This is a genomic window from Hymenobacter sp. BT18 (assembly GCF_012273015.1).
GTDB classification, from domain to species: Bacteria; Bacteroidota; Bacteroidia; order Cytophagales; family Hymenobacteraceae; genus Hymenobacter; species Hymenobacter lutimineralis.
Window position 1 is genome coordinate 978,566 of sequence record NZ_CP050954.1, and the last position, 115,091, is coordinate 1,093,656.

The 115,091-nt window shown below is 60.6% G+C and carries 98 protein-coding genes (1 of these 98 cut by a window edge); 47 read left to right on the plus strand and 51 right to left on the minus strand.

The annotated features are described in order from the left end of the window. Positions 1-174: 174 nt before the first annotated feature. Complete coding sequence (gene yiaA / locus HER32_RS04065) at positions 175-576, plus strand: inner membrane protein YiaA (protein WP_168680734.1); 402 nt, start codon at positions 175-177, stop codon at positions 574-576. Positions 577-657: 81 nt separating this feature from the next. Here the strand turns inward: yiaA and HER32_RS04070 are convergent, their stop codons facing one another. After that, complete coding sequence (locus HER32_RS04070) at positions 658-3,456, minus strand: TonB-dependent receptor (protein WP_168680736.1); 2,799 nt, start codon at positions 3,454-3,456, stop codon at positions 658-660. A gap of 261 nt (positions 3,457-3,717) precedes the next feature. Here HER32_RS04070 and bioB point away from each other — a divergent pair, with 261 nt between their 5' ends. From bioB to lysA, 15 genes are all read left to right on the plus strand, one after another. Further along, complete coding sequence (gene bioB / locus HER32_RS04075) at positions 3,718-4,725, plus strand: biotin synthase BioB (RefSeq protein WP_168680740.1); 1,008 nt, start codon at positions 3,718-3,720, stop codon at positions 4,723-4,725. A 140-nt stretch (positions 4,726-4,865) separates the two neighbouring features. After that, on the plus strand, positions 4,866-5,132 hold the full coding sequence (locus tag HER32_RS04080; RefSeq protein ID WP_149068956.1) for a hypothetical protein: 267 nt from the start codon (positions 4,866-4,868) through the stop codon (positions 5,130-5,132). Positions 5,133-5,225: 93 nt separating this feature from the next. After that, positions 5,226-6,107, plus strand: coding sequence for an alpha/beta hydrolase (locus HER32_RS04085; protein ID WP_168680742.1), 882 nt, complete (start codon positions 5,226-5,228; stop codon positions 6,105-6,107). Positions 6,108-6,273: 166 nt separating this feature from the next. Beyond that, positions 6,274-7,422: an aminotransferase class I/II-fold pyridoxal phosphate-dependent enzyme gene (locus HER32_RS04090; RefSeq protein ID WP_197748871.1), complete on the plus strand. Its 1,149-nt coding sequence runs from the start codon at positions 6,274-6,276 to the stop codon at positions 7,420-7,422. A 135-nt stretch (positions 7,423-7,557) separates the two neighbouring features. Continuing rightward, complete coding sequence (bioD, locus tag HER32_RS04095) at positions 7,558-8,181, plus strand: dethiobiotin synthase (protein ID WP_168680746.1); 624 nt, start codon at positions 7,558-7,560, stop codon at positions 8,179-8,181. Between the two features lie 179 nt (positions 8,182-8,360). Beyond that, the gene (gene bioA / locus HER32_RS04100; RefSeq protein WP_168680748.1) at positions 8,361-9,686 is read left to right on the plus strand and encodes an adenosylmethionine--8-amino-7-oxononanoate transaminase; all 1,326 of its coding nucleotides are present in this window, start codon (positions 8,361-8,363) and stop codon (positions 9,684-9,686) included. Beyond that, positions 9,679-10,908: a beta-ketoacyl synthase N-terminal-like domain-containing protein gene (locus tag HER32_RS04105; protein WP_168680750.1), complete on the plus strand. Its 1,230-nt coding sequence runs from the start codon at positions 9,679-9,681 to the stop codon at positions 10,906-10,908. The genes bioA and HER32_RS04105 overlap by 8 nt, the downstream gene beginning before the upstream one ends. A 233-nt stretch (positions 10,909-11,141) precedes the next feature. Continuing rightward, complete coding sequence (locus HER32_RS04110) at positions 11,142-12,500, plus strand: M28 family metallopeptidase (protein ID WP_168680752.1); 1,359 nt, start codon at positions 11,142-11,144, stop codon at positions 12,498-12,500. Positions 12,501-12,799: 299 nt separating this feature from the next. Then, positions 12,800-13,786: a hypothetical protein gene (locus HER32_RS04115; protein ID WP_168680754.1), complete on the plus strand. Its 987-nt coding sequence runs from the start codon at positions 12,800-12,802 to the stop codon at positions 13,784-13,786. An 18-nt stretch (positions 13,787-13,804) separates the two neighbouring features. Continuing rightward, a complete protein-coding gene (locus HER32_RS04120) occupies positions 13,805-14,266 on the plus strand; it encodes a DUF5958 family protein (protein WP_168680756.1) in 462 nt (153 codons plus the stop codon). A gap of 129 nt (positions 14,267-14,395) precedes the next feature. Beyond that, complete coding sequence (locus HER32_RS04125) at positions 14,396-15,163, plus strand: slipin family protein (RefSeq protein WP_168680758.1); 768 nt, start codon at positions 14,396-14,398, stop codon at positions 15,161-15,163. Positions 15,164-15,240: 77 nt separating this feature from the next. Next, positions 15,241-16,050 carry a hypothetical protein gene (locus HER32_RS04130; protein ID WP_168680760.1) on the plus strand — a complete coding sequence of 270 codons (810 nt, stop codon included), beginning with the start codon at positions 15,241-15,243 and terminating at the stop codon, positions 16,048-16,050. A gap of 110 nt (positions 16,051-16,160) precedes the next feature. Beyond that, positions 16,161-16,673 carry a hypothetical protein gene (locus tag HER32_RS04135; RefSeq protein WP_168680762.1) on the plus strand — a complete coding sequence of 171 codons (513 nt, stop codon included), beginning with the start codon at positions 16,161-16,163 and terminating at the stop codon, positions 16,671-16,673. Positions 16,674-17,047: 374 nt separating this feature from the next. Further along, positions 17,048-18,385: an aspartate kinase gene (locus HER32_RS04140; RefSeq protein WP_168680764.1), complete on the plus strand. Its 1,338-nt coding sequence runs from the start codon at positions 17,048-17,050 to the stop codon at positions 18,383-18,385. Between the two features lie 51 nt (positions 18,386-18,436). Then, complete coding sequence (gene lysA, locus HER32_RS04145; protein ID WP_168680766.1) at positions 18,437-19,579, plus strand: diaminopimelate decarboxylase; 1,143 nt, start codon at positions 18,437-18,439, stop codon at positions 19,577-19,579. 141 nt (positions 19,580-19,720) lie between these two features. Here the strand turns inward: lysA and HER32_RS04150 are convergent, their stop codons facing one another. After that, a complete protein-coding gene (locus HER32_RS04150; protein ID WP_168680768.1) occupies positions 19,721-21,373 on the minus strand; it encodes an ArnT family glycosyltransferase in 1,653 nt (550 codons plus the stop codon). 391 nt (positions 21,374-21,764) lie between these two features. Here HER32_RS04150 and HER32_RS04155 point away from each other — a divergent pair, with 391 nt between their 5' ends. Then, positions 21,765-22,364 carry a sce7726 family protein gene (locus tag HER32_RS04155; protein WP_149068943.1) on the plus strand — a complete coding sequence of 200 codons (600 nt, stop codon included), beginning with the start codon at positions 21,765-21,767 and terminating at the stop codon, positions 22,362-22,364. 144 nt (positions 22,365-22,508) lie between these two features. On the opposite strand, the gene HER32_RS04160 is transcribed toward HER32_RS04155, so the two are convergent. The 3 genes from HER32_RS04160 to HER32_RS04170 all read right to left on the minus strand — a co-directional run bounded on the left by HER32_RS04160 (position 22,509) and on the right by HER32_RS04170 (position 26,369). Further along, positions 22,509-24,410, minus strand: coding sequence for a DUF294 nucleotidyltransferase-like domain-containing protein (locus tag HER32_RS04160; RefSeq protein WP_168680776.1), 1,902 nt, complete (start codon positions 24,408-24,410; stop codon positions 22,509-22,511). 191 nt (positions 24,411-24,601) lie between these two features. After that, a complete protein-coding gene (locus tag HER32_RS04165) occupies positions 24,602-25,279 on the minus strand; it encodes a 3'-5' exonuclease (RefSeq protein WP_168680778.1) in 678 nt (225 codons plus the stop codon). A gap of 22 nt (positions 25,280-25,301) precedes the next feature. After that, complete coding sequence (locus HER32_RS04170; RefSeq protein ID WP_168680780.1) at positions 25,302-26,369, minus strand: LacI family DNA-binding transcriptional regulator; 1,068 nt, start codon at positions 26,367-26,369, stop codon at positions 25,302-25,304. Between the two features lie 268 nt (positions 26,370-26,637). Between HER32_RS04170 and HER32_RS04175 the strand changes: the two genes are divergently transcribed. The 4 genes from HER32_RS04175 to HER32_RS04190 all read left to right on the plus strand — a co-directional run bounded on the left by HER32_RS04175 (position 26,638) and on the right by HER32_RS04190 (position 32,182). Next, positions 26,638-27,621, plus strand: coding sequence for an arabinan endo-1,5-alpha-L-arabinosidase (locus tag HER32_RS04175; RefSeq protein WP_168680782.1), 984 nt, complete (start codon positions 26,638-26,640; stop codon positions 27,619-27,621). A 129-nt stretch (positions 27,622-27,750) separates the two neighbouring features. Continuing rightward, the gene (gene tkt / locus HER32_RS04180; protein ID WP_168680784.1) at positions 27,751-29,802 is read left to right on the plus strand and encodes a transketolase; all 2,052 of its coding nucleotides are present in this window, start codon (positions 27,751-27,753) and stop codon (positions 29,800-29,802) included. Between the two features lie 165 nt (positions 29,803-29,967). Further along, on the plus strand, positions 29,968-31,116 hold the full coding sequence (tal, locus tag HER32_RS04185) for a transaldolase (protein WP_168680786.1): 1,149 nt from the start codon (positions 29,968-29,970) through the stop codon (positions 31,114-31,116). 46 nt (positions 31,117-31,162) lie between these two features. Beyond that, positions 31,163-32,182 carry a glycoside hydrolase family 43 protein gene (locus tag HER32_RS04190; RefSeq protein ID WP_232066365.1) on the plus strand — a complete coding sequence of 340 codons (1,020 nt, stop codon included), beginning with the start codon at positions 31,163-31,165 and terminating at the stop codon, positions 32,180-32,182. A 215-nt stretch (positions 32,183-32,397) separates the two neighbouring features. Here HER32_RS04190 and HER32_RS04195 read toward each other — a convergent pair whose 3' ends face one another. Beyond that, entirely contained in the window at positions 32,398-33,126 is a 729-nt protein-coding gene (locus HER32_RS04195) for a LytR/AlgR family response regulator transcription factor (protein ID WP_168680788.1), read from the minus strand. After that, on the minus strand, positions 33,095-34,117 hold the full coding sequence (locus HER32_RS04200; protein WP_168680790.1) for a sensor histidine kinase: 1,023 nt from the start codon (positions 34,115-34,117) through the stop codon (positions 33,095-33,097). Before HER32_RS04200 ends, HER32_RS04195 begins: the two co-directional genes overlap by 32 nt. Positions 34,118-34,380: 263 nt before the next feature. Between HER32_RS04200 and HER32_RS04205 the strand changes: the two genes are divergently transcribed. Together HER32_RS04205 and HER32_RS04210 are read left to right on the plus strand one after the other, a co-directional pair. Further along, complete coding sequence (locus tag HER32_RS04205) at positions 34,381-35,307, plus strand: ABC transporter ATP-binding protein (RefSeq protein WP_410503892.1); 927 nt, start codon at positions 34,381-34,383, stop codon at positions 35,305-35,307. Beyond that, positions 35,304-38,921, plus strand: a complete 3,618-nt coding sequence (locus tag HER32_RS04210; protein ID WP_168680792.1) for an ABC transporter permease/M1 family aminopeptidase — start codon at positions 35,304-35,306, stop codon at positions 38,919-38,921. The genes HER32_RS04205 and HER32_RS04210 overlap by 4 nt, the downstream gene beginning before the upstream one ends. Positions 38,922-39,280: 359 nt before the next feature. Here the strand turns inward: HER32_RS04210 and HER32_RS04215 are convergent, their stop codons facing one another. From HER32_RS04215 to HER32_RS20140, 3 genes are all read right to left on the minus strand, one after another. After that, positions 39,281-41,656 carry a glycoside hydrolase family 127 protein gene (locus HER32_RS04215; RefSeq protein ID WP_168680794.1) on the minus strand — a complete coding sequence of 792 codons (2,376 nt, stop codon included), beginning with the start codon at positions 41,654-41,656 and terminating at the stop codon, positions 39,281-39,283. Between the two features lie 192 nt (positions 41,657-41,848). Continuing rightward, positions 41,849-42,841: a glycoside hydrolase family 43 protein gene (locus HER32_RS04220; protein WP_168680796.1), complete on the minus strand. Its 993-nt coding sequence runs from the start codon at positions 42,839-42,841 to the stop codon at positions 41,849-41,851. A gap of 67 nt (positions 42,842-42,908) precedes the next feature. Then, a complete protein-coding gene (locus HER32_RS20140; RefSeq protein WP_197748872.1) occupies positions 42,909-44,753 on the minus strand; it encodes an NPCBM/NEW2 domain-containing protein in 1,845 nt (614 codons plus the stop codon). Between the two features lie 501 nt (positions 44,754-45,254). On the opposite strand from HER32_RS20140, the gene HER32_RS04235 reads away from it, so the two are divergent. Beyond that, entirely contained in the window at positions 45,255-46,100 is an 846-nt protein-coding gene (locus tag HER32_RS04235; RefSeq protein WP_149072353.1) for an RICIN domain-containing protein, read from the plus strand. 502 nt (positions 46,101-46,602) lie between these two features. Here the strand turns inward: HER32_RS04235 and HER32_RS04240 are convergent. From HER32_RS04240 to HER32_RS04285, 10 genes are all read right to left on the minus strand, one after another. Beyond that, entirely contained in the window at positions 46,603-48,654 is a 2,052-nt protein-coding gene (locus HER32_RS04240; protein ID WP_168680798.1) for an alpha-L-arabinofuranosidase C-terminal domain-containing protein, read from the minus strand. Between the two features lie 12 nt (positions 48,655-48,666). After that, a complete protein-coding gene (locus tag HER32_RS04245; protein WP_168680800.1) occupies positions 48,667-50,367 on the minus strand; it encodes a sodium:solute symporter family transporter in 1,701 nt (566 codons plus the stop codon). A gap of 129 nt (positions 50,368-50,496) precedes the next feature. Next, positions 50,497-51,987 carry an L-arabinose isomerase gene (gene araA / locus HER32_RS04250; RefSeq protein WP_168680802.1) on the minus strand — a complete coding sequence of 497 codons (1,491 nt, stop codon included), beginning with the start codon at positions 51,985-51,987 and terminating at the stop codon, positions 50,497-50,499. Between the two features lie 127 nt (positions 51,988-52,114). After that, on the minus strand, positions 52,115-52,816 hold the full coding sequence (locus tag HER32_RS04255) for an L-ribulose-5-phosphate 4-epimerase (RefSeq protein WP_168680804.1): 702 nt from the start codon (positions 52,814-52,816) through the stop codon (positions 52,115-52,117). After that, entirely contained in the window at positions 52,813-54,546 is a 1,734-nt protein-coding gene (locus HER32_RS04260; RefSeq protein ID WP_168680806.1) for a ribulokinase, read from the minus strand. Before HER32_RS04260 ends, HER32_RS04255 begins: the two co-directional genes overlap by 4 nt. Positions 54,547-54,667: 121 nt before the next feature. Continuing rightward, complete coding sequence (locus HER32_RS04265; RefSeq protein WP_168680808.1) at positions 54,668-55,867, minus strand: aldose epimerase family protein; 1,200 nt, start codon at positions 55,865-55,867, stop codon at positions 54,668-54,670. 326 nt (positions 55,868-56,193) lie between these two features. Then, positions 56,194-57,882, minus strand: coding sequence for a family 43 glycosylhydrolase (locus HER32_RS04270; RefSeq protein ID WP_168680810.1), 1,689 nt, complete (start codon positions 57,880-57,882; stop codon positions 56,194-56,196). A 45-nt stretch (positions 57,883-57,927) separates the two neighbouring features. Next, the gene (locus tag HER32_RS04275) at positions 57,928-59,016 is read right to left on the minus strand and encodes a family 43 glycosylhydrolase (RefSeq protein ID WP_197748873.1); all 1,089 of its coding nucleotides are present in this window, start codon (positions 59,014-59,016) and stop codon (positions 57,928-57,930) included. 47 nt (positions 59,017-59,063) lie between these two features. Continuing rightward, positions 59,064-60,590 (minus strand): RagB/SusD family nutrient uptake outer membrane protein, encoded by a 1,527-nt coding sequence (locus HER32_RS04280; RefSeq protein WP_168680812.1) that lies wholly within the window; start codon positions 60,588-60,590, stop codon positions 59,064-59,066. A gap of 57 nt (positions 60,591-60,647) precedes the next feature. Beyond that, a complete protein-coding gene (locus HER32_RS04285; protein ID WP_168680814.1) occupies positions 60,648-63,833 on the minus strand; it encodes a SusC/RagA family TonB-linked outer membrane protein in 3,186 nt (1,061 codons plus the stop codon). 506 nt (positions 63,834-64,339) lie between these two features. Between HER32_RS04285 and HER32_RS04290 the strand changes: the two genes are divergently transcribed. Further along, on the plus strand, positions 64,340-65,845 hold the full coding sequence (locus tag HER32_RS04290; protein ID WP_168680816.1) for an SDR family oxidoreductase: 1,506 nt from the start codon (positions 64,340-64,342) through the stop codon (positions 65,843-65,845). On the opposite strand, the gene HER32_RS04295 is transcribed toward HER32_RS04290, so the two are convergent. From HER32_RS04295 to HER32_RS04305, 3 genes are read right to left on the minus strand one after another with little or no spacing between them, the layout of a single operon-like run. Beyond that, a complete protein-coding gene (locus HER32_RS04295; protein ID WP_168680818.1) occupies positions 65,804-66,034 on the minus strand; it encodes a DUF2905 domain-containing protein in 231 nt (76 codons plus the stop codon). The genes HER32_RS04290 and HER32_RS04295 overlap by 42 nt on opposite strands. A gap of 2 nt (positions 66,035-66,036) precedes the next feature. Further along, on the minus strand, positions 66,037-66,972 hold the full coding sequence (locus tag HER32_RS04300) for a hypothetical protein (protein ID WP_168680820.1): 936 nt from the start codon (positions 66,970-66,972) through the stop codon (positions 66,037-66,039). 29 nt (positions 66,973-67,001) lie between these two features. Then, on the minus strand, positions 67,002-69,545 hold the full coding sequence (locus tag HER32_RS04305) for a type IA DNA topoisomerase (RefSeq protein ID WP_168680822.1): 2,544 nt from the start codon (positions 69,543-69,545) through the stop codon (positions 67,002-67,004). Between the two features lie 164 nt (positions 69,546-69,709). Here HER32_RS04305 and HER32_RS04310 point away from each other — a divergent pair, with 164 nt between their 5' ends. Further along, entirely contained in the window at positions 69,710-70,591 is an 882-nt protein-coding gene (locus HER32_RS04310; RefSeq protein ID WP_168680824.1) for a hypothetical protein, read from the plus strand. Positions 70,592-70,829: 238 nt separating this feature from the next. Here the strand turns inward: HER32_RS04310 and HER32_RS04315 are convergent, their stop codons facing one another. The 4 genes from HER32_RS04315 to HER32_RS04330 form a co-directional block, all read right to left on the minus strand. After that, positions 70,830-71,534, minus strand: a complete 705-nt coding sequence (locus tag HER32_RS04315; protein ID WP_168680826.1) for a hypothetical protein — start codon at positions 71,532-71,534, stop codon at positions 70,830-70,832. A 388-nt stretch (positions 71,535-71,922) separates the two neighbouring features. Then, positions 71,923-72,456 carry a DUF1573 domain-containing protein gene (locus tag HER32_RS04320; protein WP_168680828.1) on the minus strand — a complete coding sequence of 178 codons (534 nt, stop codon included), beginning with the start codon at positions 72,454-72,456 and terminating at the stop codon, positions 71,923-71,925. A gap of 187 nt (positions 72,457-72,643) precedes the next feature. After that, complete coding sequence (locus HER32_RS04325) at positions 72,644-74,056, minus strand: ATP-dependent RecD-like DNA helicase (RefSeq protein ID WP_168680830.1); 1,413 nt, start codon at positions 74,054-74,056, stop codon at positions 72,644-72,646. Between the two features lie 112 nt (positions 74,057-74,168). Further along, positions 74,169-74,612, minus strand: coding sequence for a PaaI family thioesterase (locus HER32_RS04330; RefSeq protein ID WP_168680832.1), 444 nt, complete (start codon positions 74,610-74,612; stop codon positions 74,169-74,171). A gap of 76 nt (positions 74,613-74,688) precedes the next feature. Between HER32_RS04330 and HER32_RS04335 the strand changes: the two genes are divergently transcribed. From HER32_RS04335 to coaD, 4 genes are all read left to right on the plus strand, one after another. Next, positions 74,689-75,282: a DUF4126 domain-containing protein gene (locus HER32_RS04335; RefSeq protein WP_168680834.1), complete on the plus strand. Its 594-nt coding sequence runs from the start codon at positions 74,689-74,691 to the stop codon at positions 75,280-75,282. Between the two features lie 27 nt (positions 75,283-75,309). After that, a complete protein-coding gene (locus tag HER32_RS04340) occupies positions 75,310-75,831 on the plus strand; it encodes an NUDIX domain-containing protein (RefSeq protein WP_168680836.1) in 522 nt (173 codons plus the stop codon). Positions 75,832-75,954: 123 nt separating this feature from the next. Further along, positions 75,955-76,836 (plus strand): DUF3822 family protein, encoded by an 882-nt coding sequence (locus HER32_RS04345; RefSeq protein ID WP_168680838.1) that lies wholly within the window; start codon positions 75,955-75,957, stop codon positions 76,834-76,836. Between the two features lie 74 nt (positions 76,837-76,910). Further along, complete coding sequence (gene coaD / locus HER32_RS04350; protein ID WP_149072377.1) at positions 76,911-77,378, plus strand: pantetheine-phosphate adenylyltransferase; 468 nt, start codon at positions 76,911-76,913, stop codon at positions 77,376-77,378. Positions 77,379-77,449: 71 nt separating this feature from the next. Here coaD and HER32_RS04355 read toward each other — a convergent pair whose 3' ends face one another. Continuing rightward, entirely contained in the window at positions 77,450-77,959 is a 510-nt protein-coding gene (locus tag HER32_RS04355) for a hypothetical protein (protein ID WP_149072378.1), read from the minus strand. 25 nt (positions 77,960-77,984) lie between these two features. Then, the gene (locus tag HER32_RS04360; protein ID WP_149072379.1) at positions 77,985-78,692 is read right to left on the minus strand and encodes an NUDIX hydrolase; all 708 of its coding nucleotides are present in this window, start codon (positions 78,690-78,692) and stop codon (positions 77,985-77,987) included. Between the two features lie 165 nt (positions 78,693-78,857). On the opposite strand from HER32_RS04360, the gene HER32_RS04365 reads away from it, so the two are divergent. Beyond that, positions 78,858-79,367 (plus strand): metallophosphoesterase family protein, encoded by a 510-nt coding sequence (locus HER32_RS04365; protein WP_168680840.1) that lies wholly within the window; start codon positions 78,858-78,860, stop codon positions 79,365-79,367. A gap of 83 nt (positions 79,368-79,450) precedes the next feature. On the opposite strand, the gene HER32_RS04370 is transcribed toward HER32_RS04365, so the two are convergent. Then, on the minus strand, positions 79,451-79,786 hold the full coding sequence (locus tag HER32_RS04370; RefSeq protein WP_168679481.1) for a hypothetical protein: 336 nt from the start codon (positions 79,784-79,786) through the stop codon (positions 79,451-79,453). A gap of 83 nt (positions 79,787-79,869) precedes the next feature. On the opposite strand from HER32_RS04370, the gene HER32_RS04375 reads away from it, so the two are divergent. Next, positions 79,870-80,901, plus strand: coding sequence for a threonine aldolase family protein (locus HER32_RS04375; protein WP_168680842.1), 1,032 nt, complete (start codon positions 79,870-79,872; stop codon positions 80,899-80,901). 84 nt (positions 80,902-80,985) lie between these two features. On the opposite strand, the gene nhaA is transcribed toward HER32_RS04375, so the two are convergent. After that, the gene (nhaA, locus tag HER32_RS04380; protein ID WP_168680844.1) at positions 80,986-82,125 is read right to left on the minus strand and encodes a Na+/H+ antiporter NhaA; all 1,140 of its coding nucleotides are present in this window, start codon (positions 82,123-82,125) and stop codon (positions 80,986-80,988) included. A gap of 107 nt (positions 82,126-82,232) precedes the next feature. Here nhaA and HER32_RS04385 point away from each other — a divergent pair, with 107 nt between their 5' ends. Continuing rightward, positions 82,233-82,850 carry a DNA-3-methyladenine glycosylase family protein gene (locus HER32_RS04385; RefSeq protein ID WP_168680846.1) on the plus strand — a complete coding sequence of 206 codons (618 nt, stop codon included), beginning with the start codon at positions 82,233-82,235 and terminating at the stop codon, positions 82,848-82,850. An 11-nt stretch (positions 82,851-82,861) separates the two neighbouring features. Here HER32_RS04385 and HER32_RS04390 read toward each other — a convergent pair whose 3' ends face one another. Then, a complete protein-coding gene (locus tag HER32_RS04390; protein ID WP_149072385.1) occupies positions 82,862-83,089 on the minus strand; it encodes a hypothetical protein in 228 nt (75 codons plus the stop codon). A gap of 11 nt (positions 83,090-83,100) precedes the next feature. After that, positions 83,101-84,015, minus strand: a complete 915-nt coding sequence (locus HER32_RS04395; protein ID WP_168680848.1) for a DUF58 domain-containing protein — start codon at positions 84,013-84,015, stop codon at positions 83,101-83,103. 275 nt (positions 84,016-84,290) lie between these two features. On the opposite strand from HER32_RS04395, the gene HER32_RS04400 reads away from it, so the two are divergent. The 3 genes from HER32_RS04400 to HER32_RS04410 all read left to right on the plus strand — a co-directional run bounded on the left by HER32_RS04400 (position 84,291) and on the right by HER32_RS04410 (position 86,559). Continuing rightward, positions 84,291-84,653, plus strand: a complete 363-nt coding sequence (locus tag HER32_RS04400) for a DUF3276 family protein (RefSeq protein WP_232066367.1) — start codon at positions 84,291-84,293, stop codon at positions 84,651-84,653. A gap of 229 nt (positions 84,654-84,882) precedes the next feature. Continuing rightward, positions 84,883-85,983: a redox-regulated ATPase YchF gene (gene ychF / locus HER32_RS04405; RefSeq protein ID WP_149072387.1), complete on the plus strand. Its 1,101-nt coding sequence runs from the start codon at positions 84,883-84,885 to the stop codon at positions 85,981-85,983. Between the two features lie 177 nt (positions 85,984-86,160). Continuing rightward, positions 86,161-86,559: a GxxExxY protein gene (locus tag HER32_RS04410; protein WP_168680850.1), complete on the plus strand. Its 399-nt coding sequence runs from the start codon at positions 86,161-86,163 to the stop codon at positions 86,557-86,559. A gap of 119 nt (positions 86,560-86,678) precedes the next feature. On the opposite strand, the gene HER32_RS04415 is transcribed toward HER32_RS04410, so the two are convergent. The 4 genes from HER32_RS04415 to HER32_RS04430 all read right to left on the minus strand — a co-directional run bounded on the left by HER32_RS04415 (position 86,679) and on the right by HER32_RS04430 (position 92,687). Then, positions 86,679-88,109: a M48 family metalloprotease gene (locus HER32_RS04415; protein ID WP_149072389.1), complete on the minus strand. Its 1,431-nt coding sequence runs from the start codon at positions 88,107-88,109 to the stop codon at positions 86,679-86,681. A gap of 103 nt (positions 88,110-88,212) precedes the next feature. Further along, positions 88,213-89,679 carry a M48 family metalloprotease gene (locus tag HER32_RS04420; protein ID WP_149072390.1) on the minus strand — a complete coding sequence of 489 codons (1,467 nt, stop codon included), beginning with the start codon at positions 89,677-89,679 and terminating at the stop codon, positions 88,213-88,215. A 155-nt stretch (positions 89,680-89,834) separates the two neighbouring features. Next, positions 89,835-91,112: a cation:proton antiporter gene (locus HER32_RS04425; RefSeq protein WP_149072391.1), complete on the minus strand. Its 1,278-nt coding sequence runs from the start codon at positions 91,110-91,112 to the stop codon at positions 89,835-89,837. A 219-nt stretch (positions 91,113-91,331) separates the two neighbouring features. Further along, a complete protein-coding gene (locus HER32_RS04430; protein WP_149072392.1) occupies positions 91,332-92,687 on the minus strand; it encodes a DUF5103 domain-containing protein in 1,356 nt (451 codons plus the stop codon). Between the two features lie 329 nt (positions 92,688-93,016). Between HER32_RS04430 and HER32_RS04435 the strand changes: the two genes are divergently transcribed. Together HER32_RS04435 and HER32_RS04440 are read left to right on the plus strand one after the other, a co-directional pair. Beyond that, the gene (locus HER32_RS04435; RefSeq protein WP_149072393.1) at positions 93,017-93,598 is read left to right on the plus strand and encodes a Crp/Fnr family transcriptional regulator; all 582 of its coding nucleotides are present in this window, start codon (positions 93,017-93,019) and stop codon (positions 93,596-93,598) included. A gap of 83 nt (positions 93,599-93,681) precedes the next feature. Then, positions 93,682-94,305, plus strand: coding sequence for a hypothetical protein (locus HER32_RS04440; protein ID WP_168680852.1), 624 nt, complete (start codon positions 93,682-93,684; stop codon positions 94,303-94,305). 277 nt (positions 94,306-94,582) lie between these two features. Here the strand turns inward: HER32_RS04440 and abc-f are convergent, their stop codons facing one another. From abc-f to HER32_RS04455, 3 genes are read right to left on the minus strand one after another with little or no spacing between them, the layout of a single operon-like run. Continuing rightward, positions 94,583-96,493 carry a ribosomal protection-like ABC-F family protein gene (abc-f, locus tag HER32_RS04445; protein WP_168680854.1) on the minus strand — a complete coding sequence of 637 codons (1,911 nt, stop codon included), beginning with the start codon at positions 96,491-96,493 and terminating at the stop codon, positions 94,583-94,585. Between the two features lie 53 nt (positions 96,494-96,546). Continuing rightward, on the minus strand, positions 96,547-97,380 hold the full coding sequence (locus tag HER32_RS04450; RefSeq protein WP_168680856.1) for a hypothetical protein: 834 nt from the start codon (positions 97,378-97,380) through the stop codon (positions 96,547-96,549). Between the two features lie 23 nt (positions 97,381-97,403). Continuing rightward, positions 97,404-98,042 carry a Uma2 family endonuclease gene (locus HER32_RS04455; RefSeq protein ID WP_232066372.1) on the minus strand — a complete coding sequence of 213 codons (639 nt, stop codon included), beginning with the start codon at positions 98,040-98,042 and terminating at the stop codon, positions 97,404-97,406. 32 nt (positions 98,043-98,074) lie between these two features. On the opposite strand from HER32_RS04455, the gene HER32_RS04460 reads away from it, so the two are divergent. Further along, positions 98,075-98,620, plus strand: coding sequence for a hypothetical protein (locus HER32_RS04460; protein WP_168680858.1), 546 nt, complete (start codon positions 98,075-98,077; stop codon positions 98,618-98,620). A gap of 144 nt (positions 98,621-98,764) precedes the next feature. Beyond that, positions 98,765-99,001: a hypothetical protein gene (locus HER32_RS04465; RefSeq protein ID WP_168680860.1), complete on the plus strand. Its 237-nt coding sequence runs from the start codon at positions 98,765-98,767 to the stop codon at positions 98,999-99,001. An 86-nt stretch (positions 99,002-99,087) separates the two neighbouring features. On the opposite strand, the gene HER32_RS04470 is transcribed toward HER32_RS04465, so the two are convergent. The 3 genes from HER32_RS04470 to HER32_RS04480 form a co-directional block, all read right to left on the minus strand. Beyond that, entirely contained in the window at positions 99,088-100,719 is a 1,632-nt protein-coding gene (locus HER32_RS04470) for an amidase (protein WP_168680862.1), read from the minus strand. A gap of 100 nt (positions 100,720-100,819) precedes the next feature. Then, positions 100,820-101,005, minus strand: coding sequence for a DUF2256 domain-containing protein (locus HER32_RS04475; protein ID WP_149072400.1), 186 nt, complete (start codon positions 101,003-101,005; stop codon positions 100,820-100,822). A gap of 33 nt (positions 101,006-101,038) precedes the next feature. Next, positions 101,039-103,273 carry a light-harvesting protein gene (locus HER32_RS04480; RefSeq protein WP_168680864.1) on the minus strand — a complete coding sequence of 745 codons (2,235 nt, stop codon included), beginning with the start codon at positions 103,271-103,273 and terminating at the stop codon, positions 101,039-101,041. A gap of 130 nt (positions 103,274-103,403) precedes the next feature. On the opposite strand from HER32_RS04480, the gene HER32_RS04485 reads away from it, so the two are divergent. From HER32_RS04485 to HER32_RS04505, 5 genes are all read left to right on the plus strand, one after another. Then, positions 103,404-103,955, plus strand: a complete 552-nt coding sequence (locus tag HER32_RS04485) for a DUF1572 family protein (RefSeq protein ID WP_149072402.1) — start codon at positions 103,404-103,406, stop codon at positions 103,953-103,955. 261 nt (positions 103,956-104,216) lie between these two features. Beyond that, positions 104,217-104,795: a 2'-5' RNA ligase family protein gene (locus tag HER32_RS04490; RefSeq protein ID WP_149072403.1), complete on the plus strand. Its 579-nt coding sequence runs from the start codon at positions 104,217-104,219 to the stop codon at positions 104,793-104,795. A gap of 110 nt (positions 104,796-104,905) precedes the next feature. After that, positions 104,906-105,367 carry a hypothetical protein gene (locus HER32_RS04495; protein ID WP_149072404.1) on the plus strand — a complete coding sequence of 154 codons (462 nt, stop codon included), beginning with the start codon at positions 104,906-104,908 and terminating at the stop codon, positions 105,365-105,367. A 175-nt stretch (positions 105,368-105,542) separates the two neighbouring features. Next, positions 105,543-105,710, plus strand: coding sequence for a hypothetical protein (locus HER32_RS04500; protein WP_168680866.1), 168 nt, complete (start codon positions 105,543-105,545; stop codon positions 105,708-105,710). Positions 105,711-105,827: 117 nt separating this feature from the next. Further along, complete coding sequence (locus tag HER32_RS04505) at positions 105,828-106,688, plus strand: DUF3667 domain-containing protein (protein WP_168680868.1); 861 nt, start codon at positions 105,828-105,830, stop codon at positions 106,686-106,688. Positions 106,689-106,771: 83 nt separating this feature from the next. Here HER32_RS04505 and HER32_RS04510 read toward each other — a convergent pair whose 3' ends face one another. From HER32_RS04510 to HER32_RS04520, 3 genes are all read right to left on the minus strand, one after another. Next, positions 106,772-107,533 (minus strand): SDR family NAD(P)-dependent oxidoreductase, encoded by a 762-nt coding sequence (locus tag HER32_RS04510; RefSeq protein ID WP_168680870.1) that lies wholly within the window; start codon positions 107,531-107,533, stop codon positions 106,772-106,774. A gap of 73 nt (positions 107,534-107,606) precedes the next feature. Further along, complete coding sequence (locus HER32_RS04515; RefSeq protein ID WP_149072407.1) at positions 107,607-108,026, minus strand: helix-turn-helix domain-containing protein; 420 nt, start codon at positions 108,024-108,026, stop codon at positions 107,607-107,609. 214 nt (positions 108,027-108,240) lie between these two features. Then, on the minus strand, positions 108,241-108,864 hold the full coding sequence (locus HER32_RS04520) for an OmpA family protein (protein WP_168680872.1): 624 nt from the start codon (positions 108,862-108,864) through the stop codon (positions 108,241-108,243). A 189-nt stretch (positions 108,865-109,053) separates the two neighbouring features. On the opposite strand from HER32_RS04520, the gene HER32_RS04525 reads away from it, so the two are divergent. Continuing rightward, positions 109,054-110,082, plus strand: a complete 1,029-nt coding sequence (locus HER32_RS04525) for an N-acetylmuramoyl-L-alanine amidase (protein ID WP_232066374.1) — start codon at positions 109,054-109,056, stop codon at positions 110,080-110,082. Positions 110,083-110,143: 61 nt separating this feature from the next. Here the strand turns inward: HER32_RS04525 and HER32_RS04530 are convergent, their stop codons facing one another. Continuing rightward, positions 110,144-110,482 carry a hypothetical protein gene (locus tag HER32_RS04530; protein WP_149072409.1) on the minus strand — a complete coding sequence of 113 codons (339 nt, stop codon included), beginning with the start codon at positions 110,480-110,482 and terminating at the stop codon, positions 110,144-110,146. A gap of 54 nt (positions 110,483-110,536) precedes the next feature. Further along, the gene (locus HER32_RS04535; protein ID WP_168680873.1) at positions 110,537-111,841 is read right to left on the minus strand and encodes an NAD(P)/FAD-dependent oxidoreductase; all 1,305 of its coding nucleotides are present in this window, start codon (positions 111,839-111,841) and stop codon (positions 110,537-110,539) included. 303 nt (positions 111,842-112,144) lie between these two features. On the opposite strand from HER32_RS04535, the gene HER32_RS04540 reads away from it, so the two are divergent. Continuing rightward, entirely contained in the window at positions 112,145-113,062 is a 918-nt protein-coding gene (locus tag HER32_RS04540) for a DUF3667 domain-containing protein (RefSeq protein WP_168680875.1), read from the plus strand. A 148-nt stretch (positions 113,063-113,210) separates the two neighbouring features. On the opposite strand, the gene HER32_RS04545 is transcribed toward HER32_RS04540, so the two are convergent. The 3 genes from HER32_RS04545 to hslV all read right to left on the minus strand — a co-directional run. After that, positions 113,211-114,182, minus strand: coding sequence for a deoxyhypusine synthase family protein (locus HER32_RS04545; protein WP_168683210.1), 972 nt, complete (start codon positions 114,180-114,182; stop codon positions 113,211-113,213). Between the two features lie 155 nt (positions 114,183-114,337). Then, positions 114,338-114,853 (minus strand): STM3941 family protein, encoded by a 516-nt coding sequence (locus tag HER32_RS04550; protein WP_317169659.1) that lies wholly within the window; start codon positions 114,851-114,853, stop codon positions 114,338-114,340. 15 nt (positions 114,854-114,868) lie between these two features. Then, positions 114,869-115,091, minus strand: the 3' end of a protein-coding gene (gene hslV / locus HER32_RS04555) for an ATP-dependent protease subunit HslV (protein WP_149071853.1). Its footprint extends 314 nt past the window's final position; the window shows 223 of its 537 coding nt (coding positions 315-537); its start codon lies off the right edge, out of view; its stop codon occupies positions 114,869-114,871.

Here is a 115,091-nt window from a genome sequence, read left to right on the forward strand (position 1 = left end):
TTCAGCACGTTAAACGGTTTTTCAGGTGCTGTCTTCCTGGATATGTAGGGGTAACAAAAGTCTGATTCAGGCAACTCTTACGCATCGGTTAGCTGCGGCAGTACACTATGTTTGAGCATCGGGAGCGGATATACCGCTACCTCTCTCACTTTTTACCTGACTGCCCTACCTGCTATGAGCACCAAACCCTCCAATGCCTTTGTGGCCGCCTCCTGGGTGGCATTGCTGGCCGGCATGGCCGCCTTTGTGGTAGGCCTCTGGAACGCGCAGATGCTACTCAACGAAAAGGGTTACTACTTCACCATCCTGCTGTTCGGGCTGTTTGCGGCGGTGTCGCTGCAAAAGAGCGTGCGCGACCAGCTGGAAGGCATTCCCGTCACCAACATCTATTACGGCCTGTGCTGGTTTTCTACCCTGGCCGCCATTATGCTGCTGGCCGTGGGCCTGTGGAATGCCTCCCTGGCGCTCAGCGAAAAAGGCTTTTACGCCATGTCGTTTATGCTGGCTTTGTTCGGGGCTATTGCCGTGCAGAAAAACACCCGCGACGGTAAAAGCAACCACGACCTTTCTGCCTAGCAGCTATAGCCGATACCACGCAAAAAAGCCTGTTCTCCGGCCAGAGAACAGGCTTTTTCATGAGCGCATACGCGCAGCCGCTTACTTCACATCTACCAGCAGGCCCACGTACACCAGGCGGCCCAGGTTGGGCGCCCCAATCACCTGCAGGTTGTTGGTGTTGAACAGGTTGGAGGCACCCAGCTGGAACGTGGTGCCCAGCTTGGGCACCATGTAGCCGGCGTAGGCATCGGTGGTGCTGTAGTCCTTGATCATGCCCGTGGCGAAGGGCAGCTCCTGCTGGTGGCCCTGCACCCAACGGTAGTTTACCGAGTACGACAGGCTCTTCAACACCACGCCATTCACGCCCAGGTTGTACTTGTGCTTGGGCGTGTTGAAGAACGTGCGGAAGCCGGCGGGCAGATTGCTGCGGTCCAGCACGTTCAGGGAGTAGTTGCCGGTCAGGTTCACGGCCTTGCTCAGGTAGTAGGTAAGACCCACCGTGGCACCCTGGGTGCGCACGGGCTGGGCGTTGTTGCGGGCCAGGGAGATGATGCGCGGGGCCGAGGCGCTGGTGGCCCGGAAAGCCGAGAGGTAGCCGGCGTCAAACTCTGCCTGGGTAGGCTCACTGCCATCCGGGCGGCTCACCAGGTACGAAACCCCGATAAAGTCCTTGTACGTGCTGCGGAAGTAGCTGGCATCCAGGTACAGGTTGGGTAGCACGACGCCCTTGTAGCCTACTTCGGCGGTGCCCACCTGCTCCAGGCGCAGCTTGTCGAAGCTCACCTTGAAGGGCGTGAGGTCCATGCCGGAGAAGGGTACGTAGTTACGGCCGTTAGCATCCGTAAACAGGTAGCCCTTGAAGCCGTTTTCCGAGTTGCCGCGGAACACGTAGTCCGACACGTCGGAGTACAGGAACTGGTCGGTCTGGGAAGGGCTGCGGAAGGCGCGGCCGTAGCTGGCGCGGAAGTTATGCTGCTTGTTTTCGCCCAGGGTGTACACCGCTGCGGCGCGGGGTGAAACGGCCGTTTTAAAGTTCTTGAACGCATCCACGCGGGCCGCGGCGCTCAGCTTCAGGTGGTCGTCGAGCAGGGTATGGGTAAGCTGGCCGTAGGTGCCGTACTCGTGGTTACGGATGCGTTTGCCATCGAAGTCGTTGAACAGCTTACCGTTGGAGCCTAACCGGTACTGGCGGTAGGCCGCGCCTAGCGTCAGCTCCGGGCCTTCCTCGCCCAGCTTAAAGGTGCGCTGCCCGCTCACGTCGTTGAGGTAGGAGCTGAAGTTCTGCTTGGAGCCTACGCCGGGCTGGTCTTCGTTGATGATTTGCTGGCGTAGCGTGGCGAAACGCTCCGAGGAAACGGCGGGCTGGGTGGCATCGGCGGCCTGCTTGGCCAGCACCAGCGCTTCGTCTATGCTGCGGCCCTTGCCACGCTCTGCATCGTAGGTGTTATTGTAGGTGACGAAGTAAAAGTCGCGGTTGCTGAGCTGGGGAATAGCTGCGCTGGGGCTTTTCAGGATCAGGCCCGAGAGCTGGGTCAGCTCGTAGGTGTCGCCGGTGAAGTCCTGGGTGGAATAGGCGCGCAGGAAGCCGCGGGCGCTTTTCAGCTCAGCCCGAAACTGGTTGGTGCCCAAATCTTTCACCCGGAAACGACTGATGTTCTGATAGGTAGCCGAGCCGATGGCGCGCTTGGCTTCCACGGTCAGCTTCAGGTCGTCGCGCAAAAGGTAGGTAACGGCGGCCTGCAGGCGGCGGGAGTCGGTTTTGGTGTCGCCGGCTAGCAGCTCCCGCTCGGTGTAGCCGGGCATGTACACGGTTTTGCCGTAAAGCTCGGGGTGCACCTTAAAGCCCAGCGCGGGCACGTCCTGCACCGGCGAGAAGGTGTTGTTGAGCTCCCCGTAGCGGTTGATGGCATCAATACCCAGCACCGAGCCGGTTGGGTTCTGAGAGCCGGCGTTGGCGTTGTAGTTTTCCGGAATCCACTCATCGGCCCGGAAGGCACTGGCGTTGATTTTAAAGGCAAACCGCTTGCCCAGCTTCTGGGCGTAGCGCAGCTGCCCGTCCAGCAGGTTGCGCTGCCCGGCGCGCAGGCGCACGCTCAGCCCGTCGTACACGAAGGGGTCTTTGCTGTTAAACAGAATTACCCCGCTCAGGGCATTGGAGCCGTAGAGGGCCGAAGCCGGCCCGTGGATAATTTCGATGCTTTCCATGTCCAGCTCCGGAATACCCACCAGGTTGCCCGGGCTCAGGTTCAGGGAAGGCAGGGCCGTATCCATGTAGTCCACCAGCTGCACTACCCGCTCCGATTTGGCCGTGTTGAAGCCCCGGGTACTCACGCTGGTAAAGAGCATGGACGAGGAGTTTACGTCGACGCCGGGCAGGTTGCCCAGGCCGCCCAGCACCTCGGGGGTGCTGATGCGCTCAATCTGCCGCTCCGATACCTTGTCGATGGTGACGGGAGCCCGCAGAATGCTTTCCTCCACGCGGGAGGCCGCAACTACGGTTTCGTTGAGCAGGGTGGCGCTGCGCACCATCTGCACACTCAGGGCCGTGTTGGCCTGGCTTACCTGCAGGGTCTGGGTTTCGTAGCCCACGTAGGCTACCACCAGCTCTACCGGCGCCCCGTCAAACGTGGCCAGCAGGGAAAACTTGCCGAACTGGTCGGTGCTGGTCCCGATGAAGGTGCCTTTGATAAAGACCGTGGCACCCGGCAGCGGTTCGCCATTGGCCAGTTGAATTACCCCGGCCACGTTGGCTTCGGAGGGGTCGGCTTTTACGGCCTTTGCGGCGGCGGCTTTGCGGCGGGTTGCGTGCTGGGGCTTTTCACCCCCGGCCGGCGCGGCGGCCAGCGGACCCGCCTGTAGCAGTGCGGCGACAAGCAGAGGAGCGTATTTGTGTTGCATTAGGCTAAATTTTAGGAGAGCACAAGTCCCAAAACTACGCACGCTGGTTCAATGCCCAGCTTCCTATTCGATAAAAAGCCCCTGAAAGCCGCCGAGCGAGGGTCAATCCCGGCTAAAGTCAGTAGCATATAAATAGTCATATATTCTTCGAAATAGTACTTCTCACATATTCATTAGGGATAACGGGCATCTCGCGTAACTTGCAGCCCCGCCCCTTGGGGTTTTGCTCCTGTTTCATCTTCCCGCTCAATTTCTCTGCTCATGCTGCTCCGTACCGACTGGACTCTCGACGAAGTAAAAGCCATTTATAATCTGCCCGTCCTGGAGCTGGTAAGCCAGGCGGCTGCCATTCATGCCCAAACCCAGGCCACCGGCGAGGTGCAGGTGTGCACCCTGCTTTCGGTAAAGACCGGGGGCTGCCCCGAAGACTGCGCCTACTGCCCCCAGGCGGCCCGCTACCACACCGGCGTGCAGGCCCACAAGCTGCTGCCCGATGCCGAAGTACTGGCCGCGGCCCAGCGCGCCAAAGACGGCGGCAGCACCCGCTTCTGCATGGGGGCGGCCTGGCGCGAAATTCGCGACAACCGCGACTTCGACCGGGTGCTGGGCATGGTGGAGCAGGTAAACCATATGGGCCTGGAAGTGTGCTGCACCCTGGGCATGCTGAACGAGTACCAGGCCGAGCGCCTCAAGCAGGCCGGCCTCTACGCCTACAACCACAACCTCGACACCAGCCGCGAGAAGTACGACGACATCATCACCACGCGCACCTACGACGACCGGCTGAACACCCTGGAGCACGTGCGCAAAGCCGGTATTTCGGTGTGCTCGGGCGGCATTATTGGCCTCGGCGAAACCGACGAGGACCGCATTGCCATGCTGCACACCCTGGCTACGCTGCCCCAGCACCCCGAGAGTGTGCCGGTGAATGCCCTGGTGCCGGTGCAGGGCACGCCCCTGGCCGACCAGCCCCGGGTGAGCGTATGGGAAATGCTGCGCATGATTGGCACGGCCCGCATCCTGATGCCCCACACCATGGTACGTCTCTCGGCCGGCCGCCAGGAGATGCCCGTGACGGAGCAGGCCCTGTGCTTCCTGGCCGGCGCCAACTCCATCTTCAGCGGGGAAAAGCTCCTGACCACGCCCAACCCCGACTTCGACGCCGACAAGCAGATGTTTGCCTTGCTGGGCCTCAAGCCCCGCAAGTCGTTCAAGGACGTGCCCGAGGGCGCTATGGTGCTGGGCAAAGAGGCAGGCGTGGTTGCGTAGTAGTTCCCCATACTTTGCTTTTCTAGCGTGCCATGCTGAGCGAGGCTAAAGTACCTCTACTGCTTCGTTGTAATGGCAATAATCAGCTAGAGCTAGAGATGCTTTAGCCTTGCTCAGCATGACATACCTTTCCCTGCCGTATGAACATCGTATTTGATTTAAACCTCGACCATAGCTTCGCCGAAGAAATACGGCAGCAGCATGAGGCCCGCGAGGCGCACGAGTTGATTTCGGACCTGGAAGACAAGATTGGTGCCGCCATCAGTGGCATTGTTTCGCTGCATGGGGTGCTGCCCGCCGTGGGCGACCGGCTGGAAGTAGAAGACCAGTGGGTAGTCATCAGCGTCCGCAGCTTCGGCCGGGACGGCAGTGTGTGGCTGGCGGCTAAGCGGTTTGAAGCTTCGTAGCAGCTTGGTTGCGTTGCCTTTTGGTGCTCCGGCCGCTGTTCATTTGCATGAGCGGCGGCCGAAGTAGTGTTTTACCTTCTTTTTCTCTGCTTTATGCGCAGTTTCCGTTGCTTGCTGCTCGCGCTGCTGTTGGGCTACGCGGGCGTGTCCTTCGGGGCCCGGGTCGATACACTGGCCATTCCCAGCGCGGCCATGCACAAAACCTACCGTGCCAACGTGGTGCTGCCCAATGCCTACGCCAAACAGAAAAAGGCCAGCTTCCCGGTGCTGTACCTGCTGCACGGCGCCACCGGCCACTACTCCGACTGGCTGGCCAAAACGCCCGACAAACAGCTGGTACACCGCCTGGCCGACCAGTACAACCTCATCATTGTCATGCCGGAGGGTGAGGCATTTGCCTGGTACATCGACAGCCCGGTGAATCCGGGCAGCCAGTTTGAAACCTACATTACCCAGGAAGTAATCCAGAAAATCGACCAGACCTACCGCACCGTGCGCGACCGGAAAGGCCGCGTCATCACGGGTTTGTCGATGGGTGGGCACGGGGCCCTGTACCTCTCGGCCCGCCACCCCGATTTGTTTTGCGCGGCCGGCAGCATGAGTGGGGCCGTGGACATCAGCACGGCCCGGTGGAAGCAGAACCCCGAGGAAGCCAAGCGCCTCACCGAGCGGTTTGAGCCCATTATAGGGCCGGTGGGTGCCAACCTGGAAACCTACCTTAGCCCTTACATGGTGCTGCCCCTGGCCGATAAGCTCAAAGCCAACGGCCTGCCCCTCATCATCGACTGTGGAGTAGATGATTTCCTCATTGAGCCCAACCGCGAGCTGCACCGCCGCCTAGTGTACAACGCCACGCCCCACGAGTACACGGAGCGGCCCGGCGCCCACACCTGGGAGTACTGGGAAAATTCTCTACCCTTCCACGCCCTGTTTTTCGCCAAAATCCTGCGCGCCAACGCCGTGCTGGTGCCGTAGAAAGGCCTATTCCGGCCCCTTGTGGAAACGCGACACTTCGCGTCTCGTCGTTGCTGACGTTGTGTAGGCTACGCGGCTCCGAGTCACTCAACGAGCAGACGCGAAGTGTCGCGTCTCTACCCCTTTTTCGGCAGCGTAGAAAATCTACCAGCTCAGCCTTTATTTGATGTCTGACCTTTCTCCCCTGCACCGGCGCCTGGCGGCGCAGCTAACCCAGCGCGAGGCCGCCGGCACCCGCCGCCGCCTGACGCTGCCGGCCGCCGGGCTGGTTGATTTCAGCTCCAACGACTACCTGGGGCTGAGCCGCCACCCCACCGTGCAGGCGGCCCTGCACCAGTCAGTGGCCGAGGCGGCGGGCAGCACCGGCGCCCGCCTGCTCACGGGCAACTCCGCCGCCGCCGAGGCATTGGAGTTGCAGTTGGCCCACTTCCACCGCGCCGAGGCCGCGCTGCTGTTCAACTCCGGCTACGCGGCTAACCTGGGCTTCTTCGCCGCCGTGCCCCGCCGCGGCGACACCATCCTCTACGACGAAGCTTCCCACGCCTCAGTGAAGGATGGCATCCGGGGCTCTTTCGCCACCGCCTGGAGCTTCCGCCACAACGACCTAGCCGACCTAGAGCGCAAGCTGGCCCGCGCCACCGGGGCCGTATTCGTGGCCGTGGAAGCGCTGTACTCCATGAATGGCGACATGGCCCCGCTGACCGAGCTGGCCTCCCTGTGCCAGGAAAAGGAGTTGTATCTGGTGGTAGATGAGGCCCACACCAACGGCGTGTACGGGGCGCGGGGCGAAGGTTTGGTAGCGGAGCTGGGCCTGGAAGACGCGGTATTTGCCCGCATCCTCACTTTCGGAAAGGCCCTGGGCAGCCAGGGCGCCGCTGTAGCTGGCGCCGCTGTGCTGCGCGACTACCTGCTCAACTTCAGCCGGCCGTTCATCTACACCACCGCCCTGCCCCCGCTTACCATTGCCGGGCTAGCGGCAGCTTACAAGGTGCTGCCCACGCTCGCGGCGGAGCGGAAGCGGCTTTTCGCCCTTTCTGATTACCTGAAGACTCAACTCAACGCCGTGCCCGGCCTGCACGTGCCTGCGGCCAGCCACATCATTCATCCTGTATTCTTCACCACTAGCCCCGGTTCCGCCTATGTGCGCCAAATAGCCGCCGCTGCACAGTCCTCCGGCTTCGACGTGCGCGCCATTGTGTCGCCCACGGTGCCGGTGGGCACGGAGCGGCTGCGGCTGATTGTACATTCGGACAATACCGAGGCAGAAGTTGAGGGGCTAGCGCGGGTGCTGGCGGGGCAGGTAACTGTTGGTTGATTTGTCATCCTGAGCTTGCGAAGGATCTTATCATGCTTGAACAAGTCGTTCAACTACCAGAAGGTCCTTCGCAAGCTCAGGATGACAGAACATGGCTATTATATCATCCATTCCTACTTGACACCCCTTCCTCCTTTGGAACGACTCTTCATCACCGGCATCGGCACGGACGTGGGCAAGACCTTCGTCTCGGCCATCCTCACCGAGGCCTTGCAGGCCGATTACTGGAAGCCCGTGCAGGCCGGGCTGGAGCCCACCACCGACGCCGCCACCGTGCGCAGCCTCGTGCAAAACCCGGTCAGCCGGTTCTGGCCCGAGCGGCACCGGCTGCGGATGCCGGCCTCGCCCCACGCCGCTGCCGCCGCCGAGCAGCTCACGCTTCGCCCCGAGGATTTCCAGCTGCCCGTTACCGATAACCACTTGCTGGTGGAAGGCGCCGGCGGCCTGCTCGTCCCCCTGGCACCCGGCTTTCTGATAGCCGACCTCATTGGCCAGTTTGACTTGGACGTAGTGGTGGTGTCGCGCAATTACCTGGGCAGTATCAACCATACCCTGCTCACGCTGGAGGCCCTGCAAACGCGGGGCCTGCGGGTGCGCGGCCTTGTCTTCAACGGGGAGCCAACGCCGGCCACGGAGAACTTTATTCAGCAGCACACCGGCGTACCCGTGATGCCCCGGGTGCTGCCCGAGCCTCATGTTTCGGCGGAGGTGGTGAGCCGGTATGCGGCGGAGTTTCGGGCGTGGTTTTCTTCTTTCTAAGCTGACCGAACGGGTTTAGCCCGCAGAGGCCGCTGAAGTTCACGCTGAAGGCGCAGAGGTTTTCAATGTTCTGTTAATCTGCGCCGAAAGGCCTCTGCGTCTTCGGCGTTTCTTCGGCGGCTTCTGCGGGCTAAAGTCGTCCGCGCCACCTTAGGCCGGCCCTGCCCTACCTTTGCTCCATGCCTACCCTCGCCGAACGGGACCACGCCGTATTGTGGCACCCCTACACCCAGATGCAAACCGCCCCGCTGCCCGTGCCCATCGTGCGCGGGGAAGGCAGCTGGCTTATTGCCGAAAACGGCACGCGCTACCTAGACGGCATTTCCTCCTGGTGGGTGAATCTGCACGGTCATGCCCACCCCCACATTGCCGAGCGCGTGAGCGAGCAGCTGCGCACTCTGGAGCACGTGCTGTTTGCCGGCTTCACCCATCCCACCGCCGTGGAGCTGGCCGAGCAGCTGCTGGCCTTGCTGCCCACCAACCAAGCCCGCGTATTCTATTCCGACAATGGCTCTACGGCCGTGGAAGTGGCCCTGAAGATGGTGCTGCAGTACTTCCACAACCTGGGCCAGCCGGAGCGCCGCACCTTTCTCTGTTTCCAAAATTCCTACCACGGCGACACCTTCGGGGCTATGGCCGTGAGTAGCCGGGGCGCTTTCACCCAGCCTTTCTGGCCTTTGCTCTTCGACGTGGAGTTTCTCGACGTGCCGGTGCCCGGCCGGGAGCAGGAAGTACTAAAGCAGCTTGACGCGCTGCTGGCGCGGCCCGATGTAGCCGGCTTTATCTTCGAGCCGCTGGTGCTGGGCACGGCGGGCATGGTGATGTACACGCCCGAGGTGCTGGATGAGCTGGTGCGCCGCTGCCACCAGCACGGGGTGCTTTGCATAGCCGATGAGGTGATGACGGGCTTTGGGCGCACGGGTCCGCTCTTCGCCAGTGAGCTGCTGCCTAGGGAGCAGCCCGATATCATGTGCTTTTCCAAGGGCCTGACGGGCGGCACCCTGGCGATGGGCCTCACCACCTGCGCTGCCCCCATCTACGCGGCTTTCCTGAGCGACGACAAGATGAAGGCCCTGTTTCACGGTCACTCCTATACGGCCAACCCTGTGGCCTGCGCCGCGGCCCTGGCCAGCTTGGAGCTTACCCGCACTGAGGCCTGCACTCAGCAGCGTCAGCGCCTAGCCGCCGCCCACGCCGCCTTCCGGCAGGAAATTGAAGGGCTGCCCGGCATCCGGCAGGTGCGGCACCAAGGCACAATCTTGGCCGTGGAGTACGACCCCGGCGAGGGCACCAGCTACTTCAGCCGCCTGCGCGACGCCTTCTACCAGCTGGCCATCGACAACCACGTGGTGCTGCGCCCCCTGGGCAACGTGGTGTACCTGCTGCCGCCCTACTGCACCACCAACGAGGAGCTGGAGCTGCTCTACGCCGTGCTGCGCCAGATGCGCGCGTTGGTACTCGACTTCCTGCCCGCCCCCACCCTGCCCGAATACCTGCATGACTAGCCCCGCTACTGCCGCTGATCTGATTGTTGTTAGGGGCCGGGGCCGGATGTCGGCGCTGGGCACGGCCAGGGAATGGGCCGGGCCGCTGACTTCGCCTTTTTCCACGCACCCGACCAACTTACCCGTAGCGGCCCTGCCTGCCCCCGCCGAAGCAGCACTGGCAGAGCTGCGCGCCAGTCACCCGGCCTACCGCCAGCTCGACCGCACGGTGCTGCTGGCCCTGCTGGCTTCCCGTCAGGCCACCATAGAAGCGGGTTGGGCGCCAGAATCAACCGGCAGCCAGCAACCAGAAACGAACAGCCAACTCGCCGTCAGCATTGGTAGCAGTCGGGGCGCGACGGGGCGGCTGGAGCAGTTTCACGCGGAGTTTCTACGTGCAGGCGGCGTGCCGGCGGCGGCTTCCCCTCTCACCACGCTGGGCAACGTGGCCAGCTGGGTGGCCTTCGATGCGGACAGCGCGGGCGGAGCCGCCCTGAGCCACTCCAGCACCTGCAGCAGCGCGTTTCAGGCCCTGGGCAATGCGGTGGCCTGGCTGCGGGCGGGCATGGCCGAGCGGTTTCTGGCCGGCGGCACCGAGGCTCCCCTCACCGGGTTCACGCTGGCGCAGATGCAGGCCATCGGCATCTACTCGCCCCGGCCGGCAGCCGACTGGCCCTGCCGGCCGGGCGCGGGCCGGCCCTCTACCTTCGTACTGGGTGAGGGCGCGGCCGTATTCGCCCTGGAAAAGCTGAGCGCTACAACCTGGGAAGCAGCGGGCCGCCCATCACTGCCGGTGCTGGAAGGCGTAGGGTTTGGGTTTGAAGCGCTGGGTAGCAAAACCGGTCTTTCGCCCGAGGGGCAGCACTTTCAGCAGGCCATCCGCTACGCTCTGGAGCAGGCGCACGCGCTGCCCGCCGACATCGACGCGGTGGTACTGCACAGCCCTGGCACCCCGGCCGGCGACGCGGCCGAGCGGGCGGCCCTGCGCGCTATCTTCGGCGAGAACCTGCCGCCGCTGCTGTCCAACAAATGGCTGGTGGGGCATACGCTGGGGGCCTCGGCGGCCCTCAGCCTGGATTTTGCCCTGCACGTGCTCGAAACCCAGCAGTGGCCGGTGGCACCGTTTGCCTCCGATCTGGCCGCTGCTGCCCCAAAACCTATTCGCCGCATCCTGGTAAATGCGGCGGGCTTTGGCGGCAACGCGGCCAGCGTAGTGGTGGCCCTGCTGCCCGGGCAGCCGTAGAAGCTCAGGGTTTGCGCACCTGGCTTAACGAAGCGTATATCTTTATCTTTCGGGTCATGCTGAGCTTGCCGAAGCATCGCTACCACTTCGTTGTTTGGCTATTCAGACAAATTGCTAGATGCTTCGACTTCGCGGACGCTAGATAAAGCAGGACGCCGCTGCGCACCCCACAGCATGCCAGCAACGCTGGCATGCTCCTCTGCGTCTTTCCCTTGTTTTTTAACCGGCTCTCTATGCACCGTTCGTTTTTACTTCTGCTCGGCCTGAGTTTCTCAGTACCCGCTTTCGCCCAAACCCAGCCCGCCACTACCCCCGACCCGCTGATCCGCCAGATGGTGGAAGAGGTATCGGAGAAAAACCTGCGCGAGGACATCGATAAGCTCGTGAGCTTTGGTACCCGGCACACGCTTTCCGATACGAAAAGCAAAAAACGCGGCATTGGGGCCGCCCGGCGCTGGGTGGAAGACGAGTTCCGGAAGTACAGCAAAGCCAGCGGGGGCCGCCTGAAAGTAACCCAGGATACCTTCACCATCAAGCCCGACGGCCGCCGCATCGACCGGCCGGTGCTCATGGCCAACGTGATGGCTACCCTGCCCGGCACAGACCCCACCGACAAGCGCGTATTTATTGTGAGCGGGCACATCGACTCGCGGGTGACGGACGTAATGAACGCCACCGCCGACGCGCCCGGAGCCAACGACGACGGCTCGGGCACGGTGGCCGTGATGGAGCTGGCCCGGGTGATGAGCAAGCAGCAGTTTCCGGCCACCATCATCTTCGTGGCGGTGCAGGGCGAAGAGCAGGGCCTCTACGGCTCCACCCACCTGGCCAAGCGCGCCAAAGCCGAGGGCTGGCAGCTGGTGGCCATGCTCAACAACGACATTATGGGTAACTCCCAGGGCCACGACCCCGACCTGAAGGACGACAAGCGCCTGCGCGTGTTCAGCGAGGGCGTGCCCGCCACCGAAACGCCCGACGAGGCCAAAGTGCGCCGCACCCTGTCCTCCGAGAATGACTCGCCCTCCCGCAACCTGGCCCGCTACACCCGCACGGCCTGCCAGCAGTATGTGCCCGGCCACGAGGTAGTGCTGGAATACCGCCCCGACCGGTTTCTGCGCGGCGGCGACCATACGCCCTTCAACCAGCAGGGCTTTACGGCGGTGCGCTTCTCGGAGATGAACGAGGACTTCCGCCACCAGCACCAGGATTTGCGCCAGGAAAACGGCACCGAGTACGGGGACTACGCCAAGTTCATGGACTTTGCCTACCTGCGCAAAAACACCGGCGTGAACCTGGCTACCCTGGCCTCCCTGGCCCTGGCTCCGGCTGCGCCCGAAAGCGTGGGCGTGCTCACGGCTGAGCTTACCAACCGCACCCAGCTGCAGTGGCAGGCCCCCAAAACCGGCGAAAGACCAGCTGGCTACTACGTGCTCATGCGCGAAACCAGCGCCCCCGAGTGGCAGCAGAAGTTCTTCGTAACAGATACCAAAGCCGACCTGCCCCACAGCAAGGACAACTACATCTTCGGGGTGGTAGCTGTGGATGCCGAGGGCCACGAGAGCCTGCCCGTGCTGCCCAAGCCGGTGCGGTAGAGCCTTTCATTCGTTCTTTCTAAAAAGCCATTCTGCTGCGGTAGAATGGCTTTTTTATGGCAGTATTCCTCTCAGAATGACCGGCTGTAACAGCAGCTGCTGGAGTAGAGACGCAATACTTCGCGTCTCCTCGTGTGCCCCGCCTACCGAAAATCGTTCAACGGGCAGACGCGAAGTGTCGCGTCTCTACTCCGTTCGGGCAACTGCCTCAGGATAGAGCAGGTAGGTATCCTGATTTGCTGCCCCGGTGTTGCTATATTTCGCCGATATCTCACTCCGGTCATCCTACTTGATTTTATATGTTTCATCCATTGCGGCTGCTCGTGGGCGGCCTAACTGCCGCGCTGCTTTGCGTGGCGAACGATGCGTTAGCACAGTCTGCCACTCCTGCTTTGCCCAACCGGTTGCCGTTGCTGGGAGGCCGGGTTTACCTGAACTTCCCGGCCAGCGCTGTCAGCTCAGCCCGGCCGGTGGATATCATGTCGGCCAAGCCCGACGAGCAGCTGGAAACCCGCGTCGTACTCGATTTCGACAAGAGCCGGGTAGTATTCTTTGCGCAGGAACTGTTTCGGCTGGCTGACAATCGTTTTACCGAAGAAGCCGCCCGGTTTAAGTCCGAGCCGTTTACCGCTACGCCCCACGTTGTCCGCACTACCGATTCCCTGACGGCGGTAGTAAGCCTAGCCGCCCGCCCTGATACCAGCGAATCGGCCATCTTGCTGCAGCGGCTGCTGGTGCGCACCCTCGACAACACGGTGTTTGAGGTGGATGCCTACGTGAATCCGGCGGGCTTCCAGCGCCGCACCGAATTCGATGCCCTGGCCACGGCCGTGTTCAACACCATCCGGCCGGGCCGGCGTCTGCTCAACCTGCGGGCCCGCACGGAAACCCACGACGAACTGGTTTTTCAGCTCCCGGATAACTACTACGTGAGTCGCCGCCACAGCTATGACTTCTACGTGTACAACATTTGGCCGCTCACGCCTCTGCTTTCAACTACCGAAAACCGCATTCTGGTGTACCTGGGCGACCACCCCAGCCCCATGTATCGGGACGAACGCCTGGACCCCGCCGATGCCCCGCTTACTGATGGCCGTTTTCTGGGCAAACCCCTCCGGTGGATGAATTTCAGCCAACCCCAGCAGCAGCTATACTGGCGCGAACAGGTGGTACCGGATGCCCTGAGCAAACAGCGCCTGGGCGCCCACGTCGTCATCAGCAGCAATTCTCCCGACCAACTCAACGGGCTCACGAAGGTGGCCGAAGCCATTACCCGCAAAAAGTAGCACCGCCCCTCTCTCCCTATGCCCCTCATACCCGACCATCTGCTCAATCGACTGGCTCAGCAGCAATTGCCGTGGGGATGGGCTTGGGTATGGTTTGCCGCGTTGCCCGTGGCGGCGCAACAGGCTCAGCTGGCTGAGTTGGCGAGCTACATTCAACAGGCACACCCCAACCCCACCCCGGCGCTGGTGCAGCAAGCGGTTGCCGAAGCCCCCATGAAGCCGACGGCCACTCCGCTGGTCCTGCTGCGGGTGCACCCGCTCCCCCAGGCCCTCACCAGCATTCAGCAGCTGCCGGCCTCTGAGTACCCCAACGCATTTCGGGCGCTGCTGAGCGTGTTTCGTGTGGCCGACGACGACCGCCGCCGTACCCAGTGCCAGCACGGCTGCTCCCATGATTGGCATAATCTCCCACCTGCCCCCTACCATTCCGACCGCCTGACACTACCATTCTGGTATGGTGCTTGGCACCGAGACAATTGACTCCAACATCAAAAACAGCCTAAAGACAGCCACAGAGGCACTTTACCGAACCAAATTGCCTGTCTGGCAGAGCCTGTGTACCTGTAACCGCAACTGTTTCACTTGTTGCGGCCTGAGGCCACTGTTACCATGACAACGCTATATGTCTTGCTGGGTTTTGTATTGATTTTCCTGTGTATAGGCCTGTGCATTGCGCAGGAGTACGAGCGGGCCATTGTGTTTCGGCTGGGGCGCTACGTGGGGCGGCGCGGACCGGGACTGTACTGGATTATTCCGTTCATTGAGCGCCGCACTACGGTTGACATTCGCACCAAAACCGTGGACCTGGAACAACAGGAAACCATTACCAAGGACAGCGTAACCATCAAGGTAAATGCGGTGCTATGGTTCCGGGTTATTAACCCCGAGGATGCCATTATCAAAGTGGCCAACTTCAACCAGGCAGTGTATCAGCTGTCCGTTACGGCCCTGCGCAACATCATCGGGCAGCACCAGCTGGACGAGGTACTGAAGGAGCGGGAGCAAATAAACCGCACCCTGCAGCAACTCGTGGATGCCGCTACTGAGCCCTGGGGCGTGAAGATTGAAATGGTAGAAATCAAGGACGTGGAAATTCCGGAGTCCATGCAGCGTGCCATGGCCCGCGAGGCCGAGGCTATCCGCGAAAAGCGCGCCCGCATCATCAAGGCCGAAGCCGAGCTGGAAGCTTCCCTCAAGCTTACGCAGGGTGCCAAACAGATGGAAGAAAGTCCGATGGCTCTGGAGCTGCGCCGCATGCAGATGCTGTCCGAAATCGGTATTGACAACAACACGACCACCGTGGTGCTCATTCCCTCCGATTTCACCAACCTGGCCCGTAACCTCACGCAAGCAGCCACGCCCACAGCCGTAGGGTAAACGTTGCGCCAGACTACAACGCACATTTGGCCGGGGGCCCGAATGTGCGTTTCTTGTAGCTTCCTCCCCTATCCCCTATGAAGAACCTATGGCTGTGGCTACTGTTTGGCTTGCTCTTGGGCGGGGAGGCAACGGCGCAAACCCCTGAAAGCATCGATCCGGCCGCGCCGCCCGTGCAGGTCGTCATCGTGGGCACGGTGCACAAAGCCACCCGCCGCTTCACCCCTGATTCGGTAGCCCGCATTCTGCAGCGCGTGCAGCCCGACTTGCTATTGGTGGAGCTGGACAGCTCGTTTTTCACGGCGGACTTTGAGCTCCGGCGCCCTTCCCGCGAAAACGAAGCCCTGGGCGTGGCCCTATACCGCCAGCAGCACCCCGTGCCCATGCGTCCCTTCGACTACGAAGGCCGCAACGACTTTCACCGCCGGCACGGCCTGCTCACCAGACCCGGGGAAGTGCTGGCCCTCCTCGACGACCTCTACAAGCAGCGCCGCCTCACTCCGGCGCAGGGCACCATCCTTGACCGGTACTACCAGCTCACCGACTCGGCCAACCGCACCTCCACGCGCACACCCTACGCCATCAACCAGCCCGGTGTGTATGCGCTGGTGGCCCGGCGGCAGTACTGGCAGTACCAGCAGCTGAACGCCGTGGTGCAGGCCCGCCCCGAGCTAGCCGACTACCACGCCTTCTACCAGCTGAACGCCGACTTCTGGGACACGCGCAACCAAGCTATGGCGGCCCACATTCTTACCCATATCCGCCAGCGGCAGGCTCGTCGCATTGTGGTACTGGTAGGCCATTTTCACAAGTACTACCTACTGCGGGAGCTGGCGGCGCGCCAGCAGGCAGAGGGGTTTGAGCTGCGGGAATATTACCAGCACTAAAGCCTGTATCGGCTGGCTCCTTTGCTCTCAAATAAGGTAGAAGCCGGCAGTTGTCGGTGTTTTTCAATAGGTTTGCTGATGATTACGCGGTTTTGCCGCACCCAATGCGCATGAAAAAAGCTTGTCTTACCCTCACGCTGGCCCTGCTGGCTGCTGCCCCGGCCGCGCTGGCTCAAACGGAGCCGTACCGTGCCCCGGCGGGCTACTCCTTTCGCGATGCCGAAGACTACGCCAGCTACGCCCCGCAGGTAATTGAGGCGGCCAACTGGCTCGAAGTCACCCCACTCGACCAGCAGCCAGACACCCGCCGGGCCACCAACCAGTTTGTGCTGCAGTGGGTGAGCGGCTCGCCGGCCGTAAAGGTGAAGCTGCAAACCTTCGTGACGGAGCTGAGCCGCCAAGAGCCCAACTACATGATGCTGTTTCTGGCCGGCTGGGCGCGCTATCAGCTCCAGCACCCCGCCGAAAAAGACGCGCTAACCCTGAACATGGCCGGCCTGACGCCCGTGCTGAAAATGTACCAGGCTAACCCCGCCAAAAAGAATAAAGTCCTGGACGAGTTGCTGCAGGAACAGGCTAATGGAACCCTGCAAACCTGGGTGCAGAAGCGCGTGCTGCCGTAAGTTGAGTGCGTAGAAAGGACTTGCTCTATCTGGTAGAAATTGTAAACTACCTGCAAAAAAGATTTTTTGGATTCTCACTTCCTGCCGTATACTTGCAGCCACAAGGGCAGCTAACGGCCCTGCTCAACACCTCCTATGTTCTCAGCTTTCACCTACCTTTCTTCTGCTACTTCGCTGGTTTCGGCGAAGCAGATGATGGTATGCGACAAGCAGAACGGCGGCCTGATGGTCAAGAAATCGAAGAAATGTCCCTCGACCCGACCGTCGCACTAGTTCGCCCTACCCGAATCTGAACCTCCAAGCGCCGGTCCTCCCCAGGGTCGGCGCTTTTTTCTTGTCTTTTCTTTCGCAACTCGTTTTCAGCCTTTTTCCTCATGAAAGTTCTCAAGTTTGGCGGCACGTCGGTAGGCACGGCCGAGCGTATGCGCACCGTAGCCGAGTTGATTCACGCCCCCGAGGAGCCCCGCATCGTGGTGCTGTCGGCTATGTCGGGCACCACCAACGCCCTGGTAACGGTAGCGCGCCTGCTTTATGACGGCGAAATCACGGCGGCCACGGCCCAGACCGAGATTCTGCGCCAGCACTACCTGATGACGGCCCGCGAGCTGCTGCCCCAGGCCGAAGTAGCCACGGCTGCCATTGGTCAGCTGGATGCCTGCTTCCGGGCCATCTTCGACTTGATGCGCAACCCCCTCACGCCGGTGGGTGAGCGGCTGATTCTGGCCCAGGGCGAGCTGCTGAGCACCCAGCTTTTCCACCGCTACGTGACGGATGTGCTGGGCCGCCCGGCCGTGCTGCTGCCCGCCCTCGACTTCATGCGCCTCGACAAGGACGAAGAGCCCGACGGCGCCTACATCGAGCAGCACCTGCAGGAGCAGCTGTCCCGGCACGAAGGCCAGACGCTGTTCATCACCCAGGGCTACATCTGCCGCAACGCCCAGGGTCTCATCGACAACCTCAAGCGCGGGGGCTCCGACTACTCGGCCTCGCTGATTGGGGCCGCGGCCCGGGTGGAGGAAATCCAGATCTGGACCGACATCGACGGGCTGCACAACAACGACCCCCGCGTGGTGGAAGACACCTACCCCATCCGGGAGTTGTCGTTCGACGAGGCGGCCGAGCTGGCCTACTTCGGGGCGAAGATCCTGCACCCCAGCTCGGTGCTGCCGGCCCGCCAGTACGGCATTCCGGTGCGCCTGCTCAACACCATGCAGCCCGAAGCGCCCGGCACGCTCATTTCCGCCCGCACCGGCGACGAAGCCATCAAGGCCGTGGCGGCCAAGGACGGGTTGGTGGCCATCAAGGTGCGCAGCAGCCGCATGCTGCTGGCCCACGGCTTCCTGCGCCGCCTGTTTGAGGTATTCGAGCGGTACCGCACGCCCATCGACATGATTACCACTTCGGAAGTGGCCGTGTCCCTCACCATCGACGACGCAACCCACCTGCCCGAAATTCTGGAGGAGCTGCGCGGCTTCGGCACGGTGGAAGTAGACGAGCAGCAAACCATTATTTGTCTGGTGGGCAACCTGATTCAGGAAAACCACGGCTCGGCCCGGCAGGTGTTCAACGCCCTGCAGAACATTCCGCTGCGCATGATCAGCTACGGCGGCTCACCCAACAACATCAGCGTGCTCATCAACACCGCCGACAAAACCCGGGCCCTCCGCTCCCTCAACGAAGGCCTGTTCCGCCGCAAAGCCGAAGCAGTGTAGCGCTTAGCTGCTGCGGCTTCTCTCTTTTCTTCGCTTTGCACTCTCTGCTACATGTCGTTTCGTTTACCGGCGGATCTGCTGGACCGCCCTACGCCCTTTTACTTCTACGATCTGGCGCTGCTGGACCGCACGCTCACGGCTTTGCAGCAAGCAGCCCGGCCCCGCGGCTTCCAGGTGCATTATGCCCTGAAAGCCAATGCCAACGCCCCCATCCTGGACCTTATTCGCCAGCACGGCCTGGGCGCCGACTGCGTGAGCGGGGGCGAGGTGCAGCGTGCCCTCGACGCCGGCTTTGCCCCCGACCACGTGGTATTTGCCGGTGTAGGCAAGAGCGACGCGGAAATCAACCTGGCGCTGGCGGCCGATATCTGGTGCTTTAACGCCGAGTCGGTGGAGGAGCTGACGGTGCTGAACGAGCTGGCCGGGGCCCAGAACCGCCGCACCCGCGTGGCGTTGCGCGTGAACCCCAACGTGGACGCCTACACGCACCCGCACATCACCACCGGCCTCGACGCCAACAAGTTCGGCATCAGCCTCTCGGATCTGGGTGGCGTGATTGAGCAGCTGGAAAACCTACCGAACCTGGAGCTGGTGGGCCTGCACACGCACGTGGGCTCCCAGATTACCAACCTCACGGTGTTTGAGAAGCTCAGCCAGAAGCTCAACGAGCTGCAAACCTGGCTCGAAGACCGGGGCTACCACCTGCCCCACCTGAACCTGGGCGGGGGCCTGGGCATCGACTACCACCAGCCCGACCAACACGCGGTGCCCGACTTCGAGCAGTACTTCCGCACGTTTGAGCAGCACCTGCAGCGACGCCCAAACCAGCAGGTACACGTGGAACTGGGCCGCTCCATCGTGGCCCAGTGCGGTTCTTTGGTAAGCCGGGTGCTCTACGTGAAGCACAGCCAGCAGCGCCGCTTCGCCATTCTCGACGCGGGCATGACGGAGCTGATTCGCCCGGCCCTCTACGGCTCCTACCACGCCATCCAGAACCTCACCAGCCAGCTCCCGGCCCAGGACTACGACGTAGTGGGGCCCATCTGCGAGTCGTCGGATACCTTTGGGCGCCAAGTGCTGCTGCCCGAAACCCGCCGCGGCGACCTGCTGGCCATCCGCTCGGCCGGGGCCTACGGGGAGGTGATGTCGTCGGGCTACAACCTGCGGGAAAAGGCTGGGGCGGAGTATCGGTAAATGCTTGAACACCCGAAACGCATGTCATCCTGAGCGCAGCGAAGGACCTCATGAGGTTAGAACGAAATCGGTAACAACGACTCGTGCAGACCTCATAAGGTCCTTCGCTCTGCTCAGGATGACACGCGTTTTTTTACTCACTCACCACCACACCGTCCACTTCCCCAGCTTCTGCTGCTGGCGGAAGTAGCGCAGCATCCAGCGCCGTTCCGGGCGCATCTCACCTTTCACCAGCAGCACGGGACGCTGCACCAGCAGGCTGCCGAGGTAGGGCTCCTGCTGGGGGTTTTGCAGGTTGATGAGTTGACGCTGCCAGGTGTCGTTGGCCTCAAACTGGGTTTCCCGGCTCAGGCTCTGGTTGCCGTCGTAGAGCGACACGGGCACGCGGCCTAGCTCAAAGGCCAAGGACGGCAGCAGCTCGTTGTACACCAGAATCTGACGGTTGGTGAGCTGTTTTTTCTGCAGGAACTCCGCCAGGGGTCGGCTGCCGTTGAAGGCCAGCTCATTCTGGTGCAATAGGGGTTTGGCCGCTACCAGCAGCACCACCGTGAACAGGCCCGCTCCTACCAGCAGGCGCGGGGCTACCCGGATTTCGTCCCAGAACATCAGCAGCAAAACCAGCAGGGCAATGCCCGCTGCGGCGGCCCCGGCCGTAAGCGGCCCGGCTTCCAGCAGCGCCCAGCCCACGGCGCTCAGCACCGGCACCAGGCACAGCGCCGCCAGCAGCAGCCCCCAAAACGCCAGAAACCCCACGTACCAGCGGTGCAGTGCCCCATCGGTGAGGCGGCCCAGGTAGTAGACCGTGAGCAGGGCCACGCCGGGAAACACCGGCAGCACGTACAGCAGTAGCTTGGACTTGGAGATAGAGAAGAACACCAGCGGCAGCACCACCCAGAACAACAGCACGTTGCGCCACTGCTGCGGCACCTCGGCCCAGCGCGTGCGCACGGCCTGCGTAATCAGCGCCACCGACCACGGCAAACTGGTGGCCGGGGCCAGCACCAGGTAAAACCACCAAGGCTTGGCCCGGTTGAAGGTGGCGGCATTGGCAAACCGCTCCACGGTGTGCTCGAACAGGAAATAGCGCAGAAAGGCCGGGTTTTCGGCCATCAGGTACAGATACCAGCTCAGCCCCACCAGCAAAAACAGCCCGATGCCCACGGCATGATGCCAGGTAAACGGCCGCCGCGCCTGCCCCTGCCGGAAGTAAAAGCCGATGACCACCATCAGCGGCAGCATGAAGCCTACGGGACCTTTCGTCAGGAAGGCCAGCCCCAGCCCCAGCCAGAATAAATACAGCCACCGCGCCCCGCCCCCGTGGTAGTAGCGCAGGATGCCGTAAGCGGCTGCCAGCTCCAGCGTGGCCAGGTAAGCGTCCGTCGTCACGTTGAGGGCCGAAATGAGTACTACGGGCAGCGTGCCGTACACCACGGCGGCGGCCAGGGCGCGGGCGCGGTCCTGAGCGAAAAAAAGAAGCCCCAGCCCATACACCAGCAGCACCTGCAGCAGCACAGCCAGCACTGGCAGCACCCGCACGCCCAGCGCGCTTTCGCCAAACAAACCCAACCCGGCCGCCGTCAGCCAGTACGTGAGCGGGGGCTTATGAAAGTGCTGGATGCCCAGCAGGCGTGGGTGCAGCCAGTCCTGGCCCGTCAGCATTTCCCGCCCGATTTCGGCGTAGCGCGCCTCCGAGCTTTCCAGCGGCCCCCAGGCGCCCAGCCCCAGCAGGAACGCCAACCCCAGGGCAGCTAAAAACAACCAGAGCCAGGTGCGCGACGTGATGGGCAAGGGCATAGCGGCAATGTAGAAGCAAAAAGAAGTGTAAAATCAGGCCACGAAGGTAGCGTCTGGCTGGTTGCCATGCAGCCTCCCTCATGCACTCAGCCCTTCCGCTGACTATGCCCTTTCCCCGGCCAGCTGCTCTGTGGCCCCGCCCCCGCCCTTGGCTTCTTCCCTCTCCTCAAGTACTACTTTTCCGGGAAGTCGCCTCACCATTTCTTCGCTGTAGGTTCGTTGTTTGTTCGATGTAGGTTCGTAGTAGCTTCGTATAGCCGGGCAAGCAGGCCGCTGCTGGGTTGATTGAACAAAAGCAAGAAGCCGGCTCCAACTCGCCTACGCAACCGGCCCACTTTTCTGCCTGCTAAGCTGCCTTGGCCTGCGTAACTTGCGCGGCCTTCTCCGTTGCATGAACGACCCCGAAATCCGTGTGCTATTGTACCCGCTACTGCAGGGCGGCCTGTACGTAGATGAGCTGCCCACCGGCACCACCCGCGCCGATGTGGTGCACATCACGGAGCATTTCATGCACGGCTACGAGCTAAAAGGCGACGCCGACACCCTGCAACGCGTGGCCAAGCAGCTGCCCTGCTACGCCAAGGCCTACGATTTCGTCACCTTCGTGGTCACCGAAAAGCACGTACCCAAGCTGCGGCCCTTGCTGCCGGAGTGGGTGGGCATTCAGGTTGCCACGGCCGAGGGCTTGCGCACGGAACGCCCGGCCTTATACAATGCCACCGTGGAGCGGCCGGCCGTAGCGGCCCTGCTGCGTCACAGCGAGGTGCAGCAGTACCTGCTGGCGCGGGGGCTACCCGGCGTGAGCACCCTGCGCCGCCGCGAAGTGCTTAGCTTCCTGCGCACCACCCGCCTCGTTTCCCTCGCCGACCTGGCCCAGCATGTGCGCGAGCGGCTGATGGGCCGCATGGACGAGCGGCTGGCCGTGCGGGCCGAGCGCAAAGCCGAGCGGGAACGAATAGCCAGCCGCCGCCGTCGCAAGCCAAAGAAGTAAGGGAGCCGTTGTCTGCTCTATGTCCTCTTCTGTCATCCTGAGCGGAGCGAAGGACCTTATCCCGCTAGAACAAGTCGTTCACACGGGATAAGGTCCTTCGCTCCGCTCAGGATGACACTGCCTTAAGTATATGCTATCCTCACCCTACAGCGTCTTCGTGAAGCCTACTTTGATTTTGAGCTGGAAGTCGCTAATGACCTTGAAGATTTCCTTGAGCGTGACTTGCTCTACCTGAGTCAGCACACTGGGGTCGAGGTAATTGGTGGGGGCGGTGCGGTCGTCCATGAGCTGCTTGGCCTGCTTTTTCAGGCGCATAGCCATCAGGTAGTAGTAGGCTTGGAGCAACTCTTGGTATTCCTTCTCGCTGAACACGCCCTGCTGGCGCAGCAGCGTAAGCCGCTCCCCGGTATTGGTGCCGGCCACCTGGTGGCGCAAGGCGTACACCCGCACCAGGTCCACGATGGGCGTCATCGTCTTCTTGAGGTCGAATACCTGCTGGGTGCCCTGGGCGAAGGTGCGGAAGTTGCGGAAGAAGGTAAGCGGGGGCTCGTACTGCAGGGCATTTTTGGCCATGAAGTAGAAAAACCGGTCCTGGGGGCCGCGCAGCTCCTCGTGCAGGTACGCTTGCAGCTCCTGCATAATAGGTTCTTCGCCGTAGAGGTAGCGGCAGTCGAAGAAAGTGGAGAACTGCATCACCGTTTCGGGGTTCGACTCGGTCATCCACTGCTGGTAGTTGCGCTTCCAGTGCGAGAGGGAATGCGTCCACTTGGGGTTTTTGGCCATGAAGCCGCCCGTGCAGAAGTGCAGCCCGATGTGGTTGAGCTGGTCGGAAACGGCGGTGGCAAAGCGCAGAAAGTAGGCGCGCACCAGCTCCCGCTGCTCATTGGCCTTGTCTTCGTAGATGATGGCGTTGTCTTGGTCCGTGAGTAGGGTTTGCTCCTTGCGCCCTTCGCTGCCCAGCACCATAAACACGAACTTGGCCGGGGCCGGACCATGCTCGGCCAGCACGCCCTCAATCACCTTCACGGCAATGGTATCGGCCACGGTGGTGATGACCTGGTTCACAATTTCGGCCTTCACGCCCCGGCTCAGCAGCTGGTTCACGATGTCGGGCACCATCTCCCAGCGGCGCTTCAGCTCCCGGTTGCTTTCGGCCAGCTTCACGGCCTGAATAAACATAAACGGCGACTGGGCCAGATCCGAAAGGAGCTTGTTGCGGCTCAGGAAGCCCAGCACCTCCTCGCCCCGCTTCACCAGTAGGTAGCGGGTTTTGGTCTGGAACATCAGCAGGATGGCCTCATACACGTAGGCCTCGGCGCGGATGGATACCAGCGGCGTGGCCATAATATCGGCTACGGGCTGGCTAGCCGACAGCTGACGGGCTACTACCTGGTCGCGCAGGGTCATGTCGGTCACGTAGCCCTGCACGGAGTCGGCTTCATCGGTCACAAACAGGCAGCTCACGCGGCCGGCCTTCATGCGCTGGGCGGCCTCGAAGATGGGCGTGTTGGCGGGGCAGGCCACAATGGCGCGGGTTTCCAACGTTTCGATGCGGCGGGAAAACAGCTGGTCGGCGGCAATGAAGTTTTCCTCGGGTGCGGGCGCAGGCTTCACGAAGTGGGCGTACTCGTCGTTGAGCATCCGCTCCCCGTAGCGTGCCGTGAAGAAGTGAAAGAACTCCTGGTAGGCCAGGCACAGCCCCCGGAAGTCGCGGCGGGGCAAAGCCAACACGCGGGTGCCTTTGCGCGCCACCACCGTGCGGATGGAGCGTTTTTTATTCAGCAGAATAGACATGCCCCCGTAGCAGGTGCCCGGCCCGTATTCTTCGGGCAGGCGGTGGTTTTGCTCACTGTCGTAGAAAAACGTGTCGTAAGCACCCTCCACGATGATGTCCAGCCCCCGCAGCTTCGACACATCCTGCTGATAAATCAGGGCTTCCTTGGTGTGCGTCACTTCCTGCAGCAGCCCCACCACCCCGCTCAGCACATCTTCGGGCAGCAAGCTGAACGGCGCCACAGTTTTCAGAAAGGCAAGGCGGTTTTCCATGGGACGGTTGTCAGTTGATAGTTGTCAGTTGTCAGAGGATCTGGACAGCTACTACATAGGCGTCATGCTGAGCGAAGTCGAAGTATCTCTCCCGCAATGGTAACTACTGAAGCCAGCACAACGGAGCGGTAGAGATGCTTCGACAAGCTCAGCATGACAATACTCAAAAACACTACAAACCAGCCACTACCCTACGCAAACCAAAACGCGGCCTGCTGCAGGAAGCGCCGCAGCCAGGGCGTGGGTTCTTCGGGAATTTCCAGGCGGGGAGCCCGCGCTACCATGTCGTCGGTGAGCAGGCCACGCTGGCGCAGGGCGAAAAAGCAGCGGGCCGTGGCATCGGCATCAGCCCAGGCATCGTGGGCACTTTCCAGGGGCTCCCCGAACAGGCGTTGGTACAGGTCGCCGAGGCGGCGGTTGGCCAGCGCGGTAGCCTCCGGGCTGTCGTTGGCGGCCAGCTGCATGGTGCAGAACGTGGGCAGCTCGCGCAGGGGGTTGGGCAAACCCGCCCGGTGGAACTCAACGCCCAGCATATGAAAGTCGAGCCGGATGTAGTGGCCCACCACCAGGGGCTGGTAGGTGCGCAGGTCGCGTAGCAGCTCCTCCAGCACCGGGCGCGGCTCGTGGCCCTGCGCCGCCAGAAACGCCGGACTCAGCCCGTGAATAGCCTCCGACGACGCCTGCATACTGCCTACCGGAATCTGCAGGTAGTAGTTGGCCGATTTGACCAGCTCCCCTTCTTTGGTGTATACTGCCCAAGCCACCTGCGCTACGTGCGGCCAGTTGCGCCCGGCTGCCGCGTACGGCCGCGTCCAGCGGCGCGGCAGCCCCGTGGTTTCGGTATCCACAAACAAGAGGTAGTCTCGCACGGTGCAGAAGCCTGGGGCCGGGTTACTTGGGCTTGGCGCCGTGCAACGACGATTCGCGCACGAACAGTTCCGGCTGCAGCACCACCTGCCGCTGGGTATAGGCCCCGCCCGCCGAGTCTATCAGCTCCAGAAACAAGCGCACGGTAGCCTGGCCCATTTCCTCGCAGCGCTGATCCACCGACGTAAGCATGGGCTCGGTGATGGACGTGAAGGCCTCGTTGCTGAAGCCAGCCAGGGCAATATCCTGGGGCACGCGCAGCCCCTGGCGCTTTACTTCCTGCAAGGCCCCCAGCACCGAGGAGTCACCAGCCGAGAAGACGGCGTCGGGCGGGTTGGGCAAGGCCAGCAGGCGGCGCATGGCGTCAGCGCCTTCCTCCATGGTCATATCCGAGTACACAATCAGCTCCTCGTCCTGGGGCAGGCCGGCATCGTGCAGGGCATCGAGGTAGCCTTGCCGACGATTGCGGTAGATGTTGAGGTGCTGCAGGCCGGCGAAGTGGGCAATGCGTCGGCAGCCCTGGTCAATCAGGTGCTTGGTAGATTGGTAGCCGCCTTTCCAGTCGTTGAGCACCACGGAGTTCACGGCATCATTGTCCATGGTCCGGTCGAAAAACACCAGCGGAATACCGCGCTTGCGCACTTTCTCAAAGTGACGGAAGTCGTTGGTGGTGCGGGCTACCGACACGAGAATACCAGCTACCTGGGCACTGAGCAGGGTTTCGATGTTCTTCCGCTCGTGGGCCGCATCCTCGTTCGATTGGCAGATGATGACGCTGAAGCCGGCCTTGCTGGCCGCGCTTTCAATGCCGTGCACCACCGACGGGAAGAACCGTCCTTCTATATAAGGCACTATCACGCCCAGCAGCTTGCTTTTGCCTTTGCGCAGGGCAGCCGCCAGGTGGTTGGGCTGGTAGTTGAGCTTTTTGGCCAGCTTCTGCACCTTTTGCTTGGTGGCCGGCCCGATGCTGTGGTGGTCGGACAGTGCGCGCGAAATCGTGGTCATGGACACGCCCAGCTCCCGGGCCAGGTCGGCCATGGAAACGGGGGTGGTAGGCGGCGGGAGTTGCTCCTGTTTAGCGCGTGGGGCCATAAAACAAAGGATGCGTGCGGTAAGGCAGAAGTGAAAAGAGTCCTCGGAGAGGGAATGTTAGCGCGGCTGATAACCGGCCGTAGGAAAGGCAGAGAAGCTATGCCGACACGGAAAGATAGCCGGCAAAGATACATTTCCCGGCAACGTGTGTGCGGATGGCTCCAACCAGGACATGTCAGAAAAAATGAGGGCTGCTCGTGCTTGGTGTGGTGAATTTAGGTAACTAGCAAGACTTACACAATCGTTTATGTAATTCCCGCACATTTTCATGCAAAAACTCCTGCTTTCTTTCTTGCTGCTCCTGAGTAGCGCCGCCGCGTGGGCCCAAACCCCGCCCCGCATTCCGGCCCACGACCCGGTGATGATCCGGCAAGACAACCGCTACTACCTGTTCTGCACCGGCCGGGGCATTGCGGTGTGGTCGTCCAGTGATATGAAAAGCTGGCAGCCCGAGCCGGCCGTGTTTGCTGAGGCGCCGGCCTGGGCCACAGCGGCCGTGCCCGGCTTCCGCGGCAACCACATCTGGGCCCCCGATATTTCCTTCCACCACGGCCAGTACAGCCTGTTTTACTCGATTTCGGCCTTCGGCAAGAACACCTCCTGCATCGGGCTGGCGACGAATACCACCCTCAACCCCAAGGACCCGAAGTACAAGTGGGTAGACCACGGGCGCGTGCTGCAGTCGGTGCCGGGGCGGGATATGTGGAACGCCATTGACCCCAACTTAGTGCGCGACGCGGCCGGTACGCCCTGGCTCACGTTTGGCTCGTTCTGGAACGGCATCAAGCTGGTAAAGCTGCGCCCCGACCTGACGGCCCCCGCCCAGCCCGAGCAGTGGCAGACGCTGGCCAGTCGCCCCCGCACTGCTCAGTTGGCCGACTCTCTGCCCGGCGATGGCGCCATTGAAGCCCCGTTCATCTTCCAGAAAAACGGCTTTTACTACCTGTTCACCTCGTTCGACTACTGCTGCCGCGGCGTGGAGAGTACCTACAAAATCATGGTGGGTCGCTCCAAAACCCTGACCGGCCCCTACCTCGACCGCGCCAACGTGCCCCTCACCCAGGGCGGCGGCACCCTAGTGCTGGCCGGCGACCAGAACTGGTTTGGCCTGGGCCACAACGCCGTCGTAACCTTCGATAAGACCGATTACCTGGTGTTTCACGCCTACGACGCCGCCGACCAGGGCCACCCCAAGCTACGCGTGGAAAAGCTGGGCTGGGACTCCGCCGGCTGGCCTGTGGTGAAACCGTAAAAGGCAGCTTTTGCGGATTTCTATACACAATCGATTGTGTATAGAAGTAAAATTCTTACTTTGCTGCCCCATGAGCTGCTCCCCAGCCATTCGGCTTCCTCTTGTATCCGTTAACTCTTGATCTGCCCTATGGCCGCCCCCATTCTCTCACTCGACGAGCTTAGCGTCACTACCCTCCGTTTGCTGTCCGTAGATGCCGTGCAGCAAGCCAACTCCGGTCACCCCGGCCTGCCGCTGGGCGCGGCGCCCATGGCCTACGTGTTGTTTTCGCGCTTTCTGCGCTTCAATCCCCAGGACCCTAAATGGCCCAACCGGGACCGGTTCGTGTTGTCGGCGGGGCACGGCTCGGCGCTGCTCTACAGCCTGCTCCACTTATATGGCTACGATCTGAGCCTGGACGACGTGAAGGCCTTCCGGCAGCTGCACTCGCGCACGCCCGGCCACCCCGAGTCGAATATGACGCCGGGCGTGGAAGTAACCACGGGGCCGCTGGGGCAGGGTTTCGCCAACGGCGTGGGCATGGCCATGGCCGAGGCGTTTCTGGGCGCTACCTACAACAAGCCCGGGCACGAAGTCGTGGACCACTACACCTACGCCATTGTGAGCGACGGGGACCTGATGGAGGGCATTGCGGCCGAAGCAGCTTCCCTGGCCGGTCACCTCAAGCTGGGCAAGCTCATCTACCTCTACGACGACAACGACATCTGCCTCGACGGGCCCACCAACCTTTCCTACACCGAGGATGCCCTGGCCCGCTTTGAGGCTTACGGCTGGCACACCTCACGCGTGGCCGACGGCAACGACCTCGACGCCATTGAGGCCGCCATTCGGGCCGCCCAGCAGGAAACCGCCCGGCCTTCGCTGATTTCCATCAAAACCATCATCGGCTACGGCAGCCCCGGTGAGGGCACCAGCAAAGTGCACGGCAGCCCGCTGGGGCCCGACAACCTGCGCAAGGCCAAGGAGTTTTTCGGCTGGGACCCGGCGCAGTCGTTCGTGGTGCCCGAGGACGTGCGCCGGCACATGCTGGAGCCCGGCCAGCGCGGCGCCGAGCTGCAGCAAGCCTGGAATGCGTCGTTTGTCCGCTACCAGCAGGAATTTGCGGCTGAAGCAGCGCAGTTCCAAACCTCATTTGCGGGTGAACTGCCGGCAGGCTGGGATGCGGAGCTGCCCGTTTTCACAGCGGCAGATGGCGCCCTGGCTACGCGCCAAGCCTCAGGCAAGGCCCTGAACGTGCTGAAAAAGACCGTTCCCTATCTGTTTGGCGGCTCGGCTGACCTGGCCTCGTCCAACGAAATGCCCACCAGCAGTGACGTTAGCTTTCAGCCCGGGCAGTACCATTACAATAACGTGTGGTTTGGGGTACGCGAGCATGCCATGGGCGCGGCCCTGAACGGTATGTCGCACCACGGTGGGGTGCGCGTGTACGGCGGCACCTTCCTCACCTTCTCCGACTACATGCGCGGCGCCATTCGCCTCACGGCCCTGGCCGAGTCGGCCGTAACGTTCGTGTTTACCCACGACAGCATCGGGCTGGGCGAGGATGGGCCCACGCACCAGCCGGTGGAGCACGTGGCGGCTTTGCGCACTATTCCCAACATCATTGTGCTGCGCCCCGGCGATGCCAACGAGACCGTGGAAGCCTGGCGCGTGGCCATGACCAAGCCCAAGTCGCCGGTGGTGCTGATTTTGTCGCGCCAGAAGCTGCCGGTGCTCGACCAGAGTCAGTATGGCTCGGCCCGCGAAGGCGTAGCGAAGGGTGCGTACATTCTGAAGGAAGCCGAATCGGGTCAGCCCGAGCTGATTTTGCTGGCTACCGGCTCGGAAGTGTCGTTGGCCCTGGAAGCCCAGAAAGCCCTGGAAGCGGAAGGCCACGCCACCCGCGTGGTGAGCATGCCCAGCTGGGAGCTGTTTGAGCAGCAAGATAAAGCCTACCAGCGCCAGGTGCTGCCGCCCTCGGTGCGCAAGCGGGTTTCCATCGAAGCCGGCTCGCCTATGGGCTGGCACAAGTACGTCACCGACGAGGGTACCGTCATTGGTATCAACCGCTTCGGCGAGTCGGGGCCGGGCGAGGTGCTGATGGAGCTGTTTGGCTTTTCGGTGGAAAACGTGGTAGCCAAAGCCAAAGGCCTGCTGCAAGACGAGCCTGCCGAAACCGAGCCCAAGGAAGTGCTTTCCTAAGCTGTAAGAACAGCGTCATGCTGAGCTTGTCGAAGCATCTCTACCTCTGGCTAATCAACAGCCGAACAACGAAGCGGTAGAGATGCTTCGGCTCCGCTCAGCATGACAATCTTAGTTAGCTAATTTTTGAGCTGCCTTACTTCTACCCTTCCACTGACCATCCTCATGAATCCATTAGTAGCCATCAAACAACACGGCCAGAGCATTTGGCTGGATTACATCCGGCGCAACATTTTAGTGAACGGGGAGCTTTCGCGCCTGCTCACAGAAGATGGCCTACGCGGTGTCACCTCCAACCCGGCCATCTTCGAGAAGGCCATCGGCGGCAGCGCTGACTACGACGCGGCCATTCAGGCCCTGGCTTTGCAGGGCCGCTCGGCCGAGCAGATCTACGAGCAGTTAGCCATCGAAGACGTGCAGCACGCCTGCGACCTGCTGCGCCCGCTCTACGATGCCCCCGACAGTGGCGGTGACGGCTACGTGAGCCTGGAAGTGTCCCCCACCCTCATCCACGACACAGAGGGCACGGTTGCCGAAGGCCTACGCTTCTGGCACGCCGTGGCCCGGCCCAACGTGATGATCAAGGTGCCCGCCACCATCGAAGGCCTGCCCGCCATCCGCCAGCTCATTGCCCACGGGGTGAACGTGAACGTGACGCTGATCTTCGGCCTGGAGCGCTATCAGGCCGTGGCCGAAGCCTACCTGCTGGGCCTGGAGGACCGCGCTGCCGCGGGCCAGCCGCTCGCGCGCATCGACTCGGTGGCCAGCTTCTTCTTATCGCGCATCGATGTGCTGCTGGACCCGCAGCTCGAGCAGCTGGCCCGGCAGGGCGGCGAGCAAGGGGCCACGGCCGCTGCAGCCGTGGGCCAGGTGGCCCTGGCCAGCGCCAAGCAGGCTTACCAACTTTATAAAGGCATCTTCGCCGGCCCGCGCTGGCAGGCCTTACGCGCCCAGGGTGCCGCGCCGCAGCGTCTGCTGTGGGCCAGCACGGGCAACAAGAACCCCAAGTACGACAACCTCAAATACGTCGAGCACCTGATTGGGCCGGAGACGGTCAACACGATTCCGGTGGAGACGCTGGACTTGTACCGGGCAGGCGGGCAGCCGCAAAGCCGGCTGGAAAAAGGCACCGAGCAGGCGGCGCAGGTGCTGGCGCGGCTGGCCGAGCTGGGCATCGACCTGAATCAGGTGAGCCAGCAGCTTGAGGACGAGGGCGCCCAGAAATTCAACGAACCCTTTGCTAAGCTACTCAGCACCTTAGAGGCGCAGCGCCAGGCGGCCCTGCAATCGGCTACTGCCGAGCCAACCGTTTAGCCCTGTTTCATTACCCAACTGCTTCCTCCTGCCTCCCACCCTATTTATGATGAAGTACCTGATGTCTACCAATCTACTGCGGCAACCGCTGCGCCTCGGGCTCTTGGGGCTGCTCGGCCTTACGCTGCCTAGCTGCGCGGCCATAGCCCAAACCAGCCCGGCCACTGCTACGCCCGCCAGCGGCGGCAACCCCATCATCAAGCAGAAATACACGGCTGACCCCGCCGCGCTGGTCCACAACGGCACGGTGTACCTCTACGCCGGCCACGACGAGGCCCCCGCCCCCCAGCAAGCCTACGTGATGCACGAGTGGCTGGTGTATTCGTCGAAGGACATGGTGAGCTGGCAGGAGCATCCGTCGCCGCTGAACGTGAAGGCCTTTGCCTGGGCGCGGGACGATGCCTGGGCCTCGCAGGTGGTGGAGCGTGATGGCAAGTTCTACTGGTACGCGGCCGTGGAGCACAACTCCATTCCCGGCAAAGCCATTGGCGTGGCCGTGGCCGACAACCCGCTCGGGCCGTTCAAGGACGCCCGCGGCTCGGCCCTAATTACGAACGACATGACCACGGACGTGAAGATCGGGTGGGACGACATTGACCCGACGGTGTTCATCGAGAAAAACGGGCAGGCCTACTTGTACTGGGGCAACAGCCAGTGCTACTACGCTAAGCTCAAGCCCAACATGACGGAGCTGGACGGCCCAATCCAGAAAGTGACGCTGCCGAACTTCACGGAAGCGCCCTGGGTGCACAAGCGCGGCGACTGGTATTACCTCTCCTACGCCTCGGGCTTTCCCGAGAAGATTGTGTACGCCATGAGCCGCAGCATCGAAGGGCCGTGGGAATACAAAGGCATTCTGAACGAGCTGGCGGGCAACTCCAACACCAACCACCAGGCCATCATCGACTTCAAGGGCAAGTCCTACTTCATCTACCACAACGGCGGCATCAACACCGATGGCGGCTCCTTCCGCCGCTCCGTGTGTATCGATGACCTGTACTACAACAAAGACGGCACGATGAAACGGGTGGTCATGACCTCTGAAGGCGTGAAGCCAGTAAAATAAAGGCTAACGTTTAATAGAAAAGCCCGCTGAAAAACTCCAGCGGGCTTTTCTATTTTTCTTTCGAATGGTGCCCGAGCTTTCCGCGGGCGGGGGTTGGCATACTCTCTACCGCAGGACTAGAGAAGACGCCAAGCTGGCAAGGCCTAGGGTGTGCAGCAAAGCGTCCCAACACCTGGAACGTACAATAGGCAATCCTCGCCTCTTGCCAACTCACGCTACTGAAATCCTTTCAGCATTTTATAGAATGCCTCGGCGTAGGTGTCACTGATGGGAAGGATTTGGTCGGCAATCTGAATCCGGTTTTTCTCGATATGGTCGATTTTGTCGATGGCGACCAGAAAAGACCGGTGCACGCGGGCAAAATCCTGGGCCGGCAGCAGCTCTTCCAGCTTAGCGAAGCTCAGCAGCGTCATAATCTTCTCCTCCTGGGTATGAATGCGCAAATAGTCTTTCATGCCCTCCACGAAGAGAATATCCCGCATAGCGAGCTTCTGGATGCGGTGACCCACTTTCAGGAATATGTACTCCTGCTCCAGTTTCGCATCCGCTTTATCCTCCCTCTTTTCCACGATCTGCCGCGCACTTTGCTCTTGGTAGAGGCGCAAAACGCCTTTGTAAAACCGTTCGAAGGTGAAGGGCTTCAGCAAGTAGTCTTTCACTTCCAGGTCGTAGGCCTCCAGGGCATACTGGTCGTAGGCGGTAGTGAGAATAATGAGGGGTTTGGGGCTGAGCATCGGGATGAAGCTCAGTCCGTCAAGGTCAGGCATGTTGATGTCCAGAAACAGCAGATCGGGTTTGTCTTCTGCCAAACGAGATGCCGCCTCCAGCGGGCTCATGAAGGTTCCTTTTAGCTCCAGAAACGAAACCTTCCGGATGTACTCTTCCAGTATTTCCTGAGCCAGGTGCTCATCCTCAATGATGTAGCAGGTGAGCTTGTCTTTCATGAGCCTGTACGTGAAGACCGTGGATGGTAAGCATGACAGTAAAAGTGTCGCTGGTGCTGTAAATGTCCAGCGTATGCTGGCCGGGATACAATAACGCCAGTCTTTTACGCACATTGGGCAGCCCGATGCCGCCAGGCTCCTCCAGCGTGGTAGCCGCGTTTTTTCTGACCGGGTTCTGCGTGTGGAAGGTCAGGGTATCTTCTTTTACCGCCACGCTCACCTTCACGTCGCCGGGTTCCAGCCGGGCGGGGCTGTGCTTGTAGGCATTTTCCAGCAGGTGAATAAACAGCAAAGGCGCTATGTAGCAGGACGTAGTTTCTCCGGTTATCTGCAAGTCAACCACTGGGCTGCTCTTGTACCGGAGCTGCTGCAGGCTCACGTAATCTTGCAAATAATCCAGCTCCCGGGCCAGCGGCACCGTGGCCGCGTTGGACTCATAAATCATGTAGCGCATCAACGAGGCTAGGTGCATAACTGCCTCCGGGGCGGCCGGCGCCTGCTTGTACACCAGCGTGTGGATGTTGTTGAGGGTATTGAACAGGAAGTGCGGGTTGATCTGGGACTTCAGATTTACCAATTCGGCCTCCACGGCCTGCTTTTCCAACTGCTCCTTCCGAATGGTGTTGAGCACCAGCGTCTCGGTAACCCGGGCCAGCCAGCTCAGGAAGAGAAAGACGACTACCGTAACCAGTTGCATGAAATAGTCCCCGGCATCAACCGGCTTTCTGTGCAAAAACAAAAAAGGTAAGGGACCAGTCAGCGCAATGGCCGCCAGCCGAAGCCAGTAGTCTTTGTTCTTTTTTTTGCCTGTATACTGGGTTAACAGGTAAAAATGATTGTAAAAGACATACAGGCAGGTTGCTATAAACGCCGCCGTGGTACTGCGCCAGTAGACATCCTTGTCATTCTCCAGCTGCAGGCTTACCAACCAGGTAAATAAAAGCCAGACGACCAGGTGCGTTAGCCGGAAGATTCTTTTGACTCGGTCCATAGCACAAAGGTGGTATATCCCGCCGGGTCGGGCACCCCGCCCTCGACCAGTTACCTGAGCTAATCTACGAGATGGAGAAGGGAACCTGCCAGTGCATTGGCGGACGCAAACCTCAACTTGGTCGAGTACTTCCGTGCATCCGCCTATCGGGTTTCCCTTTCCGACCTGGTAAGAATTGCTTTGGACTGTACTAGTGATGGAAAGCTCCCTAAGGAGCTCCTCTTCCCTCCTGTTAACCGAACCACCGAAGCTTATTCGATACCATGAGAAATTCCCCCTTGGGCCTCTCCATCCGCAATGTTTCCAAGCAGTATGCGAATGGTGTGCAGGCCCTGCACCAGGTGTCGCTCGACATTCCGCCGGGCATGTTTGGCCTGCTCGGCCCGAACGGGGCCGGCAAGTCAACCCTCATGCGCACCCTGGCCACGCTGCAGGAACCCGACGAAGGGCAGCTATTCCTGGGCGAGCTGGACATCGTGCACCAGAAAGAAGCGGTCCGGGAGACGCTGGGCTACCTGCCCCAGGAGTTTGGGGTGTACCCCAAAGCCAGCGCAGAGGAGTTACTCGACTACTTCGCCGTGCTGAAAGGCCTTACCAACCGGGCCGTGCGCCGGGAAACCACCGAGGCCCTGCTCCAGCAAACCAACCTCTGGGACAAGCGCAAGCAGAAACTAGGGGGCTTCTCCGGCGGCATGAAGCAGCGCTTTGGGGTGGCCGTGGCCCTGCTGGGCAACCCCCGCCTGCTGATTGTAGACGAGCCCACCGCCGGCCTCGATCCAACCGAGCGGGTGCGCTTCCTGAACCTGCTGAGCGAGTTGGGTGAAAGCAGCGTGGTTATCCTCTCCACTCACATCGTGGAGGACGTTTCGGAGCTGTGTACGCACATGGCTATCATCAACCAGGGCCACATTCTGCTGGAGGCCCAGCCCGTGGAGGCCGTGGCCGCCCTGACCGGCCGGATCTGGCGCAAACTGACCGACAAACCCAGCCTGCCAGCGTTGGAGCGGGAACACCAGGTTATTTCCGCCAAGCTGCTGAGCGGCCGCACCCTGGTGCACGTGTACAGCCCGGACCACCCCGGCAACGGGTTTGAACCGGTGGAGCCGGACCTGAAGGACGTGTACTTCAGTGCCATGACGGGCTGCTTCACTCCAGCTACTCAGCAAGCAGCGAAGGAGGTAGCCGTATGAAATTTCAACGGATTTTTGCGCTGGAATTCTGCTACCAGCTTCGCCGATTTGCCACCTGGCTCTACTTCGGGGTCATACTGCTCATCACGTTTCTGGTGGTCATTGCCAACTATGCCGCCGATGCGCGAGATGGGTATATCTTACTGAACTCGCCCATCGTCATGGCCGCCGTCACGGTTATCTGCTGCGTGTTTTGGCTGGTGATAGGGGCCTCCGTGGCGGGCGACGCCGCGGCCCGCGACGTGCAGACTCGTATGCATTTGCTCACCTACGCAGCCCCTACCAGCAAAGCAGCCTACCTGGGTGGACGGTATCTGGCCGCCTTTGCCCTCAGTGCCGTCCTGCTGCTCGCCATCCCGGTGGGTATGCTGCTGGCCATGCACTTTGCCGGGGTAGAGGCCGAGATTCTGGGCCCGTTCCGGGTGGCACCTTACCTGACTACCTTTTTCTTTATCGCGCTGCCCAATGCTTTTTTTGCAACGGCTATGCAATTTTCGGCGGCGGCCCTCAGTCGCCGGGCCCTGGCCAGTTATCTGATCGGAGCGGTCCTGTTTGCGGCGGCCTACACGATATGGCCGCTGCTGGAAAAAGGGGGCACATGGGGCAATCTGGCCGACCCAATGAGTTTTGGCCCGGTGCTAAGCCATCTATCCATTGACTGGAGCCCCCAGGAGAAAAACACGCGCTTTTTGCTGCTGGAAGGCTCCTTTCTCGCCAACCGCCTCATCTGGTTCGGCATTTCGCTGGGCCTGCTGGCGTTTACCTACTTCCGGTTTGAGCTCGTTTTGCCGGAAGCGCGTCAAAAACGGAAGCTGAGTCAACCGCCCATAACTGGAGTAGGCCTTCACCATGTACCCCAGAAAGCAGCGCAGGTGCTGCCATCAGCCCGGGGCACGTATGGCGTTGCCACCCAACTCCGTCAGTTAAGCCTGCTCACCGGGAAGTTCTTTCTGCAGCTTGCCAAAAGCAGGGCCGGGCTACCCTTGCTGGTAGCTCTGGCCTTGCTGATAGGCTTTGTACTACCCAACAACCTGGAAGCTAAGGGCGTCCCGCTGCTACCACGCACCGACTTTGTGCTGGAATATCTGCTTGCGCCCTTGGCGCAGCCGGATAAGTTCTGGCCCCTTATTGCTTCGCTTACCATTTTCTACGCCGGCGAGCTGGTGTGGCGCGAGCGGGAAACCGGCCTAAGCGAAATTGCCGACGCCACGTCGGTACCGGAGTGGGTGCTTTTCCTGAGCAGGTTTCTGGCGCTGGGCCTGGTGCTGGTGGTCTGGCTGGCCTTCCTGCTTACGGCCGGCCTGGTAGCGCAACTGGTCATCGGCGGCACTTACCCGGAAATCGGGCTTTATCTGCAAACCTTCTTCGGGCTGCAGTTGGTGGAATGTCTACTTTTCGCCCTGCTGGCCCTGTTCGTGCACGTACTCGTGAACCAGAAGTTTGTGGGGCACTTAGTTGCGCTGCTGGCTTACGGCTCTATTGCCTTCGCTTCCGTTTTAGGTATTGAGCACAAGCTCCTCATCTTTAGCGCTAGTCCAGGCTGGACGTACACCGACATGGCCGGCTTTGGGCCGACGCTGGCGCCTTGGCTGTGGTTTAAAGCCTACTGGATGGCTTGGGCGCTGCTGCTGGCCGTGGTGGCGGTGCTGTTCTGGGTGCGGGGCCGCGACGTAAGCGTTGCCGCTCGGGTACAGCTGGCGCGCCGGCGCTTGCGGGGAACTTTACCCTGGGTAGCCGCGGCAGCCATGGCCGGCATCCTCTTGTTTGGTGGTGTTGTGTTCTATAACACCAACGTGCTGCACAACTATACGTCGGCGGCTGAGGCCGCGGCCCAGCGTGCCACCTACGAGCACCGCTACCGCCGGTACCGGAACGTGCCCCAGCCCCTGCTGACCAGCGTTAACCTGCGGGTAGAAATATACCCTAAGCAGCGGATGGTGGCCATCCAAGGCACGTATTGGCTGGTGAATAACAGCCAAGTAGCCATTGACTCCGTTCACCTGGGAATGGGCGCGGGCGTGGAAACCACCGGAGTCCACTTCAACCAGCCCACCCGGGAATTGCTCCATGATGAGGAACTGGGCCAGCGCATCTATGCCCTAACCCAGCCCCTGCGCCCCGGTGATTCGCTGCGCCTGCACTTTCAGGTGGGCTACCAGGCCAAAGGTTTTTCCAACCACGGAACTGACGCCCAGGTGATGGAAAACGGCAGCAGCTTCCGCAACATGGAGTGGCTGCCCGTCATTGGGTATGCGCCGTACCGGGAGCTGGATGAGGCTGGTGCCCGGAAAGTGCATGATCTGCCGGCCCGGCCCGCCACGGCTTCCCTCTACGACATAGCAGCCCGCCGTTACGCGCCTTTTCCTGAGCAAATCCGCTTCGAGGCCCTGGTGGGAACGGATGCGGGCCAGCAGGTGGTAGCCCCCGGCACCTTGCGCCGGACCTGGACCAAAGCTGGCCGAAGCTACTTTCACTACGCCACAGACGCGCCCATTCGCAATGAATACACTCTTTTCTCCGCCAACTACGCGGTGCTGGAAGGCAAATGGCAAGGTCCATCGGCCAGCCCAGAACAGGCAGTTGCCATTCAGATCTACGCTCCCCCGGGGCTGACAGAAAATCCGGCACGGATGGTTCGGAGCGCCCAGGCGTCGCTGGACTATTACACCAAGGAGTTTGGGCCCTACCCCCACCGGCAGCTTCGCTTTGTGGCCCATCCCAGCTATGCTTTCGGTCACCACGCTGCGCCCATCGACATTACGGCGGAGGAAGGCTTTTTCCTGCTGAACCCGCAGGATGATTCGCGCGGCTTTGACCTGGTAACGGCCGTGGTGGCGCACGAAGTAGCGCACCAATGGTGGGGCAACCAGCTTAAACAAGCCTACGTGGAAGGCGCTGGCCTGATTACCGAAAGCCTGGCGTGGTACTCAGCTATGGGCGTGCTGGAAGATAAATACGGCGCAGAGCACCTTCAGCGGCTGCTGCGTTTTCTGCAGGAAGAAAACGAAACCCCGCGCACCCGCGCCGCCTTGCCCTTGCTCCAGGCCGACGGCTTTTACCAGAACTACCGTAAAGGGCCTTTCGCCCTGTACGCCCTAAGCCAATACATCGGCCGGGACCGGGTAAACGGGGCACTACGGCAGTTGCTGGCCAGGCACCGCCCCGGTACCATCTCTCGGCCCACGTCGCTGGACCTCTACCGGGAGCTGCAGACGGCCACGCCGGACTCCCTCCAACCCCTGCTCCACGACCTGTTCAAGGCCAATACCTTCTGGGAACTAGCAACGGAAGCCGCCAGCGCCAACCAACTCAAACGAGGTGCCTGGCAGGTGACGCTTACCTTGCAGGCTCGCAAGCTGGTAGTAGATAGCACCGGTACCGAGACCAAGCGACCAATGCAGGATTGGGTGGAAATCGGCGTCTTCGCCCCCGTCAAAGCGGGCCAGGAAGAAGGCCAGCAGCTCTATTTGCAAAAGCACTTAATCAAGTCCGGTAGGCAAACCATCGTATTGACGTTACCAGAGCGTCCCGCCAAAGTGAGTGTTGATCCACGTCAGTTGTTGGTTGACTGGAAGCCAACTGACAACTACAGCGTGGTACAATCAAACAGGTAGACATTTGCAAAGCGGAACTGACAACTCTACTTTTTCTCCTTGTTGAATTCCTTATCGCCTCTCTGTCTGCAATGAAGGCTTGTACCACAATAAGAACAGCACGATAAAGCTCGTGCTTATGACCTCGGAGAGCAAAACTCCTGTGAAGTAGAAGCACTTCATACTTTAAAAGTCCGCTGAAGATGTACCAGCGGGCTTTTTTGTCTACTAGGCTTAATAGAACGTCATGCTGCGCGAAGTCGAAGCATCTCTACCGCTTCGTGGAATTACAACCACACTACCAAGATGCTTCGACTTCGCGCAGCATGACACTTACTTTGCAAACTGTGCTGCGCTGCAGGAAGTTTTGCGGGTTGGAGCTACTTGTCGCGGATCATGCGGCAGCCGTAGACGCCGCCGGCGGTTTTGCCAGGGTGAGCCTGCAGCTTCACGACCACGCTGGTTTTGCCTTTGGTAAGGGCGGCGGGCAGGGCGTAGGCCTCCTCGAAGTACTGGCCAGGCTTGTTGTTTTCGAGCACCTGCGTGGCCACTTTCTGGCCATCCACCAGCACGTCGAAGGCGCGGTTGTAGGCGTCGCTGCCCCAGTATTTGATGAGGAGCTGGTGGGTGGCCTTGGGGTCGGTTTTCAGGCGGAAGGCGAAGTAGCCGCCGTCGGTGGCGTGGCGCCACTTGTTGCCGTTGGCGTCGCCGGCCACGGAGTTCTGGCTGGTAAGCTCATGGTCGCGCTCCGGCTGCATTTCCCCGATGCGCAGCTCGTCGGTGGTGCGGGCGGCCAACTCCCGCTGGCGCAGCCGCTCGGCCTCAAACTCGGCCTGGCGGACAGCCCACTGGGCGGGTGTGAACTGGTCCCAATACACGTTGTAGTACTCGTCGTAAACCTGGTAGAACGGCACCAGCCGCACGGGCTGCGGCTGGCTGAGCTGGCTGACTTCAAACGCCACCGCCTGCTGGTCAACCGGCTTCACATAGCTGCTGATTGCGGGTTGGGTGGTAACAAGCACGGGGGCACCTTTCTGCGCGTCGGGGGCCTGCTTTCCGAGCTGACCGGCCAGCAGCCAGGGACCGTAGAGCATAGCCAGGCGCTGCTGGTTGTCGGGCAGGGCTTCGGTGTAGAGACTCTTGGGCAGCACGATTTCCACCTGGTCGCCGGAGCGCCACTTGCGGTTTAGCACTACGTAGCCATCGGCGCCTGCTTTGGCTTCTACTACTTTGCCGTTGAGCCGCAGCTTCAGGCCGCCCGTAGCCCAGCCGGGCTGGCGCAGCTTCAGAGGGAACTTGGTGGCTTTGCGGGCCTGCACGGTCAGGCGCACAGTGTCGGCGGCCGGGAAGCGGGAATCTTGGCGTATTGTCACGCTTTTCTCTTTCCACTGCAGCTCCGAGGGCACGTAGAGGTTCACGTAGAGGCTTTCATCCTGGCCCCGGAAGTAGATGCCTTCCCCGTACTTCACGTGGTTTTCCATGCCCGTGCCGGTGCAGCACCAAAACGACTCGGTGGGCGTGTTGTAGGATTTCTTTCCCCCGGCTACCAGCGGCACAAAGTAGCACATCATGCCCGTTTCCTGGTTTTGGGAGGCCAGAATGTGGTTGTAGAGTCCCCGCTCGTAGTAGTCGGCGAGGGTGGCGGTGGGCTGCCAGGCAAACAGGTGCCGGGTCAGCTTAAGCATGTTGTAGGTGTTGCAGGTTTCGGTGGTTTCCATGTTCAGCCGGTCCGCGAGCTTGTCGGGCGCGCCCAGGTGCTCATGGTCGCTGTTGCCGCCGTTGGCGTAGGAGCGGTGCCGGACAATGGCGTCCCAGAAGAACTCGGACGTCGTTTTCTCGGCAGTATTACCCGTCAGCTCATACTGCTGGGCTGCTCCCAGAATCTTCGGGATCTGGGTGTTGGCATGCTTGCCGGTTAGCTCGTCGCGGCGCTGGGCCAGGGGGCTCAGGATGGCCTGGTGGTTGAAGCGGTAGGAAAGCGTGAGGTACTTTTTGTCGGCGGTGAGGGCGTACACGCTAGCCAGCGCGTCGTTCATGCCTCCGTGCTCACAGGCCAGCATCTGCTGCATCTGGGCTTCGGAGAGGTTGCGCACTTCATCATCTACCCAGTCGGCCAGCTTGATGGCCACGGTTTTGGCCTGCTCGTTGTCGGTGTACAGGTACGCATCTACCAGGCCGGCCAGCACCTTATGCACGGTGTACCAGGGCACCCAGCCGCCGTTCAGGTCGAAGCCGCTGGAGCGGATGTCGCCCCGCTTGATTTCGGCAAACAGCTGGTCTTCCTTCGGGATGCCGCCCACGTAGCCGGTCTGGCGCTTGTCCTGGCACAACGCCAGCTCCTGCACCATGTAGTCGACACGCTGCTTGAACTTCACGTCACCCGTGGAGGCGTACGCCAGCGCACAGGCGGCCAGGTAATGCCCCAGCGAGTGGCCCGAAATGCCCTGGCTTTCCCAGCCCCCGTACTCCTTGCCCTTGGCCGGCAGCCCGGCGTTCTGGCGGAAGCGGGCCAGCAGTCGGTCGGGCTCCAGGTCCAGCAGATAGCGCACGTCGCGCTCCTGCGCCGCCTTAAACGGACTTTCGAGCAGGCGCACGTCGCGTAGCGGAAACGCGTAGGCCTGCACCAGCACCACCGGCTCCACCTTGATTTTGGGGTTGCGCCACTCCGGCGCGTACGACTGCGCCGCCCCGGGCCCAGCCGCCAGCAACAGCGCGGCGCTAGTCAGCAGCCAAGTGGAAACATGTTTGTTTCTCATAGGAAAGCAGCAGAAAGACGTTATTGTGAAGGCATAATTGGTGTCCTGCTGAGCGGAGTCGAAGCATCTTTACCGCTTCGTTGCCATGCTATTGATTAGCTAGCGGTAGAGATGCTTCGACAAGCTCAGCATGACGAGCTGTTTTTCTTTTTCTGGCTTTTCAACTGCCCACGGCTGAACACCAAGGGCCGGTTACGGCGCGGGGGCCACGCCCGCCTTGGTCATGATGACTTTCTGGATGGTACCGTCGGCGTTGTAGTACAGGTAGTCAATGCACACGGAGCGTCGGAAGGAGCCGCCGGCGGGGCCGTTGGCGCCGTTGTGGTAGATGAAGTAGGACTTGCCCTTGAAGTCGAGAATAGCCTGGTGGTTGGTGTTGCTGTTCTCGGCCAGCTCGTTCAGAATGCCCTTGTACTCCCACGGTCCTTCGGGGCTGCGGCTCATAGCATAGGCCAGCTTCTCCGGAAATTCGGTGGCGTAAGAGAGATAGTACCAGTCGCCGCGCTTGTGCACCCAGGGCGCCTCGGTGTAGCTGGGCAGCACAATGGTGTTGATGGGCCCGTCCAGCTCCGTCATATTGGCTTTGAGCTTGGCGTAGTAGCAGCCAGTATTGCCCCAGTACAGATAGGCCTGCCCCGCGTCGTCGATAATAACCGTGGGGTCGATGTCATCAAAGAAGCTGTTCACCTTCGTGGTCATGTCGTTGGTGATGAGCGCCGAGCCGCGGGCATCCCGAAACGGCCCCAGCGGGTTGTCGGCCACGGCCACGCCAATAGCTTTGCCGGGAATAGAGCGGTGGTCGACGGTGGCGTACCAGTAGAACTTGCCGTTGCGCTCCACCACCTGCGAGGCCCAGGCATCGGCGCGGGCCCAGGTGAAGTCCGTCACGCGCAACGGTACGGGGTGCTCGGTCCAGGTCACCATATCCGGGGAGGAGTAGCACAGCCACTCCTTCATCTGGTAGCCTTCCTGTGGAAACGGGGTTTCGTCGTGACCGGTGTAGAGGTACATTTTGCCATCGTGCACCAGCGCGGCCGGGTCGGCCGTGTACTTGTCCCGGATGATGGGGTTGCGGTTGGTAACGGGCGTCACGACCGGCGGCACGAAGGCGTCGGCCTTGTCCTTCTGGCAGGCCGACAGCAGCGCCAGGCCCGTAATCAAAGGCAGGAGCGCGTATTTTTTCATGATGAGAGAAATCATCCGTTGGAGGTAAGCACGCTGACGTTTCAGGCCGACTGTGCAGTTAGTAATACTATTTCTTCACCGCTGAAATCCGGTAGAAGCCCGCGCCATGGCGACGGATGTAAGGCGCAAACTCGCCCGTTACTGGTCCCAGGTTTTTGCCTGCCCATAGGTCGCGCACGGTGCAGGGGCCTTGCAGCCCCAGGCTCTCCAGGGCCACATGGACGCGGCTGGAATCGGCGGGCATGGGCCGGTACGGGTTTTTCGTGAACACCAGGAAGCGCACGGTGCCACCCGTATTCTGCGCGGCCCCGGCCTGGTCGAGGCCCACTTCGCCGCTCAGGCGGGTGAAGCCCGTTGGCAGTTCGTAGGTAATCATAGAGTTGGCGTGCGTGCCAATGCCACTGGTGTAGGTCTTTCCTCCTACCACCAGCGCGCCGCCCGACACGCTTTTGTTGGCCGTCACCTGCCCCCAGCCGGCGGTGGCCTTCTGCCAGGGCAGAGAGCTAAGCGCCACGATTTTCTGCCCATCCGAAAGCGTCAGGTTCAGCCAGTCGGCGTGGTCCCAGGCTATGTCGTCGCCCCCGTCGCTCACGTTCAGGTAGAGCTGGCGCGCCCCGGCAAGGTCGGCGGTAAGCTCCTGGCGGTGGCCAAGTGTCTGGCGCGTAATCGGGCCGCTGGCCCACACGGCCTCGGTTTCGGGCAGCAGCTCCTGGTCCTGGGCGTTGAAGACAGCCAGAAACTTGTCGCCGGTTTTGGGGTCGTCGGCGGTCCAGGCAATCAGGTCGTTCTGGCGGAACAGCTGGCGGTTGCGGGTGCTGCTGCGGTGCACGGCTAGCACTTCGGGGTTGGTGAGCAGGCGCAGGGTAAAGGCGTCGTTGCTGGGCAGGTCGCCGCCGAACATGAGCGGGGAGCGGAAAATGCTCCACAAGGTCATCAGCGTGTACTGCTCGTCGCGGCTGAAGCGCGTCAGCCGGTCGTCGCCGCGCTCGGCCCGGATGCCCAGGCGACCCAGCGGCAGCATATCGGCATCGGGAAAAGCGCCCGGCCCGATGTAGGGCGCCCAGCGGCTGCACACCTCGAAGTGTTCCTTCAGCTGCTCCCAGGAGTCCCAGAAGTCGCCCACGGTGCGCCACATGTTGGCGTGAGCAGCCACGTGGCGGGCTTCGGCAATGGGCGTTTCCCCCGGCGAAGTACTCAGCACCATCTTGCGGCCCGACGTATCAATGGCCCGCCGGATCATCTCTACCTCCGCCTTGTGGTAGGGCGAAGACAAGTCGTCTACTTTCACAAAATCGACGCCCCAGCCGGCGTAGAGCTTGAACAGGGAGTCGTAGTATTCCTGCGCGCCGGGGCGGCCGGCCACCACCGTGTACATATCCCGCAGCCAGCCGGCCTGCCCTTCTTTGGTGTAGATGTCGGCGGCCGTGGCTTTGCTGCCGAGGATGGGCAGCTTGCGCTGCACCGCTACCACCGGCACTCCCCGCATGATGTGGATGCCGAACTTCAGCCCCTTGGCGTGCATATAATCGGCTAGGGGCTTGAAACCCTGGCCGCCAGCTGCCGACGGGAAGCGGTTGGGCGCGGGCACGAAGCGGCCATACTGGTCGATGTTCCAGGCGGGGTCTTTCTCGTTATAGCCGTGGGCGGTGTCGTTGCCCACGTACCAGCGGATATCTACCACCACGTACTCCCAGCCGCTGCTTTTCAGGTTGCGAGCCATGTAGTCGGCATTGGCCTTCACCTCGGCTTCCGTTACGGTGGGGCCGTAGCAGTCCCAGCTGTTCCAGCCCATAGGCGGCGTGGCGGCCCACTGGTGGAAACTGGGGGTGGCGCGCTGGGCCACGGCGGGAATTGCGCCGGTGATGAGCAGCGCGCCGGCCACTGTAGTCAGTAGGTGCCGAAATTGGGGCATAGGCGGGTCCAGAGCTTAGCTAGCAAGTGGTAAAAACGGTGTACTCATCCGGCAACTTCGGTCCTCAGCCTGCCAAAGCCGGGCCGTATGGGCAGGCCCAGCGAAGCACCCCAAACAGAATGAGCATGACGGAGGCTAAATCAGAGGTATGCCACTCAGTCTGCCCTCCTCCCCGTTTGCGCTGCCTCCCGAAAGAATGGTTAGCAAAGCTGATAAATTTTCTTTCGATTCACAATCGATTGTGTTTATATAATTCTTACTTTAGGCTCTCATTCCTGACTTGGTGGCGGTAAACGTAGGCGGCCGGATTATCCCAGTCCGGCTTTGCTGCTTGCAGCCTTCCCAGCCGTCCTTTTCGCGCTTTCCTGGTTACCTGGCTCAAGTAGCCCATCCTTTTCAGCCTTACCACAATCGTTTGTGAAAGGTATTTGAGTCGCTCTTTTCCGTCGCCTTCACTTTTTTCTTAACAACTCACTTCTCACTTTTTCACCTCCTCAACGCATGAAAAAATCTGTACTCCTTGGTGCCCTGGCTACGCTTAGCCTGCTGGGCGCAAGCCACCGGACGCTGGCCCAGGCCCAGACGCTGGTAGACGGCGGCACGTACAAAATCACCCACTTCGGCAAGGTAGACCCCACCTCAAAATCGCCGCTCTGCCTCGACGTAGACTTCGACTCGAAAGAGGCCGGGGCCAGCATCGGGCAGTGGGTCGACAACGGCTTCGATGCCCAGCGCTTTGTGCTGGAAGCGCAAACCGACGGCTCCTACAAAATACGCCACATGGGCACTACCATGTATGTGCAGCCGGTGGGATTGGCCACGGCCGCCGGCACCAAAATCGAGCAGAACGTTTCCTCCGACAGCGACGCCCAGCGCTGGCTGATTACCAACACCGGCAACGACCTGTTTGAGCTGATGCTGAAGGCAACTAAAGACGCCGCCAAGCCGCAGGTGTTGGAAGTGGGCTTTGCCAGTGACGTTCCGGGCGCCCGGGTCAACCTCTGGGACGACACCGACTTCGCTGAAGCCCAGCGCTGGCAGTTCACGCTGATTGCCAGCCCCACGGCTAACCGGAAAACCAACCCCGCCGAGTTGAACGCCGAGGTATACCCCAATCCCCTCGGCCGCCACCAGGCCCTGTCGGTGAAAGTGACCACGGCCCGGGGCGGAGCCGCCGAGGTAGAGCTACTGGATGTACTGGGCCACAGAGTGCTCCGCCAGCCAGCTACTCTGCGGGCCGGCCACAACACGGTAAGCCTGAGCCGCCAGCCGCTGGCTGCCGGTATCTACATCCTGCGCGTGAGCCAGGGCAACTACATCCAGCAAACCCGTATTGTGCAGCAGTAGTTACACCTGTGCCGGCCGCTATATGCTGGCCGGGTTCTGCTAAAAATGAAAGGGCCGGTTCCTGAGAACCGGCCCTTTTGTTGTGACGCGTCCCTGCGTTTGGGCCGATGGAGAGGTGCCTGCGTACGTTTCATCGCGGAACGACTGGAGCGGTGCCGACCAGATAAAGCCACTTCATCAACCGAAAGCCAGCGGAGCTGACGACGAGAGGCAACCGGGCGTTCCGGCACTTCTATATCTGCCCCCTACCGCGTTTTCGCAATGCACGATAAGGATACCTGGTTGCAGCAGGGGCAGGTATTCAAACAGGGTTCCGGCCATTACTGGTTTGGAGAAAGCACGTAGCGTTAGCCGGACTAAACACGGGCAAAATAAAAGAGTGAGTATCTGACCGCGCACAGCTTGCAAAACCAGCCCCTTACCTCTGGTTTTGCCGCCCAACGGTCAGCACTCACTCTTTTTCCCACCAGTACGTAGTTGGCTACCAACCGGTAGCGCAGATTTACTTTTTCCCCGCTACCCGCAGCACCGTGAACGAGTTGGGTGCCAGCGTGTAATCAAAGATAGCCGATGACACCTTGAACTCCGACTCTTTGGGGGCCACATTTGTAGGCTGCTCCAGGGTATTTTGGGTCTGCAGGTCGGGGCTGGCCAGGACAGTGGCTTTGCCGGTTTTGCCCAGCTTTTTGGCCCCGGCCAAATTTACTTTCACCGTGCGGGCTTCGGGCGAGTAGTTCACCAGCTTCACCACCACTTCGCCGGTGCCGTTGTCGGCCACGGCACTCACGAACAGGTTATCCTGGCCGTTTTTGGCATTGCCGGGCAGCTGCACGGGCAGAATAGTAGTGCCTTTATTCAGGGCGTACAGCTTCTGCACGTAGTAGTTGGTGGTGCCGTAGGAGTTCAGGTTGTCGAACCAGATCATGTTGGGCGTCCACTGCCAAGCATCCACGTGGGCCAGCATGGGCGCGTAGGAAGCCATACCGACCACGTCGGCATTGCGCTCCAGGCCCGTCATGAAGGCAGCTTCGGAGAGGGCGCAGTCCCAGTTGTTTTTGTTGTCGGGCGAGCCGATGGCCACGCTTTGCGCCGCGTACTCGCCGGCAAAAATCTTGGGGCCTTTGCGGGAGTACTTGTCGTAACGGTCGGCGTGCTCCCGGAACCACTCGGGCTTGGCGTAGTAGTGCTCATCCACGTACTCGGCGTTCAGCTCACCCAGACGCTTGCTGGCTTTCTCAAACAGCTCCCCGTCGGGGCTCGGGCCGGCGCTGCTCACGATCTGGATGTTGGGGTACTTGGCCTTCACGGCCTTGGCAAACGGCTCATAGCGCTCCAGGTACTGGGGGCCCCACTGCTCGTTGCCGATACCAATCATCTTGAGGTTGAACGGGGCCGGGTGGCCCATAGCCACGCGCTTGGCGCCCCAGGGGCTAGTAGCCGGGCCATTGGCAAACTCAATTAGATCAATGGCATCCTGAATGAACGTATCCAGGGTCGGGTCGCCGGTGTTGGGGTCGTTGCCGGCGTTGGGGCCGCCGGCGGTGCTGCTCATCGGGGCCAGCTCAGCCGAGTTGAACTGACAGGCCATGCCCACGTTCAGGATGGGCAGGGGCTCGGCGCCAATGTCTTCGGACAGCTGGAAATACTCAAAGAAACCCAACCCGAAGGATTGGTAGTAGTCGGGCGTGGAGCGGTGCTTGAACTCCATGTTCCAGCGGTTGATGAGCGGCTCCCGGGAAGCCACGTCGCCAATGGTTTTCTTCCACTGGTACCGCTCGGCCAGGGTGCGGCCCTCCACAATGCAGCCGCCGGGAAAGCGCAGAAAGCCGGGCTGCATGTCTTTCAGCAGCTGCACCAGGTCGGGGCGCAGGCCGTTGGGGCGGTTGTTCCAGGTGTCTTTCGGAAACAGCGAAACCACGTCCACGTCCACGGTGCCGGCGCCGTCCAGCGTAATTTTCAGGTGGGCTTTGGCGTCGGTGGCCGAGGGCTTAATGGGCAAGGAATACTTCTTCCACTCACTCGTCAGGCCCGAAACCTGGGCCTGGGCCAGGGGCTGGCCTTTCTCGCTTTCCAGCGTCACCGTCAGGCTGTTCACGCTGCCGGGGCCTTTGCGGGCGTAGAGCGAGAACGTGTACTCGGCGTTCTGCTTCACGCCCATGCCGCGGAAGCCTTCGTTCACCATGCCCGCATCGGGGCCGGCCACGCGGGCGTTCAGCCGCACGAAGTGGCGGTTGGTAGCGCTAATGGGCTGCTGGGTGAGTACGGCGTAGGTTTCGAGGCCGGCCCCGCCGCGCAGGGCCTTCCACCCTACCAGATGCTCATCGGTTTCAAACGACTTGTTTTTGACGAGCTCGGGGTATAGCCCACCGTCGGCGGCGAAGTTGATGTCCTCGAAAAACAAGCCATACATGTTTTTCGACACGGCCCCGCCGGGTTTATTTACCTGCACCGTGATGGTGGCGGGAGCAGCGGTTTGGGCAGCGGCGGGCAGCCAGCTCAGCCCCGTGAGGCCAGCGGCCAGCAAGCGTACGCGAAAGGTGGGAAGTGGAAGCATCAGGAAAAGGAGTTACCAGAATTTGACGTAGAGCGCCGTGAGCAGCAGCATGGTGATGACGATGAGCGTCATCGTCTGCCGGCTCACGCGGAACATACCGGGGTTGAGGTCAATGGCCTTGGCGTTGATAGCCGGGCCAGCGAGGCTGGTGCCAATCATCAGCACCATGGTGATGGCGAAGGACAGGCCCATGCAGATGAGGAAGGGAATTTCAAACTCGCCCTTGCCATTGGGGAAGGCCGTGTAGAGCAGGGTTTCGCGGCCCAGCACCGCGGGAGCGTACTCGTTGAAGAATACCGATAGCGCAAAGCCCGCCAGGATGCCCACGATGCCGGCGGTAGCCGTGGTGCGCTTCCAGAACATGCCCAGCAGGAACACCGCCAGAATACCGGGCGAAATGAAGCCCGTGTACTTCTGAATGAACTGGAACCCGCCTTCGCCGCCGATGCCCAGCAAGTCCTTCCAGGTGAAGGCCACGCTCAGAACTACCGCCGCCAGAATGGTGAGGCGGCCTACCCACACCTGCTTTTTCTCCGAAGCCTCTGGGGCCAAGTAGCGCTTGTAGATGTCGAGGGTGAAGATGGTGGAAATGGAGTTTACCTTACCGGCCAGCGAAGCCACAATGGCGGCCGTGAGGGCGGCCATCGACAAGCCTTTCAGGCCGTTGGGCAGGAAGGAAAGAATGGCGGAGTAGGCATTGTCGGAGTTGAAGGAACCGGTGGAGGCCATTTCGGCCTGCAGGCTACCGTTCTTGTAGAGCACGTAGGCGGCAATGCCGGGCAGCATCACAATCACGGGCATCATCAGCTTGAGAATACCAGCGAACAGGATGCCGGTGCGGGCCGTGTGCAGGTCGGCACCCAGGGCGCGCTGGGTAATGTACTGGTTGCAGCCCCAGTAGTTGAGGTTCACAATCCACTGGCCGGCCAGGTACATAGCAATGCCGGGCAGGGCCAAGTACTTATCTACCTCCGGCTGCGGGGTGGCATCGGTGGGCTTGGGGAAAATCATGTGGAAGTGGTCGGGGGCCTTTTCCATAAGGGCCGTGAAGCCCGAGAAAGCGCCGCCGCCGAGGCCGAACTTGGTGCTTACCAAACTCAGAGCAATGTAAGTCGTGACGAGGCCACCTACCACCAGCACTACCACCTGCACCACGTCGGTGTAGCCGACCACCTTCATGCCGCCAATGGAAATGAGCAGGGAGAAAATGGCCAGCAGGATGATGATGGTGTGGAAAGAGTCGCCGCCAATGAGGTTGCTGAGCGCCAGGGCGCCCAGGTACAGAATGGAGGTGAGGTTAACCAGCACGTACAGGAACAGCCAGAAAATGCTCATGATCAAGCTGAGCGTGGAGTTGTAGCGCTGCTCCAGAAACTGCGGCATCGTGAAGATCTTGTTCTTCAGGTACACCGGCATAAAGAACACGGCCACGATGATGAGCACCACGGCCGCCACCCACTCGTAGGCCGCTACCGCCACCCCTACTTTGAAGCCGGAGCCCGACATGCCGATGAACTGCTCGGCCGAGATGTTGGAGGCAATCATGGAGGCGCCAATGGCCCACCACGTCAGGGAGCCTTCGGCCAGGAAGTAGTCTTTGGTGCTTTGCTCGGCCTTCTGCTTGCTCTTGTAGATGTAGAACCCGTAGGCCGAAACCCCGATCAGGTACACGAAGAAGACGAGCAGGTCTAGCGTCGTAAGGTTATTGCTCATGAGGAGAGGTGAAAAAGGATAGAGGTTGAGAGCCGGAAGATAGGCCGCACACGTTTGCTGCGGGCTATGCTGCCGCCAGTAATTGCAGAGCCGGCCCGCAGCCCGGCCCCGCAATTACTGCTGCTGCCCCTACCGCTGGCTGAAGGCCACGTCGTTGTAGCGCAGCTCGTTTTTGAAGGTGCGCAGCTTGGTTTCGTCGTCGATGATGACGTACTCGATGCCCGCCATTTCGGCAAAGTCTTCGAGGTACTCGGCCGTCAGGTTCTGGCTGTAGCCGGTGTGGTGGGCGCCGCCCGCCAGAATCCAGGCCGCCGCGCCGGTGCTCAGGTCGGGCTTCACTTTCCAGAGCACGCGGGCCACGGGCAGCTTGGGCAGATCCTGCTCGGGCGCTACGGCTTCCACCTCATTCACCACCAGCCGGAACCGGTGACCCAGGTCAACGATGGTAGCATTCAGGGCCGGACCGGCCGGGCAGTTGAACACCAGGCGGGCCGGGTCGGCCTTGCCGCCAATGCCCAGCGGGTGCACTTCTACCTTGGCTTTGCCCTCGGCGATGGTAGGGCAGATTTCCAGCATATGGGAGCCCAGCACCAGCTCGTTGCCGGGCTGGAAGTGGTAGGTGTAGTCTTCCATGAAGGAGTTGCCGCCGGGCAGGCCCGCGCCCATCACCTTCATGGCCCGCACCAGGGCCGAGGTTTTCCAGTCGCCCTCCCCGCCGAAGCCGTAGCCCTCCGCCATCAGACGCTGGGTGGCAATGCCGGGCAGCTGAGCCATGCCGTGCAAATCCTCGAAGGTATCCGTAAAGCCAATAGCGCCGGTATCCTGCAGGAACTTGCGCATGCCCACTTCAATGCGGGCCGCCTCGCGCAGACTTTCGCGCTGGTCGCCGCCTTCTTTGAGGGAGTCGCCCAACTCGTATTCCTGCTCATAAGTAGCCAGCAGCTCGTTTACCTGCTCGTCGGTGGCAGCGTTAATCACCGCTACCAGGTCGCCGATGCCGTAGGTGTTTACTGAGTAGCCAAACTTCAGCTCGGCTTCTACTTTGTCACCCTCGGTCACGGCCACGTAGCGCATGTTGTCGCCGAAGCGCACGATGCGGGCGCCCTGCCAGTCGGCCCAGGCGCAGGCGGCGCGGGCCCAGATGCTGAGACGCTCCTGCACATCGGCACTCTGCCAGTGACCCACCACCACTTTGCGCTTCACCTTCAGGCGCGCCCCAATGAAGCCAAACTCCCGGTCGCCGTGCGCCGACTGGTTGGTGTTCATGAAGTCCATGTCGATGTCGGCCCACGGAATGTCGCGGTTGAACTGGGTGTGCAGGTGGGCCAGCGGCTTCTGCAGAATCTTCAGGCCGTTGATCCACATTTTGGCTGGCGAGAAGGTGTGCATCCAGGCAATCAGCCCCACGCAGCCTGGCGTGGTGTTGGCTTCCTGTACCAGTTTGGTAATGCCGTCCGGGCCAGTTAGTACCGGCTTATACACAATCTTGATGGGCAGGGCCGAGCCCAGGGCTTCGGCAATCTGCTGGGAATGCTGCGCCACCTGCTCCAGGGTTTCGGGGCCGTAGAGGTGCTGGCTGCCGGTGATAAACCAGGCTTCGTAGTGGGAAAGGTCAATCATGGTCGGGATGAAGTATCGTGGGAATGTTTGGTCCTGCTGAGCTTGTCGGCTGGCTAATCAATTACCATAGCAACGAAGCGGTAGAGATGCTTCGACTCCGCTCAGCATGACACGTTCATTGAGCTTTCTAGCGCTGGCCGTAGTAGGAGTTGGCGCCGTGCTTGCGCTCGTAGTGCTTTTGGATGAGGGCTTGCTTGAGGCGGGGCACATCGGGGCGGAGGGTGCAGCTGAGGTAGGCCATGCGGGCTACTTCTTCCAGCACGGCGCTGTTGTACACCGCTTTTTCAACCGTTTCTCCCCAGGTAAAGGGGGCGTGGTTGCTGAGCAGTACCATCTCCACTTCCTTGGGCGAGAGGCCGCGCTTTTCAAACTCGTTGATGATCTGCCAGCCGGTCTGGTGCTCGTAGTTACCGGCAATCATGGCATCATCCATGGGCGGGGCGCAGGGTACATCGGCCGTGAGGTGGTCGGCGTGGGTAGTGCCCAGGATGGGAATATCCAGCTGAGCCTGGGCCCAGGCGGTAGCGTAGGTGGAGTGCGTGTGCACAATGCCCCCGATTTCGGGCCAGTGCCGGAACAGCACCGCGTGGGTTTTGGTATCCGACGAGGGCCGGCCGGAGCCTTCCACGGTGTTGGCGTCGAAGTCCACAATCACGATGTCCTCAGGCCGCAGCGTATCGTAGGGTACGCCGCTGGGCTTGATGGCAAATACGCCCTTGTCGCGGTCTACCACGCTGGCGTTGCCGAAGGTGAACAGCACCAGCCCGAGCTTGGGCAGCTGCATGTTGGCTTCGTAGCACGCCTGTTTCAGGTCCTGGTACTGGCTCATGCGGTTTGCTCGGCTAGAGAAGGTTCAACCACGGAAGCTTCGCGCTTGGTCTGGCTTTCCACAAACTGGCCTAAGGCCTGGTACTGCTCGTAGCGGGCCTGGTAGTCGGCCACGCGGGCGGGGTTAGGCTCATAGGTTTCGGCAAAGCCGCTGCCCATGACCTTTTGCGCCGTCAGCACATCGGCGTGGACGCCGGCGGCCACGGCCGCGTACATGGCCGAGCCCAGGGCCGGCGCCTGCTCCGACTTGGCAATCTTGATGGGGCGGTTGAGCACGTCGGCCAGGGTCTGCATCACGAACTGTGACTTTTTGGCCACCCCTCCGATGCCGATAACCTGCTTGATGGGAATGCCCTCCTGCTCAAAGCGCTCCACAATCATTTTGGAGCCGTAGCAGATGGCCTCTACCAGCGCCCGGAAAATCTGCGGGGCCGAGGTACCCATCGTCAGGTTCACCAAAGCGCCTTTCAGGGCCTGGTTGGCGTCGGGCGTGCGGCGGCCGTTCACCCAGTCCAGCGCCAGCACCTGCGACTCGGCGGGGTCCACCGCGGCGGCGGCTTTGGTCAGCTCTACCAGCAGCTTGTCGCTCAGCTCTTCGCGCAGGGCTTCCTGCTGCTCGGCCGTAAGCGTGCCCGACTGCGGCAGCAACGCCTGCAGGGGCCACTCCACCAGCTGCCGGAACCAGGCCAGCAAATCACCAAATGCCGACTGACCCGCTTCCAACCCCAGCATGCCGGGAATCACGGAGCCATCCACCTGTCCGCAGATGCCTTGCACCAGCTTGCTGCCAACTTCGGCGGTTGGAGCCACCACAATATCGCAGGTGCTGGTGCCCATCACCTTCACCATGGAATAGGCTTCGATTTCGCCCGCTACCGCGCCGGCGTGGGCATCGAAGGAACCCACAGCTACTACCGTGTTGGTTGTCAGGCCCAAACGGGCCGCCCATTCCTCCGAAAGATGACCGGCAATTTCGTCGGCCGTATAGGTTTCTCCGAACAATCGATTGCGCAATTCACCCAAAGAAGGTTCGAGGTAGTTCAGAAACTGCGCGGAGGGCAGGCCGCCCCAGCTTTCGTGCCACATGGCTTTATGGCCGGCGGCGCAGCGGCTGCGCTTAAACGTAGCCAGGTCCTGGCCAGTAAGCAGCAGCGTTACCCAGTCGCAGTGCTCCATCCAGGAGTGTGCAGCCTGGGCTACGGCGGCGTCTTCGCGCGTCACGTGCATGATCTTGGCCCAAAACCACTCGGAGGAGTAAATGCCGCCCTCAAATTTGGTGTAGTCCTCGCCGCCCCAGGTGCGGGCTTTGTGGTTGATTTCGGCGGCCTCGTCTAGGGCCGTGTGGTCTTTCCAGAGCACGAACATGGCGTTGGGGTTGTCCTCGAAGCCGGGCTTGAGGGCCAGGGAAACGCCGTGCTCATCCACCGCGCCGGGCGTGGAGCCGGTGGTATCTACGGCTATGCCCACAATCTGCTCGGCGGGCACGTGCTGGGCTACGCGGCGGATGCTGGCTTCCAGCCCTTCAATGTAGTCGAGGGGGTGCTGGCGGAACTGGTTGCGGGCGGGGTTGCAGTACTGCAGCTTTTTCCAGCGGGCGTAGTAGTGCACGGCCTGCGCCACTTCGGCGCCGGTGCGGGCATTGACCAGCAGCGCCCGCACGGAATCAGTGCCATAGTCGACGCCAATGACGTAGGCGTCGGCGCCCGGCGTGGCAGTTTGAGAGTTTTCCACGGGAGAAATGAATGTGCTAATGTGCGGGAATGTGCTAGTATGCTAATGAGAAGGTGAGGTTGACCTACCAAATGCAGTACCGGGGTTTCTGGCGCAGATGGGGTGTCAAACTCATTTCCCCCTATTTCCGAATGCCAAACTGGTAGCTGGTGGAGGACTTGAGCGTGTCGCCGGGCTTGAGGATGGTGCTCGGGAACTTGGGCTGGTTGGGCGAATCGGGGAAGTGCTGGGTTTCCAGGCAGAAGCCCGCGTGCTTGCCGTACACGGTGCCGCCCTTGCCGGTAAGGGTGCCATCGAGGAAGTTGCCGGTGTAGAACTGGATGCCAGGTTCGGTGGTGGTTACCGTCATGGTGCGGCCGGTGGCGGGCTCATACACCGTAGCTGCGGCGTGGAGGCCGCTGGTTTGATTGAGCACCCAGTTGTGGTCGTAGCCGCCGGGCACCTGGGCAATTCGCTCCCCAATGGCGTGGGGCGTGGTAAAGTCGAAGGGCGTGCCTTTCACCGGGCGCAACTCCCCGGTCGGAATCAGGCCGGCGTCTACTACGGTGTAGCGGTCGGCGGGCAGGGTCACCTCGTGGCCCAGAATATCCTTGCCAGCGCCGTGGTTGAGGTTGAAGTAGGCGTGGTTGGTGAGGTTGACGGGTGTGGCCTTGTCGGTGGTGGCCGAGTAGTCGATTTTCAGCGCGTCGTCGTTCGTGAGCGTGTACACGACCGTCACCTGCAGATTGCCGGGGTAGCCCTCCTCGCCGTCCTTGCTCAGGTAGGTGAGCTTGAGCGTTTGGCCCTCGGCCGAGGAACCGGGCTCGGCCTGCCAGATTACCTGGTCGAAGCCCTTGTTGCCGCCGTGCAGGGTGTTGGCCCCGTTGTTTTTGGCCAGCGTGTATTCCTTGCCGTCGAGGGTGAATTTTCCGGCTTTGATGCGGTTGCCGTAGCGCCCGATCAGGGCCCCGAAGTAGGGATTCGACTTGCGGAAAGCCGGGCTCTGGTAGCCGCTTACGTCGTCGAACCCCAGCACCACGTCGCCGAGCTTGCCATCTTTGTCAGGCACCAGCAGACTGGTGAGCGTACCACCAAAGTTGGTAATGGTCGCCTTCAGGCCGTGGGCATTGGTAAGCGTGAAGAGCTGCACCTCGGTGCCGTCAGTGGTTTTGCCAAAAGAAGCGGAAGCAGGCACAGCGGCAGCAGCGGTTTGGGTGGAATCGGAGGAGGTAGCGGTGGTTTCGGCAGCTGAGCCAGCCGGCTTTTGCTGCTCACAGGCGGTAGCGGCCAGCAGCGTAGCCAAGCCGCCTACCAGCAGCCCAAAAGAGGAAGAACGTACCATTACGGGAACAGTCAGGTGGGAGTTAGATGCGTGGGAGGTCGGCTGGGCAACCGGGAAGTCATCCCCTTTTCTGATTGGGCCGGCAAGCGCCGGGCTGGGGGCTGAATCTGGCAACCAAAGTAGAAATTATAATTGGTTTACACAATCGTTTGTGTTTTTTTATCCGCTTTTTTTCTTCCTCTGCTGCTCTTTTCCGGTTTTCAAAATGCATAGTTATGCAAGTGACCAGAGGAAATTCCCCTGGCCACTTGCTCACCCGCCGCTTGGGTTTGCAGCCCCAGAGCGGCTCCGCTCTCCCTCTCCTGCCTTGCTTTACTACGGAAGGCTTAGTGCACCACCAGGGTTTGCGAAAACTGGCGCACTCCCTGCCGCACCCGCACCAGATACAAGCCGGGCGCCAGGGACGTAGCCACCTGCTGCCGGGCCTGCGGGCGCTCCAGCGTTTGCCGCACTACAGCCTGCCCTTGCAGATTGAATAGTTCTACTGTCACGGCCGTAGAGGCGCGCAGCTCTCCTAGATCCAGGGTAAAGCCCGTGCGGGCCGTCGGCACCGGGAAGATGCTCACGCCCGGCAGTTTCTGGCCGGCTTTGGCGGCGGTGCTCACATCCGGGGTGGCTACCACCCACCGCTGCGCGGCCGCTCCGGTGTAGTTGGCCAGGGCCAGCTGGGTGCCGGCAGTAGTAGCGCCCCCCGGCACGCCAATCACGCGGTTGCCGTTCAGAGCCGACCACACAAACGTTCCGTCGGCCGCCCGGTCCAGGTGAAACTGCTGGCAGCCCTGGGTTTTATACGCGTCCAATTGTAGAAGGGCCCCGGCTTCTTCGGCGCAGTTAGCCACCCCGGCCGTCAGCCCCCCCTGGGCACTGGTGATTTTATAGTCGCCGTTGCCCAGAGCCGTTAGGTCCCAAAGCTGGCAGCTCAGGCCGGAGGCCACATTTTGCTCCACGGCCTTCCCGGCTTCCCCGGAGCAGTTCAGGGTATTCCATACTAAGGCGCTGGATTGGTTCTTAATGGTATAACGGCCGGGGGCTACCCAGTTACGGCTTACGCTGGGCCAGCCGGTGGCACTCCAGGTAAGCTGGGCCAGCCCCAGCTTGGGCGCCCCGTTGTCGTAAGAATCGTAGTAATGGTGGGAGAAATACGTTACGCCGTTTTCCTCCAGCAGCCCCGCGTGGCCCGGCCCCACAAAGCGCCCCGAGGAAGCCAGCACCGTAGTGCCGCCATTCTGATTGAGGTTAACGCCGTTCTGATCCAGAAACGGGCCGGTCGGCGAAGTAGAGCGGCCCACCAGAATAACATACGTGCTGCTCACGCCCCGGCAGCAGGCCCCCCGGTTGAAGAACATGTAGTAATAGTTGCCGTGCTTGGTCAGGAAGGCGGCTTCGGGGTCGCCGTTTACTACCGAAAACTGCGTGGTGGATGGGCCATTGATGGGTTTGCCGGTGGAGGGGTCCAACTCCAGCACGCGCAGCCCGCTCCAGTAGGAGCCGTAGCTAAACCACACTTTCCCGTCGCTGTCTTTAAACAATGCGGGGTCAATGGCATTCACGTTGCTGCCCGCGTTGGTCGAAATTACCTCGCCCTGATCAACCCATTTGTAGTTGGGGCTGGTCGGGTCGAGCGTCACGTTAGTAACCAGGCCAATGGCCGACACGCTGGAGCCGAACGTGGAGCAGGAGTAGTACAAATAGTACTTGCCGTTCATGTAAATGCAATCCGGCGCCCAGAAGGTCCCTTGAAAACCAGGCACTTTGCTGTTGATCCACCCTGGGTAAGCTTTGTTGGGGAACACCGCTCGGGGCCCCGGCTGCCAGTTCACCAGATCGGTGGAATAGAGGCTGTAGATACCATCGCCCGTAGCGAAGGTCCAGTACGTGTTGCCTTCCTTGATGATGGTGGAAGGGTCGTGTACGCCGGTGAGGCCCTGCAGCGCCAAGACAGGCCGCACGCCAACCAGCAATAATAGCAGGAAGGCCAACCGGCACCAGCCGGGTATCCAATGAAAAGTACGCATACGCTTAAGGAAAATAATCAGAAGAAATTACCCCGGAGGCGGGGCCTACTCGCCGCTGGGTTTAACCAGGGGCGTGTTGATGGGAACGGGGCTGCCGAAATTAGGCGTACCATCGGCATTCCAGGTAAACTTTTGCATCCGGGGGCTGCGCTTATCAAAGCATCCTTCGCCTGGATTGGCATTAGCGTGGTACACCAGCCAGTTTTCCGTCCCGTCTTTCGATACGAAAAAGCCGTTGTGGCCCGGGGCATAGGCGCGGCTGCCTGCGTTCTTGGAAAACACCGGCTTGTCGGATTTGTGCCAGGAGGCCGGCAGCATAGGATCCGCCGTGGCCGAGGTGGTGAGCAGGCCCAGGGAATAGTCATCGGTGCCGCAGAAGCTGGCCGAGTACACCAGAAAGGTTTTGTCGGCGTGCTTGAGGATTTCGGGACCTTCGTTTACGTAAGGTGGCCCCACGGTTTCCCAGCTGTACTCGGGGTGGGAAAGCTCTACCCGCGGCCCCTCCAGTGTCCAGGGGTTGCTCATCTTCGAAATGTAGAGGCGCTGTACTCCGTCCTGCCCATTGTGGCCCGACCAGATGAAGTACCGGTTGCCGTTCTGCTCCAGCACGGTGCCATCAATAGCCCAGAAGTCTTCCGTGGGATTGAAAATCCGGCCTTTATTCGTCCAAGTACCCTGGGTAGGATCGGGACTGGCGTTTTCCAGCACCCAGGTGCGCTGGCGGCCCAGGTCGCTGCCCTCGGGGCCAGCGGAGTAGTAGATGTACCACTTCCCGTCAAAGAAATATAGCTCGGGTGCCCACAGGTTGCCGGAGGCCGGTCCCGAGGCGGGAGGCCGCCAGGCAATGGTGCTGGCAGCATACGCCAGGTCGCTCATCTTCGCCGTTTTCCAGATGCGCAGGTCGTTATAGGCCGTGTGCATGTAGTAATAGTAGCCGTCGCGCTGGGCTACCCAGGGGTCGGCGCCCACGGGCAGCAGCGGATTGGTGAAGGTGTTGGCCGGGGCGGGGGGCGCGGGCGCAGGCGGCGCGGGGTCGGGGCCGCCGCAGCTCAGCACCAGGGCCAGTACAGCCAGGGGCGCCCCGCGCCACCAGCTCCCGGTACCCATCAGCCAGGAAGAAGTTAGAAAAGCCATAAGCAGGAAGCCGGCGACCCCACGCGGGGCCGCCGGCCGTAGCAGCGTTAGTAGCCCGGGTTTTGCTTTACGCCCGGGTCAATGTCGATGTCGCGCTGCGGAATGGGCAGCAGCTTGGAAATGCCGAGGCGGAAGTTGACGAAATCCACGTCGCGGGACTTCAGCTCGTCGATGCCGGCCTGGTCGTCCATCAGGCCCCAGCGCAGGATGTCAAACCAGCGCGTGCCTTCGCCGGCCAGTTCCTTGGCCCGCTCACTACGAATCAGCTGGCGCAGCTGGGCCTGGGTGTAGCTGCCCGTGAGGGGGGCCAGGTCGACGCGCCGGCGCACCTGGTTTACCAGTGGCAGTGCGGCGGCCAGCTGGTTAAGCTCAGTGAGGGCTTCGGCCTGCATCAGCAGTACATCGGCGTAGCGAATTACGCGGTGGTTGATGCCGGAGGTGAAGTTCTCGTTGGTGCGGGTACGGTCGTTGAGGTACTTGCGCCAGTACTGCTGGTTGGGGTTCCAGTTCCACTCGCCAAACGTCTTGCCGTAGAACCGGTCGGGGTTGCCGGCGTGAATGATGCTAATGTCCCGGCGCGGGTCAATCAGGTGCTTGGTGGTGCTGCCCGGGGCAAACGACACCGTGGAATCGGTGTAGGCCTCCAGCAGCCAGCGCCGGGGCTGCACGTCGGCAAACGTAGGACCGGGAGGGCCGAAGAAGTTGGGCCGGTCGTGGCTTTCGGAAGCGGAAGCGTTGTCCTGCCCCTGCCCTACTTCCAGCACGGCACCGGTAAACTGCACCTCAAACAACGACTCGCTGTTGTTCTCATTGGTATCGGTGAAGTTGTCGAGGTAGTTGGAAACGAGGGCAAACTGGCCGCTGTTGATAATTTCCGTAAACAGGGCCGATGCTTCGGTGTACTTACGCTGGTGCATGTACACCTTGGCCAGCAGGGCCTGGGCCCCACCTTTGGGCACGCGGCCTTTGTCGGCGGCCCCGTAGGTCACAGGCAGGTCGGGAATAGCGGCCTGCAGGTCAGCAATAATCTGGGCTTCCGTCTGGGCGGGCGTGGCCTGCACGGCCCGGGTGGTAACCACGGGCTCGTCCACAATCAGGGGCACGTTGCCGAAGAAGTACACCAGGTCGTAGTACGAGAGGGCGCGCACAAAGCGGGCTTCGGCCAGCAGCCGCTTTTTCAATGTCTCGTCCATGCTGATACCGGGCACGTTGTTCAGCACCTGGTTGGTGCGGTAAATCGTGCGGTAGTAGTCATTCCAGGCAAAGGAGGAGATGAAGAAGTTGTTGTCAGGGGTGATGAAGCGCGTGAAGTTGGCCAGCTCCACGAAGGGGCTTTGGCTGTACGACTCATCGGAGCGGTGGGCCATGAAGTGCCAGCTGCGGTAGTAGCAGGCAAACTGCTGCAAACCCGAGTAGCAGGCAAACACCCCTTTTACGGCATCGTCCTGGGTTTTCCAGAACTGAGAAGTTGAGGGCGCGTTGGGGTTGGTTTTATCCAGGAGGTCTTTCTCGCAGCCCGTTGTCAGGAACAGGCTGCCGGCCAGCACAAGGGTGGCTACTTTATGGAGTTTCATATCGGAAGCAAAAGCGGTAAGGTGGGGGAAGCGCTCAGCAGCACGTTCCGGGTCAGATTAGAAGTTCACCTGCAGGCCGCCGGTGAAGCTGCGCACATTCGGGTAAGCGCTGTCGTCGACGCCCCGGTTGAAGAAGTTAGTTCCGGTGATTTCTGGATCGAATCCCGTGTACTTGGTGAAGGTGAACAGGTTACGGGCCGTTACGTACAGCCGCACGCTGCCTAGGCTGGGTACCCGGCTAGTGAGCAGTTTGGGAACAGTGTAACCCAGCTGCACGTTTTTCACGCGCAGGTAAGACCCATCTTCCAGCCACCGCGTGGTGTTGAACATGGCATTGGAAGCGGCGGCCTCGCCCAGGGCGCCGGCGCCGCCGCCCTGCAGCAGGCGCGGCGTGGTCGTCGAGGGGTTTTCAGCCGTCCAGGGCGTTACGTCGGCGTTGTAGTTGTTGGGGCCGTTGTAGCTTTCCAGGGCGCGACGGGCCGTGTTATAAATCTTGTTGCCCGTCACCGACTGCAGGAACACTGACAGGTCAAAGCCTTTGTAGCCCGCATTCAGGTTCAGGCCCATCTGCAGCTTGGGAATAGCCTTCCCGGCGAAGACACGGTCGGCATTATCAATTTTGCCGTCGTCATTCACGTCCTTGTAGCGCACGTCGCCAGCCGAGGCATAGGGCTGAATTACTTTGCCCGCGGAGTTTTTGTAGTTATTCACTTCCTCCTGCGACTGGAAGATGCCGTCGAAGGGAATCAGATAAAACTCTCCCAGCGACGACCCCTCTTCGGTGCGCGTTACGCCTTCGCCGCCGCCAATAACCTGGCCTTTAACCGGCACCGCCGTAATCTCGTTCTTGATGGTGGTAAGCGTAAAGTTGGCTCCGTAAGTGAAGTCAGCTTTGTTTTGTTGATAGCCCAACTCCAGCTCAAAGCCGCGGTTTTCAATATTGCCGGCATTCTGGAACAATGGCTCGCCGAAGTGGCCCAGATAAGTAGGTACCTGCACCGGCGCCAGGGCCTTGCGGGTTTCGGCAATGTAGTAATCGGCCGAGAAGTTGAGGCGGCCGTCGAGCAGGCTCAGGTCCAGTCCGGCGTCCTTGGTGTAGCGTTCCTCCCACTGGATGTCAGGGCTGGACAGGGCCAGCTGAGCTGAGCCGTTCACGATGCGCTGGTCGGTACCAATGACGTAGTTCACGTTCTGCCCTACAATGGGCGTGGTCAGGTAGTTACCGCCGTAGTTACCGAACAGGCCGTCGTTGCCATTCACGCCGTAGCTGGCGCGCAGCTTCAGGTTACTAATTACGGGGCGCAGGCCTTCAAAAAAAATTTCCTCGCTAATGCGCCAGCCCAGTGAGCCTGCTCCAAAATTGGCCCAACGGTTGCGGAGCGCAAATTTCGAGGAGCCGTCGCGGCGGAAGCTGGCCGAAACCAGGTAGCGGTTTTTGTAGTCGTAGGTAGCCTGGGTGAAGAAGGAGCGGCGGGCATTCTCGGTAGAAATGCCCGAAATCACGCCCTTCTCCTGTCCCGCGCTCAACTCGAAGTAATACTGTGGTATGGTAGTAAAGCCCTGGGTCTGGGCACTCACGTTGTGCTGGCGGTAAGCCTGCTCGGAGTAGCCGCCCAACACGTTCACGTTGTGGTCGCCGAAGCTTTTGTTAAAGTTCAGCGTGTTTTCCGCCATCATGAACAAGTCATACCCTAGAAACTCCGACAAAGAAGCCGTGTTAATGCGGGTGTTCTGGCGGATGATACCGGCCTTCTGAGCATCGGCGTTGCTGTAGGTGTGGCCGTCGAGGGCTAAGTTAAGTCGGTACGTCAGGAAGTCGAAAATGCTGAAATCCGCGCTGATGCTGCCGGCCAGGCGGTTGTCGGCCTGGGTACGGCGCAGCAGCTCCTGGGCGCCAATAGGGTTGGTGGCAAACGTGTTCAGGATGGGCGAGCCGGTACCATAGCCGCCTTCATTGGCCGCGTCGTACACCGGAATGCTCGGAATCATGGTGAGCACGTCGATGAAAGGAGCCCCGTTGAGCAGGGTTACATCCAGGTGGGTGAACTGGGCGTTTTGCTGGAGCTTGAAGCGGCCCCGGCTCAGGCCCGAGTTCAGACGCAGGCTGTAGCGCTTAAAGTCGGGGCCCTTCACTATGCCCTCCTGGTGGAAGTACTCCCCGGAAATCAGGAAGTTGGTCGTGGCTTTGTCGCCCGTGCTGCCGCCCGAGAATGTGAGGTTGTAATCTTCCAAAGTACCGGTCTGGAAAAACTCATCCTGCCAGTCGGTATCGATGTTGGGGTTGAAAGCTCCACCCGGTCCTTTCACGGCCCCGGCCAAGCTGTTTTGGCCGTTGTTGAGGGGGTCGAGGCCGGCGTTGGCGTAGGCCACTACGGCGCGGTCGGCCCACTCGCTAGCGTTGGTCAGGTTGTAGCGCTTGTACACGTTATCCACCCCGCGGTAGCTGTTAAAGCTAATAGCCGGGGCGCCCGACTTGCCTTTCTTGGTGGTAATCAGAATAACGCCGTTGGCCCCCTGCGACCCGTAAACGGCCGTGGAGGAAGCGTCTTTCAGGACCGTAAGGGAGGCAATGTCGTTAGGGTTCAGGTCGCGGATGTTTGCCGTCCAGAGCCCGTCAATTACGTACAGCGGGCCGCTGACCGCGTTGCCCAGGGTGCCAATACCGCGAATGGTAATTACAGGCGCATCGCCGGGACCACCGGAGCCCTGCACCTGCACGCCAGCCACACGCCCCTGCAGGGCCTGGGTGGCCGTAGCCACCGGCGACTTAGTAGCTTCCCTCACATCCAGGCTGCTCACGGCGCTGGTTACGTTCTGGCGGTCCTGCGTGAGGTAGCCCACCACGACTACTTCACTCAGGGCATTCACGTCTTCTACCAGCGTCACGTTTAGGTCAGTTACTGTCCCCGTGCTGCCTGCTGGTACCACTACTTCCTTGCGCACATACCCAATGTACGTAAACAGGAGGGTGCTGCCGGATGGCGCGGAAATGACAAATGACCCATCGGAGTTGGTCGACGTACCGTTGGTTGTCCCTTTTACCAGCACCGTCACGCCTGGTAGCGGGTCACCGTTCTCCTGCGTCACCCGGCCGCTCACCGTTAAGTCGGCCAGCCGCAGCCCGAGGCTACTGGTGTCCGGCCGGTGGGCTGCCTGAGCCGTTGCGCTCAGCAGCGCCAGGGGAGCACAGAACAGGAGTGCCGGTAGCGTTAGCCGGCGCGCAAGGGGTATGGGCTTTTTCATAAGGGAAGAAATGTGGGAATTTTTATTGACAACACAAACGATTGTGTTTTTGATACTTTCACAATCGTTTGTGTAAGAAGGCAAAAAAAAGAGGGGTTCATGCGGCCCTCGCCCTGGTTGTGGGCAATGGACCTTGTTTCCGCTTCTGCAACAGGTTAGCAGAACTATTGTTGGCTGGGAAACACGGCAAGGTTAACAAATTTGTCACAGATAACCAACAGCGCACTTCCGTTTTATGACGATAAATTTTAAAACCGTCTTCATCTACATAAACGATAATGTAAATATTACGCCGAAATCCTTTGCGGCAAGTGGTTTTGCGTGCCTCCTGCTCTGTTCAAAAAGGCCGACTAAGTGTAGCTCCTTAAGCCGTTCAAGGCTATACAGCCTACTTGGTCTTCCAGCCTAACGTTCGGCCAACAGAGGAATGGGACACTCCTATGACCTCTTACCGAACTAAACCCGTAACGGGAAGTTAGTATAGTCCCACCACTTACCGCCTGGCCATGAACATTCTGCTTACCGGTGCCAACGGCTACATTGGTCAGCGGCTGCTGCCCCTGCTGGTGCAGGCCGGCCACCAAGTCACGTGCCTCGTGCGCGATGCGCGCCGCGTGACCATGCCCGAAGCGGTGCGCCAGCAGGTGCGCGTAGTGCAGGGCGACCTGCTGCGGCCCGATTCTTTGGTTGATCTGCCGCTGGACGTGGAGGCGGCCTACTACCTGGTGCACTCCATGAGCGGGCACGACAAAGACTTTTTCCGCCTGGAGCAGGAATCGGCCCACAACTTCGCGCAATACCTCAACCGCACCACGGCCCGGCAGGTGGTCTATCTTTCTGGCATTGCCAACGACCGCGCCCTGAGCGTGCACCTTCGCTCCCGCAAGGCCGTGGAAAAGGTGCTGCGCAAGCAGGCCCGCGCCCTGCTCACGGTCCTGCGGGCCAGCATCATTATCGGGTCAGGGTCGGCCTCGTTTGAAATCATCCGGGACCTGGTAGAGAAACTACCGGTGATGGTGACGCCGCGCTGGCTGAACTCACGCTGTCAGCCCCTGGGCATCCGCGACGTGATGCACTACCTGCTGGCCGTGCTCGACAACCCCGCTTGCCAGGGCCGCTCCTTTGATGTGGGCGGGCCGGATGTGCTGACCTACCGGCAAATGCTGCTGGAGCTGGCCCACGTTCGGGGCTACCGTCGCTATATTTTTACGGTGCCCGTACTCACCCCCCGCCTTTCCTCCTGGTGGCTGTATTTGGTTACCAGCACTACCTTTTCGCTGGCCCAAAGCCTGGTAGAAAGCCTACGCAACGACACCATCGTGGACCCGGCCCGCAGCATTGAGGCGGTAGTGCCCCACGCTTGCATGCCCTACCGCGCCGCCGTGGAGCTGGCCTACCAGCGCATCGAGCAGAACGAAGTGGTGAGCAGCTGGAGCGACGCCCTGAGCAGCGGAGTGATGCCTCCGGCCTACATGGACCACATTCAGCTGCCCCGGCATGGTATTCTGCAGGACTGCCGACGCCTGCGCTTCCGGCGCGACCCGGAGGCCGTGCGCCGCAATGTGTGGCAGATTGGCGGGCAGCGGGGCTGGTATAAAGTAGACTGGCTGTGGCGGGTGCGCGGGCTCCTGGATAAGCTGGTGGGCGGTGTGGGCCTGCGCCGGGGCCGCCGCTCCCCCACCGACCTGCGCGCCGGCGACCCGCTCGACTTCTGGCGCGTGCTGGTAGCCGACCGTACCGCCCGCCGCCTACTGCTCTACGCCGAAATGAAGCTACCCGGCGAGGCCTGGCTGCAGTTCCAGATAATACCGAATGACGACGGCACCCACACCCTGGAGCAGTTGGCCGTGTTTCGGCCTCGGGGCCTAGCTGGGCGTCTGTACTGGTACTCGCTGGTGCCTTTCCACGCCATCATTTTCCGGGGTATGGTGGAGAATATAGTGGAGTACACTGGTCCACCCGCTCGTGCCTTACCCACCCCACCGGCGCCACAGCCAGAGCAGCGCGCTTAGCAGCAAACTCACCAGCAGCATTGACACTATAGGCGCGTAGAATCGAAACCCCGGCCGCTCCACCCGAATATCACCAGGCAGGTGGCCAAACCAGCCCAGCAGCCGGCCCCCGCCCAACCACAGAAACGCACCCAAAAGCACGAGGGAAAGGCCGAGGAGGACGAGGATTTTACCGAGTTGGGGAGGCATAGCTATTTTTTTGTTCGGCGTTCTTTCTGCAGTCGGCTTATTTCTCGTGAGTGTAGCTGACCTAAGAAATTATATAAGGTGTACAATGAATGGGTGCCGGCCATCCCGTAATCCCATTGTATCTGCTTTTGATGAGTTGGATAGTAAAAAGTTAGTTCTACTTTCTGCCTATCGTATCCCCACAAATAATACTTCGACTTCAAGGCAGACACGCATAAGTAACTTAGCCGCCGTTGCAATGTATCTAGTTGCCCCGCGCTGAGTTGGTAACGAAACTCACGAATTGCCAGCGAATCACCACTCACCCGCTGAGTGCCAGTCGCCCAACCCGAAGCTCTATCTATTTCTAAGTCATAACCGGCCAGCCCCTCACTTGGCGGGCCACCTCTCCGGTATTTATACCCAATACGCAAAGGCAACTGTTTCTGGGGGCTAGGTGCGTAATCAACAAAAGCTCCGAGTTGGTACATGAGCGTATACTTCCAGTGCTGCCGCTTAACACCGCGACGCTTCTGAGATGCCGATACCCATGAAGTTGCCTTGCCGTGAATGACTGGAATAGTACCTCGTTTAGCTGGTTTATATGCTTGGCACCATCTCCTTGAACCACGCATCTGTAAATCAATAACCTCTGGTTTATCGATTCCCCGGTTTAGCACAGCTAAGTACCCACTATCAACCCCATTTAGCAGTAAATCCAACTTTTTGTCCCCATCCAAATCAGCTAAGACCCACGCAGCTGGAATAGCAGTACTGGTTCCCGCGCAATATTCTTGGAGGCCTTCCTGCGTAGTATCTAACTTGACATTGCCTAAAGATGGCAATGCAAGGCTATTCATGAACCTCTCTACTTCTTTAGCTGAGTGCACTGCTTCAAGTTGCTGACCATAAGTAAGCGTAGTCTGCCCTGTGCTTACACTTGCGAAGCAGAGCCACATTCCTACCGTAAAAAGCAGTGGTGCACGCATCACCCCTGCCCGAAAATCGGCTCGATACGGCCTTCCGGCGTCACTTGCAGCACGGCTTCGTAGCGGTTGCCGGTTTTGCTGGACACGAACCCGCGGATGACGCCGGTTTTGCCTTTGCGCAGCAGCTGGTTCATTTGGGCGTCGGAAAGGGTTTTGCCGCCCCACTCGAAGGGCACGCGGAACTGGCAGTCTTCGCGGAAGCGGGAGCAGCCCCAGGCACTTTTGCCGCGCAGCATCTGGCCCAGGCGGCACACCGGGCAGGGAATCTGGCCAGGGTCGGAGGGCGTGGTGGGCTTGCTTTCGGCGGCGCGCACCAGTTCCAGGATGCGCTGGGGCGTGAGGCGAATGGCAGCCCCGAACTTTTGCCCGGCGTCGTCCAGGAAGCCCTGCATTACCTGGGTGCGGCCTTTTTTGAGCAGGTCGCCCACTTGCTTGTCGGTGAGCTTTTTGCCCTCGAACTCCGGAGGCAGGCGAAACTGGCAGCCTTCCTTCCAGCGCGAGCAGCCCAGGGCCGTTTTGCCGCGCAGCACGTGGCCGCCTCCGCAAGCCGGGCACGGCCCCAGCGCCCCCGGAACGGCGGGCGTAGGCGCGGCTTTGGGCGCACTGGCCTTGGCGCCCACAGCGGCTTTCTGGCCGGTGAGGTCGGCCAGCTCGGGCTTGTGGATGCTGATGCCGCGGCCGGAGCCGTCTTGCTTTACTTCCTGCACCATTTCGCGCACCAGCCCCTTCAGCTCGTTCAGAAACTGCTCGGGCTCCAGCTGGCCGCCTTCAATCTGGCGCAGCTTCCGCTCCCACTGCCCCGTCAGCTCCGCCGATTTGAGCGTGGGGTTGCGGATCAGGCCAATCAGCTCCACGCCGGTGGCAGTGGGCACTACTTTCTTTTTGTCGCGGCGGATGTAGCCGCGCTTGAACAGGGTTTCGATGATGGCCGCCCGCGTAGAAGGGCGGCCGATGCCGTTTTCCTTCATGGCCTGGCGCAGCTCCTCGTCGTCTACGTTGCGGCCGGCGGTTTCCATGCCGCGTAGCAGCATGGCCTCGGAATACTCGCGCGGGGGCTGGGTCATCTTGGAGTCCAGGCGGGGCTTGTGAGGGCCACTTTCGCCTTTCTCGAAGCTGGGCAGCACGGTGTTTACCACGTCATCGTCGCCCTCGCCAGCGGCTTTGGGAGCGGAGGGCGCCTGCTGCTTTTCCGGGTCGCCGTAGACGATGCGCCAGCCGGGGTTGAGGATCTGGCGGCCCCGCACCCGGAAGGTGCGGCCAGCCGCGTCGGCGGTTACTGTCGTGTTAGAGACTTCGCAGTCGGGGTAGAAAGCGGCCAGGAAGCGGCGCACGATGATGTCGTATACGCTTTGCTCGTGGTGGCCCAAGCCACCCGCGCTGGCCCCGGTAGGAATGATGGCGTGGTGGTCGGTGACTTTGTTGTTGTTGAAGACCTTGGGACTCTTCTTGATTTTGGCGGCCAGCAGCGGGGCGGTGAGGCCCGCGTAGGCCCCCAGCCCACGCATGATGCCGGCAATTTTGGGGTACTGGTCGTCGGGCAGGAAGGTGGTATCCACGCGGGGGTAGCTCACCACTTTCTTTTCGTAGAGGCCTTGCACGGTTTTAAGCGTGTCCTCGGCCGAGAGGCCCAGCTGGTTGTTGCACTGCACCTGCAGGGAGGTCAGGTCAAACAGGGCAGGCGGGCTTTCCAGGGCCTTCTTGATTTCGACGTTGGTTACCATCAGGGGCACGTCCTTCACGGCGGCCATGGCGGCATCGGCTTCTTCCTGGGTTACAAAGTAGCCGCGGGCTTTCAGGCGGGCCTTTTCGTCGGGCTCATCATCGTCCTTGCCTTTCTTTACGGGCGCTACGTGGCTGAACATCGTGCCCCGGTACTCGGTGCGCAGCACCCAGTAAGGCTCGGGCCGGAAGTTCTGGATTTCGTGGTAGCGGTCCACCAGCAAGGCCAGCGTGGGCGTTTGCACCCGCCCGATGCTGAGCACCTGCCGCTGCCCGGGCGCGTACTTGAGCGTGAACAGGCGCGTGGCGTTCAGGCCCAGCAGCCAGTCGCCCACGGCGCGGCTTTTGCCGGCCTGGTAGAGCTTCTCAAACTCGGCCCCGTCGCGCAGGTTGGCAAAGCCCTGGCGGATGGCCTCCTCGGTGAGCGACGATATCCAGAGGCGCTTGATGGGCTTGCGGTACTTGGCCTCCAGCAGTACCCAGCGCTGGATGACCTCCCCTTCCTGCCCGGCGTCGCCGCAGTTGATGACTTCCTCGGCCGAGGCCAGCAGGTTCTTGATGACGTTGAACTGGCGCACCACCCCGTCGTCGCGGCGCATAAGCTTAATGCCGAAGTTCTCGGGCAGCATGGGCAGGTCGTGGATGCTCCAACGCTTCCACTCGGGGCGGTAGTCTTCGGGCTCGCGCAGCTGGCAGAAGTGCCCAAACGTCCAGGTAACCTGGTAACCGTTGCCCTCGAAGTAGCCATCCATTTTGCGGCTGGCGCCCAGCACGTGGGCAATTTCGCGGGCTACGCTGGGCTTTTCGGCAATGCAGACTTTCAACTCTCGGGGTTCTCTCTCGTGGATGATAGCACCGGCACCAGGCCGGCAGGGAATCAACAAAGATACGCCGCGAAAAGGTCGTTTGGACTGCCCCAACGTCACCAAGCTACACCGATGTATTGCTAAACAAAACGTCTAGCTTAGTGGCCCCTACTTGTATGACTATGTCGTTTCGCTGGCTATTCGCTGTTTTGCTTATTGGTACCGCTTGCAGCCAGGATGGTGCCCGGACCCCAGAAAATTCGACTGCCGCCCCAAGCTCCTCCGATACACTGGCGACAACGCCCTCGGCAGCACCACCAGCGCCAGTAGCCGCCGAGGCTGATGAGAAAACCGTCAAAAAGCCGTACGACCTCACGCAGCCTATCGATTCGGCGGGACTGCGTGCCTGCCAGCTTTTGCCCGCCGATGAAAGCCGGCAGGATTCTTCCCTCCAGATCTATCTGGCAAACCTCAACCGCATTGTTGAGGCGCGGGATGCGCAGGGGCTACTGGCCTTAGTCGACACCAATACCGTTTCGAGCTACGGAGGGGGCGAATACGGGTCCCGCGATTTTGCTCGTACCTGGGAGCTGCACCGGGGCACGGCTTCGCCCATCTGGCCCAAGCTTCGGCGGATTCTGGCGCTAGGCGGTGTATTCACGCAGGGCGACGAAGGTCGCGAGTTCCGCCTGCCTTACGCCCAAGCCACTGAGCGCATCAGTTGCGCAAATGGCGCTGACTGGTATACCGCGGCCGTATGCCTGAAGCCCGCCACGGAAGTACACGTGCAAGCCTCGGCCGCATCAGCAGTGCGGGCGCATTTACCCTACAGCGTGGTGAACGTGGATGAGGAACAGGATGCGGGTAGAAACTGGGCAGAGCTGTATTGTCCGAACAAGCCTAATTCCAGCTGCGCGAGTTGGGTGCGCGTCTCCGATATGCGCAACCGCCCGCTCGGCTACGTCCGCACAGCCGACCTCTGCTTCACCGTCGATTACAAGCTGAGCCTGGTGCTTAAGTCGCCCGGCCACTGGCGCATTGCAGCCTACGCCCCCTTCGACTAAAGCCATTAGGTAAGTTATTTCGGCCTGTACGCGCGTACCATTGGCATTTCGGCAGCCAGGAGGGCTTGGTACGCGCGTACTATGACCGTCCAGGCCCCAAAATGCCATAGTACGCGCGTACCAAGCCTATTTCAGGACCAAGATGCCCGCTGTACGCGCGTACCATGCCCGTTTCAGCAGCAAAATGCTAATGGTACGCGCGTACCACGGCCTCTTTGCTACAGAGTGGCTTTCCCCGCTACTGAGGTGGTAGCAACTCCTTCGGCGACTTGCCTCCCGACTTTGAAATCAACGCCCGGCTTAAATCGAAAAAGGCGGCGGCGCGCCTGGGGTTTTCATAGTAGGTGAGCAGCAGCAGGGCGTAGGCGCGGAACAGCTGGCGGCAGGTGGCCTCGCGACCGTCGTGGAGGTCAGTGCGGCCGGTCTTGGTGTCCTTCTGGGCACCATCGGCGCGCTGGAGGGCGCCTTTGAGGGCCTTGTGCAGGGCGGCGCCCTCCTCGCGCAAGGCTACCGGAAACACGGCGGCGCGGGCCGCCAGGGCATTCAGAAACGCGGTAAAGGCCTCGAGCACGGTGGCCTGGCTGCTGCCGGTGAGGCCGCTGCGGCCCCGGGGGAAAATGGCTTCCAGGTCGGCCGATCCTTCGTCGTAGGCGGGGTTCACGTACTTACGCTCCACGCGCTTCACGTAGCCCTTGAAATCGGTAAGGGCCTGAGCCACCGTTAGGGTGGCTTCCTTGCCAGCCCCGGAAAGCTGCCCGCTGTGGGCGGCTTGGTAAGCGGTGAGGGCGGCCTCAAGGGCCGTAATAAGGTCTTTGAAGGTGGTGGCGGCCTCGGGGGCTTTGCGCAGGGCGGCCAGCGTGAAGGCCGCCATGTCGCCAAACTCGGCGCGGTTCAGCCGCAGGTTGAGAAAGAAATTATCGAATCGGGATTGGTATTTGGCCATCGGGCAGGCATAAAGGAGTGAATAAATAACCGGGGTCCGGGCGTTGGAGCCGGGAAAGAAATATAGCCGTATTCTCATAATAAAATACTACCCGCCCGGCTCCCCGACTATGTGCACGCAGCCATAGTTCTGAACCTGGGGGTGTAGGGGGTGGCTTTTCTCGTTGCGGGCGCCCGTAGTAGTGACTCTTTCCAAGGTGGCGCGAAGCATATGGCATTGAGCGTAGCCTGGGAGGTGGTGGCCCGGCAGGCGCAGCCGGGTGGGCTTCTGCTGGCTAGCACCACCCCGCTGATTGCTTTACCAAGGCGCCCAAATAACGTGCGAACAGAACACAAAAAAGGCGCCCCGTATCCACGAGGCGCCTTCTTTATTGGAGGTCAAAACCGACCTACGAGTTCTTCTTGTGCTTGGCCTTGATTTTGGCGTCGCCCATTTTGGTTTTCTGCTTCACGTCGGCGTCAGCGGGGGCGGTTACCTCGGTTTTGGCGGGGTTGGCCGCGGCGGCCGTGGTGGCGCCTCCTTCCCGGATTTCGCCTACCAAGGATATCATCACCTGGCCCGAGGCCGAGTTGGAGTCGATGGTCAGGACTTTGTTCTGCATGCCCATTTTGCCGGCCGAGTTGAATTTGGCGGTGATGGTGCCGGTTTTGCCGGGCATCACGGGCTCCCGCGTCCACTCGGGGGTGGTGCAGCCGCAACTGGCCTGGATGTTGGAAATAACCAGGGGCGCCGTGCCGGTGTTTTTGAACGTAAACGTGTGGTCGACCACGTCGCCGGGCTTAATCACGCCGAAGTCATACTTCATTTCGGCAAACTGGATTTGCGGACCAGCGGCCTGCGTGGTAGCAGCCGGCGTAGTTTGCGCCTGCGCGGCGGCACCGCCCAGCATCAGCGACAGGGCCAGAACAAGGACTTTTTTCATGACTGGGAAGTTGAAAAGGTAGGTGATAGTCAAAAGTAAGCGTTTACGTTTTAGCTGCTGGCTTATAGCTGTTAGCTGACAGCTTTTTTGTGGAGCAAACCACTTAGCTCAGCCGGAAGTTCGGCCAGAGCCGCAGCCAATCAATAATAAGGCCATTCAGTAGGTCGAGCTAACAGCTAACAGCTTTTTACTCCGCCAGCAGCTTCTGGTTGAAGTTCAGCAGGAACAGCCGCTCGGCGGCCCGCGTGATGGCCGTGTAAAGCCAGCGCGCAAACTCGGAGTTCACCATCTCATCCTTCAGGAAGCCATGGTCGACGAAGACGGCCTGCCACTGCCCGCCCTGGGCCTTGTGGCAGGTGAGGGCGTAGGCAAACTTCACCTGCAGGGCATTCAGGAACGGGTCTTTGCGCAACGCGGCCGAGCGGTCTTTCTTCAGGGCAATATCGGCGTAATCCTCGCTCACGGCGTCGTAGAGGGCCTTGCTGCGGTCGGCGGGCAGGGCGGGGCTTTCGGTGTACAGGGTGTCGAGCAGGAGCTTTACTTCCAGGTCGGGCTCGTCGGGGTAGTCGACGAGGCGGACACGGGCATCGGCAAAGCGGAAGCCGAACTCCTCGGTGCGCCGGATGATCTTGACGACCTGCACAAAGTCGCCGTTGGCCAGAAACCCGATTTCCGAGTCCTTGGGCAGCCAGAAGTAGTTGTTGCGCACCACCATCAGGTAGTCGCCCGACTCGATTTCGTCCTCGGCATCGAAGAGAATGCGCCGGATAAACTGGTTGTACTGGTTGGCGTTCTTGTTGGAGCGGCAGATGATGGTGGTATTCTCGTGCCCGAAGTTCTTGTAGGCCCAGCGCAGCCCGTCTTCCAGCTTGTCGCCGCCCATGGAAAAGATATCAGGGTAGCCTTTGGTGAAGAAGGTGATTTTGGGCTGCTCCTCACGTAGCTCCTCGCGTAGCACCGTGGCATTCATCAGAATCCCCGAGGACTCGGCCTGACGCATCACCTGGCGCAGCTCCACCGACTGCACGTGGGCCCGGAAGCGGTGGGCCAGCAGTTCGGGGTCGAGGGCGGGGCTGAGCAGCTGGCCCACGGGCGGCAGCTGGGCCGTGTCGCCGATGAGCAGCAGGCGGTTTGTCGGCTTCTCGAACACGTAGCCCATCAAATCATCCAACAGGCCGTTTTCGCCGAAGGCCTTTTCGTCAGAAATCATGGAGGCCTCATCCACGATGTAGAGCATGTCGGCGGTGCGGTTTACCTGCCGCTGAAACGACAGCCGCTCGGAGGGCGTGCCGCTGGTTTGCCGGTAGATTTTCTTGTGGATGGTGCTGGCCGGCACGCCCGAGTAAGTGCTCATTACTTTGGCAGCGCGGCCGGTGGGCGCCATGAGGGTGTACTTGCGCTGGCGGTGGTGCAGCCACTGCACTAAGGCGCTGACCACAGTGGTTTTGCCCGTACCCGCGTAGCCGCGCAGCACAAAGGCCTTGCGCCCCGGCAGCTCGTCGCGCAGAAAGGCATCGAGCTGTTGAAACAGCTGGGCCTGGTCGGGCGTGGGCTCGTAGGGGAAAAAGTCGCGGACGGAAGGAAGGCGGAGTGAGAGCATAAGGAGGATTCCAGTAACAAAGCTAAGCCCGTTTCAGGTCCCTAGCTTGCCTGATGTTGTGGCGGCAGCGGCACTGCTTCCAGCGTCGGTCGGTAGTTGCTTCCGGTGAAACCTACCCTTGTGTTTCCACCACGGCCATGGTAGCCGAGGCTTTGGCAATCAGCTTCTCATCGGCCCACACTTCGGCCTCGCAGAAGTACAGGCGGCGACCAGGCTTGAGGACCCACCCCACGGCGCGGAGCTTTTCACCCACGCCGGGGCGCATGTAAGTGGTTTTCAACTCGGCCGTTACCAGACTCTGGTTTTCCGGAGCCAGGGTAACGGCGGCAAAGCCTGCTACCAGATCGGCCAGCGTAGCCACTAGGCCCCCGTGCGCAAAGCCGCCGTGCTGCTGGTGGTGCTGCTCCATCACTACCTCTGCCTCCACCCGGCCTAGCTCAATGCGCGTGAGGTTGGCGCCGATGTGGTGCATGAAATGCTGGCGCTTCAGCCGACGACGGATGCGGGTTTCCAGCGCGTCGGCCGTGGTTGCCTGGGAAGGTTCGGGAGGTGTCATGGAGGGCAAAGGTACCGCCCAAATAGTCCTGAACCGCAGAGTTGCGTACCTTAAACCCGACTACCGCCCTACTGCTATGGAACCCAAGCTTTACATTCTCTCCGGCGCCCTCGGGCTGGCCCTGGCCGCGTGCAGCGGCTTCCGGGTGTTTGTCCCGCTGCTGGCCGCCAACCTGGCTTACCTCACGGGCTTCCTGGCGCCGTCGCCGGGCTTCGCGTGGCTGGGCACCTGGGCGGCGTTTGGCGTACTGGCTACCGCCACGGTGGCCGAAATGCTGGCTTACTACGTACCCGTCGTAGATAATTTCCTGGATACCCTCACTACCCCGGCTTCCTTCATTGCCGGCACCTTGCTCATGACCTCGGCCTTGCCCGAGCTGGACCCTATGCTGCGCTGGGGGCTGGGTATTTTAGTAGGTGGGGGCACGGCGGGCCTCATCCAGACGGGCACTTCCCTGCTGCGGGCGGGCTCTACCGTCACCACCGGCGGCCTGGGCAACCCCGTGCTGGCCACCGCCGAAAACCTGCTGGCCGTGGTAGGCTCGGTGCTGGGCCTGCTGCTGCCGGTGCTGGTAGCCGTGGCCGCCCTCGGCTTCGTAGTGTACCTTGCGGTGCGGCTGTTGCGCCGGGGGCGCCGCCTGCTGGCTCCCCGCCGCCCCGCCCAACCCTGATTTCTGCCTTCTTTCCCCAAACCACCTATGGCTGATCTTTCCCCTAACTTCGCGGCGGCCTTGCTGCAACCCTACGCCGGCCAAGTGCGTGTGCGGGTGGGCGGCCTGCTGCTGCGCCAAAATGCCGTACTGCTGGCTGCGCATCGGGGCCTGCTGCCCGATGGTATTCCGTTCTGGTCGCCGCCCGGGGGGGGCTGGCAGTTTGGGGAGTCCATCCACGAGGCGCTGCGGCGGGAGTTTCGGGAAGAAACAGGCTTAGAGGTGACGGTGGGACGCTTTCTGCACGTGCACGAGTTCCGCCGCGGGGAGCTACAGGCCCTGGAGCTGTTCTTTGAAGTTACCCCGGCTGATGATACCGCCGAAGCCAAGCTGGGCCTCGACCCCGAGCACGCCCGCGACGCCCAGCTGCTCACCAAGCTGGCCTACTTCACCCCGCGCCAGCTGGGCGCCTTCGACCCGCAGCAGCTGCATCCCCTGCTGCGCCACATCCTCAGCCCCGACGACGTGTTCATCCCCCAGGTAATCTTCGATAAAGCACAGCGGCGCTAAGAGCCCGGCAGTTTTTCACTGGCTGAATAAAGATGTGCTGCTTGGGTGTGTCTGCTGGCGGCTAGAACTCCGAGGGGTTTGTACCTTTAGGGGCCCCTTTTCTTTCCGCCTCACCTTTTGCCCGTGCCCGATTCTCTGTACACCGCCTCCGCCCACGCCGCCCTGCCGCGCCTGCGTGATGAGACGCTGGACCCGGACCAGTTAGCTGCCTATAACCTCTACCTTTCGGTGGGCGCCGCGGGCCTGCGCGTGGGCGTCGCCGATGTGCGGCGCAACAAGTTTGTCCTTCTCGAAGATTACGCGCCCCAGCCAGATCGGCCGCTGCCCGAGCAGTTGCGAGGGCTGGCCGGGCAACATGATCTGGTAGGGCAGGCTGGCTGGAATCAGGTGCGCCTGGCCGTGCAGAACCGGCACTTCACTCTCCTGCCCGCGCCCTTGTTTCGTGAGGGCGACGAGGCTACTTACCTGCAACTGCATCATACCCCCGATGCCCTGCAGGAGGTGGTGCGCTACTATCCCCACCCGGCCCGGGATATGGTGAACGTATTCGCGGCCGACCGGCAGGTTGCCGAGTGGTTTGCCCAGGTATACCCTACGGGCAAGTTGCTCCATCATACCAGTGCCTTGCTCGAAGGGCTGGTACACCAGAGTGACCGGGGTGCCCCGCGCCGGCTCTACGTGAGCATCAGCGCGCAACAAGTCACCCTCATCGTCATTCGCGACAAGAAGCCGGAGTTCTGCAACGTGTTCACGTTTGCCACCCCGGAGGACCTCATCTACTACATCATCCTAGTGATGCAGGAGCTGCAACTCAACCCCGACCAGGATCCGGTGATTGTGTGGGGCGACCTGCTGCACGACTCGGCTCTGTTCACCATCCTGCGCAAGTACGTTCGCAACATTCGCTTCGGCAACCGCCCCTACGACCTGGGCTACAGCTACCGCCTCAACGACGTGTTCGAGTACCGTTATTTCGATTTGTTCAGCCTACACCTCTGTGGATGATTGGGTGCACGAGTCACTAATGCTGCCTGACTTATTCACGCACTCATTCATTCGTTCCTTCACATAGTCACCGTATGCGCATTGCCCTGTTTCCCGGCTCTTTCGACCCCTTCACCAATGGTCATCTTGACGTGGTACGCCGGGGCGCTGACTTGTTCGACCAGATTATCATTGCCATCGGCAACAACAGCAGCAAAACGCGCTACCTGCCCGTGGAGCAAATGGTAACGCTCATTGAACAGGTATTTGCGGATGAGCCGCGCGTGTCGGTGCAGTCCTACAAAGGCCTCACCGCCGACTTCGCCCGGGAGGTTGGGGCCCGCTATTTGCTGCGGGGCTTGCGCAACACCACCGATTTTGAATACGAAAACACCATTGCGCAGGCCAACCGCCATGTAAATCCGGCCCTGGAAACCGTGTTCCTTATCACCTCTCCTACCCTGGCCGCCATTAGCAGCACTATCATCCGCGAAATCCACCGCTTTGGCGGTAACATCGACGATTTCGTACCCTTCCAGCTACCGGCCCCCGCCCAGCAATGAGGTAGCGCCAACACGCAACCGGGCGGCCCTAGCAAGAGCCGCCCGGTTGCGTGTTGGCCGCAGATTACCTGCTATTTGCGACGAGGTATTACCCGTATGCCTTTTACTTTATTGCTTTCCGGTCCCCCATCCGAAATCGGCATAACAATGTAGTCGGGGCTGGTCATCATCAGGCCGCCGCGCAGCATCAGGTCATCCTCGTTGCTACCCACCAGCACAATGTCACTCACGCGGCGGTTGCGGGCGTTGAAGGTGACCACCAGTGTGTTGCCTTCGGTTTGAAAGGTATTAATCCAGCCTTCCCCGTTGGTAGATTTCATTTGATCGGCGTTTGGGTCTGCACCCACCAGCTCGTCGCTGGCTTCCTGCGGCTGGCCCAACTGGCGGCGGAGCTGGTCGATGTTACGCTTCAGCAGGCTGGCAACGTCGAGCTTACCCGGCGTGACGGCCGTACCGCGCTCGGCCGCCGGCCGCTCCGTCTCCGAGGCATTCTGGGAATTCATGCAGCCAGCCAGACCCAGTAAGCCGGCAAAAACCGGGACCAGCAGTCGGCGCGAAGAAGAAGTAGATGAAGCGAGCATAACGCAGGGAAAAAGTGAGAACCCCCTATTTAACGGGTTCCGGTACGGCGGGTTCCGTAGAGTTGCCGGCTACCTCGCTTAAATAGTGGCGGACCACCAAGGCAATGGAAGCATAAGTATCGGGCAGCACGGCCAGCGCCTCCTGGGGCGACATCCACCGCACCTCTTCGATGTACTCCTCGGCCTGGGGCTTCATCAGCGAGTCGTCGAGGCACTGCATGATGTACCAGTTGGTTTTCTTGAGGATCTTGTTGCCGTTGTAGGCGTAGGAGTGCCAGGTGCTGGGCAGCTCTTCGCCTAGCGCGAGCTGCACGTTGGTTTCCTCCTCTACTTCGCGCAAAGCGCCCTGCATGGGGTCCTCGTCCTTCTTGAGCTTGCCTTTGGGCAAGTCCCACTTACCCAGGCGGTAAATCATCAAAATCAGCCCATCCTTCACCACAAGTCCTCCGGCGGCTTTGGCAATCCGGAACTGGTCTTTCAGGTGCAGAATCAGCGACTTTTTCTTGCGGGCCAGCAGGGTCAGCGAGGTCAGCTTTTTGAGCTTCTTCACTTCCATCAGCCGCAGCAAACGGTCAATAAACGCCGGGGTGGCGTCGCGCACGAGCACGTCGCCGACCAGGTCCTTGGAGATGAATTCATCCTCGGCGTTCAGAATCAGGTCGTAGCGGTGCTTATACACCTTGTCGCTGGTCTTTTTAATGATCAGCGGAATGTCGTTGATGAAAACGTTCATCGCGGGATGAGAGGAAAGAAGGCAGGAGATTCAGTTTTAGCGCCGGGGTCCTTTGCAAAGCAGTGCATAAATATCGGCAAACGGAAATACCCAGCAGGCCGGGCAAGATACGAGAAGTACCCGGTAACGTTGCCACCGGCCTACCGTTCAGTTGTACCTTGCAGCATGCAACAGATTGGCCTTCTCTCCGATACCCACGGCTACCTGGACGAACGTATTCTCCATCACCTGGTTGGGTGTAACGAAATCTGGCACGCCGGCGACTTTGGCACCGCCGAAGTTATTATGCAACTGGAAGCCCTGGCTCCCGTGCGGGGCGTATATGGCAACATTGACGGCCGGGACGTGCGCCTCACCCAACCCCTGGTGCAGGACTTCACCCTGGAAGGCCTCCGCGTGCTGATGACGCACATTGGCGGCTACCCCGGCCACTATAGCCCCGCCGCACGCCAGCTTGTGCAGGAGCACCGCCCGGGGCTTTTTATTTCCGGGCACTCGCATATTCTGAAGGTGATGCCCGACCCTAAATACCAGCTCCTGCACCTCAACCCCGGGGCGGCGGGGCGGCACGGCTTTCACAAAGTGCGCACCCTGCTGAAGTTTCAGGTAGCGGGCGGCAAGGTGCAGCAGCTCCAGGTGATAGAGCTGGGCCCGCGAACCACCAGCGGGGAGTAGCCAAACGCAAAAAAGCGCCTCTACCAACTGGCAGAGGCGCTTTCGTACTGTATGGGAGCCAACCGACGCGGGTGGCAGGCTAGTTAGAGAGCAATTTCCGGCTTGGGGTGCTCACCTTCCTGGCCGTCTTCATTCACGGGCTTGGTTACCGCTTCGGCATCGTCGAAAGCAGCGGCGTTTTCTTTGGCTACGCTGGCTTCGGCGTTAGCATCGGCCTGCTTTTTGGAGCGGGCAGCAGCCTTCTCAGCCTTGGTTTCGGATTGGGCGGGGGCAGCACCGCCGTTGAAGCTGGCTTTCAGCTCTTCGATGTCCACGTTCTTCAGAACGGGGGTGAGGAGCAATTGCTTGATGATGCGCTGCTTGTTATTGGCGCGCGCAATGTTCTTGCGGTGCTTCCGCTTCAGTCGGGTGACGCTCATATCCGGGTCGGTTTAGTCAATTTAGTAAAGGAGGGGCAAAAGTAAGTCTTATTTTTGAATCCTGAAACCTGATTGCTAACTCCATGACCGTATCCCTCATTGATTTCCGTTCCGACACCGTTACCCGTCCTACCCCGGCTATGCTGGAAGCCATGTTCCAGGCCCGCGTAGGCGACGATGTGTACGAGGAAGACCCCACCGTGCGGGCCCTGGAAGAAGCCACTGCCGCCCGCTTTGGGCTGGAAGCCGGGCTGTTCTGCCCCTCCGGCACCATGACCAACCAAATTGCCATCAAAGCCCACACCGAGCCTCTGTCGGAGGTTATCTGTGAACAGACGTCGCACATTTACCTTTGGGAAGTAGGCGGCATTGCTTTTCACTCCGGCGCTTCCGTGGCGTTGCTGCCCGGCAACCGGGGCCGCGTAACGGCGGCGCAGGTAGAAGCCGCCATCCGGCCCGTGAATGTGCACTACCCGACAACCAGCCTCATTTCCCTCGAAAACACCCACAACCGCGGCGGCGGTAGCTGCTACTCGCTGGAAGAAATTGCCTCCATTGCGGAGGTGGCGCGCCGCTACCAGATTCCGCTGCACCTCGACGGAGCCCGCATTTTCAATGCCCTGGTAGCCACGGGACAGTCGGCTCTGGAATATGGCCGCTACTTCGATACTATTTCCGTGTGCCTGAGCAAGGGCTTGGGCGCCCCGGTGGGCTCGGTGTTGCTGGGCAGCCGGGCGTTTATTCAGAAATGCAAGCGTATCCGCAAGGTGATGGGCGGGGGCATGCGCCAGGCCGGCTTCCTGGCAGCGGCCGGCCTCTATGCCCTCGAAAATAACGTGGAGCGGCTGGCCGACGACCACCGCCGGGCCCGGCAGTTGGCCGAGGCACTGGAGGCTCAAGCCTATGTGGCGGAGGTTTTGCCCGTAGAAACCAACCTCGTCATCTTCCGCCTGCAGGACACGATGCCCGCCGAAACCTTCCTGGCCCGCCTGCAGGAGCAAGGCATCCTGGCTTCTTCCTTCGGCCCGCAAATGATTCGCTTCGTTACCCACCTAGACATTGACGACTCGATGCTGGAGAAAACACTGACCGCCCTGCACGCCCTTGCCCAGTAAGTAGCCCGCAGTAGTTTACCGGTTTTATAGTTCTGCCTAGTTGCTGACCAACTGGGCAGAACTATAAAAAGTCTGGCCGCTGCTTTACTCCCGGGAGTGTCCCAGCCGAAGCACCAGAATGCCAAGCAAGGCCGCCAGCACGGAGCCCGCAATGACGGCCAGCTTGGCCACATCGATAAGGGCCGGATCTGAGAAGGATAGATTGGCAATAAAAATGGCCATGGTGAAGCCGATGCCCGCCGTGAAGGCGAGGCCCAGGAGCTTCAGCCAGGTGACATTGGCGGGCAGTTCGGCCACCCCGGCTTTGACGGCCAGCCATGTAGCCGAAAAGATACCCACTGGTTTGCCCAGCAGCAGCCCCAGCCCTACGCCCATCCCCAGGGGTGAGAGCAGCCCACTTACGGCCTCGCCAGACAACACAATAGCGGTGTTGGCCAAAGCAAAAACGGGTAAAATGAGGTAGCTCACCGGCTTTTGCAAGGCGTGCTCAATCTGCTCGATGGCAGTAGTAGGTATGGTGAGGGCCAGCACCACCCCCGCAATGGTAGCGTGTATGCCCGACTGCAACACCACAAACCACAAGCCCAGCCCCAGCAGAAAATACAGCGGCAGCCACTTCACCCGCAGGCGGTTGGCCACCACCAACGCCGCCAGGATGCCGCCAGCTGCCAGCAGATAGCCCATATGCAGCTCGTCTGTATAAAACACGGCAATGATGAGCACAGCCAGCAAATCGTCGATGATGGCCAGGGCGGTGAGAAAGACGCGCAGGCCGGGGGGCACTTTGTCGCCGAGCAACGACAGAATTCCCAGCGAAAAAGCAATGTCGGTGGCCGTGGGAATAGCCCAGCCGTGCGCAGCGGGTGTGCCGGCCGTGCACAGCAGGTAGATGCCCGCCGGCACGGCCACTCCGCCAACAGCTGCCAGCACCGGCAGCAAGGCGTGGCGCACGTCGGTTAGCTCGCCGTATAGCACCTCCCGCTTGATTTCCAGCCCTACCAGAAAAAAGAAGACGACCATCAGCCCATCATCCACCCAGTGGGCCAGGCTTTTGACGAGCGGCCCCGCCCCTACCTCTGTGTGCCAGAAATGTAGGTAGCGCGGCCCCCAGGCCGAGTTGCTAAGGACCAGGGAAACCACGGTAGCCAGCAGCAGCAGCAGCCCCGAAAGCTTCCCGCTCTCCGACAATTCCCGAATAGGCGCAATAATTCTACGTAAGGGCATCGGCAGTAAAGGTACACGGCCTGACCATACCGCGGCCGAACGGCACTTATATCTAGCGGCGGGTACTTACCTTGCTGCTGGCCTCCTGCCCTCCATTCTTCCCGCGTATGACATCTACTGCTGCCCTCGCGCACCTTGCGCAAGCCGACCCCATTCTGGCTACCATTATCCGCCAGGGGCGGCCTATTCAGCCCAGTGCCCACGAGGATTTGTATCTGGCTTTGTTGAAGGCTATTGTCTCGCAGCAGATATCCACGAAAGCGGCGGCGGCCATCTGGCGCAAGGTGCAGGCCCTTTTCCCACCCGATGGCTACCCGGAGCCGGCAGCCGTCCTGGCTTTGTCGGATGAGGACCTGCGGGCGGCGGGCATCTCCCGCCAGAAGGCCGGCTACCTGCGCGCCATTGCCGACTATGCCCAGCGGGGCCAGCTCGACCATACTCACCTCTCACAGCTGGATGCGGAGGCCTTCACGCTGCATCTCACCCAAATAAAAGGCGTTGGGCGCTGGACGGCTCAAATGCTGCAGATGTTTGCCCTGGACCAGCCCGATGTTTTTCCGGAAGGCGACCTGGGCATCCAGAATGCCATGCGCCGCCACTATAAACTGGAAGAAACCGGCCGGGCCCTGCTCCGCCGCATGACGGAAATTGCCGAAGCCTGGCGCCCGCACCGTACCCTGGCCAGTAAATACCTGTGGCAGTCGTTGGACAACGCCCCAACCTAGGCAAAGCTGATTTAGCGCCGGGCGCGCTCTGCGCGCTGCCGCTCGTCTTCTTCTTGCTCCCGTCGGAGACTTTCCCGGCTCACGAGCAGCATAATCAGAAACACCGACAGGAAGGGCAGCACCAGGGAAATCAGCAGCCAGCGCCACCCGGAGCGGCCGTACATGCGGGCTACATACACGGTTATCACGCTGGGAATCACTAGGGCAAACAGGTAGCCCAGAAAACTAAAAAAGTCCATACAATGCAGATTTACCGGCCTTTATTGCGCTTGACCAAGTAGGCATAGAGCACCTTGTCGAATGGCTCCCGGATATCAACCGGCACGAAGTCAATTTTGTACTGCCCGCAGCGGAGGGCCAACTCGTGCTCGTAGCGCTGCATGGCGGCGCGGTACTGCTCGCGCACTTGGTTGGGCTGGAGCTTGAGCGTCTGGCCGGTTTCTACGTCCTCAAATAAGTAGGGCCGCTCCTGGAAGGTGAAGTCCGACTCCGTGGCCCGGTCCATCACGTGAAACAGGAGCACCTCGTGCTGCTGGTGGCGCAGGTGCTGCAAGGCCGCCAGCGCGGCGGTTTGCTCTTCGGGGGCCCGGCCCAGCATGTCGCTGAAGAGTATTACCAACGAGCGTTTTGGAATTTGCTGGGCTATCTGGTGAATTACGTGGGCCACATCGGTGGAGCGGCGCACCACGGGGCGCTGCAGCAGTTGCTGCAGGGTGAGCAGCAGGGTGTGGCGGTGGGTGCTGGTGGAGCGCACCGGCGTTTGCAGCTCCACTTGGTCGGCAAACGTGACGAGGCCCACGGCATCGCGCTGCTTTTGCAGGAGGGTGCACAGGGCCGCCGCACTCAGGATGCTGAAGCGCAGCTTGTCGAAGTCGGGCGCGGGGTAGTACATGCTGGGGCTCACGTCCAACAGGAGGTGGCAGCGCAGGTTGGTTTCCTCCTCGTAGCGCTTCACAAACAGCTTATCGGTGCGGGCCAGCACTTTCCAGTCGAGGTGCCGGGTGCTTTCGCCGGGGTTGTAAAGCCGGTGCTCGGAAAACTCCACCGAAAACCCGTGGTAGGGCGACTGGTGCAGGCCCGTAATAAACCCCTCTACCAGCTGACGGGCCAGGAATTCCAGGTTCTCGAAGGAGCGCACGGCCGCCAGGTCCAGTGGTTTTGCCATATAGGGTAGAAGCAGGTAAACGGGTTGCGCGCCGGCTGCGGCGGGCCTCCTTGCTAAAACTACGGCACGAAATGCCGGAGGTAAAAAGATTCTCAATATCCGCAAAAAGCTGCACTCCGGTCCGGGCGTCTTTACAGTGTGCAATTTCCCTTTTAGCGAGTTTTCGGGTGTAATGGCCGAAACCCAGGCTTCCCTATTTTTATATCATGGGGGAAGTCCTTATTTTGGGCAACAATTTAGTCATCTTGGAATACCTCAACTCTACTCATTTAACTGTGGAAGACCGTCACGATCAGGAAGAAATCTACTCCCAACGCGTCAAGGCTGGTAAGCGCACTTACTTCTTTGACGTGAAGGCAACGCGCGGGCAGGATTTCTACCTCACCATCACCGAAAGCAAGCGTCGCCTGCGCGATGACGACACATTCTCCTACGAAAAACACAAAATCTTCTTGTACAAAGAGGACTTCGCCAAATTCGTGGATGCCCTGCAGGATGCGGTGGACTATGTGCGCGAAGAGCTGCTGACGGAAGAGGAAGTAGCCGAGCTGGACCGCCCCCGCCCGGCCTACGACGGCTACGACAGCCGCCCCGGCGACGCTGGCTACAACCCTAACCGCGCCGACGACACTTACTAACCAGCCCCACGCCTAGCGAAACAAGCTCTACACACCTTCTCCCCGACTACCCCGGCGCGCCCTGCTTTCCCGAAGGCAGTGGCGCGTCGTTGCGTTAGCGGCTGGCCCCGGGACGGTAAGTCAACGGAACCGGCAAGCTGCAAACCCGCCCAAAACGCCCTACCTTTGCGGCACGAATTGCACCGGCGGTGCAGCTCACCATCTCACTAACTCACTATTTCACCGTCATATGGGTCTCCGCTGCGGTATCGTCGGCTTGCCGAACGTGGGCAAATCCACGCTGTTCAACGCTCTTTCCAACGCCAAGGCCGAATCGGCCAACTATCCGTTCTGCACCATCGAGCCCAACGTGGGCGTGATTACCGTGCCCGATGAGCGGTTACAGATTCTGGAAAAGCTGGTGAACCCCAAGCGCGTGCTGCCCACCATCATCGAGTTTGTGGACATTGCCGGTCTGGTAAAAGGGGCTTCCAAGGGCGAAGGTCTGGGCAACAAGTTCCTGGCCAACATCCGCGAGGTAGACGCCATTATTCACGTGGTGCGCTGCTTTGAGGACCCTAACATCGTGCACGTGGCCGGCGGCGTCGACCCAGTGTTCGACAAGGACGTTATCGACACCGAGCTGCAGCTGAAAGACTTGGAAAGCATTGATAAAAAGCTGGTGAAATCGGAGCGCTCCGCTAAAGCCGGCGACGCCGCGGCCAAAAAGGAAGTAGCCGTGCTCCAGCGCTTCAAGGCGGCCCTGGAAGCCGGGCAGAACGCCCGCGCCGTGCCGGCCGACGACACCGAGCTGGAAGCTGTGGCCGACCTGCAGCTGCTCACCATCAAGCCCGTGATTTACGTGGCCAACGTGGACGAGGCCAGCATTGCCACCGACGGCAACAAGCACGTAGCGGCCCTGCGGGAGCATGTAAAGGCCGAAAACGCCCAGGTGGTGCTGGTATCGGCGGCCATTGAGGAGCAGATTGCCGACATGGAAGACCCCGAGGAAAAGGAAATGTTCCTGGCCGAGTACGGCCTCACGGAGTCGGGCCTGAACAAGCTGATTCGCGCCTCCTACGAGCTGCTGAACTTGATTACCTACTTCACGGCCGGCGTGCAGGAAGTGCGCGCCTGGACCATTCACCGCGGCGACAAAGCTCCCGCCGCCGCCGGCGTCATCCACTCCGACTTCGAGAAAGGCTTTATCCGCGCCGAGGTTATCAAGCTGGCCGATTACCAGGAATATAAAACCGAAGTAAAAATCAAGGAAGCCGGCAAAATGGCCGTGGAAGGCAAAGACTACGTGGTGCAGGACGGCGACATTATGCACTTCCGCTTCAACGTCTGAACCACGGATTCGCGCGGATTTATCGGATTTCGCGGATTTTGTAGACGGCACATTGCACCCACTTATAACAAAAAAGACCAGCCTATGGGCTGGTCTTTTTTGTGCGTCGTTTCGGTGGTTTTATTAGATTTAGCTTATATGCAACGCACCTTGCAACCCGTTTTATAAATGCTTGTTATGTTGTTGGACAACCGTTACAATGAATCGACGCATGCTATTATTGGGTGTTCTATGGCCGTGCATCGTATGCTGGGTAGTGGGTTTCAGGAGGCAGTGTACCAGCGAAGCTTAGCAATAGAAATGGAGCAAGCCAAGCTGCTTTTTGCGCGTGAGGTAGAAGTACCTATTTACTACAAGGGCATTGACGTAGGCTCGCGCCGGATAGATTTTCTGGTGCAAAACACCGTGCTGGTCGTGTTGAAAGCGCTGCACGAGCTAAACCAGAACCATTTTGCACAAACTATCAACTACTTGGAAGCCTTTCAACTGGAAGTAGGTCTGCTCATCAATTTTGGAGAGCCAAGCCTACGCTATAAACGATTTCTCAAAAACCAGCCCCGCTCACTTTCCTTGTAATTGTTCCGGCCCCAACAAAAAAGACCAGCCCATAGGCTGGTCTTTTTTGTGTTATAGGTGGGTGCAATGCGCCGTCTACAGAATCCGCGAAATCCGATAAATCCGCGCGAATCCGTGGTTTACTTACCCACCACTTTATACAGCTGTCCGGCAGTGAGCTTGGTAGAGGTCTGCATCCCGTTGAGGATGGCCAGTTCCTCATAACGCTTCGAGGGAATACCGTTGGCGGCCAAGGCCGAGGCCAGCGTTTGACCGGCTTTGGCGGTGCGCAGGCGGATGCGCTCCGGGGCTTTGTTGATTTTAGCTGCGTCGGTGAGGCGCTTGAAGCCCTGAGCCACTCGCTGAAACGTGGGGCCGTAAGTGCCCAGCGTCTGCGGGCCGCACATACCGATGAGAGCATACAGGGTTTTGCCGTCCTGAATGATGTAGCTCAGCGTGGCGGCTGTTACGCCCTGCTCCCCCACCTGGTTGCCCTGGATGGCCAGGGCCTGGAAGCCGTTGAGCGTGGTGCGCGAAGCCTTTGGCGACTGTAGGTTCAACTGCTTGGCCAGTGACTGGGCCGCTTCTTCCAGGGAGTTGCCGGGGGCCGCCGTCAGAATCTGTACAGCCTTACCGCTGGGCTCGGCCATCTGAAACTGCTGGGGTGAGTTCTGAGACTTCCAGCCGGTAGGCACTGGAAATTGAATCTTCAGATCGGGGTGATAGAAGTAGCCGCTTTGCACATAGCCCTGGCGCGGGTCGTCGCCATACACAAGACCGTTGAGGCGCTGCAGGTAGGAGTTGCGGTTTACGGCCAGGGCCCGGCCGCCAGCATCCTGCTTAGCGTTGGCGGCCAGCTTTTTCACCGTAGTGTAGCGGTTGGCCGAGTTGGGGTGCGACGAGAGGAAGGTAGGCACGCTAGCCGCCCCACTCGCCTGCTCCGTGCGCTGCAGCGTCTGGAAGAAGTCGGCCATGCGCGAGGCGTCGTACCCAATTTTGGTAGAGTACTTCACTCCCAGCTGGTCCGATTCACTTTCGTCGTCGCGGCCGTACTTCAGCAAGCCCAGGCCCACTACCTGCGAGGCCGGCTGGGCTAGCTGGGCTACGCGCTTGGAAAGCAGAGACCCCAGGATCAGGGCCCCATTGGCAATGGTGGAGCGGGTTTGCTGCTTCTGACCGTGGCGGGCCGTGATGTGGCCAATCTCGTGGCCAAGCACGCCCGAGAACTGGGCTTCGTCATTGAAGTAAGCCAGGATGCCGCGCGTGAAGTACACGTGGCCATCGGGCGTGGCAAAGGCGTTGATAATGGGCGAGTCAAGCACCGTGAAGCCTTTTACATCGTTGGGGCGGTCGGAAATGCGGCCCATGGCACCGCCTTTCTGATCCATAAACTGCTGCAGGGCCGAGTTATCGAGCAGACCGAACTGGGCCACTACCTGCGGATCGGGCTGGGCACCTTGCACGGGGGCAACGGCGCTGGCGGGCGTGGTGGGGCCCACCAGACTTCCCATCGGCAGCAGCAACCCCAGGAGGGCGGCGGCGCGAACGGGACGGGACAGGGAAATTTTCATCGGGAGAGAATGAAGTACGGGAAGACAAAACCAAGGCCGGGCACGGGCGCTGCACACCCAGGCGCAGGCCATAGTAGGCAGGCATCGTGCCAAACCGGTCAGCTTATTTTTCCACTACCTTGATGAGGGAGCCGGCATCTACCTGGTCGTTCAGCTGCATGCCGTTCAGAATAGCCATTTCGTTGAGGCGCTTTTCGGGCACGTTGTAGCGGCGCAGGGCGGTTTCGAGGTTGCTGCGCAGGGTAAGCTTTTTGATGCGCACCCGCTCAGGCTGGCGGTTCAGCTTCTCGGAGTCGGTGAGGCGCTGGAAGCCCTGGGCCACGCTGGTAAACTGCGGCGCAAACCCATCAAAGTCAGTTGGAGCCGAAACGCCAATCAGTGCGAAAATGGTTTTCCCGTCCTGAATCAGGTACGTGAGGGCGCGCACGCCCGCCACTTGCTGACCAGTTTGCTGGTCCTGCTGCACCTGGTCGGCCACGAAGGCCAGGGCGGGAAAGTTGTTGATGGTGGTTTTCTTCGAGTCGGTGGGCTGCAGGCTGAACTGCTTGGCCAGGGCCTGGGCGGCCTCTTCCAGGGAGTTGCCGGGCGCCAGCATCAGCATTTGCAGGGCCTTGCCGCCGGGGTCGGCCATTTGAAACTGCTGGGGCGTGTTCTGGTGCTTCCAGCCGGCGGGCACCGGAAAGCGGAACTTCAGCTCAGGGTGGTAAAACACGTTGTTTTCCACGAAGCCCTGCTTGGGGTCCTCGCCGTACACAATGCCGTCAATCATACGCAGGTACTGGTCCCGGTTGATCTTCAGGTTGGTGGGGTTGCCGTTGCTGGCTTTCCACTGGTCGGCCAGCTGGTGCACGCGGTTATAGCGGTCGGCGGGGTTGGGGTGGGTGGAGAGGAAGTCGGGAATAGGGTCGGCGCCGCTGGCTTCCTGCTCGCGCTGCAGGGTCTGGAAGAAGTCGGCCATCTGGGCCGCGTCGTACCCGATTTTACTGGAGTACTGCACGCCCAGCTCGTCGGACTGGCTTTCGTCGTCGCGCCCGAATTTCAGAAACAGCAGCTGCATGCCCTGCATGGCCTGGTCGCCAAACTGCGCCAGCTTGGGCGAGGCAATCATGGCGCCCACCAGCCCTACTTGCCCGATGATGGCATTGGTTTGCTGCTTGGCCGAGTGGCGGGCCGTGACGTGGCCGATTTCGTGGCCCAACACGCCCGCAAACTGGGCCTCGTTGTTGAAGTGGGCCATGATGCCGCGCGTGAAGTATACGTAGCCCCCGGGCACGGCAAAGGCATTGATAACCGGCGAATCGACGATGCGGAAGTTGTAGGCCAGCTCGGGGCGGTGCGAGATGGCGCCCATCTGCTTGCCCTTTTCATTGATGAAGTTCTGCAACTTCTGGTCGGGGTAGAGGCCAAACTGGGCCGTTACGGCCGGGTCCGACTGCTGGCCCATGGCCAGCTCCTGCCCTTCCGACACCAGCATGACTTCTTTTTTGCCGGTAACGGGGTTGGTCGCGCAGGAGTTGAACAGTAGCGCGGCGGCCAGGCTGCCGCTGAGAAAGAGAATACGGGACTTCATAGAACGGAGAGAGTAAAGCGCAGGAAAGCCGATGACCACCCGCGCCAGGTGGGAAGAGGAAGAGTCCGTAGCCGCTGCAGGCGGCAGGTATTGTTACGGATACTGCCAGCAACGCAGCACCGGCGCGGAGGTTACACCAGCTCAAATGTCGGGGCTCAGCGGGAAATTTCAGCCTCGGCCCGCTCGTCCAGTTCCAGGGTGGTGGGGCGGCCGTGCCAGCGGTCCAGCCAGTTCATCACGGGCGTGGCCAACACCCCGTGCAGGATAATGGAGGTAAGCACCGTGAAGCCCGTAATGGCCCACAACTCCCGGCTATCGGGAAATGCCTGCTTGTTGAGAGCGTAGGCCAGGTAGAAAAACGAGCCGATGCCGCGAATGCCGAAAAACGAAATGACCAACTGCTCGGGCCAGCTCAGGCGGCTGCGCCAGAGCGTGAGCATGCCGCCCATGGGCCGTAGCAGAAACAGCAGAAACAGCCCCAGCCCTACCCCGCGCCACGTGAGCGGCTCCAGCAGCCCCCGCACCAGCGCGCCCCCAAACAATAGCAGAATCACCACAATGAGCAGGCGCTCCAGCTGGTCCGTGAACTCGTGCATTTCGGTGTGGTACTCGTGGCTGCGCTCATGCGCCCGCAGCGTAACCGCCGCAATGAACACGGCTAGGAAGCCGTAGCCGTGCGCCAGCTCCGTGATGCCGTAGGCCGTGAGCGTGACGGCCAGGGCCACAAATCCGTAGGCTTCAGGATTAATACGGATGCGGTGGGGCAAGTCAAAAATCAGGAATGAAAGCACCTTACCCGCCAGCCAGCCCCCCGCTACCCCCGCCGCAAGACGGTACAGCACGTCCATCAGTGCCCAGTCGGTGAGGCGCTCCACTACAGGCACGGCGGCCGGCAAGAGAGCCAACGCCAGGTATACGAAAGGAAAGGCCAGGCCGTCGTTAAGGCCGGCCTCGCCGGTTAGGGCAAAGCGCACGTTGTCTTCCCGACCTTCCCCAGGCTTGCCCACTTGCACGTCGCCGGCCAGCACGGGGTCGGTGGGGGCCAGCGTGGCGGCCAGCAGCAACGCTGAGGCCAGGCTTAGGCCGGCCAGCCGCCAGGCTACCACCCAGAAGCCGGCAATGGACACCACCATCAGGATAAGCACCAGCTTGAGCGGAGCCCGCCAGCGCACCCGCGAAAACTTCCGGTCGATTTTCAGCCCCGTACCCGTGAGGGCCACAATCACGCACAGCTCGGTGAGGTGGGTGGCAAATTCGACGTGCGTTATCGGGTCGGGCGAGGGCAACCCCAGCGGCAGCGCGTACACCAACGCCCCCAGCCCCACAAACACGATGGGGTACGAGAGCGGAAACTTTTTCAGCAGCGAAGGCAGCCAGGCTACGGCCAGAATAGCCACGCCCAAAACCACCAGCCCAAGGTTATACAACGACATGCAACGGGGATAAGCGGAGACAACGAGAGTCTCTGCTTACGCAAGCCCGGCCGTGTCGGCTGGAATGGAGCCGTGGGCAGCAGCTTGTCTGATAAACCAGGCCGTCATGCTGAGCGGAGCCGAAGCATCTCTACCGCTTCGCCTGCATCATTCAACGAAGCGGTCCAGATGCTGCGGCTGCGCTCAGCATGACGTACTGAATTAGGCTGCCTACTTGTCTTAACGCCCCTGGTTTAGCTGGATGATCTGGGCGTTGGCTACGGCCACGGCGCTGTAGCCAATGAGCAGGTCGGTGCGGGTGCCGGGCGGGCGGTAGTACACCAGCAGATCGTACTGGTTTTCGGTTTCCTGGTGGCTGCCCTCAAAGTACACTTCATTGGGTACGGCCGCCCCACCCACGGCGTAGCTGTAGTTGTAGTAGCCCTGCTTGAGCAGCAGCCGGCCCTGGTACTCCTGGGCCTCGGCGTTGTAGGTGAGCTTGTTTTCTTCGCGCAGCTGCCAGTCGGATAGCGCCCCCAGCACATACACGGGGCCGGGCGCGGGCTGCGGGGCCCTTAGGTGGAAGGTCACGTTCAGGTAGTCGGCGTTGGTGGCGCCGGTGCCGTACTCGCGGCTTTCCAGTACGCGCTGCCCATCCACATCAGGGTACTGGGAATAGGCCAGGCCGTTGCGGGTGGCTTCGGGCAGCAGGTCGGCTTCGCGGGGGCTGGCCTCGGGGTTGATGCGCGCTACCCCGGCCCCGCTGGCCCGGAAGGAGCGCAAGTCAAGGAAGCGGTACTCGCTCAGTCCGGGAAAAGCGTTTTCGAAGTTGAAGTACTGGTAGTCAAGCTGCCGCTCAGCGTCGCGCACGAAAGTGGGGCGCAGGTTGTAGCGGGCATTATCCCAGCGGAAGTTCTGGCGCAGCACCACCTTCACTTCCTGGGCAGGATTGACGATGGGGTAGCCCCCGTAGCGGATGCCGAAGTTGAGCTGCTGCATAGTGTAGCGCTGCTGCCCCGCCGCTATAGGCCCCGGCTGCAGGAAAGCCTCCACCCGATTGTCGTAGACCAGCACCCGGCGCGAAAGCACGGGCACGCCCGCCGTGGTTTGCACCACCCAGAGGTAGTTGCCCGAAATCTTGACCCGGGGCAGCTGGGTGCGGTAGTGGTAGTAGGGCACCTTGGTGTTCACGCTGGTGCGGTAGTCGGTAATTGTCTGCTCGTTGATCTGGCTGAGAAACTGCATATCCGTGAGGATGGACGGCTTCCAGTCGGCGTCGCAGTGCACGAGCCGGGCCGTGAGGCGCTGGCCCTGCTCGCTGAGTACATCAAACTCCAGGGTGACGGGCAGGTCCTGGGCCAGCGACACCACCGGGGGCGTAAACACCTGCGTGGCCTGGCCGGTAGCCACGTAGCACTGCACGGAGCGCACATCGGGCGAGTAGGTGGCATCCTCGTAGCGTAGCGTGGGCGCAGCCGCTACGGGCGTGCTCTGGCTGGTGCCGGTAGCATTAGGGTCGGTGATGGGAGTGCCCAGGGGCACGCAGGCGGCGCTGGCAAGCAGCAACCCCGGGAGCAGATGAGCGAAGTAACGCATAGACGCGAAGGTACGGGCGGAACGCGGTTTGTGGGCGAAGCGGCGCCGCCTGGCGCTTGTAGGATATTCTGAAAAAGGAAAGCCGATTCCTACAAACTTGGTAGGAATCAGGCGAGAAACTATTTTATTTCCTACACTCTTGTGGACCCGTCAAATAAGCAGGTTCTTTTGCTTACGAGCAGCCCCGATTAGCCTGGTCGAAGCGGCAACAACGCCACCCTAACAGGCCGGTGATTCGGGGCTTGCCCGGGCAGCGCAAGAATTTGCTGAAGCGCCCTACCATCGCCAAGCCGTAAACCCTCAGACCAATTCCATCTCCTCCCAAAAAAATGGAAAACGCACTTTTTGGCTTTATATCAAACTATATTTCTTTAACAGAAGACGAGAAAAACATTCTCCTCTCGCTCGACATATTCCGTTATATTAAGAAAGGAACTATTTTACTTAAAGAAGGCCAGAAGTCACAGGATTCTTACTTTGTTTTGAAAGGATGTATTCGAAAGTATTACATCAAAGATGGTGAAGAAAAAACCACCGCGTTCTTTACGGAGCTGGACGCCTTAACGCCTCATTGCGTTGCAAGTAAAAATCCTTCCGACTATTTCATCAGCTGCGTCGAAGACAGCATCATTACCGTTTCAAATCCTGATTTGGAAAAAGAAGTAAATAGCAAATTCCCCAAATTTGAAATAATGTGCAGAATGTTATCAGAAGAATTACTAGCCAAGCACCAAATCAATTTTGACGAGTTCAAGACTTCTTCCCCAGAACAACGGTACCTGAGCTTACTGCAAAATCGCCCAGACCTGGTTCAGCGGGTTCCCCAACACCAGCTAGCGAGCTACTTAGGCATCAAACCTCAATCATTAAGCCGATTAAGAGCAAGAATTACAGAGAAAGACAAGGAATGAGGGGCATTTCTTAACTTAAGTGAACGAGTTCCGGGAGCTCGTCAACCAACTTTTGCAGCATCGTTTCACATAAAGGGAAAGAAATGCAAAAGAACCTCTTATTCCTTAGCCTGGCCCTAACGGCCAGCACACTACAAGCCAAGGCTCAGTATACTGAGGCAGATAGCACTTACAAAAGATGGTTTGTTGGCAGCACTATATTCCTCTTGGGCAATCTGGCTCCTACAAACCCTCCCGACTTCGTCCAGCTTAATTTTGGCTACCGGATTACCGGCAAAGACGTCATTACCTTAGAGCCGAAAACCTGGAAATATGCTTGGCCCAATGGTATTCATCCATTCTTCAACCAAGCATACGGTAAGCCGGAGGAAGAATTTCCGGGGTATGTTCGCGAGTATGGCCTATCAGTAGCGTACCAACGCTTTTTTTGGAAAGGACTCTACACCGAACTTAACGTAATGCCTACTTTTCAGACTTTTACGAATAAAGAAGGCAAAAGAATAGATGATGGGTTTCAGATTTTCAATACGTACCGGGCGGGGTATCACGTTAAACTCTTTAAAGACAGATTTTTTATTCAACCATCCGTTGCCATTACCCACCGCGCTTACCACACCAGAATGCCAGATGGATTTAAACAGCTAGACGATAAATGGCCCAAGTTTGTCTTGGGAGAACCGGGGTTTCATTTCGGGTTCAATTTGTAGCTACGGCATCAACAAAGGGCACACAATTAATCTTAAAGACAAACAACACGCAACACCCAGCGGCAGCTCCCTGAATTTGGCAGCTCAGTACCTATAGAAGGACCCGGAGCTTTATCTGTTTTGGCTTGCTCGACAGCTATAGCAGTTTCCTGAATGGTGTATACGTTCCTGGGAATTACCACCTTTGAGTTGCGAAATCAACTGCCTAAGCATTAAAAAGCCCCACCCGAAACCAGAAGTTTCAGGTGGGGCTTTCTGATGTAAGTGAGGCGGGCGTTTACATTTCGGCCAGCATTTCCCAACGGTCGTTGAGCTGGGCCAGCTCTTTTTTCACCTGCTCGAATTTGAGGGTGGCGTCTTTGAGTTGGGCGGCGTTCTGGTAAATCTGCGGGTCGGCGAGCTGGGTTTCGTAGCGGGCCAGCTCCTTTTCGCTTTCCTCGATTTTCTTTTCTACCTCGGCCAGCTCCTTCAGGGCCTTTTTCTGGTCGGGTGAAGGCGTTTTGGCGGGGCTGGCTTCTACCTTCTTTTCCTCCTTGGGCTGGGGCTTGGGAGCTGATGGGCTAGGCAGACCAGCTTTCTTGGCGGCCTTTTCGCGGTCCTCCATCCACTGCTCCCACTCGGCGTAGGTACCGGGGTATTCCTTCAGCTGGAAGTCCTCGATGTACCAGATTTTGTTGGCCACGTTCTCTACGAAGAACCGGTCGTGGCTGATGACGATGTAGGTGCCTTCGTACTGATCCAGGGCCTGAATCAGGATGTTCACCGACTGCATGTCCAGGTGGTTGGTCGGTTCGTCGAGCAGCAGGAAGTTGGCCTCCGAAATCAGGGTTTTGGCCAGGGCCACGCGGCTTTTTTCGCCCCCGCTCAGCACCTTGATTTTCTTGTACACCTCGTCGCCGGTGAACAGGAAGGAGCCCAGCACCGAGCGCAGCTCCATTTCGGAACGCTTGGAGCCGGCTTCTACCATCTCCTGCAAAATCTCGTTCTCGATGCGCAGGCTTTCCAGCTGGTGCTGGGCGTAGAACGACATAATCACGTTGTGGCCCAGCTGGTGGGTGCCGTTGGTGGGCGCCTCCTGCCCGGCCACCAGGCGCATGAGCGTGGATTTACCTTTGCCGTTGGCCCCAATCAGCGCGATTTTGTCGCCCCGCTCGATGTGCACGTGGGTGTCACGGAAGATGATTTTCTCGCCGTACTTCTTGCTCACGTGCTCCATGCGCAGGATGTGGCGGCCGGGCGTGACGGTGAAGTTGAACTTGATGTTCACCTTCGCGTCGTCGGCGGCTACGTCTTCGATGCGTTCCAGCTTGTCGAGGGCTTTCACGCGGCTCTGGGCCTGCTTGGCTTTGCTAGCTTTGGCCTTAAACCGCTCAATAAACCGCTCGGCCTGCCGGATCTGGGCCTGCTGGTTTTCGAAAGCGCCCTTCTGAATGGCGTTGCGCTCCTCCTTTTCTTCGAGGTAATACGAGTAGTTGCCGGCGTAGGGCACCAGCTTGCCGCCGGTTACCTCCACCGTGGTGTTGGTGGTGCGGTCCAGGAACTCCCGGTCGTGACTTACGATGATAACAGCGCCCTCGTAGCCGGCCAGGTAGTTTTCAATCCACTTAATGGAGGGCAAGTCCAAGTGATTGGTGGGTTCGTCGAGCAGCAACAGGGAAGGCTGCTGAAGCAGGATTTTGGCCAGCATCACGCGCATGCGCCAGCCGCCCGAAAACAGCTTCAGGGGGCGCTGCAGCTCCTCGGTGGTAAAGCCCAGCCCTTCCAGGATTTCCTCGGTGCGGGCCTGCATGGTGTAGCCGCCTAGGGCCTCAAACCGCTCCTGCAGGGCGGCCAGCTTTTCCACCAGGTCGTCGGTGTAGTTGGTTTCGAATTCCAGCAGCACCTCGTCAATTTTCTTCTGCACGTCCAGGGCTTCGCCGAAGGCCTGCATGGCCACAATCAGGATGGGCTCGTGCGAGTCGTAGGAAAGCAAATCCTGGTTGAGGAAGCCCAGGCTCACGTCCTTGCTCATGGAGATGGAGCCGCCATCGGGCTTGTACTCACCCACCAGAATGCGCAGCAGCGTGGATTTACCCCGACCGTTGAGCCCGATCAGGCCAATCTTATCCTTGGGTTTGATGTGAAGGCTGGCCTTGTCGTAGAGCGTGCGCGAGCCGAAGTGAAAGTCGAGGTCGGTAATGGAAATCATCCTACTTTGCGGGGTATCAGGCCGCAAAGGTAGCGGTTTGGGGGGAGGGATACTTATTGTCCTTTCATTACTCTCCACTCTTTACCGATTTCAATAGACAAGCATTTAAAGACAAAATAGGCCAATTCGGCTATTCTTTCTAATGTCTTATCAGCAACATCAATAGTCATATTGACATTAATATAGCCATTGCTACAATTTTTGCCACAAAATTCACCATGCAATATCCCTTTTTGAGTACTACTAATTTCGCCAATGGTCTTACCTTTTATAACTCCTTCGCTATGTACTAAAGCATGTCTAGTAACGGACAACGCCTGATACCATTCATAAATATTCATACCGGCACCATTGTTATTTTCTCCGTTTCTAAATTGACTAGATAATTCTCTAATCAGTTTGAATAGATCTTTATTATTACGACCCGAATTATATTTCCTCATACTTTCTTTATAGTCAATTAATGACGAATTATAATCAACATGCTTTATGGAACTAAAATCCTTATTAAGAAACAAGTATGAAGCTAATATATCTTTAAGAAAAGTTGAAAACGATTCATAAGCTTGAATTACAGAGTAATTAGCTTCCCTAAATTCATAGTTTCTTATCTCTGATTCATATAACTTACTTTGTACAATATAATTTTTACCTGTATGATAGTATAGTTTCCATCCATCATCGTCAGGGCCTGTCAAGTCCCCAATTACCAGTGAGCTTGCGGATAGAAAATTAGGCAAATTGTTTTCTCTTGACACAATAGATTCTGATTTATCTTTAAAAATATTTGCCACGTGATATAGCATGCCTTTTAGGACAATAACTCTATCCAAATAGACTGAGTAAACTTCGTAAAGTTCTGAGCTAAAACCAGTTGGATGATTCATTACTAACAAATTAAAATTGAAATTTAAACTCCCTCAAACACCTCCGTCCACTCCATCTGCAGCTCCGGCAGCGTGGCTACGGGTATCAGGCCGGGCGTGTAGAACTCGCCGCGCAGCTGGTAGCGGCCGTCTTCGCCCAGCAGGTAGATGACCACGTTGCGCTGCTCGGGCGTTACCATCCAGTACTCGCGCACGCCGGCTTCCTCGTAGAGGTCGAATTTCTCCTTGGTGTCGCGGGAGACATTGCCGGGCAAGAGAATTTCGATAATCCAGTCGGGGGCGCCCAAGCAGCCGCGGTCGTCGAGCTTCTGCGGGTCGCAGATGACGCAGATATCCGGCAGCACCACGGTTTCGATGCTGGCATCGCCGTTAGGGGTGCTGCGCACGAGGCGCACATCGAAGGGGGCAACGTAGGTGCGGCAGGGTTTGCCACGCAGATAATGCGCGATGGGCGTGCTGACGTTGCGCGAAATATCCTGGTGCCGCCGCTTGGGGCTGGGCTCATCAGCCGCACCCGGCCTCGAATCAGTTCTACCCAGTCCGTCAGCTGCCAGGTCAGGTAGTCGGCGTAGGTGTAGCGGCGCGTCAGGTCCAGCTGGGAGATGTCGGTTATCGGGGCCATAGAACAGGTGGTACGTGGCAGGGGTAAAGTTACGCAGCAAACCGCCTCTTCCCTGCCCGCGTACACTCCGGCATGAAGCTGATTTTCCTGCCCGCCGCCCTTTTCTTCGCCCTGAGTGCCTGTACCTCCACCGAGCAGGAAACGGCCACCAACCAAACCGCAGAGGTGGTGCCGCCCAACCTGACCGCTGAAATGTCGACCACGGAAACGGTGGGCGCTACGGGCCGCAACCACGGCTACCTCCGGCGCGTGTACCAGCAGAAAGGCCAGTACTACGCCACGGTAGACTACATTCAGTTTCTGACCGGGGAAGCCGCCGTGGCCGCAGCCCGCCGCAAGGGCGACGCGGCCGAGGATGTGAGCCAAGACGGCGACACCACCTACTCCGTCTTCAACGACTATTACATCATCAACGACAGCCCCCGCCTACGCACGGTACGCCTCAGCCCCACGGCCACCATTACGCTGTGGCGCAGCGCCGAAACCGGCCTGGAGGAATATCCGGCCACTCCCGCCCAGCTCCAGGAAAAAGACGCGCAGGCCCTGGGCCTTTCGCCCTTTATCATCGAAACTCGGCAGGGCCTGGCCGTCAGCCTCTCCCAGCAGTACGTCCCCTGAAACACGTTCTTACTCCGCCTGGCGTAGGCGTAGTAAGCGCCGGGCATGAGCGGAGCAAGCGCCTGGAGAGTTAATTAAATGCCCACCTAGGTGGCCCTGGTTCCGTATAGCAAGGCATCCGACTACCTAAAAACACCTTAAGCCATGGCAACCACCGCCCCCTCCATACCCCCCGACGAAAACGATGACCGTGCCGCCAATGCGGCTCAGGGCCGCCAGACCGGCGGCGTAGTTGGCCAGACGGCTGGCAAACCCACCTACGGCAGCGGCGGCTACGAGCTTAACCTTGATGCCGAGCCCCTCGAAGATGGCGGCTCCGCCAGCGCCAGCTCTTCCACCGAAAAATCGTCCCGCGAGCAGCCGGCCAACGATAAAGAGTAGCTTTAAATCGTTGCTAAAAAGCTTCCCTGGCCCCCACCCTGAATATGCGTTCAGAGTGGGGGCCAGGGAAGCTTTTTTTACGTTACTTAGCCTACAAACGGGGCACGGAAGGTGGGTGCCGCGCGCTTCTTGGAGGCCTGCTCGTAGGCATAGGCCAGCGTGAGCAGGGGGCCTTCCTGCCAGGCCCCGCCCACAAACGACAAGCCCACGGGCATACCGTGCGCCTGGCCCATGGGCACCGTAATGTGCGGGTAGCCTGCCATAGCGGCTGGGGAAGAGAAGCCGGGGCCCTTCCAGGAATCCCCGTTAATAAGGTCGATGGGCGTAGCCGGGCTGTTGGTAATGGCCACCAGGGCGTCCAGCTTGTTGTCGGCTAATACCTTGTCAAGCACCTGCCGGGCCCCGCCGTTCGACTTGCGCAAGGCCGCCTGGTACTTGGGGCTGCTCAGGCCTTCGAGCTTCTCAGAGGCTTCCAGGATTTCCTGCTGGAAGAAAGGCATGGCCTTGGCTTTGTTTTCGGTGTTGAAGCGGATGACGTCGGCCAGGGTTTTCACTGGGGCGCCGGCCGTAGCCAGGTACTTGTTTACCCCATCCTTGAACTCATAGAGCAGCACGTCGTACTCGGCCTCGCCCAGCGGGTCGATCTGCTTTTCTACTTCCACTTCCACTACCGTAGCTCCCTGCGCCTTGAGCACGGCCAGCGCCGCCTGCAGCAGGGCCACCGAATCGGAGTTGCCGGTGAGGTGGTTTTTCTCCACACCCAGGCGCCTGCCGCGCAGGCCATCGGCTTTCAGGAAGGTAGTGTAATCGGGCTGAACGTGGCCCTTGCTGGCCTGCGTAGCCACATCGGCCGCATCGTCGCCGGCCAGGGCACCCAGCAGTACAGCCGCGTCGCGCACGGTGCGCGTCATGGGGCCGGCCGTGTCCTGGGTGGCCGAAATAGGAATAATACCCGAGCGGCTCCACAGGCCCACGGTGGGCTTGATGCCCACCAGCCCGCTGCACGAAGCCGGCGACACAATGGAGCCGTCGGTTTCGGTGCCAATGGCCAGGGCACACAGGTTGGCGGCCGCCGCCACGCCCGAGCCGGAGCTGGAGCCGCTGGGGCTGCGGTCGAGGATGTAGGGGTTGCGCGTTTGGTGCCCGCGGCTGCTCCAGCCGCTGGTGCTGCGCGTGGAGCGGAAGTTGGCCCACTCACTCAGGTTGGTTTTTCCCAGCACAATGGCCCCGGCGGCCCGCAGCTTCTGCACGATGAAGGCGTCCTTCTGCGCCTTGTGGCCGGCCAGGGCCAGGGAGCCGGCCGTGGTTTGCTGCTGGTCGGCCGTGTCGATGTTGTCTTTGATGAGCACCGGAATGCCGTGCAGCGGCCCGCGCAGCTTGCCAGCTTTGCGCTCCTCGTCGAGCTGGTCAGCGAGCTTCAGGGCATCGGGGTTGGTTTCGAGTACGGCGTGCAGCTGGGGCCCGGCTTTGTCAATGGCTTCGATGCGGGCCAGGTAGAGCTCCGTGATGCGGCGCGCCGTAAGCTGCCCGCTCTTCATCTTATCCTGGAGCTGCGCTACCGTAGCCTCTTGGAGCTCGAAGGTATCGGGGGCCGGGGCCGCGCTGCCGTCAGCGGTGGCTGCCGAGGAGGCCGGGTCGGCAGTGCAGGCATCAAGGGAAAAGGTAGCCAGGGTGAGGCCGGCCAGGGAGCTGTTGCGAAGGAAGATACGGCGGTTCATGCAAATGATTTTGGCGTAAGATAGATCCGCCGCTGGCACATTTCCGAATTGACCCGGCGGCCGACGTTACGGCTTTCCGTCGGGGCTGCTTTCCGGCTTTTTAGGCGCTTGCCGGTGCTGTTGGGCGGGACTTGTTGCGCTGGCATTTCTCGCCACAGTACTTCACCTCGTCCCAGCAGGCCCGCCATTTCTTGCGGTACTCGAAGGGCCGGCCGCAGGTAAGGCACGTTTTGGTGGGCAGGTTGCCCTTGGTTAGCTTGCGAGGAAGAGTGTTGGCGCGCGGCATAGACCGGAGTAACTCCTGCGGCCCCGAAAGGGTTTAGCGCAGGCTGCCGGGCGGCGGCATGGTCTTGGGAGCTGAAGAAGCTTCGCTGGTTTTCTTGGCAATGCCCCGCGGCACGCCCATGCTGTGCAGCATTCCGCTGATCAGGGCCTGCTGCCAAATAGCAAAAACCGACAGCCGCCGGTCGCGGCTCGACTCAATAACGCCTATTTTGAGCTCCTGCCCAGGTTTGCGCGGGTTGTTGTTGCGGATGAGCAAGCCATCCACCAGCTTGGACTTTGCTTTGACGAGCAGCTTTTTTACGCCCTGGTCCTTGTGCTCGGTCAGCAGTTCCAGCTTCAGGTTACTGTAGGCGGCCCACATCTGCCCGCGCACCCCTTGCCGGTCGGCCGTGAAGGCAAAGCGCACCTGGTCCACGTCACCGCTTTTAAAGCGGGCCGACCGCCCGGGCACCGTAATCGGGTTCAGAATGCTGAAGGGGGCCCGGCTAAAGGTGCCCGTTGCGGTATGTCGACCATCGGCCCGGAGCAAAGGCAAGCGGATGGTAACGCCCACCCGGCTACGCTGCTGAAACAAGGCCGTAGCCCGTGCTACGGCTACGGGGGCCACTCGCACCCGGCGGGGGTTGTTGCTGAGGTTGGTGAGGGTGCCGCTCAGCTGCGTGAGGCTCACGCGGCCCAGTTGCGGGCTGCGGGCCGAGCGGTAGCGAAACCAGATGTCGCCTCGCTGAATGCGTAAGCGGCCCAGCTCAAACTGAAAGGGCAAGCGGCGCAGGGCTTCCGGCGTCACCACCGAGAGCCTGGGGTTGATGGGATAACGCCCGTCCCCCGACACCCGTAGCACGGGGCGCGGCAGGGCCAGCTCACCCACCTTTAGGTAGCCGCGCTGCGTGAGGGCCGCCCAGTCTATGCCCGTAGCCTGCAGCTGCGGGGCCCATAGCCGGATATGCGACATCTGGTGCCCCTTACGCCGGCTCAATGCCTCCAGGGACATGGTAGGCTGTACCCCAATGTTTGAGAGTCGCAGCGTTTTCCCAGTAGTCGAGAAGTCTAAGCGCTGGTAAGCCAGGCGGTAGTAGGGGGCATCGAGCAGCATACTCCCCGGCCCGGTGCGCACCCCCCAGCTGCGGCCGTAGAAAATACGCCCCGGTGCCTGGCTGGCGGCCTTTTCCAGCCGGAGGTCCTGGGCCTGCACCATTACCTGTTCTGCGCGGGGCGCCATACTTAGCCCGGCCGCGCGGACCCGTCCATCAACCACCAAGAAACTGCCCAGCCGGAAACGGGGAAATACGCCCGCTACCAGCTCATGCAGGGGCGGCGGGGGCTGGCGGGCGGGCGTAAAGGAGAGGTCGGGGCCCTGCAGGCGAAGCGTATCGGCGGTAAATCTTCCCTGACGTAGGGACCGGACCTGCAGGCCCGTAAGCCGGACTACGGGCAAAGAGAGGGCCACGCGCACCAGCTCGCTGCGCCGGTTGCTGATGGGCACCAGGGGCCGCACGCGCAATGAGTCTATCCGCAGCAGCCCGCTTTTTGTAGCAAAACCCAGCGCCCCCAACTGCAGCCGGTGGCCATACCCTTTGGCTTGGCCGTCGGCTACTCGCAGCTGCCAGGCGGCGGCATACACCACGCGCTGGGTGTCAGCGGCACCGGCCGCGGCCAGGAGAATATCCTGCCCTACCAGCGTGCCCCGCCGAAAGGAAATTGAATCAGCGGTGGTGGGGCGGTAAGCTGCCTGGCCCTCCTGAATACTCAGATAACCCAAGCGTAGTCCTGGCAGCTGACGGGGAAGGCGCTGGTGCAGGGGCTTTGGGTTGTTGGCCGGCAGCCTGCGGCCCGTCAGGCGCAGGTGGGGCGCTTGCAGCACGAGGCTGTCGATGGGCACTACCTGCCGGCGCAGCAAAGCCCCCAGCCCAATGCCCGCAACGCGCAGGCTGCTGGCGTGCAGGCGCAGGGCCAGGGAGTCGGTGGCCAGCAGGGCGGGCGTGGGCACCAGGTCGATACCGCGCACGGTGAGGGTGCGCCGCCAGAGGCTGGTGTGCAGCTCCCGCAGGCGCAGCTGGTAGCGGCCGTGGGTACGGCGGGCCACCTGCGTTTCGGCCTGGCGGCGCAGCCAGGGGTCGAGCAGGAAGTGAACGGCCAGCGCCAGCCCGGCTACTAGCCCTAGACCAGCCACCAGCCACCAGCCCCACCGCACCCGAGGGCGTACAGGCGGCACAGCAGCTGGAGCAGAGGTAGAAGCGGGCACGGTGAGGTAGCGGCAGAAAGCAAGCAAACGAAACCTGAACGTAATGACTGGCAAATGGTTGAACCTGGGCGGCACCAAGCTGGCTTTTTCTGCCTGGTGGGGCGGCACTGGCTTAGATGCCTTATTTTTACTTGCCTTACGACCAGCGTTGTTATCTATGGCAGAATCCGATGCGCTAAGCCAGGCCGTGCTGCACAGCATCCGCCACAGCTTCACTACCTACAAAGGACTAGCCGACCGGGCCCTGGCCCAGCTCGCCCCTTCCGACTGGCTGGTGGTACCCGGCCCGGAGGGTAATAGCCCGGCCGTGTTGCTGCAGCACATGATTGGCAACCTCCGCTCCCGCTTCACCGACTTCTGGACCACGGATGGCGAAAAGCCCGACCGCCAGCGCGACCAGGAGTTTGAGCAGCCCGTCACGATCAACCCGCCCGCGCTGCTGGCCCAGTGGGAAGCGGCCTGGCAAGTGCTGTTCGACCTGCTGGCGGCTATGCCACCCGGCCAGCTGCTGCATCCCGTCACTATCCGGGGTGAAGCCTACACGGCGCTGGGGGCCCTGCAGCGCCAGGTAGCGCACTATGCATACCACACCGGCCAGCTCGTGCAGACCGCCAAAACGCTGCGGGGCACTCAGTGGCAGTCGTTGAGCATTCCGCGCGGGCAGAGCGCGCAGTTCAACCAGCAGATGCAGGCCAACCGGCCGGCGTAAGGCAGTAGTCCGTTCCCGTCGCAGCGCGTAGGCCGCCCCTCCCTGGCCCGGCGCGTATTGAAACGCTTCCGGCGGCTCCTCTCCTTGCCCGGGTAGCTCCGGCGGCACCAGTGCCAAGTAAGCGGCTACCCGTGTACCTTGCACAGGACATGGGCCCCAGGCTACCGTTTTCTCCCTACCTTCCCCGCAAACCCTACCGGCTTGTCTATCTCACCTCTTTCAGCTGTCTGTCCGTCTTCTGGTTCTTCGTCCCCCGAGCCTATGCTGGCCATAACCTCCCTGCTTAACCCCCAGAGTGCCGCGCACATCAACGGCATTATCAAAAACCTGGAAGTAGAATTTGGCCTGGATGATGTGCAGGCTACCCCCGACCCGCACATTACCTACCAGCTGGCGGGCGTGCGCAAGCTCTCGGCCCTGAAGGCGGTGCTGCAGGACATAGCCCGCACCAGCAAGCCGTTTCCGGCCTTCACCACGGGGCTGGGCGTATTTCCGGGCCCTAATCCCGTGATTTACATTCCGGTGCTGCGCTCCGATGCGCTCAACCACCTGCACCACCGCATCCGGCAGGCCACCCGGCCCCTGTGCCTGCGCACCGACAAGTTCAGCGGGCCCGACTGCTGGCTGCCGCATATTTCGCTGGCCCTGCACGATACCACTCCCGACCTGCTGGGGCCGGTGCTGCAGTACCTCAACCAGCAAACCTTCAACCTGAAGCTCAGCATCAGCAACCTGGCTATTCTGCGCCAGGAAGAGGAGCGGTTTGTGCCCGAGAAGCTTTTTCAGTTTGAAGGTCACAAGCACGAGGTAGCCCCCAGCCTGTTTGAAGCTACCCGCTAAGTCTATTTACTTCCAGCCATACTTTTCAGGCAACCAGAACCCGTTTGGCAGGTTGTACCTTCGCGCCCCGCTCCCGCTTTCACTTGCTTCTCTTCACCTTTTTTTTCGCTATGTACTCTACCGTACTGTTACTGCACTCCTGGACGCGCTGGCTCGTCCTCATCTTTGGGCTGATTGCCTTGTTTCGCGCGCTTAGTGGCTGGCAGGGCCGCAAGCCCTATGTGGGGGCCGATAATGGCATGGGGGCCGCCTTTGTAGGCTCTATGCACCTGCAGCTGCTGCTGGGCATCATTCTCTATTTTATCAGCCCCTGGGGCGTAAAAGCCTTCGAAACTGCAGGCAGCGCCGTAATGAAAGACCCTACCGGCCGCTTTTTTGCCGTAGAGCACCTGGTGGGCATGCTGCTGGCGGTAGTAGCCGCCCAGGTAGGCCGTACGCTTTCCAAAAAGGCCTCCGACCCCGTGCTCAAGCACAAGAAAGCCTTCACGTGGTTTGCCATTGCCCTGGTACTGGTGCTGCTCATGATTCCGTGGGGCATCTGGAACCCGGCACGTCCGCTGTTTCATACCTAAGCACTGCGCTGTTTTCAAAACCAGAATCTTCGGGGAGGCCAGCACTGACCACCCCGAAGATTCTGGTTTTTACGCAGTTAAATTCCGGTAGACTACCACACCCTTCCGGCCTTGCCCGCGTAGAAGCTCTTAGTTCCCCCGCCCGTTCTGCCCTACCCTATTGCCTGCTTCTCCTATGAAACCGCCCGTACCCTCCCCGCGCTTTTCTACCTTTGAGTTCAAACAACATGTGCTCACGCGGCTGCAGCAGCTGGCCGCCCAACAGGAAGCCCAAGCGTATGCCCCACTGCTGCTGGCCCTGCGCAAAAACGCAGCCGAGCTACCCTGCGCTAACCGCCCATAGCTGGCTTGCTTTTCCTTTGACGACGACAGCCGGTCTTTACGACCGGCTATTTTTTTGCCTGAGGTGCCGGGCCATTCTGTATTTTTAGCGCGGTTCAACTCCCGTAGTCTCCCTGCTATGCACGCACCATCCGCCCCCAGTCCGGCTACGGCTGCCCCCGCCGCTGCCGCGCCCCACGCCTGCCTGAACTGCGGAACTGCCCTGCACGACCGGTTTTGTGCCCACTGCGGGCAGGCTGCCGACACGCACCGCATCACGCTGGGCCACTGGCTGCACGATATTCCGCACAGCATCTGGCACGTGGATAAAGGACTGCCCTACACGCTGCAGCAAATGCTGCGCCGCCCGGGCTCCACGCTGCAGCGGTACCTGGCCGGGCAGCGGGCCCCCTTTTTCCGGCCCCTCTCCTACCTGCTCATCATCACCGGGCTCATCACCTTTCTGTATGTGGTGCTGCACCTGCGGCCTTACAACATGCACGACCCGGCCATGCCGGCTGAGCTGCGGGCGGTGCAGGAGCGCTTCATCACCTTCTTTTCCAAATACATCAACTGGTTTGCGGTGGCGCTGCTCCCGCTCACGGCCGCAGTGGTACGTTTGTTTCTGCGGCGCGGGCGCTTCAACTACGCCGAGTGCATCACGGTGGCTACCCTCGTAACCGGTACTTCCCACTTCCTGACCTTGGTGGTGCTGCCGGTTTTGTATTTCCTGAACGGTACCAGCCGCGGGCAGCTCCTGATGATGGGAGTAATGCTCCTGACGCTGGCTTACCAGTCCTGGGCCTACGGCAGCCTGCTGCAAGGCACCGGGTTGTCGATGTTGGGGCGCTACCTGCGCGGCTGGGCAGCGGCCATGGGCGGCTACCTGATTACGCTGATTATTGCTATGACCATCATGATCCTGCTGAACCGGGAGCAGATTCAGGCTTTCATCAAGCACAAAACCCAACACCCAGTCCCGTCAGCCGTTGCCCGGTAGCCCCTCAATTAGCCTTGAAAACGCCCGTACGAGTTTCGTACGGGCGTTTCTTGGGTAACAGGAAGCCTGTCAATTCCACGCCCTTATACAAACATGCCCCCAGAGGCTTCAATGCGCTGAGCGTTAATCCAGCGGGCTTCGTCGGTGCAGAGGAAGGCTATGATGGGACCAATATCGTCGGGCTGGCCCACGCGGCCCAGGGCTGTGGCGGCGGCTAGGTACTGATTTAAGTCCTCATTGTCGCGTACGTGGCCCCCGCCGAAGTCGGTGGCAATAGCGCCGGGCGCTACCACGTTGGCGGCAATGCCGCGGCTACCCAGCTCCCTGGCCTGGTAGCGCGTGAGTACCTCCATGGCCCCCTTCATGCTGGCATAAGTGGAAGAGCCGGGGTTGGCAAACCGCGCCAGACCCGAGGAAATGTTGATGATGCGTCCCCCGTCGTTGAGCAAGGGCAGCGCCTTCTGGGTCAGGAAGAAGGGACCTTTGAAGTGAATAGTCAGCATCTCATCGAACTGCCCCTCGGTGGTGTCGGCAAAGGGCGCGTACAGGGCCGTGCCGGCGTTGTTGATGAGGAAGTCGAACTTTTCGGCCCCGAAGGTGGCCCGCAGCGTATGCTGCACGTGCTCCAGAAAGCCGTCGAAGGAGCCTACGTTGGCGGCATCGAGCGGCAGCGCGGCGGCCTGCCCGCCCTGCGCTTCAATTTCGGCTACTACCTGCTGGGCGTCGGCCTGCTGGCGGTGGTAGGTCAGCAGTACGCCGATGCCTTTCTGGGCCAGGTTGAGGGCCATGTTTTTGCCCAGGCCCCGGCTGCCGCCGGTTACCAGAGCTATTTTGCGCGTGCTCATAAAAACGAAGTAGGTTAAATGACTCCGCAAAGTTCTGCCCCACGACGCCCTGCGCTCTGGTGAGTAGTTCAGTTTAACTGGTGACAGTTTCCGTTTTTTCAGGAGCAAACTGCGCCAGCAGTGCCTCCTCCCGGTACTGCCGGGGCGTGAGGCCCACAAAGCGCTTAAAGAACTTGGTGAAGTTGGAGGGGTCGTAAGTGAGGCGCGCGGCCACGGTGGCTATGCTCTGCTGCGGGTCTTGCAGCAGCTCTTTGGACACGGCCACCAGCTTGCGCTCATAAATGGCGCAAGGGGCTTCGCCGGTGGTGAGCTTGAGCGTGTTGCTCAGGTGGGTGGGATGAATACACAGCTGGTCGGCAAAATCCCGGATTTCCAACGCTTCGGTAGCTCGACCAGCGGCCAGATCGTCCACGTGCGCGTGCACGAGGCGGGTGAAGTCGGCCGTTATTTCGTGCTGACGGGCCAGAAGCTTTTTGGGGATGGGCGTAGGCATAAGCGGGTTTGGCAGTGGCCGGAGTTGCTAAGGTTAGTCAACTTTAAGCAAAAGGAAAGCTAGGCAAGCAATACAGAACGTCAGGCTGCAGCTGCGCTCAGCCTGACGCGTTAAGCTGTATGACGAACTGAGCACCTTCAATACCTTACCTACAAAAAGAAAACCTGCCGTCCTGAAGCCGGACGGCAGGTTTCAAAGTGAAGTGAGCAAGGAATTAGCGTACGCGCACAACCAGCTCCACCCGGCGGTTTTCCTTGCGGCCGGCGGCGGTGGCGTTGCTGGCAGCGGGCTGCTGCTCGCCGAAGCTCTCGGTGCTGATGTTGGCGGCGGGCATCTTGCCAGTGTCCACGAGGTAGCTTTTCACGGCGTTGGCGCGCTGTTGGGCCAGGTCTTTGTTGTAGCTGGCGTCGCCGCGCGAATCAGCAAAACCAGCCACGCGGATTTGCTTGCCCGTGTAACGCTGGCCAATGGAGCCGATAACCTCCTGCAAGGTGGCCGCAGCCGAAGGCTTGATGGTGGCTTTATCGGTGTCGAAGAGCACGGTTTCATCCACGGAATACACCTGGTAGTCTTCGTTGCCGCGCACCGTTACGCCCTTGGTTTTAATCTCGGGGAAAGTGGCATCCGTGAGTTTGGCCGAGGCAATGTCGAAGGCGTTTTCTGCGCTGTTAGCGGCATCGTTGGCCATACCTTCGGCAGTTTTGCCGTCGCGGTACACCACGGCCGTATCGGCGGTAGCTTCCTGGGGCTCGTCTTTCGTGGAGGGCTTGTTGAGGCTGTCGCAGCTGCCAAGCGTCAGGGCCGACAGGGCGAGCAGAGAAAGAAAGGGCGTTTTCATGGGTTTTTGGGGAAAGGTTGGGGCGTTCTTACGCTGAGGTTTCGGGAAGGTTAGGCCGCGGCGCCGGGCAATGGTGGGGTTTGCAGCTCATTCCCTCCATTTTTTGCCCGATATATAGACCAATTGCATATTTCCCGCCGCTTTTCCCGTAGTTGGTATTCCATTTCCCGATTTTGCTTTCCCCTGCCGTTGCGAATAGTTCTTCTCCTGCTTTTTCTGGCCCTGCTGGCCACTCAAACGCTGGCTCAGCGTCCTCGCCGGGTGGTGGCCAAGCGCGGCGACGTTATTCAGACCCTGCTCCGCCGCCACGGCCTGCGCTCCGCCGAGCACGTGCGCCAGTTTCGGCAGCTCAACAGGGCGCGGTTGGGCACTAAGGGCCTTATGGCGGGCCGGGCCTATGTGCTGCCCCCGGTGGGCCGTCCCGCCCGCAAAAAGCCTAACACCAAAACGGCACCGGCGGTGGCCGCCAAAACGCCACCCGTAACGCGGGCCGCGCTGTTTGGCCCCGCCTACGCCCGGGTGCAGGTGCGCGACCAGGCCCTGCGCGGGGCCGTGTACTACCTGTCCTCCGGCCACGGCGGGCCCGACCCCGGCGCCATCGGGCAGTACGGCACTTATAAGCTGGCCGAGGATGAGTATGCCTACGATGTGACGGTGCGCCTGGCCCACGTGCTGCTGGAACACGGCGCCACGGTGTACGTGATGGTGCAGGACCCCAACGACGGTATCCGCGACCAGGCCGTGCTGGCTACTGACTACGACGAGGTCCAGCACCCCAACCGGCGCATTCCGCTCAGCCAGGTGCAGCGCCTGCGCCAACGCATTGCCGAGGTCAACCGCCTGCATAGCCGCCACGGCCGCGCGTATCAGCGCCTGTTAGCCTTGCATGTAGACAGCCGCAGCGTGGGCCAGAACATCGACGTGTTTTTCTACCACCATCCTAACAACGCCCTGGGGCTGCGCCTGGCCAAGAACATTCACAAGGTGTTCACGGCGCGCTATAAACGGGCCCAGCCCAACCGCCCTTATTCCGGCAACGTGTCGGAGCGCGGCACGCTCTACGAAGTGCGCAACAGTCACGCCCCGGCCGTGTTCATGGAACTGGGCAACATCCGCAACCAGAAAGACCAGCGCCGCTTTGTGGTGCCCGACAACCGCCAGGCCCTGGCCAACTGGATTTGTGAGGGCCTGATTGCCGATTACGCCAAGCGACGGTGAGTGGGAATGGGTAAATAATTGGATGACAGGCGCCTTCTCATGCTTATGCCCATCCAGCCATTTACCCATTCATCAGCAGGTACAGCAGGTTGTGGTAGAGGATGCCCCGTTCCCCATCGTGGAGGCCGTCGAGACCGGCATCTTCCAAGAGGGCTTCTACCTCTTCATAGTCGTGGAGAAATTCGATTTCGGGCTCGTCTTCGTCGGGGTGCTGGGTGTGGGCCAGGTAGCGGCGCGGCGTTTCCAGGGTGATAAACAGCTTCTGATCCTGGGTTTGGGCTACCAACAAAGCTGCACAGGTACGTAGCGTATCGTCGTCCTCATCGTCGGAGTGCAGGTACACGGTGGTTTTCTCGGCTTCGGGAGTATGCAGCAGAAAGGTAACGAGGTCGAGGGGCATGGCGGAAGCAGAGCAGGTTCGGCCCGAAGGTAGGCGTTGCGGAACTAGGCGCGCCTACTTGCGCCACCAGCGCTGCAGCCCCCGCACCACCCGAATGCCGGCCCGCACCACGGGCCCGCGCCGTGGGCCCAGCAGCTGGCGCACGTAAAACCCCGGCTGCCAGAGTTGCTGGCGCAAGTCCCGGTTCAGAAACATGTTGGTAATGGCATCCGACAAGCGGGGGTTGTTGGCAGCCCGGTTGGCGAAAAAGTTGATGACGCGCGGAAAGCGCAGCAGGCGCTGCATCCGGTAGCTAAGCTCTAGCTGCCGACCCAGGTTTTGGTGGATGGCGTCATCATAGGTGGCCAGGATACCGGCCCCAAACGACTGCGCAGCCAGGGCCTGCCGGGCCGTAGCCGCTGCCAGCCGCCCGCTAAGCATGGCGTTGCTGATGCCTTCGCCCGTGACGGGGTCGATAAGGGAGCCAGCATCGCCCAGGAGCAGGTAGCCCTCCCCCGAAAGGGAGCGGCGCTTGGAGCCCAGCGGCAGTCCAAACCCGCGCACGGTTTCCAGGGGCTCGGCGTCGGCAAACCGCTCTTTCAGGGCCGGGTGCTGGGTCAGCATCTGCTGGAGCCGCTCGCGCAGGTTTACTTTCTGCGCGGCTACGGCCGAGGTAAGCATGCCCACGCCTACGTTGGCCTCGCCGTTGGGGAGCGGAAAAATCCAGAGGTAGCCCGGCAGAAACTCCTGGTGAAAGTGCAGCTCGATGTAGTTGTGCGGGTGCAGGCCCCGCACGCCCCGGTAGTATACCCGCAGCCCCGCGCAATGGTGGGCCGGGTCCAGCGCGTGGCCGCCCACCTGCCGGGAAAAAGCCGACTGCGCCCCGTTGGCTACCAATAGCAGCCGCGCCCGGATGCGGGTCTGGCCATCGGCCGATTCTACCAGCCAGCGCCCATCAGCGGTGCACTCTTGTCGGCTGATGTTTACTCCTTCGAGCAGCGTGACTTCGGGCCGCTGGCGCAGCTCTTCCACCAGCAGCAGGTCGAAGTCCAGACGTTTGATAATGTGCCCGCCGGGGGGCGTGTCCGGGGTGAAGGCAGGAAGGGCCGGCAGCTGGATGCCCCGGCCGTTGGGGGCCGAGAAGTGTACCCCCCAGGTGGGCAGCTGGCGGGAAGAAGCAGCCAACCGGCCCGGCAGGGCAGCATCAATGAGGGCCAGTTCCGGCAGCACGCCGCTGCCCAGGGCATCGCCGCAGATTTTGTCGCGCGGAAATACGGCCCGGTCGACTACTAGGCACGGTACCCCAGCCTTGGCCAGGTGCAGGGCGGCGGTAGCGCCCGCTGGGCCCGCGCCCAGCACACAGATATCGACGTCGTACATGCGAAACAACTACTTAGCAGCTTGATAGTCCGGCCGCAACTGCTTACTGTCCCTAACACCTTAAGCGGGCCAGCAAGCCTGGCGTTGGAATGGGTGCGACCCTCAAAGATAGCCAGTGTTTATCAGCAAAGGCCCTCCTTGTTACGGTTCGACTTTTCAGGCTTAGCAATAGCTGCTACCTCGACTGAACTCGGCCAACTGGCAGACGGCAGGCTGGGCGCGTGATAACTGCCCCACTGGTGAGGCATTTGGTCTGAAAATCATAACTGGCTATCTTCCGGCTCGCCACAAAACGCCCGTGCTATGCAGACCGCTTCTTTGTCTTCCGACGTTTTCGCCCCGGAGTTGGCCTCCCACCTAAGCCACACTTCCAGGCACGCGGCGGTGGCATGCCTGAACTGTGGCCACCCCGTGCCAGACCGGTTTTGCGGGAAGTGCGGGCAGGATGCGCACCACACGCATCGCCTCACCCTGACGGACATGCCGCACGACATTCTGCATTCTATCTGGCACGTTGATAAGGGCATTTTATATACGCTGAAAACAATGGTGCTGCGCCCCGGCCCCACTATCCGGGCCTACCTGGCCGGCCAGCGCGTCGACCATTTCCGGCCTCTGTCGTTGCTATTCATGATAACGGGGCTGTATGCGCTGCTGTGGGCGGTGCTGCACATTCAGGCCTTTCCCCCCAAAGACCCCAACATGCCCGAGGCCGTGTGGCAGATGCAGATGACCTCCACCAAGTTTTTCATGAAGTACCTGAGCTGGTGCTACGTGGCCATGGTGCCCGTGTGGGCGTTGTTTGCCCGCTGGCTGTTGCGGCGCGGCGGCTACAACTATGCCGAATGCCTGATCATTGCGGCCTTTATCACGGCCATGTGCAACTTTTTCAGCTTGCTGTACCTGCCGGTTATGTACAAGTATAGCGGCACCCCACAGATTGGCACCGTCAGTATGCTGTTTATGGTGCCGGTATTTGCCTACACCACGTGGGCCTACGGCAGCTTGCTTGCGCACACTGGAATGCGCCTATTCGGCCGCTTATGGCGGGGCCTTCTCACTTACCTGCTAGGGTATCTAACCTGCGTGCTCGTTATTGTCGTCACTACCTACGCCCTGAACTGGTCTACGTTCAAGCAGGCAATGAAGCAGCAGTACCAGCAGGAGCTACAAAAGAAAAGCCGCAGCCCCAAGCCAACCGCAGCACCTCAGGTCCGGTAGCTGGGGTAGGCGGTGGATACCGCAGGCGCAAGCGTAGCGAACTTCGTGTCAGACGCATGTATCTACTCAACCGACAGGTGCGCCAGAGCACAAAAAGCCCCGCCGCTGATATTCAGCGGCGGGGCTTTTTGGGAAAGTTAAGTGGCACTTATTGCCCCAGCACCATCGCGAAAATCAGCGGCGCGACGATGGTAGCGTCCGACTCGATGATGTACTTAGGCGTGTCCTGACCCAGCTTGCCCCAAGTGATTTTCTCGTTGGGCACAGCACCGGAGTAGGAGCCGTAGGACGTGGTAGAGTCCGAAATCTGGCAGAAGTAGCCCCACAGCGGCACCGAGGTGCGCTGCAGATCCTGGTGCAGCATGGGCACCACGCAGATGGGGAAGTCGCCGGCGATGCCGCCGCCAATCTGGAAGAAGCCCACTTTGCTTTCCTCCTTAGCGTTCTGGGTGTACCAGTCGGCCAGGTAAATCATGTACTCGATGCCGGTGCGCACGGTGTGCACGTTCTGGATGTCGCCCGAGATGACGTGGCCGGCGAAGATGTTGCCCAGCGTGGAGTCTTCCCAACCGGGGCAGATGATGGGCAGGTTTTTTTCGGCCGCGGCCAGCATCCAGGAGTCCTTGGGGTCGATCTGGTAATACTGCTCCAACTCGCCCGACTTCAGGATCTGGTAGAAGAACTCGTGGGGGAAGTACCGCTCCCCGGCTTTGTCAGCCTGCTCCCAGAACTTAAGCACCGAGTGCTCCAGGCGGCGCATGGCTTCCTCTTCGGGAATACAGGTGTCCGTCACGCGGTTCATGTGGCGCTCCAGCAGGGCCTGCTCGTCGGCGGCGGTCAGGTCGCGGTAGTTCGGTACCCGCTCGTAGAAGTCGTGGGCTACCAGGTTGAAGATATCCTCCTCCAGGTTGGCACCCGTGCAGCTGATGATTTGCACCTTGTCCTGGCGGATGAGCTCGGCCAGCTGGATGCCCATTTCGGCGGTGCTCATGGCGCCGGCCAGGGTAATCATCATCTTGCCGCCTTCGGCCAGGTGCTTGTTGTAGCCTTCGGCGGCATCAATCAAAGCAGCGGCGTTGAAGTGGCGGTAGTGGTGCTTGAGGAAGTTGGTTACGTTCATGGAATCGGGGGTTTCAGTAGTATTGGTGGGTGTGCGGTGTACAATCAAATGACAGCCGGGAATCGTTCAATACGGGGTTGTTGAGGCGAAGATTCTGCCGCGCGTACCATGGCGGCTGGGTTGCGCACAATTAGCCGCCGGGTGAGGCCCTGGAGCTAGCTGGAGGGAAGTGAGTTGGCAGGGCCTAGTCGGGCCGCAGCGCTCTGCTTTAGGATGTATTCCAGCAGCTGCTCCGGGTTCAGGTCAACGCCGCTCAGGTTCACGGACACGGGCGTGAAGCCCAGGGCTTCGTTGGCGGCGGCCAGCTTGCGCTTCAGCGGCGGGAGGCGGCTCAGGTAGGCTTCTTCGTTGCGCAGGAGCAGGCAGATAAAGTACTCCTGGTTGATAGAGCGCACGTAGGCATCCGTGATGTCGGCCCAGGGAATGAGCCCCACACCTAGCGTACGGTCGAGGATACCCGTGTCGGTGATATGCAGGCGGGGCCGCGTGTCGAGCAGCTGCCGGATGCCGATGACTACGCCGGTACCAAAGAACAGGATGGTGACCAGGCCCAGGGGCCAGTTGCCGGTTTTCACGATCAGCCAACTACCCATCACCACGAAGACCAGCCCGCCAAAGGTGAGCAGGGCGTACCGCTTGCGGGAGTTGTAGAAAATCAGATCCTCCGTCATCACCTCGGGGGCAGCTTATTCGGGCTGCTCAATCATCAGGTTGTGGTTGGTGTAGATACAGATATCGGCGGCAATGTGGAGGGCTTCCTCCACCATCTGCCGGGCCGTGAGGTGGGGCGCGTGCTTCTTGAGGGCCAGGGCGGCGGCCTGCGCATACATGGCGCCCGAGCCGATGGCGGCTACGTCGGAGTCGGGCTCCAGCACGTCGCCGGAGCCGGCAATGATGAGCAGCTCGTCC

Bases quoted from the DNA above. Each gene is read 5' to 3' on its own strand.
- yiaA (WP_168680734.1), top strand. From the start codon at position 175: ATGAGCACCAAACCCTCCAATGCCTTTGTGGCCGCCTCCTGGGTGGCA.
- HER32_RS04070 (WP_168680736.1), bottom strand. From the start codon at position 3,456: ATGCAACACAAATACGCTCCTCTGCTTGTCGCCGCACTGCTACAGGCG.
- bioB (WP_168680740.1), top strand. From the start codon at position 3,718: ATGCTGCTCCGTACCGACTGGACTCTCGACGAAGTAAAAGCCATTTAT.
- HER32_RS04080 (WP_149068956.1), top strand. From the start codon at position 4,866: ATGAACATCGTATTTGATTTAAACCTCGACCATAGCTTCGCCGAAGAA.
- HER32_RS04085 (WP_168680742.1), top strand. From the start codon at position 5,226: ATGCGCAGTTTCCGTTGCTTGCTGCTCGCGCTGCTGTTGGGCTACGCG.
- HER32_RS04090 (WP_197748871.1), top strand. From the start codon at position 6,274: ATGTCTGACCTTTCTCCCCTGCACCGGCGCCTGGCGGCGCAGCTAACC.
- bioA (WP_168680748.1), top strand. From the start codon at position 8,361: ATGCCTACCCTCGCCGAACGGGACCACGCCGTATTGTGGCACCCCTAC.
- HER32_RS04105 (WP_168680750.1), top strand. From the start codon at position 9,679: ATGACTAGCCCCGCTACTGCCGCTGATCTGATTGTTGTTAGGGGCCGG.
- HER32_RS04110 (WP_168680752.1), top strand. From the start codon at position 11,142: ATGCACCGTTCGTTTTTACTTCTGCTCGGCCTGAGTTTCTCAGTACCC.
- HER32_RS04115 (WP_168680754.1), top strand. From the start codon at position 12,800: ATGTTTCATCCATTGCGGCTGCTCGTGGGCGGCCTAACTGCCGCGCTG.
- HER32_RS04120 (WP_168680756.1), top strand. From the start codon at position 13,805: ATGCCCCTCATACCCGACCATCTGCTCAATCGACTGGCTCAGCAGCAA.
- HER32_RS04125 (WP_168680758.1), top strand. From the start codon at position 14,396: ATGACAACGCTATATGTCTTGCTGGGTTTTGTATTGATTTTCCTGTGT.
- HER32_RS04130 (WP_168680760.1), top strand. From the start codon at position 15,241: ATGAAGAACCTATGGCTGTGGCTACTGTTTGGCTTGCTCTTGGGCGGG.
- HER32_RS04135 (WP_168680762.1), top strand. From the start codon at position 16,161: ATGAAAAAAGCTTGTCTTACCCTCACGCTGGCCCTGCTGGCTGCTGCC.
- HER32_RS04140 (WP_168680764.1), top strand. From the start codon at position 17,048: ATGAAAGTTCTCAAGTTTGGCGGCACGTCGGTAGGCACGGCCGAGCGT.
- lysA (WP_168680766.1), top strand. From the start codon at position 18,437: ATGTCGTTTCGTTTACCGGCGGATCTGCTGGACCGCCCTACGCCCTTT.
- HER32_RS04150 (WP_168680768.1), bottom strand. From the start codon at position 21,373: ATGCCCTTGCCCATCACGTCGCGCACCTGGCTCTGGTTGTTTTTAGCT.
- HER32_RS04155 (WP_149068943.1), top strand. From the start codon at position 21,765: ATGAACGACCCCGAAATCCGTGTGCTATTGTACCCGCTACTGCAGGGC.
- HER32_RS04160 (WP_168680776.1), bottom strand. From the start codon at position 24,410: ATGGAAAACCGCCTTGCCTTTCTGAAAACTGTGGCGCCGTTCAGCTTG.
- HER32_RS04170 (WP_168680780.1), bottom strand. From the start codon at position 26,369: ATGGCCCCACGCGCTAAACAGGAGCAACTCCCGCCGCCTACCACCCCC.
- HER32_RS04175 (WP_168680782.1), top strand. From the start codon at position 26,638: ATGCAAAAACTCCTGCTTTCTTTCTTGCTGCTCCTGAGTAGCGCCGCC.
- tkt (WP_168680784.1), top strand. From the start codon at position 27,751: ATGGCCGCCCCCATTCTCTCACTCGACGAGCTTAGCGTCACTACCCTC.
- tal (WP_168680786.1), top strand. From the start codon at position 29,968: ATGAATCCATTAGTAGCCATCAAACAACACGGCCAGAGCATTTGGCTG.
- HER32_RS04190 (WP_232066365.1), top strand. From the start codon at position 31,163: ATGATGAAGTACCTGATGTCTACCAATCTACTGCGGCAACCGCTGCGC.
- HER32_RS04195 (WP_168680788.1), bottom strand. From the start codon at position 33,126: ATGAAAGACAAGCTCACCTGCTACATCATTGAGGATGAGCACCTGGCT.
- HER32_RS04200 (WP_168680790.1), bottom strand. From the start codon at position 34,117: ATGGACCGAGTCAAAAGAATCTTCCGGCTAACGCACCTGGTCGTCTGG.
- HER32_RS04205 (WP_410503892.1), top strand. From the start codon at position 34,381: ATGAGAAATTCCCCCTTGGGCCTCTCCATCCGCAATGTTTCCAAGCAG.
- HER32_RS04210 (WP_168680792.1), top strand. From the start codon at position 35,304: ATGAAATTTCAACGGATTTTTGCGCTGGAATTCTGCTACCAGCTTCGC.
- HER32_RS04215 (WP_168680794.1), bottom strand. From the start codon at position 41,656: ATGAGAAACAAACATGTTTCCACTTGGCTGCTGACTAGCGCCGCGCTG.
- HER32_RS04220 (WP_168680796.1), bottom strand. From the start codon at position 42,841: ATGAAAAAATACGCGCTCCTGCCTTTGATTACGGGCCTGGCGCTGCTG.
- HER32_RS20140 (WP_197748872.1), bottom strand. From the start codon at position 44,753: ATGCCCCAATTTCGGCACCTACTGACTACAGTGGCCGGCGCGCTGCTC.
- HER32_RS04235 (WP_149072353.1), top strand. From the start codon at position 45,255: ATGAAAAAATCTGTACTCCTTGGTGCCCTGGCTACGCTTAGCCTGCTG.
- HER32_RS04240 (WP_168680798.1), bottom strand. From the start codon at position 48,654: ATGCTTCCACTTCCCACCTTTCGCGTACGCTTGCTGGCCGCTGGCCTC.
- HER32_RS04245 (WP_168680800.1), bottom strand. From the start codon at position 50,367: ATGAGCAATAACCTTACGACGCTAGACCTGCTCGTCTTCTTCGTGTAC.
- araA (WP_168680802.1), bottom strand. From the start codon at position 51,987: ATGATTGACCTTTCCCACTACGAAGCCTGGTTTATCACCGGCAGCCAG.
- HER32_RS04255 (WP_168680804.1), bottom strand. From the start codon at position 52,816: ATGAGCCAGTACCAGGACCTGAAACAGGCGTGCTACGAAGCCAACATG.
- HER32_RS04265 (WP_168680808.1), bottom strand. From the start codon at position 55,867: ATGGTACGTTCTTCCTCTTTTGGGCTGCTGGTAGGCGGCTTGGCTACG.
- HER32_RS04270 (WP_168680810.1), bottom strand. From the start codon at position 57,882: ATGCGTACTTTTCATTGGATACCCGGCTGGTGCCGGTTGGCCTTCCTG.
- HER32_RS04275 (WP_197748873.1), bottom strand. From the start codon at position 59,016: ATGGCTTTTCTAACTTCTTCCTGGCTGATGGGTACCGGGAGCTGGTGG.
- HER32_RS04280 (WP_168680812.1), bottom strand. From the start codon at position 60,590: ATGAAACTCCATAAAGTAGCCACCCTTGTGCTGGCCGGCAGCCTGTTC.
- HER32_RS04285 (WP_168680814.1), bottom strand. From the start codon at position 63,833: ATGAAAAAGCCCATACCCCTTGCGCGCCGGCTAACGCTACCGGCACTC.
- HER32_RS04290 (WP_168680816.1), top strand. From the start codon at position 64,340: ATGAACATTCTGCTTACCGGTGCCAACGGCTACATTGGTCAGCGGCTG.
- HER32_RS04295 (WP_168680818.1), bottom strand. From the start codon at position 66,034: ATGCCTCCCCAACTCGGTAAAATCCTCGTCCTCCTCGGCCTTTCCCTC.
- HER32_RS04300 (WP_168680820.1), bottom strand. From the start codon at position 66,972: ATGTGGCTCTGCTTCGCAAGTGTAAGCACAGGGCAGACTACGCTTACT.
- HER32_RS04310 (WP_168680824.1), top strand. From the start codon at position 69,710: ATGTCGTTTCGCTGGCTATTCGCTGTTTTGCTTATTGGTACCGCTTGC.
- HER32_RS04315 (WP_168680826.1), bottom strand. From the start codon at position 71,534: ATGGCCAAATACCAATCCCGATTCGATAATTTCTTTCTCAACCTGCGG.
- HER32_RS04320 (WP_168680828.1), bottom strand. From the start codon at position 72,456: ATGAAAAAAGTCCTTGTTCTGGCCCTGTCGCTGATGCTGGGCGGTGCC.
- HER32_RS04325 (WP_168680830.1), bottom strand. From the start codon at position 74,056: ATGCTCTCACTCCGCCTTCCTTCCGTCCGCGACTTTTTCCCCTACGAG.
- HER32_RS04330 (WP_168680832.1), bottom strand. From the start codon at position 74,612: ATGACACCTCCCGAACCTTCCCAGGCAACCACGGCCGACGCGCTGGAA.
- HER32_RS04335 (WP_168680834.1), top strand. From the start codon at position 74,689: ATGGAACCCAAGCTTTACATTCTCTCCGGCGCCCTCGGGCTGGCCCTG.
- HER32_RS04340 (WP_168680836.1), top strand. From the start codon at position 75,310: ATGGCTGATCTTTCCCCTAACTTCGCGGCGGCCTTGCTGCAACCCTAC.
- coaD (WP_149072377.1), top strand. From the start codon at position 76,911: ATGCGCATTGCCCTGTTTCCCGGCTCTTTCGACCCCTTCACCAATGGT.
- HER32_RS04355 (WP_149072378.1), bottom strand. From the start codon at position 77,959: ATGCTCGCTTCATCTACTTCTTCTTCGCGCCGACTGCTGGTCCCGGTT.
- HER32_RS04360 (WP_149072379.1), bottom strand. From the start codon at position 78,692: ATGAACGTTTTCATCAACGACATTCCGCTGATCATTAAAAAGACCAGC.
- HER32_RS04365 (WP_168680840.1), top strand. From the start codon at position 78,858: ATGCAACAGATTGGCCTTCTCTCCGATACCCACGGCTACCTGGACGAA.
- HER32_RS04370 (WP_168679481.1), bottom strand. From the start codon at position 79,786: ATGAGCGTCACCCGACTGAAGCGGAAGCACCGCAAGAACATTGCGCGC.
- HER32_RS04375 (WP_168680842.1), top strand. From the start codon at position 79,870: ATGACCGTATCCCTCATTGATTTCCGTTCCGACACCGTTACCCGTCCT.
- nhaA (WP_168680844.1), bottom strand. From the start codon at position 82,125: ATGCCCTTACGTAGAATTATTGCGCCTATTCGGGAATTGTCGGAGAGC.
- HER32_RS04385 (WP_168680846.1), top strand. From the start codon at position 82,233: ATGACATCTACTGCTGCCCTCGCGCACCTTGCGCAAGCCGACCCCATT.
- HER32_RS04390 (WP_149072385.1), bottom strand. From the start codon at position 83,089: ATGGACTTTTTTAGTTTTCTGGGCTACCTGTTTGCCCTAGTGATTCCC.
- HER32_RS04395 (WP_168680848.1), bottom strand. From the start codon at position 84,015: ATGGCAAAACCACTGGACCTGGCGGCCGTGCGCTCCTTCGAGAACCTG.
- ychF (WP_149072387.1), top strand. From the start codon at position 84,883: ATGGGTCTCCGCTGCGGTATCGTCGGCTTGCCGAACGTGGGCAAATCC.
- HER32_RS04410 (WP_168680850.1), top strand. From the start codon at position 86,161: ATGTTGTTGGACAACCGTTACAATGAATCGACGCATGCTATTATTGGG.
- HER32_RS04415 (WP_149072389.1), bottom strand. From the start codon at position 88,109: ATGAAAATTTCCCTGTCCCGTCCCGTTCGCGCCGCCGCCCTCCTGGGG.
- HER32_RS04420 (WP_149072390.1), bottom strand. From the start codon at position 89,679: ATGAAGTCCCGTATTCTCTTTCTCAGCGGCAGCCTGGCCGCCGCGCTA.
- HER32_RS04425 (WP_149072391.1), bottom strand. From the start codon at position 91,112: ATGTCGTTGTATAACCTTGGGCTGGTGGTTTTGGGCGTGGCTATTCTG.
- HER32_RS04430 (WP_149072392.1), bottom strand. From the start codon at position 92,687: ATGCGTTACTTCGCTCATCTGCTCCCGGGGTTGCTGCTTGCCAGCGCC.
- HER32_RS04435 (WP_149072393.1), top strand. From the start codon at position 93,017: ATGGAAAACGCACTTTTTGGCTTTATATCAAACTATATTTCTTTAACA.
- HER32_RS04440 (WP_168680852.1), top strand. From the start codon at position 93,682: ATGCAAAAGAACCTCTTATTCCTTAGCCTGGCCCTAACGGCCAGCACA.
- abc-f (WP_168680854.1), bottom strand. From the start codon at position 96,493: ATGATTTCCATTACCGACCTCGACTTTCACTTCGGCTCGCGCACGCTC.
- HER32_RS04450 (WP_168680856.1), bottom strand. From the start codon at position 97,380: ATGAATCATCCAACTGGTTTTAGCTCAGAACTTTACGAAGTTTACTCA.
- HER32_RS04460 (WP_168680858.1), top strand. From the start codon at position 98,075: ATGAAGCTGATTTTCCTGCCCGCCGCCCTTTTCTTCGCCCTGAGTGCC.
- HER32_RS04465 (WP_168680860.1), top strand. From the start codon at position 98,765: ATGGCAACCACCGCCCCCTCCATACCCCCCGACGAAAACGATGACCGT.
- HER32_RS04470 (WP_168680862.1), bottom strand. From the start codon at position 100,719: ATGAACCGCCGTATCTTCCTTCGCAACAGCTCCCTGGCCGGCCTCACC.
- HER32_RS04475 (WP_149072400.1), bottom strand. From the start codon at position 101,005: ATGCCGCGCGCCAACACTCTTCCTCGCAAGCTAACCAAGGGCAACCTG.
- HER32_RS04485 (WP_149072402.1), top strand. From the start codon at position 103,404: ATGGCAGAATCCGATGCGCTAAGCCAGGCCGTGCTGCACAGCATCCGC.
- HER32_RS04490 (WP_149072403.1), top strand. From the start codon at position 104,217: ATGCTGGCCATAACCTCCCTGCTTAACCCCCAGAGTGCCGCGCACATC.
- HER32_RS04495 (WP_149072404.1), top strand. From the start codon at position 104,906: ATGTACTCTACCGTACTGTTACTGCACTCCTGGACGCGCTGGCTCGTC.
- HER32_RS04500 (WP_168680866.1), top strand. From the start codon at position 105,543: ATGAAACCGCCCGTACCCTCCCCGCGCTTTTCTACCTTTGAGTTCAAA.
- HER32_RS04505 (WP_168680868.1), top strand. From the start codon at position 105,828: ATGCACGCACCATCCGCCCCCAGTCCGGCTACGGCTGCCCCCGCCGCT.
- HER32_RS04510 (WP_168680870.1), bottom strand. From the start codon at position 107,533: ATGAGCACGCGCAAAATAGCTCTGGTAACCGGCGGCAGCCGGGGCCTG.
- HER32_RS04515 (WP_149072407.1), bottom strand. From the start codon at position 108,026: ATGCCTACGCCCATCCCCAAAAAGCTTCTGGCCCGTCAGCACGAAATA.
- HER32_RS04520 (WP_168680872.1), bottom strand. From the start codon at position 108,864: ATGAAAACGCCCTTTCTTTCTCTGCTCGCCCTGTCGGCCCTGACGCTT.
- HER32_RS04530 (WP_149072409.1), bottom strand. From the start codon at position 110,482: ATGCCCCTCGACCTCGTTACCTTTCTGCTGCATACTCCCGAAGCCGAG.
- HER32_RS04535 (WP_168680873.1), bottom strand. From the start codon at position 111,841: ATGTACGACGTCGATATCTGTGTGCTGGGCGCGGGCCCAGCGGGCGCT.
- HER32_RS04540 (WP_168680875.1), top strand. From the start codon at position 112,145: ATGCAGACCGCTTCTTTGTCTTCCGACGTTTTCGCCCCGGAGTTGGCC.
- HER32_RS04545 (WP_168683210.1), bottom strand. From the start codon at position 114,182: ATGAACGTAACCAACTTCCTCAAGCACCACTACCGCCACTTCAACGCC.
- HER32_RS04550 (WP_317169659.1), bottom strand. From the start codon at position 114,853: ATGACGGAGGATCTGATTTTCTACAACTCCCGCAAGCGGTACGCCCTG.